The sequence below is a fragment of the Phycisphaeraceae bacterium genome (assembly GCA_019636795.1).
Classification (GTDB): Bacteria; Planctomycetota; Phycisphaerae; order Phycisphaerales; family UBA1924; genus JAHBWW01.
In genome coordinates this window covers 228961-336403 of sequence record JAHBWW010000006.1, presented here as the reverse complement: position 1 = coordinate 336403, position 107443 = coordinate 228961, and the positions used below count along the sequence as shown (strand labels likewise).

Sequence of the window (107443 nt, the reverse complement as noted above, 5' to 3'; positions counted from 1 at the left end):
GCATAAGCCGGCACTTCTCCAGGGCCTCACGGAAGTACGGCTCCGCTTCGGCGAGCCTGCCCTGATCCCGGAGCAGGAAGCCCATGTTGTTGATGGCGGTCAGCGTGCTCGGATGCTCCTCACCCAGCACTCGGCGGCGCTTCTCCAGGGCCTCGCGGTAGTACGGCTCGGCCTGATCGAGCTTGCCTTGGGCCTGCAGTTCGAAGCCCATGTTGCTGATCGAGGTGAGCGTGTCTGGGTGCTCCTCTCCCAGCACGCGGCGGCGCTTCTCCATGGCCTCGCGAAGGTACGGCTCGGCCTGATCGAGCTTGCCTTGATCTTGGAGCAGGACGCCCATGAGGTTGATGGAGGTGAGTGTGCTCGGATGCTCCTCCCCCAGTACGCGGCGGCGGGTGGCGAGGGCGTACTCCTGCAGCGGGAACGCCGCGTCGTACAGGCCGATCGTGCGGTAGAGGTCGGCCAACGCCTGGCGCAGGCTCGCGTCCGTCGCGGGGTCGTCCGTGAACTGCTCGTCGATCGCCTTGATTGCGGGCTTCAGGATCGTGCGGTCGATCATCGCCGCCGCGGCATCTGTGGCATTCACGCGGACGAGTTCCTGCCGCAGCGCATCCACACGCGCTGTCCGCTCCTCCTCATCCACGCCCGCCTTCTCCAGCGCGGCAACGAACCGCTCGCGTACATCGGCCATCAGGTCTACGCCCGCCTTCGTCGTGTCGATCTGCGCCAGCATCTGCGACTGGAAGTCCGACACCTTCTTGAGCTGATCAGCGCGTTCCTTCTCCGCGTCGCGTGCGGCCTCCGCCGCCTGCTCCGCCCTTTCCGCCGCGTCCGCCCGCTCGTCGGCACGGGCCCGCTGCTGCTCCGCCTCGGCCCGCTGCTGGGCTTCCTGCTGCCCGGCCAGCACCGCCGCGTCGCGCTGCGCCGCCGCTTCACGGGCCTGCCACGCCGTGCCTGCCAAGCCCGCGACGAGCGCAAGGGCGACCAGTGCCGCCGCGATCACCTGCGGGCGGTAGCGACGGATGAACTTCCTGAAGCGGTACGCCGTGCTCGGCGGCGCCGCCAGCACCGCCTCGCCGCTCAGGTACCGCCGGACATCCATCCCCAATCCATTGGCCGTCTCGTAGCGGCGCTGGCGGTCCTTCTCGAGCGCCTTCATCACGATCCAGTCCAGTTCGCCGCGCACGATCGTGCCGAGCTTCTTCGGCTCAACGTGCCGCTTCGCCGCCACGTTCGCGATCGTGTCAGAGTTCGCGCTCAGACGCGTGCTCGGCTTGGGCGGCTCCACCTCGCGAATGATCCGCTGGATCTCGCCGTAAGCCGCGGAGCGGAGTTCCTTGCTGCTGAACGGTGTCGTGCCCGTCAAAAGCTCATACAGCAGCACCCCGAGGCTGTACACGTCCGTGCGTGTGTCGATGTCGAGGCTGCCTTCGGCCTGCTCGGGGCTCATGTACTCGGGCGTGCCGATCAGCGCCTTGTGCTCGGTGAAGAGCGTCTTCTCCGTCAGTTTGCTCGCCGTCGCCTTGGCGATGCCGAAGTCGATCACCTTCGTGTGCGGCCTGCCATCCTGCGTGCTCACCAGAAAGTTGCTGGGCTTGATGTCCCTGTGGATGATCCCCTTGGTGTGCGCGTGCTGCACCGCGTTGCACACCTGCGCGAACAACTCCAGCCGGTCCTCGATGGAGAGGTTGTTCTTGTCGGCGTACTCCACGATCGGGTCGCCCTTGACCAGTTCCATCACGAAGAACGGCCGCCCAGTCTCCGTCGCACCCGCATCGAGCACCTTGGCAATGTTGGGGTGGTCCATCATCGCCAACGCCTGCCGTTCCTGCTCGAAGCGGGCCACCACCTGCCGCGTGTCCATTCCCAGTTTGATGATCTTCAGCGCGACACGCCGATTCACCGGCTCGCGCTGCTCGGCGGCCCAGACCGAGCCGAATCCGCCCTCGCCGATCTTCTCGAGCAGCTTGTAATGCCCGATCTGCTGGCCGACGGATTCATGGGGCGACGAGCTTGGAGCACGCTCGGGCTGCGCGTCCATCGTCGCATCGTCCAGCCCGCCCCCGGTCGCGTTGCCGAGAAACCGATCGTCCTGGGCCGCCGCGATCATCGCGCGGATGCGTTGTTTGAGCCTCTCGTCGCCGGCGCACTCTCGGTCGAGTACCGACTCACGCTCAGCCGCCGGAGCATCCAGCACCATGTCGAACAGGCGGCGGATGTCTTCATGCGGGTGTTCGGTCATGTCGTCCTCCGTCAGACTCGCTCTGACTCGATCGCTTCCTTCAGCCAGCCCCGCGCGAACGCCCAGGTTCGCTTCACCGTCGGGGTCGAGACGCCCAGGGCCGAAGCGGTCTGCTCGATGCTCAGCCCCGCGAAGTAGCGGAGCCGTACGACGGCCGCAGCCTTGGGGTCCACCCCCTCCAAGCGGACGATCGCGTCATTGAGGATCAGGAATCCGCAAGATTCTGTCTCGGAACTCGGATCGGGCAGCGCCGCGAGGCTGACCGCCGCCCGGCGGGCCTCCGGACCCCCGCGGATCCCCGCTGCCTTGGCACGGGCATGGTCGATCAGAATCCGCCGCATGGCCTCTGCCGCAGCGGCGTAGTAGTGGGCCCGCCCCGCCCACGCGACCTGACGCGGCCCGGCAAGATTCAAATAGGCTTCGTGCACGAGGGCGGTCGCCGAGAGCGTGTGCCTGCCGCCTTCGCCAGCCATGCGTTGCTGGGCCGCACGCCGAAGCTGGTCATACACCAACGGGAGCAACCGATCCGCAGCGCAGTGGTCGCCCTGGGCAGCGGCATTCATCAGGATCGTGGCGTCTTCGGCCTCCATCGGGGTCAGGATACCAAGTTGCAGGGCTGGCGGCACCAGCTGGTGGCACCCATCGCGTGCACCCGTTGCTCGCCGTGCCACCGTTCGCCGGTTCCTCCGGCGAGCGGTTCCAGTTTTCTTTCCATTGGTAGAGCATGCTCTATGCCAGAGGGGGTCAGAAACATTTCTGGTTGTTTGGATACCAACGCGTGGTGCCACGCATTTTTCGTTCAGGGTTTTGTATACGCCCCCCCGGGGGGGGGTTGGTTCGTGTGGATGGATTCGCACAAGGAGACGTTCAATGACGACGATTCGTGATCGGGTTCGGGAGCTGCGGCGGGTGCGGGCCAGCGATCTGCGGCCCAGCCCGCGCAACTGGCGCACGCATCCCAAGGCGCAGCAGGATGTGCTGCGTGGCGTGCTGGATGTCGACGAGATGGGCGTGCTTACTGCGATCGACGGCATGGCGCTGGCGCGTTACTGCACGCTGTGGGTGCAGTGGGTGCGTGCTGCGATGTTTGTCAATCGGCACGGCACGACGTACCCGCTCAAGGACGGCAACGGCAACATCAAGTGCTTTGCGCAGTTTCCGGAGGTGGCCATCGTCAACAAGCTGTCGCTGGCGCTGTCAAGGCTCGAAGCGGAGTTTGGCTTGACGCCCAGTGCCCGCACGCGCATCAACGTGCCGATCAGACCGCTGCCGATCGACGCGGCGATGGATGCGTTCTTCAACGGCTCGAATGACTGGATTGAGACGAAGAGAAGGCTGGAGGATCAGGCGGGCGAGACCGACGCGACGTGAAAAAAAGTGAGATGAAGTGACGTGAAGAAAAGTGAAGTGAAGAGCGTTGAACAGCACACCACGGCGCGGTGCCGGGGTGTGCCTGGGTGTGCTGGGGTCGGCGTGGTCAGCGCTGCTTCAGGTGCGTGCGATAAACAGCCCGCGACTGGCTTCATCAAGGCGCAGCGTTCGTGCCCGGGTCCGTTTCGGGGCGTGGCTTGATGCACAGTTCGTCGTCGTGTTTGGGGCTGTTGACTCGTGTCGATACTTCGCGCGCCATGATCGCTGCTGGCGAGGCCGGGCGCAGCATGGTTGCTACCTCAGACACATCATCAATCGCCGGGTCGAGCCATGCATCGATCAACTCCACGGGCAGAATCACCGGCATCCGGTCGTGGATCGGCTTCATGACTTCATTGGGCGCACACGTCAGGATCGTGAACGTCTCAACAGCATCGGCATCATGCGGCTGCCACCGCGACCACAGTCCGGCGAGTGCAAACACGTCTGATCCCACGGGCTCGATGTGAAATGGTCGCTTGGCGCGCTGGCCTTCTATGGCCTGCCACTCGTAGAAGCCGCTGGCGGGGATGATGCACCGGCGTCGCCGCAGCGGCTCGCCAAAGAGGCGGCTGGTGCCTGCGGTCTCGCTCCGCGCGTTGATGGGCTCGGGACCTTTCTGGCCACTCTTTCTCCAAGCCGGGATGTAGCCCCATCGGCCCATCATCGCTTCACGGACACTGTTCAGGTTTCGGATCACCAGCGTCCGCTGGGTGGGCGCGATGTTGTAGCGCGGCTTGAGCGTCAAAGGGATGTCCACGCCGAAGAGTTCGGCCAGGACGCGTGGATGGGTCTTGAGCGAGATTCGGCCGCACATGGTTCAAGCGTAGTGTCATGCGTGCAGGTCGGGCATGTCGAGGTCGGGGATACTGGAAAAAGCAATCCGCATCGGTGCGGAGACCACATCAGCCGAAGCAGGTCGAACCGCTCCGTAGCCGTAGCGGGTGTTGATGCGATCAATCGCGCGATCGAGGCGTACATCGGCCTGCTCTGCGGGGAAGAGCGGCGCGGTTGATTCGTTGATGGGGATCAGCCTCTGGAGCGTCGTCGCGATGACCAGATATCGTGCATCAGGAGCGCGGGCCCACTGCTCAATCATCGCAGCCATGAGCACGCGCGTCGATGTGGTCGGGGGCAGGCTCGACCGGCGCGACCATTGCCCATGAGGCAGAAGCCGCGCAGCGCAGACCAGTTCACAGGTGCAGTACCCTTCACGCCGCAGACGCTGCGCTGCCTTGGTCAGGAGTCGCACGAGGACCTTGTAGGCCGCGTCGCGGTGCCGCTTTTCGGGCGGTAGAACATGCTGGTGGCCGAGTGTGCGGCGAGTGGTCGCCTTGTCGGGGAGGTCAAGCCCGCGAATCAGCATCCACCACCGTTTGCCGTCAATCGAACCAAAGACGCTGGTCATCTCCGCTTCGCTCAGCGCATACATCTGCTCGGTCGTCGTGACGCCGTGAGATTCGAAGCGAGCGCGCATCCCACGGCTGATCCCCGGCCAATCTTCGAGATCGAGGCTGTAGAGGCACTGCGGGAGCATCGAGGGCTCGATGATGTTGAGCCCATCGGGCTTGCGCTGGTCACCAGCAACCTTCGAGAGCAGCCGGTTGGGCGCAACGCCGATCGAACAACTCAGCGCCGCACTGAACCGCTCGCGCAAGGCGCGCTTCATGGCCAGGCCAAGGTCGGCAGCGCAAACGGGATCGCGCTCGCGGCCAAGCAATCGGCAGGCAAACTCATCGATGGAATAGACCTTGTCAACCGGCAGAACCGTTTCGACCGCAGCGATGATCGCATGGTGCAGGCGCACGTACTCGGCGGGACGGGCGTGGACGAATCGGATGTCGGGACACAGGCGGCGTGCTTCATGGACCAGCGTGCCCGTCCGGACGCCACTGGGTCGGGCGGCATAGGACACAGCGATGCAGCAGGACGTTTCGGCAGGCCGCCCCGCTGGCGTGAAGACGGGAACAACCCCGATCGGCCGCCCCCGCAGTCGAGGCTGCAGATGCTGTTCGGCCGACGCGAAGTAGGCGTCCATGTCAACCCAGAGCGTGGTCAGGGGCATTGCTTTTCGTCCTCCAGCAAGCCCAATCATATACCTAACACTTGAACGCTGCCTTGGTCGGTCGTGACGGTGCCACAGCGTTCATTCCCCGCCGGTTTGCGCAACGATCGCTGTCCTCGCTCACACCTGACCACCTTGCCCGGCTGCTCACAAAAGCGGGCGGAGAGACAATCACCAAGGCCAGCCCATGGGCTTTGACGGTCGCTTGGGAGCAGAGCGTTGCACCGCACCAGGTTGTGTGAAGGGCGAAGATTGATCCGCGCGCAATCTGGTATGCTTGTCGGCCATGGGAACAGGAAAACAGATGAGCGATGCGGCGAGGATTGGCGTTTTCGGCGTGATTGGTCTGGCCGGGTTCGCCGCGATTGGCGGCGTGTACGGCTTTGCGGCCGCGTGGGTGCCGTGGGGCATCATCAATCCGATCACGACGATCGTCCTGTGCTTTGCTCTTGGCTTTGTCGCCGTGCAGACGATCAGGCTCAGCCGGTTTCGCAGCGGCGGGGGCGCGTTTGTGTTCGCGGTGATCGGGACGGCGGCGTTCATGCTTGCTTCGGCCCTCGTGCTGCGCGGGGTGTTGTCGCCGGGCAGCGGGCTGGGCGGCTTTCTGGCCGATCGACGTCAGCAGGGGGTGGTGCTGTTTGGCTCCTTTGCCGTCTCGGGTGTGTGGCTGGTGCTGTCGTGGATCGCGCAGGCTCTGCTGGTGCTGGCGGTGTTGAGCATGACGCTGGTCGGCGAAAGTGTGCGTCCGTATTGCGCCGCGTGCGGTGCGTGGGCGTGGAAGCCGTGCTGGACCTTCCGCCTCAGGGGGCCGAGCGAGGGAGCGGTAGCGAACGTCAAGGCGCACAAAACCCTCGAATCTCTGACGATGGTGTCGCGCGGCGGCAGCGCGGATCGCATGCTGGTCTGCTCGCTCGGCGTGTGCGACTGCGGCAGTCAGGCTGTGCTCAACGCGTCACTCAAAAAGATGGTCGACGGCAGCGAACAGAACCCCGGCGACACGCTCCTGCACGACTCCCCGGTCAACTCGGCGACGGTTCCGACGCTCTATGCCTGGGCGGAGCGGCTCGATCCGGACATGCGCGGCAAGCGTCCGAGCATCCGGGCCATCGCGTCGGTCCTGCTCGACGATGCCGACGTGTCGATGCTCGACTATCCGCAGGGTGAGCCCGCCACGCGCATGCGGTGGTCGGGTCTGGTCTATGCGGCGGACGGTCGAGCGGACAATATCCTGACGCGCGGGCTGCGCGACGAGATTGTCAAGCGCGGACCGGGCATCATCGCGCCCGCGATCGCCCTTGCCCGCACCGATGGCGACCGCGCGTTCATCGCGGAAGCCTGTGCTGACTGGCAACGCCCCCCCGTCTGGCTCGAAGCGTGGCTTCAGGCCGCGCCGGATGCTTTTGAGGTTCACCTGGTCAGCGGCATTCACAGCGTCAAGCGGGCCTGGGACGCGCGGGGCGGAGGCTGGCAGCCGAAGAACTTCGGCTTGTTCGAGTCGCGCCTCATCGAGGCCGAGCAGTCCCTGCATCGCGCGACCGAACTGAGGCCCGATGATCCGACGGCGTGGGCCTGGCTGATCTATGCGGGCAAGGGCCGGGGGCATGAACTCGAAGCCTTGTACGAAATATTCAAGCAGGCCATCCGGCGCTCGCCCTTCTTCCGCCCGGCCCACACCTTCTTCCTCGACACGCTCGCGCCCAAGTGGGGCGGTTCGCGTGCCAAGATGCTCGAGTTTGCCCGCAAGGCCTCGGCCAGAGCGCCCGCCGGGGCATCGGTCCACTCGATCGTCGCCGAGGCCCACGTCGAGATGGGCTGCGACCTCGAACGCAGCAAAGAGTCCACACTGGCGGAGTATCTGCAGCAGGTGGGCGTGCAGCAGGAACTCCGCGAAGCCAACAACAAGGCTTTTCGGTCAGGGGGCATCGCGCCGGACATGGAAACGCCGCGCACCCGCGCGTGGTTCGCCTACGCCCTCTGGCAGGCGAACCTCACGGACGAGGCAGCCGAACACCTGCGCATCATCGGCACCACTTCGGCGTGGGGCATCTTCGGCCCGAACCTGCCATTCTCGAAGTCCAGCGTCAAACGAGCCAGAAAAGAGTGCGGCGTGCGCTGAGACAGCAGACGCAAGGCCCGCACGCACAAGCACCACGCCCGCCCGGACGCGGCGACGGCGAAACATGCTTCCGCGGCGTGCGTTTGTCACCGGATTCGGTCGCGCCCCACAGACTCAATCTGGCTCAGGATCGTCGGGTCGGTGATCCGTTCGTCGGCTGCGAGCAGGAAAGCCTTGCTCAGAATCACTGACAGCGTGCGGTCGCCTTCGAAGGGGAGGAAGACATTGGCTGTCGACTTCGAATCGGTCTGGTTCGGCACGATGCACAGGTACTGATCGTTGGGCTCCATAAGGATGTTGCCGCTGCCGAGGTGAATCTTATAGGTGCGCTTCTTGCCAAGGACGACGAGGAAGCGGTCGGTGAGCGTGCAGGCGGCGGCGATCCGGAGTTTGGGCACGAGGCGTTCGAGCAGATCGCGGCGCGAGGCGGCCGTGCCAGAGAGTTCGCCGAAGGAATAGGAGTGCCAGTAGTCGTGGTGGTGGCCCTCAATGCCACCGTCCTGCCAGACCGGGTTGTTGCCGATGCTGGCGACGCCGACGAAGAGGTCGACATCGCGCATGATCTCGCTGAGGACGAGAGGGGGAATCCGGTCGAGGGGCAGCGGCTCGCCCGGAGTGGCGCCGTCCCATCGGCGCTCGGTGTAGCCGCCGCCGCCGGCGTGGGCACGCACCTGCACCGACTCGGCGGCGTAGAAGCGGACCTGATCGGTGGCCAGATGATGGAACACTCCCGCGTCGTTGGTGTGCTCGCCGTACTCCTCGCCGACGCCCTCGATCCAGAACTCGGCGCGAATGCCGTAGTGCGCGAGCACGCGGTGCGCGGGCGGGTACTCGGCGTCGACCATGAGCCGAAGCTGGTTCTTCCAGCCGCGGGCCAGGCATAGCGCGTTGAACTGGTGCTGACGGACGATGTGAGCGGCGAAGCGGTTCGAGTAAGTGCCAGTCGCCCGCTCGGCATCGGTCAGCAGATACACCTCGCGGTGGGCCTGCTTGAAGGGTTGGCGGATGCAGCGTTCTTCGAAGAAGCGACGCCAGGCCTGCACCTCGACCAGCGGCACGTCGATCGGGTGCCAGAGTGAAACAGTCGCATCATCGGCGATCGCGCATGGCGAGCCGTCGGAAGTAGCGAAGCCGCCCGCCTCGTCGAGCCAGCAGACGGCTTGCTTCGCGTCGCCCTCGGCGATCGACCAGATGATGCGGCGAGCGATGGTGCCGACGAGCGGGTGGTCGGCGTAGCGCTCGCGCCACACGCCGACCGGCCACGAACGGCCGGCGCAGAACAGGCTGTCGATGCGGTCGCGCTGCGCAGGGAGCATTTTCTGAATGTCCGTGGCCACGGCCTTGAGTTCCTTGAGATCGGTCGCGTATTCCTCCTTGATCGCGGCGGGGACGGACTTCTGCTCCTTGCCGCCCTCCTTGATGAAGACGAGTTGGGTCGAGACGCCGTCGACGATGCGCAGTTCGGCGGTGCAGTCGCCCATCACCTCCCGCCGCACGCCGACTTCGGTGAGCCCGTAGCCAGGGACGGCCATTTCCTCGATGTCGTCGCGCGAGACACCAGCACGCCGGGCAGCGGTGTCGAGAGCCTTGCCGATGATCTTCTGGGCCGAGCCGAACTTGACCTTGACGCGCAGCATCGCGATCTGCCCGAGCGGAGCCTCGCCGGGCATGGCGCTCAGAGCGTTGATCGCCGCGTTGCCGACCTTGGTGGCGCGGGGGCCGATGCCGGGGACCTTCTTGTAGCACGAGAGCGCAAGAGCGCCCAGCGCGCGGGCGAGGTCGGGGCTATCGAACGTGCCAGCGATCCAGCAGAGCCCCTTGAGGATGACGGCGTGCGTGTCGGGGATAAGGCGGTCGGAGCCGGGTTGTTGGGCCGTGTGCCGATTGGGATGCGGCCGGGTGCGAGGCAGGTCGACGAGGGGGAACCACGCCAGAACTGCCCGCTGAAATGTGTGGCTTCCGACATGGTCGAGCAACTCCGCACCGCGTTTGAGCCACTTGCTCGACGGGCTCGCCGCTTCCGCCCGGACGCAGTGATAAATGAGGTCACGCCAAGCCTCGCTCGATGCACTGTGTTCGATCTCCGCAAGGGCGGCATCGGACCAAGCGTCGCCAGGTTCAAGCAGGAGCGGGACTTGAACGCCCAACAGTTCACGCGCGCGGATCGTCCACCGGCGATGGTCGGGATATTCGCCGTCCCATGACGCCATCATATTCTTGAGTATCTGGGCCATCGGCTGCGAGAGACCGTGGTCTTTGGCGTGACGCTCGATCATCGCAAGTGCCCCGCCTTCGTTCAGGCTGTGCCAATGAACACCCTGGAACATGCGATTGCGGATATCAAGAAAGCGGAGCAGTTGGGGCTCGGTGAGCGAGAGTTTCCGGCTGAACAGGTCTGCGAGCAGCCTCTGGTAGATCAAGAACAACCGGTGCGCGGTCGCGGGCGGATCCTTTGGACACCACTCCCACTCTTCTTGCGGACGGTCCTCGAGTCTCTCAAGTCGAGCAAGAATGCAACCGAGTGCTCGGGTCCTGGTCTCGTCATCGGCTTCTCGGAGCTTAATGGTTTGAGGAAGCCCGTCAAACTTCCCCCAAAATGCGTAGCCGCCTGGGTCGCGCTCGATGATCTGATCAATGAGTGCGTCGAGTTCAGGCGCGGCCGCAAAAGCGTCCTCATGCCGCGATGACGTCGACTCTTCGCCGCGCTTCTTTCGCCCGAACACCGCTTACCCACCCACCAGCATCACCAGCCGCAGGAAGGTCACCTCGGTCCCGTGGCCGATCTCCACGGTCTCGTCGAGCGACTCGGTCTGGCGGTCGTTGACGAGTACGAGGATCCGGTTGCGCTCGTAGGCGTCGATCGCGTGCTCGTACTGCGGCTTCCACTGAATCTCGCGGCCGCGCTTGATGCGAAAGCCGTTGCGCTCGGTCTCGGCCTCAGACGGCTGGACCAGTCCCTCGAAGAACCCGTCGCGTTGTGAACGGTTGTAGTCATCGACCTCCTGATACACACGCTCGCGGATGAGTTCCCGCACCGTGATGCTTTCGGTGGGGAACGTAAGTTCGAACCGCCTGTCCACGGTCCCCGTCAGGTCCTGATCGATGATGGTCAGTGTTGCAGACATCTCGTCCTCCACGGCTAGGAGCAATGGTAGCTGGTTCTCACGATGCTCGGCGCCCTGCTCAGAGCGGTGTGCTTCGCCGGGAACCGTGATGCCCGGGGTACCTTGCATTGTTCGATTTCCTTCGAATTCGCGAGCGCACGAAACGAACCACGCACGTTCTCACGCATGAGCAGAAGCGAACAAAGGAGCGCTACCACTCCAGCTACACTCCTAGGTACAATCACTTGCACGCCGGAGTGTTGTTCGTCGAGCTCCTCCGTGGAGAGTGGTCGCACGAGTTGCTCAAGATCAAAGATGGCAAGGCAATCATCAGAAACGCAGCGACCCACAAATGGAGCGTAATCTGTTCACCAAGCGTGCAGAGCCAACATTCCATCAATACTCATGAGCCATTGTCACCCATCCACCGATCGTGCAGCGAACCCATTTCGTCCAGTTCACCCGCAGTCTTGAACTGGACGTTCCTCGTGTTTGCCTGTGCTTCAAAAATTATCTCAGATCTTCAAAGAGACCGCAGAAACCCTCGTGTTTCGTCAGTTGGGCGTGACGAGCGGGCGATCGGACTCGTTCAAAAAATGCTTAAGCGGTCTGAACCCCGACCAAAGTACGTCCAGCTCTATTCCCAAGCCGGTTGCGAAAGCAGCCGGCTTTGTGGTTTTTGGACCAGGCCGATGAGAGACACCCGCGTGTGTCGGCCACAATTCGGCCCGTTCCCGCATCACTGGGGCCGGTGAGCTAACGCTCCCAAACCGTGACGAAGACTCTGGTCTTGTCGCGGGGATTGCTGGCTCTCCCGGTATGAAGGGTCGTTTGGTAGATCTCCAACGCTCCGCACGCGAGCACTTCGGCCTCGATGAGGCGAGTTGCCTCCTTGCGAATTCCCAATCGATGACGTGACACCGGAACTACCTGCTCACTGTGCTTTCCTCCAGACATTGAACTGTTGTACATGTTGGCAGATTCCGTGAGATTCGTCAACTACGGCGTGTGTACGTTTGCTACAAGTACATGGCACCAAAGTTACTCTCGCCTCACCCGTATCGACAGATACGGCAAGAGTTCTCTCTGCATCTGACTTTTCTCAGCGTGCCGCCCCTCTGGTAGGGCATGATACACGAAACAGGTCAGAAGTCATCGCAAGCTCGGTACGCGTCGATGACCGCCTGATCGCCTTCGGACCCGCCGCGGCTGTTGCCGTGCTCCATGCCGAGGATGCCCGTGAACTTGCGATTGGCCAGATGCTTGAAGATGTTGCGATAGTTGATCTCGCCGGTGGTGGGTTCGCGGCGTCCCGGGTTGTCGCCGATCTGGAAGTATGCGATTTCATCCCAGCAGGTGTCGATGTTCGGAATGAGGTTCCCTTCGGTGATCTGCTGGTGGTAGATGTCGAAGAGGATCTTGCATGATGGACTGTTGACGCCCTTGCAGATGGCATAGGCGTGCGTGCTGCGGGCCAGCAGCATGCCGGGGTGGTCGCGGAACGGGTTGAGCGGCTCAAGGACCATCACCAGGTTGTGCGGCTCGAAGATGTCGGCCGCCATGCGCAGCTGCTCGATGGCGTACGCGGTCTGCACGTCTTCATGAAGGCGATCGTGCAGACGCCCCGGGACAACCGTCATCCATGTCGCGTTGACGCGCTTGGCGCATTCGACAGCCTGGCGACATTCACTCAGGAACTGCTCGCGGTCGTCCTTGTTGCGCGCGCAGAACGAATGCTTCCATGCGGTGCCGGGGTTGCAGACGAACACGCCCATGCGGATGCCCAGTCGTTCCATCGCGGCTGCGATGCGTTTCTGCTCGTCTTCGCTGCGGCCCATCATGCCGTTGTCTTCCCACGCGGTGAAGCCCTGCTCGCGGGCGAACTCGAGCTGCGCAACAGCGTCGCCGCCCGCAAGGTTGCCAAACATGCCAAAGTGCGGGGCGTAGGCCATCTTGAAGTCACCCGCGCGGCGGGCGATGCTCGCGGTGCGCGAGGCCGACGCATGACCAGAGGCAGAAGGGGCCAGAGAAAAGGCACTGGCAGCAGCAGCGGTGGCGAGGAAAGTGCGGCGTTCCATGGGGGCTCCGTGTATTGGTTGGTCCGTTTGCCGTAGGTCTAGGTGACATTTCTATTTCAGTTACACGCAGAAGAAAAGGCGTTCAAAAATGCTGCGACATCGAAAAAGTCAAGTACCCCATCTCCATTGAAGTCAGCCCGGCATGGCGTACAAAAATCAAGACTCCAACGGAACGGCAGATACAACGAAGAGAACTGTTGCACATGTGTGTTGCCCACAATGACGGCGCCTTCTGAGGAAACGCCGGATGCCTCCGACGAATCGACGCCAGCAAGACCCAAATCCTCCATCCCGCCCAGACTCGTCCAGCGAAACGCTCTATAGTAACCATTTGGGTTCTTCGAACGTCCGACGACGACTGCGCCTGTGCGCGAAAGGTCGCGTACTTCCGTTTCAAGCCCCCCAAGCGTACCCAAGTCGACCGAACCTCCGGTCGCAGTCCAGCGGAACGCCCTAAGCTGTCCCCCATTTGACGCCGTATAGATGACCACATTGCCGTCCTTTGACAGGCGGGGGGACCTCCAGCCATCACTAACGAGAGCCCATTCCGGAGGTGGTCCGACATCCACCATTCCGTCTGATTGGGTCCATCGATAGGCCCGAAGCTGGTTGGTTGCCGAAGTAGAATAGCCAGTGATGGCTAGTCCATCGTGCGAAATATCGGTTGGCGAAGACTCTGATCCGCCCAGAGTTCCGAGATCTTCCATTCCGCCTTCAGACGTCCAGCGGAAAGTCCGACCCTGGGATGGCAGGTTGCGAGCTTGTCCAACGACCACCTCTCCCGTCGCTGATGTGGCCCTTGCGTAGGCTGATGTATACCCAGGAAGCAGCCCCATGTCCTGCATTCCATGGGCTTGAGTCCAGCGAAATGCTCGAGAACTATTCGATACAGTGCAGTATCCAACGATGACAGATCCATCATACGATACATCACTAGCCACAGCATTCGGAAAGTCCGGCAGTGACCCGAGATCTTGTGTGCCGCCAGATGGCGTCCAACGGAATGCTCGCTGGTGCGAGGGCGAGTTGGACCACCCGACGACAACATCACCGAGATGCGAGATTCCTGTGATTGCAGAGTCTCCGCCGAACGTGAAATGAATTGTTCCGTCCTGCTCAGACCAACGGAATGCAACAGTCCTGCCAGACTGGCTTCCCCGCCCAACGACTACGTCTCCGTTCCCGGATACGCCAGCAGCAAGTGGTGCAAAGGAGAAACCTGTGGGGTTAAATGTTTGCAGGCACGACTGTGCGACAGAGAACTGACAGGAAATCATAGTAAAGGAAATGGCGGCGGTCGCGAGAAGGCTGTGGTACTTCATAACTGTCCTCCAGATTGGTGCTTAAATGGCCTGATTTATGGCACCGCAGGCTAGCACTTCCGGTTTGTGACGGATTGAGGGATCAAACATACCGGGTCTTGCCCGGCACCGCGACAGCCTCGACCGGCAACTGGCCGAAGTCGAGGGCCAGAGGCGTGAGATCGAGCGGGGACTTGAGCGCGGCTTCCCACGTAATGGCCTGACCCGAGTACGCGCTCATGCGGCCCATGATGGCGGTGAGGGTCGATTCGGCGACGGTGCGAGCTTCGTTGACGCGAGTGCTGCTGGTGATGGCGTCGATGAGGTCGCGGTGTTCGACGACGTACGGATTTTCAGCCTTCCCGGAGTAGCGCCACGCCAGGCCCGGGCCTTCGAGCCGCGCCGAGCCGTGGTTGGTGTGGGCGCTGCCCTTGGTCCCACGGAGAAACTCTTCGACGCGGTTGTCGCAGCCGTCGATCTGCCGCGACATGCTGACCATCCTGACGCCGTTGGCATACTCATATTCGACCGCGAAGTGATCGAAGATGTTGCCGTATTCAGGCCCCGTGCGCACCTGGCGGCCTCCCATGCCGATGCACTTGACGGGCGTTGCCTGCATGGCCCAGTTGATGACATCGAGATTGTGGACGTGCTGTTCGCAGATGTGGTCGCCGCTGAGCCACGTGAAGTAGAGCCAGTTGCGTGTCTGCCATTCCATGTCGGTGTATTCCGGGCGGCGGTTGTGGACCCACAGCCCGCCCTGATTCCAGTAACAATTGGCGCTGAGCACCTCGCCGATCTGTCCGTCGTGCACGCGCTGAATGATGTCCTGATACAGCGCGTGATGCCGTCGCTGCGTGCCCGCGACGACACACAGGCCCTTGCGATCGGCCTCGTCGCTCGCAGCCAGCACGCGGCGAACGCCCGCGGGATCGACCGCAACGGGCTTCTCCATGAAGACATGCTTGCCGGCGTTGATCGCGGCTTCAAAGTGCGACGGACGAAAGCCCGGCGGCGTGGCGAGGATCACATAATCGACATCCTTGAGCGCCAGAAGCCTGCGGCAGGCATCAAAGCCATGAAAGCGGTGCGCTTCGGGCACATCGATGCGGGCTTTGGCGCGTTCCACGCCGAGCAGGTTTTCGAGGCTCGAGTTGACGCGGTCAAGATAGAGATCGGCCAGCGCGACGATGCGTGTGGCGGGGTGCGCATCAAGCGCATCAACCGCAGCGCCGGTGCCGCGTCCGCCGCAGCCGATGACGCCGATGCGAAGAACCTCGCTCGCGTTGCGCCGGGTGGCGAAGGCGAGGGCTCCGGGTGCCAGCGCCGCAGCGGCCGAAAGGGCGGCCGAGGTCTTGACGAAATCGCGACGCGAGCAGGCGGCATCGCGAGCAGACTGGGCTTGATTGGAGGCTTGATCGGGGGCGTGATGGGTGGCGTGGTGGGTGGCGTGGTGGGTGGCGTGGTGGGTGGCAGTGTGCTCGATCATGACGCAGAATCCTCTCGGGCCCGGCATGGGCCTGAGTGCAGGATAGCAGAACGAGCCGAGCATGGCACGCCGTTTTCATCAAGCCGAGGACCGGTTGCGGCCAGGCGAGCCGCAGTCTCGGCCGCCCGGGCTGCCGCGACCTGCCCGGGACGCAGCCCCTCGTGGCCGGTTGGGGCCGTGCCATCCCGGCCCGGGCGCGCCGCGCGACCATGAGCCGAGGGCACGCCGCCGTGTACCGAGCGGGTTCAGCCGCGTACTAAGCGGGTTCAGCCGCGCATTAAGCGGGTTCAGCCGGGTGCCGAGTGCGGACCGCCGCGTGCGACCCCAAGCCCGCCGGCCGCTGACGCTCCTCCAGCCCGGGCTAGTGCTCCATCAACCCGAGCTTTTGCTCTTGCAGCCCGGGCTTTTGCTCTTGCAGCTCGAGCTGGCGCTCCTGCAGCTCGAGGAATTATAGTTTCAGCTCGAGGAATTATTGTTTCATCTCGAACTGGCGCTCCTGCAGCCCGAGGAATTATTGTCTCAGCTCGAGTAATTCTTCCTGCAGCAGCCCTTATCAGGACCTCGGCCCAAGCCCAAACCCCGCCGCGTCTGGATAAAAACGCCCCCACCACCGCGCCAGCACGCCCAGCCCCCTGAAATCAGGCAGAAATTCCCCAAAAAACCACCACGTCCCCCACCGCCCGCGACACCGCACCACCCCGCGCCGCCCAAGCCCGCCCTCAGGCCTCAGCGGGGGGTGCCGGGGGGCAGCAGCCCCCGGCATCAGCGATTCATGCGGTTAGGGATGGCACATCAAACTTTGTATGCAACTGCTGATTCCAATCTACTCCATACAACATGCCCTTTAGTTTCTCCCCGGCTTCTCTGTCCGCGCTTCGGATGTGCGAGACTTTGCCGGTTAAGCTACTCTTCAGCCTGTGCAACTGCACGCCGCGCTCGATGGCAACCACAGCCGCGCCCACGTTCAAGCATTCCCAAATGTCGGCCTTAACCTCTGCTATGAACTCTCGCGTTGGGCGTATCTTGTCGTTCACTCGCAGTTTGGTGATCAACTGGGTTTTGCTTCGGTCCATGTAGTGAATTTTCTCCGGCGCGACTTCATAGCCGCTCTCTTTCACCGCTTCAACAATCGCGCCTTGAAACTTCGTCAAATCCGTGTTGCCTGAAATTGCCATGTCATCAACGTAACGTGTAAAGTTCAATCCGTGCCTGCGGCAGAGCGCGTCTATGCGCCGGTCAGCTGGTTCGAGCGTGAGATTGGCCAAGAAGCCACTGGTAGGGCTACCTTGGGGCAGCTCATCATCTTTGATGACGAGGCGTAGAACCGCGTCCGCAGCCGCATCGCTAATGCCGATCCGTTCGAGAACAGGCCGAATCATCGCAGACCTGGTGCTGGGAAAGAACGCTTTGACATCGAACGTCGCCACCATCTTCCAACCGACGTGGGGCTTGGCATGATCAAAGATTGAACGCTTGGGAACGCCGCCCATCAACCAACGCGGATAACGGACGCACTCTTGGAGGACTTCCAGAAGCATTCGTTGCAAGTCGCGCAGTGGTCGTGCGGGTGGTCGGATGGTACGGGTCTTGCCGTTAGGCTTAGGCACCTCAAAACTTGAATAGAGCTTGGGCGCTTCTAGTACAAAGCGGTCCAGTTGGTTTACAGGGAGATTGACTAAGGCCGCGAGTTGCTGAATGGTGACGACGCGCGGCTCAAGCGGGCGTCGGATCGTCGGCGGCTCTTGTCGCATTCTCGTACACCCCACGAACGATGATCTTTGCAAGCTCACACATGCGCCGGTCTTTTTCGCTCAAGTCTGCGGGGAGTTCGACGGCCTCCCAAATGAGGACTTCGGAGGAAACATCAAGCGCGGAGGCAATGCGTTCGATGACCTTGATACTGGCGTCGCGACGGTCGCCCTCGACGAGGCTCAGAAACGAAGGAGTAATTTCCGCCCGCTCGGCCAGTTCCTTCTGGCTCACACCCTTGCGGGCTCTCAACGTTCGAATGGCTTTTCCTACGGCAAGCATTCGTGAATCTCGTGAAAAGGGGGTTTAGTTCTGTTCGTCGTCGAAGAAGTGGAAGAGCAAGTCGCGCATCCAGGGAACGAGCTCGATGAGCACTCTCAGGATGCCGCCGACATGCCGTTCGTCTACCTCCACCATACCGTCGATCTGATTGCTCCTTGCTCTTTCGAGCAATCGGACAACCTCGTCGATCGCCTGACGCCGATCACCAACCAGGGTTGCCCGCATCTTGGGGTCGTTCAAGACCTCAATCGCGGACACTACCTGAACAATCGGGAGTCGAATGACTCCACGCCGCAGTCGTAAAGGCTTGTTCATTGCTGAACTCCTTATATTAGTACCACCATGCTTTTGCACGGTGACAGGGAACGGAATGTCGCGCCTACCAAAACCATTTTGGCGAGAACCGCGACAAACCCCCGTTCTTTGACTGCTGCTCTCTATACGATTGAACAAACAAGTCTCTTTACGACGACGCACATACTCCGTGCTCGGTGCTGCTCATGCCGGTCCTCGTTGCCGATTCCCTTGCACTAGTAGCCCACGACACGCTCACTGTGGGTCGCGCGACGGAGTGCCCTTGGCGAACCTTGGGCACTTGGTGGTGGTACCATCACTCAACTGCGGTTTGCGATTGCCAAAGAGCACGCCCCGCCATTGGGGCTGGACATACAGTAGGAGGTCTTTGCTGTATTGTCAAGTCTCCACCCCCACCCACCACCCTCCTCCTCACACGTTGAGCACATCATCCATTCTGCGGGAAATATCCGCCAGGCGTTCGCGGTCGCCGCCGCGCACTTCAGCCGTGGCCCAGCCCGTGAAGCGGATGTCATCGAGCGCGCCGCGCACCTCCGGCCAGTCGCAGTCGCCCTCGCCGATCTCGACGTTGAAGCCTTTCCACAGGCCTTCCTCATCGCGCTTCTTGCGGCTGAACTCCTTGACATCAATCTTCAGAATGCGATGCCCCAGCGTCTGAATCCAGTGCGCGGGCCAGCCATAGTTGACAATGTTGCCCACGTCAAAGTACCACCCCACGCGGTCCGACTCGAACTCATCGACATAGCGGGCCGCCTCCAGCGGGCTGAGCAGGAAATGGTTCCACACGTTCTCGATCGCAATCTTCACATTGAGTTCGCGGCAGAGCGGCAGCACCTTGCGAATCTCATCCTGCGAACGCTTGTACGCATCGGCGTACGGCACCACCTTGTTGACCACCGCCGGCACGAGCAGCACCGTCGAGCCGCCAAAGTCGTGACACTCGCGGATGCAGGCTTCGAGCGCCCGCAGGCCCTCGGCGCGGGTCGTGTCGTTGGGTTCGCTCAGCGGGCGCGACCAGTGCGCCGCGTTGACCACGCCGGGCACCTCGATGCCCGTTTCCTCCCTGGCACGCAGTACATCAACCAGTTCGACGCGCCCCGGCGAGTCAAGCTCCACGCCCTCAAACCCGCACTCGGCCGCGATCTGAAACTTCTCGACCGCGGTCGAGCCTTCGGCAATCATCCCGAGCTTGAGCGCCTTGCGCACCCGGCGCGGGCGCGGCGCCGGATCGACCTCCTGCACGCGGGCGCGAGGAACTGATCCGAGCGCTGTCGCAGCCCCGACCGCGGCAACTCCGACCGCAACACCAGCGACAAAGTCGCGACGACTCAGAGGCTCACTCATGGTTCATGTCCTTGCGCAGGGTTGTGTGTGGCAGCAGGAGGTTGCGATGTTTCGCCGACGGTTTCATCGTCGCAGATGATCCGCATCCCCACCCAGCTGGCGTCCGAAAGCCACCACGTGCTCTTGGGGATCTGCGGGTCGGTCATGTTCCATTCCCAGTCCTGCTCGGCAAACGAATCGGCGGTGGACTCTGCAGGCTCGTCGCGATACGACCCCCCCGCCGCCCGAAAGCCCTTGCCATCGAGCGTGCGGACCCATTCCATGACGTTCCCGTGCATGTCATACAGGCCAAACGCATTGGGAAGTTTCTGTCCGACAGGGCGCGTGGCTTCGTCGGTGTTGCGCGCGGTCCAGGCGTGGTCGTCGATCGTCGCCGCATCGGCAAATGAGTACGGCCCCGCCGCCCCCGCCAGCGCCATGTGCTTCCACTCGGCCATCGTCGGCAGGCGATACGTCCGCCCCGTCTTGGCGCTGAGCCATTGGCAGAACCCCTCAGCCCCGCGCGTCGTCATGCTGATCGCCGGGTACCCCGCGTGCCCGAAACCACGATCGGGCGGAATGTATGGGCGGCTGGGCCTGCTGACCGCGTCGGCCTGCGTGCCCTGCTCGTCAAGATTGAACACGAACACGTCATACAGATCCCATGTCAGTTCGGTCGTCATCGCCCAGAAAGGCCCGACCTTCACATCGATCGCCGCGCCATCAGGCCCAGGCAGCGACACCACGCCCGCCGGAATCTTCACCATCGTGAACTCAAGCGCCGTGCCCGGAACCGTGCGCAAGCGGCGCGACTGAGCATGCGCATCATCAGGCGAAGGCATGATCGAAGGCTGATCGATCACGGGGCGATCGATCGGCGGCGGCTGGTGGCCCGGCGGCGTTTCGTCGGGCGGGGGGCTGGGCGATGAAATCGACTCAGCGCGATGCTGCGCATGAGCAGCGTTCGAGGTCGGTGACTCCGAACAGCCTGATACACTCAGTGCAATGGGCACAAGTGTCATGCACAGGCCATGGATGAACGTGCTGACGAGCGGCATGGTGCTCCTTGCGTGGGTCGCGTCGGCAAGCGGTCAAACCCCCCTTGCCCGCTACGAGTGTACACGAATCGTCATGGGCGTTGCAGCACGGGTCGTGTTTTTTGCTCAGGACGAAGCCGCCGCCCGCCAGGCCGAGCGTGCGGTGTATGCCCGACTCAACCACCTCGACGCCGTCATGAGCGACTACCGCAAAGACAGCGAACTCATGCTCCTGTGCTCACGCGAGGCTGGCGTCTGGCACGAAGTCAGCGACGACCTGTGCACCGTGCTGTGGTGGGCCAAAGACCTGGCGGATCTGAGCAGCGGCGCGTTCGATCCCACCGTCGGGCCGACCGTGCGCCTGTGGCGAGCTGCCAGACAAAGCGGGGAAATACCCGACGCCAACGAACTCGAAGCCGCCCGGCAGGTCACCGGCCACGAACTCATGGAAGTGGACGTTGCCACGCGCCGCGTACGGCTGGCCGCCGCCGGAATGTCGCTCGATCTGGGCGGCATCGGCAAGGGCTTCGCCGCCGACGAAGCCCTCCGCACGCTGGCAGAACTCGGCATCGCTTCGGCACTGATCGACCTGGGGGGCGATATCACGGTCAGCCATCCGCCGCCGGGCGAAGCGGGCTGGCGGGTGCGAGTCGAAGCCGGGTCCACAGACGCGATTGAGTTGATAGTGGCCCATGCAGCGGTTGCAACCTCGGGCGATCGCGAGCAGTTCGTCATCATCGCCGGCGAGCGCTTCTCACACATCATCGACCCGCGCGACGGCCACGCACTGACGCACAATGCAGCCACGACCGTCATCGCCCGCAGCGGCACCCTGGCCGACGCACTGGCAAGCGCAGCCTGCGTGCTGGCAGCCAGTGGCGACGAACAGACGCTCGCCAGTCTCTCCGCCCGCTTTGACGAAGCCTGGATGCGCGTGACAGCACACGGGCGGAGTGCCGAGTTCGGAACGTTGTATGAACGCTGAGCCGCGCTCCGTGCGGCTCTCAACCGGGCTCCCACAAGATTGTGGGCATGCGACTACGGTTCTCTGCTTGATGATTCGGGGAGGCGATTCACCGCCTGCGGCGCGTAAGGGCGGAGCCGAAGGCGAGCATGATTACGGAGGCTGGCGCGGGGATGATGCGGATGGTGGCAGAAGAAGTCGAGAGCGAGATGCCTGGATCCAACGTGTTCGGCCAATTCTCAGAGCTAAGATCTGGATCCCGCCAATACAAGATAGCAGTGAGATATTCAGCATAAGGTCGCAAGTTCACATGCAGCAGGCCGGTTGTGTCGGGCGTTGTCTCAATCTCGAACATCAGAATCGGGAGTGGATTGCGCTCGTCGATGATGGCACCTGGGACCTGCGGCTGTCCTATCGCAAAGTCGCGCAGCCACGGTCCGTCCGGTGTACCCCGCTCGAAAAAATAAAACAAGCCCTGGAGAAGTTGCGAGACGTTGGCAAAGGCGACAAGATCACCGGATACCTCGATGCTACCCAATGCGGAATCCATGTTTCCAACAGTCTCAGGTATACCGTTCACTTCATAGGTCGCCCACATCCAGACTTGGAATGTATCTCCAGCCAAAACAGTTTCGGGGGCTTCGAACCACGCGCGGAACTGGCGATCCTGAGCGAAAGCAAGCGACGGGAGCATGGTGATGAGAAATGCTGCGAGGATGATGACGGGTCTCACCATGGCTGAAATCTCCGAAACGTGAGAATTCTTGTACGGTTGGTCCGAATTCCAATTGCGTGTTCCGTATCTATTCAGTATGATGCGTCCGCCCTGTGTCGTCAACCTGAATTGGAGGATTTTATGGCACGTTTTCATCGGTTGATCGGTGTGGCTGCGATCTTGTTCGGCTGGATTTTGCTGCCTGTGGGGGGGGGCGTTCGGTCAGTTGGGTGGCGGGTTCGGAAACATCGAGCCGACATTGCTGGTCAATGACCCACTGTTCCAATCGTCAACGCTTGCCCCGCATGGACAGCACTCTGGCTGCACTCGACCAAGGTGACGTATGCGTGGACGCTGGTCGGGTATAACACGCTCGATTATCCATACGCGATCGATCACAACGATCCGAACACGACGATTGCAATCATCGATTCCGGGATCGACATGAACCACCCGGAGTTTGAGGGCAAGATTCATCCGGCAAGCGCGACGATCGTGTATGGCAGTTCCGATTTGCATCCAATAGCATGTCCTTGCGACCCAAGTGTCTTTGATCCTCCTGATCCAGAAGGTGGCCCGACAGATGTCGAAGATCTACTTTGGGTTGGAGGTGGAACACCACACGGCACAATTTTGGCAGGCCTTATTGGTGCGTTAACCCACAATGAGACCGGTATTGCTGGCGTGTGCTGGGATTGCAGCTTGCTGATAATCAGGGTGACTCCGCGGTTGCTTGATCCCTGTCGAGGCTGCATGCACACGGCAGCGTCTCTCGCCACTGCCATTCGTTACGCTGCGGGCTGGAGTCCCGGAGACCTGGAATGCACTCCAGCCACATGGGGCCCGGTTCGTGCGCGGGTCATCTGCACGGCTCTTGAAAGTATCGATGGGTATGGCTCATCCGAGTTCTGCATTCAAACAAACCCACTCAACATCGCCATCGACCAAGCCTACGAACGCGGCTGTATTATCATTGCCATCACCGGCAACAGTGCGTCGACGCCGCAAGATCCCTGCTGGACTGATGACTACCCCGACGAACCGGCATGCACAGCCGGGACTGGCGGCACGACTACGAATCACCCGCTCGGGTGGCATCCTAAAACGATCACTGTCGGCGGTGCGTGCCGGACTGGGCAGGGATGGCATTGTCATTCGCGCATTAATCCGCTGCGGTCGGCGCTGGGTTCGTGCAGAGCAAGTATCTTTCCTGATTATGACGACACAGATCATGTTCCTGTCCTGAGCGTTGTCGCGCCGATTGAGGATATTGTGACGACGTTTGCATATGACGAAGTGACGGAGCAGGGTGCTGAGTATGGGTTTCTGAACTCATTTTCCGCTGGCACGTCGTGGGCTTCGCCGCAGGTTGCGGGTATTGTGGCGTTGATGCTGAAGGTGAATCCGGGCCTTTCTTTTGAAGATGTGAAGTGCATTCTGGAAGCAACTGCGACTGACATCGGGCCGACGGGATATGACAAGTGGACAGGTTATGGCCTGGTCAATGCGCGCGAGGCGGTGAAATATGCGATGATCCTCTGCATGCCCGCAAACTTCAACGGCGATGAGAACATCGACACGCTCGACCCCATCGACTTTCTCATCGCCTACGGCCAGGGGGACGTGACGGCTGACCTTGATCTCGACGGCCAGCACACCGAAGCGGATCTGGCGATCTTTCTGAGCAGTTACCTTGCGGAGTGAGAAGCAACGCGAGCACAAAATCTCACCCCCGCCATGGTGGAAAGCAAGCCCACGCCTCTCTGGCTCACGATTTGCCTCCCTGCGCATTCTGCTACCATGTCATGCTACTCGAAGTGAAAGGAATTCCGATGCGGTATGTGGCGTGTGTGGCAGTTCTGGCGGTGTGGTCAGCGGGGTCGGCAGGGTCGTTCGCTCATCCCCCCGAGGCCAGCGGCGAATCCGGGCACTTCCTTCATGCCGAGCACTGGTCGCATGCAGCCCCCGCTCCGATCGATGGGCTTGCGCTGACGCATGCGGTCACGCTCGGCCACGGTGACCATCGCTACGAATCTGTCCCCGATTGGTGCAAATTGCCATTTGAAGGCCCGATGGGCAACACGCATGGCGGGCTGGTCGTCGACAAGTCGGGGTTTGTCTACACGAACACCGATACCGCACGCAGCATCATGGTCTTCGCGCCCGACGGCACACTCGTGCGCACCTTCGGCCACGAGTTCGTCGGCATTCACCACATGGTGATCGTGCTCGAAGGCAGCGGCGAAGAAGCGGTCGAGTTTCTCTACGCGGTGCATCTGGCGGGTGATGCCGTCGTCAAGTTCACGCTCGCCGGCGAGGTCGTCTGGCGGCTGGGCGTGCCGGCCGAGTCGGGCAAGTACGACGACAACCCCGGAGCCTACAACCCGACCTCAGTCGCAGTCGCCCCTGGCGGCGATATCTACGTCGCCGACGGCTATGGCCGAAACTGGATCCATCAGTTCGACAAGGATCGAAACTACCTTCGTAGTTTCGGCGGCCCCGGCAAGGAACCCGGGCAGTTTCAGACCTGTCACGGACTGGGCATCGACACGCGCAGCGACACACCCATGCTCATCGTCTGCGACCGCGAAGGACGCAGGCTCCAGCGTTTCACTCTCGACGGCGCGTTTGTCGATGTCGTGGCGACCGACCTGCGTCGTCCGTGCGCCATCGCATTCTGGGGCGGGCTGATGGGCGTGGCCGAACTCGAAGGCCGCGTCGTGCTCATGGACAAGGACTTCAAGATCGTCAGCACTCTGGGCGACAACCCCGACCGCGGGCAATGGGCCAACCACGGCGTGCCGCCCGAGGCATGGCAACCCGGTGTGTTCACCGCCCCGCACAGCATGAACTTCGACTCCGCAGGCAATGTGTATGTTCAGGACTGGAACGCCTCGGGGCGAATCAGCAAGCTGCAGCGCCTCCCGCCCGATCGCGATCAGTAAAAGCACCAGAAGTCGACCGAGTTGTCGCCGGGGCCAGCCAGGCGTATTGTTCGGCCCGCGCGCCGACGCGCGGGAAACGGGCGTGTACCCAAGTGGCCAAAGGGGGCAGACTGTAAATCTGCTGGCAATGCCTTCGCTGGTTCGAATCCAGCCGCGCCCATTCGAGAACTGTTCGAGCCGCTCATCACACCGGCAACCCACCGGCTACGGGCACCCCGCACTGAACGCCTGCAGGAACATCTGCACGTCAAAGAAATTGAACAACCCATCGTTGTTCAGATCGGCACGCGGATCACGGCTCGAAAAAGCCCCGAGAAATCCCTGCACATCGAAAAAGTCGAGCACACCGTCCCCGTTCCAGTCCCCCGGACACGCTACAGGCTGGTGTTCAAACGCCCCGATGTCAACAATCGGCCCAGGCCCGACCCCCGTATTCGCAACGCTCGCAACATCAACCTTCCTCGGCTGGCCCGCAAGATCGAGCACCGCAAACAGTGCCGGCAGATCCGGGTTCGATCCCGCATCGATGGCTGGCGAACTGAGCAACAGGGAAAAATCTCCGCCGTTCGCGTCCACGAACTGCGGATTGGCAGACAAATTTCCCATCCCACCACCACTCCAGCCCTCGATAATCGAATAACGCACCGAGGGCGGAGAGGTGAAGACAAAGATCTGCTGCTCCTGCGTCGTACCCCACCCAGCCGTGTTCTCCCACGCAACGGTATTGGCGATGATGACATTTGAATCGTGCGTCGAAATGCCGCCGCCGAGGTTGCCCGCTGTGTTGCGCGCGATCGTGCAATTGATGATCGCGGGCGCAGCCCCCTCGCTGATCACAATGCCTCCGCCGATGTTCTTGGCGTGGTTGCCCGCCAGCAGCGTATTGGTCGCATCGAGCGAACCCCCGAAAATGTCGATGCCCCCGCCCGATTCCCGCGCCAGATTGCCCTCGATGCGCACGCGATCAAGCGTCGCCTCCGCAAAAGAGAGGGCGAGCGCGCCGCCATACTCGGCCTCGTTGGCTTCGAGCGCCGAATCCTCAAGTTCAAGGGTCGCTTCGTACAATGCGATCGCCCCTCCGACCCATGATGCTTCATTGCCGCTCAGCACGCTCCCGACGATTGACACGCTCGCGCTGTCACCGATCTGCAACGCGCCGCCCGCGCCGTTGATTGTCCGGTTGATCATCAGCTCGCAGTCGACGATCTGTACGATGCTGGCGTCGAAGATTTCCAAGCCCCCGCCCCCGAACTCCGCCTGGTTGGCCTGAATCAGACACGACACGAGCGTGGCCTCCGATGCGGTATGGACACCGATGGCTCCGCCGTAATCGGCGATGTTATCGATGATGGTGCAATTGATGATCTCGGCGTGTGCTCCGTACCACAGCACAATCGCGCCGCCGACGAACTGGGCGCTATTGAGATCGAATAGACAATCTTCGATCCTCACGCTCCCCGGGCCGGACGCCGCGAGCCCGGCTCCCGAACTCTGGGCCGCATTCCATGTGATGTGGCAGTTGCGGATAGTGCAGCCCGACTCGAAGACGTAGATCCCGGCCCCGTCGCCAAAGGCAGCACCATCGCGCACCGTGAACCCGTCGAGCACCGCTGTCTGGTCGGCATCAAATGCGTCCACGACCGCGTACGAGTTGTCGCCTGCGTCGATGGGCACACCGATATCGCCCGACAGAATGGTCTCGTAGGCAGCCGGATCGCGCTGGCTGGCTTCGGTTTCGCCGCCTGTCGGATGTGATTGTCCCTGGAAGCCGCCGAGCAGGCTCAGGCCTCGGCGAAGACTGAAACGCAACCATCGGTCGTTGCTCTCGGCTCCTGGCAGATAGGTACCGTCGGCCACCCAGATCTCGAAGACCGGATTGCACCGCAGCGACGCCAGCGCGAGAACTTCGTGCAGGTCGCGGCGTGCGTCGGCCCATGATGTGCCGGCTCCCTCGATCGCAGCCTCCCCGTCCACCATCACGCGCTCTTCGCACTCATCAAGAATCCCGTTCCCGTTCTCGTCGGCCGCGCCGCCCGCAATCTCAATGGAATCCGCAATTCCGTTGTTGTTGCAGTCGAGGTCGCGCAGGCTCTGGCGATAGTTGGCCAGTGTCCACTTCGAGGCTCGGATCGTCAGTGCGGTATAAGAGGGCAGTGGGTGATTGAGCCCGCGCCCGGTTGGCTCGCCGCCGGGTCCAAGAACATTCGGGTTGGCGTAATTCGGAATATAAACATCGGGCCCGACCGACATGATGGTCCCATACAACGTGCCGCCCGACTCGTAGCGGTAGCCCCACGAGAAGTCGAAGGGTGCCGATTCGTCGTGCTGCCGATCGTGCGCGCACCCAAGATTGTGCCCCAGTTCGTGCGACGCCGTCAGGTGTCCGCCGCCCAGTTCTCGCCAGTTCATCACGCTGAAGGCCTGCGCCTCCGACCAGATCGCCCACCACGCCGCGCCGCCGCTGAAGCGCGGATCATCCACCACCAGCATGACCGTATCCGCTCGATACTGATCGCGCAGCGCATGAACCTCGTCAAGAAAGCCGTCGGTCGGATTGGTCACGCGAAAAAGATGGTCAAGCCAGTCAGGCGCCACTTCGTCATACGCGACCATCTCGAAGCCCGCGATACTGACCGCCAAGTCCTCGATCTGACTGTTGGCAGCAGCCGTCCCGGTCGCAGCAGCAAAGTCGAGCGCCCGAGCCTGAATCGCCCCGAACCCTCCGGCGGCCGCGAGCGCAAGCGGGGTGTACACGATCAGCACATCGATCGTGCCTGGGTCATCGGCGCACAGCGTTCCGCGCTGGGTCTTGAACGCAGCCCCTTCTTGGCGGGCCCCGAGCACGGCCTGGCCCATACTGACCCGATCATCGCCAAGCGCGGGCAGCCCGAGCGCGTGCGCATGACAGTTCACCAGCCGCGCCGCATCAAGCACACGAGGCTGCACCATGCCTGGCAGCGATCCCGGTTCAAGACCGATCACGTCACGCCCCATCCACACACCGCCGCACAACGTCCCGTCGGGCGCTTGCGCCAGCGAGAACGTACCTCCCCCGACCACCGACCCGCCGAGCATGAGCCCGGCATCCACATGCAGCACGCGCTCGATAACAAGACTGAGGCCCGATTGCGCGCGCTGACCCATAGCGAAACCGGACTGGCCCACAGACACATGCGACTCGCCACCCGACACGTTCCAACACTCTGGCGGCAAAGTCAGTTCAATCTGCACACCGGGCCGAGGTTCGCCGGGCACGACAAGGCGCACAGCCTCGGCCACATGCGAATTGCCTGCGGGCTGCACCTTCACATCTTCTCGCCCGCCCGATGCCGACCCCACAGCACACACCAGCGCAACCGCCACACCAAGCGCCCATCCCAGCCTGCCGTCAAGATGTCTCATGCCAACGCTCCTGGCCCGCCCCCAAGTGAACCGCGCACGCATCCGCCCGTCCTGTGCCCACCCCAGCATACTAACTCCGACCCATCGCCCACAACCTAATTTCAGCTACCCCGCCCCTCCCTTCCGCTCATGATTCTGATAACCAGAACAAATTGAAACGAGCCAGGAGCCCAGGTCGCCTGCGGACCGGTGAAATTTTACCACCCATTTTTCTCCTTTCATAAGCAAATGACGCTGTTTTCGGTATACTCAGGTGCTCATTACGATCGCTGGGTCCACTTGGAGTTGAACATGAGTCTGACATGTCGCGTGCTGCGAAGTCTCCGCCGCATAGTGCCCTTCTGGATCGGCATCGGTGCCTTCCAAATAGGCCTCGCGACGTTGATAAGCCCATGCGCATGGGCCGAGGACTCTGAGCCTCCGCACTGGGCTCAAGGCGTTTTCTGTCTGCCGGGGACCGTCGGCAGCGTCACAGCCGCCATCACATGGGACGACGGGACCGGGCCGGCACTGTACATCGCTGGGAATATCTCCGAGGTCGCCTGCCTCGCTCAGGTCAATCGAATCGTCCGTTGGGACGGCCAAACCTGGTCAAAACTCTCGGGCCCGAACGGCGTCGGCGTCAGCGACAGTGTTGAGGTCATGGCAATCTTCGATGACGGTTCCGGTCCCGCCCTCTATGTTGGGGGCAAATTCCTCACCGCTGGAGGGGTGCCCGCAAACCGCATCGCTCGCTGGGACGGACACGAGTGGACGCCGCTCATCGGGTCGAGCGGCGACGGCAGCAACGGCGTCGATGGGGAGGTCCGCGCCTTGGCAGTGTACGACGATGGCTCGGGCCCAGCCCTCTATGTCGGCGGCGAATTTGCCAATGCCGATGGAATCTCTGCAAACAACATCGCACGCTGGGATGGGAGCGATTGGACCCCGATCATCGTTCCCGGGGGCAACGGCGTCAATCAGCGCGTCACCGCTATGGTCGTCCACGACGATGGCTCGGGTACCGCGCTCTATGTCGGAGGGTACTTCTCCAATGCGGGGGGATCTGCGATCAACCGCATCGCCCGCTGGAACGGCAGCGTGTGGTCGCGCGTCGCGCAGAACCTCATCGCCGGTATGTCCGATGCTGTTCTGACATTGGTGGTCCACGATGACGGCACCGGCCCCGCGCTCTACGCTGGCGGAGCATTCCTCTCAGCTGGGCTAACGCTCGCCAATCATGTCGCGCGATGGAACGGATCATTCTGGACTCCATTGTCCGGCCCCTCGGGTACAGGCGTCAACAACATCGTCTGGTCGCTGACCTCGTTTGACGACGGCTCAGGACCAGCCCTCTACGCCGCAGGCGGCTTCTACTTTGCCGGCGGGGTACGGGCCAACCGAATTGCAAAATGGAACGCATCGGGCTGGTCGCCTGTCAATGGAGCCACCCTTGGGATCGGACCGAACAATCAATCGGACACGTCTCACGCCAGAGTTGTAATCGTATCTGATATTGGTCCAGATCCTGCCCTTGTCGTAGGCGGCACCTTCTCAACATCGGGCGGATTGGAAGTGTCCAATCTCGCTCTTTGGAACGCTCAAGGCTGGCTACCGATCCCGACGGACGGAGGTGCCGCGCTCATTGGCGTCGTCAACACGTTTTCGGTCTTCGACGATGGATCCGGACCTGCTCTCTATGCTGCCGGAGATTTCCGCAGCAGCGTTTCCCAACCACTCGATCGCGTTGCTCGATGGAACGGTTCGGCATGGACCCCACTTGCCGGGCCAGGCGACACGGGACTGAACGGCCCTGCACATGCATCAATCGTCTTCGATGACGGCTCGGGTTCGGCCCTCTACGTCGGAGGCAGTTTCTCCCAGGCAGCAGGAGTGACCGTCAACGGCATCGCCCGATGGAACGGCGCCGCATGGTCGCCTCTCTTCGGACCTGGCGCGCCAGGAGTCGGCGGAACCACAGGAGTCAAAGCCATGGCCGAGTACAACGACGGCACCGGTGCTGCACTCTATGTCGGCGGCTCGTTCAACACCGCAGGCGGAGAGTTGGTCAACAGTATCGCACGCTGGGACGGTTTCGAATGGTCACCCCTGAATGGAACAAGCGCCGTCGGTACAAGCGGCTCCGTTGCAGCCATAACAGTCTTTGACGATGGAAACGGACCCGCTCTCTACGTTGCCGGCAACTTCGGAAGCGCTGGAGGCATCAGCGCCAACAAAATCGCACGATGGAATGGCGTGACATGGACCGCGCTCCACAATACCGGCTTCAATAATTCCTTGTTCGCCGTTACGGTGTTCGACGACGGCACCGGCCCGAACCTGTATGTTGGGGGAGACTTCACTTCTTTATTGGGCCTCAATGCCTCTCGCGTCGCGCGATGGGATGGCACGACGTGGTCGCGGGTTGGTGGCGGGTTGAATGGTGTAGTCAACGCTCTCACAGTCTTCGACGACGGCTCTGGATCCGCGCTGTATGCCGGCGGTGAGTTCTTGACCACAATCAACGTTCGGGTCAATAACATCGCCCGCTGGAATGGTACGAACTGGGACCCGCTGAGCAACGTTGAAGCTCCCGACGATCCGGGTGTGTACAGCACTGAGGGCCAGAAACGCGTACAAGCCATGACCGTCTTCGACGACGGTACACACCATTCGCTCTACGTCGGAGGCCTGTTCATGGTCGCTTCAGGCGTGACCTCTCCCAACACCGCCGTGTGGCGAGCGTTCCAGGACGTCAAGACATGCCTTGCCGACCTCAACAACGACGGAATTCTGGACTTCTTCGATGTTCAGATGTTCCTCAACCTCTATGCTGGCCACGAACTAGCCGCCGACCTCAACAACGACGGTACCCTCGATTTCTTCGACGTTCAGTTGTTCCTCAACGCATACGCAGGCGGTTGCCCATGATCCGGCACCACAGTCGCCCAGCAACATCCGCACCCCACGCTGTCTGACCAATCAGTCGCCACCAGAGCCCGGAGCACACTATGTACGCACGTTTCCTCCTCGTCGCCATCCTCGCAATCGCCATCCGGCCTGCCTTCGCCGATTGCCCCGAGCCTTGCCAGCCCGCGTGGATGTCGCACACGTTTTGCCCGCGCACTTCAAATGGCCCTGCTACCGCCATGCTTCAATGGGATGATGGTTCCGGTGAGGCCGTCTACGTCGCTTGGGCATTTACCAGTTTCGGATGCGGCGAAACCAACATCGCGCACATCGCACGCTGGAACGGTTCAGCCTGGTACTTCCTGACGCAGGGAGGGAGCCCGATGCGGAACAACCTGGGTGCCGCAACAATCCGCTCCCTTGTCGTCCATGACGACGGTACTGGACCCGCTCTCTACGCCGGAGGCGACTTTACCCATATCGGAGAACTCGAAGTCAATGGCATCGCCCGATGGGACGGAGTGCAGTGGTCCGCAGTAGGCGGAGCGCCGAGTCTCGGCGGAGATTCCGTCTACGCGATCGCTTCCTACGACGACGGCTCCGGACCCGCACTTTACATCGCAGGCGATTTCACACATATAGGCGAAATTGAAGTCAATGGCGTCGCACGCTGGGACGGGGCGCAGTGGTCCGCTCTAGCCGGGCCCGGCGGTATCGGCGTCGACGGAAGAGCACTTGCACTGGCCGTCTATGACGAAGGCGACGGACCAGCACTCTTCGTCGGCGGATCCTTCCCGACCGCAGGCGGCGTCGCCGTAGGACATATCGCACGCTGGGACGGAAACCAATGGTCCGCACTCGAAGGCTCAGGCGGCACCGGACTCAGTGGCGTCGTCGCCCCCGTCGTCAATGCCCTTATTGTCTTCAACGATGGATCAGGGCCATCGCTGTTCATTGGAGGAAACTTCATCTTCGCTGGAGATCTTCGCGTCAACCGAGTCGCAAAGTGGAATGGCCAGAACTGGCTTGCCATGTCAAACTCGCTCGCCACCGGAGTGGGCAACATCGTTCTGACCTTCGCTGTTTTCAACGACGCCTCCGGACCAGCCCTCGCCGTAGGAGGCTGGTTCACGACCGCAGGAGGAGTGACCGTCAATCGCGTTGCAAAATGGAACGGCACCTTCTGGTCCGCGCTCACCGGAACCGGAGGCACCGGCACCACCACCACGGTTCGCGCGCTCGCATCATTCAACTCTCCTCAAGGCTCTCAACTCATCGTCGGAGGCGACCTCACCGCTACTCAAAACAACTACGTCATCACGCAAATCCGCATGTGGAGTGGTACCGCATGGACAACCCTCCCCGACCCCACGGGGACCGGGATGAACAACACCGTCTTCGCTTTCGCATACTTTGACGACGGCACCGGGCCCGCTCTCTACGCCGGCGGGGGCTTTACCATTATCGGAGGCACCACCGTCAATCGCATCGCCAAATGGAACGGCTCGCAGTGGTTGCCACTCGTCGGTCCTGGTGGAACAGGCACCAACGGATCCGTGCGTGCTATGACTGTCTTTGATGATGGCAACGGCCCCGCTCTTTACGTCGCAGGCGATTTTTCCACCGCCGGCGGAATCACCGTCAACCGAGTCGCACGTTGGAATGGATCCCAATGGTCCTCTCTCACCGGTCCCGCCGCCGTCGGTCTTGCCGGCTCCGGGTCACAGGCCATCGCACTTGCTGTCTTCGATGACGGCACCGGGCCCGCGCTCTACGCTGGTGGCGTATTCACCACCGCAGGAGGTGAAACCGCAAACAACATTGCACGATGGGACGGAAAACAGTGGTCCACACTCACCGGCACCGGTGGAATTGGCGTCAACAGCGCAGTCAATACGCTGCTCGCATTCGATGACGGCTCCGGGCCAATCCTGTATGCTGGCGGTGCATTCACCACCGCCGCAGGAGTGACCGTCAACCGCATTGCAGGCTGGGACGGCAAGCGCTGGTACGCATTAACCGATGGCGGAGGCACCGGCGTCTCAAGCACTGTCACCGCTCTGGCGGCCTTTGACGACGGCTTGGGAATCGCATTGTATGTCGGAGGCTCATTCGCTTCTGCAGGTGGTATCACCGCAAACCGGATCGCAAAGTGGGATGAAGCCGGTTGGTCCCCGCTCTACGGACCCGGTGCCAACGGCGTCACCAGTTCCTCGGTTCTCGCGCTTTCAACCTTTGACGACGGCACTGGAACCGCTCTCTATGCAGCCGGAAATTTTGTCGCTGCTGGAGGCATCACTTCGAACTACATCGCCCGCTGGAACCGTAACGCATGGTCACCTCTGCAAGGGCTAACGACCGTCGGCACATCCGCTGCTGTTCACGCCCTCATCACCATCCCCGATCCCAACACCGGACTCTCAAATCTCTATCTCGGAGGCGAGTTTCTCAGCGTCGGTGGCTACATCTCCGAACGCGTCGCACAATGGAATGCATGCCCGCCCGATCCTTCCTGCGGCCCTGCCGACCTCAACTGCGATACATTGCTCGACTTCTTCGACGTTCAGGCATTCCTCAACGCATACGCCTCAGGCAGCCTTGCCGCCGACTTCAATGACGATGGCATCCTCAACTTCTTTGATGTGCAGGCATTCCTGTCTGCGTTCGCGGCCGGATGCCCATGATTCTGCTCATTCTCCAGCATAGACCCATCTTCTCAAGACCTTCACCCTAAGCCCCCGTGTAGGCTTCGAAGAATCAAGCAGCGCCGGCGGGAAGACCGGCAACCGGCCTGCGAACGTAGGGAGGCCTGCTCACAATCTGGTGTGATAGCCCCCATGATCACGCCTCATTTTGGCGCGATTGTGCGCTTTCTCGCCCGACTTGTGCATACGACGCACGCACGCGGGCGAAACCGCTACTAATGAACCGCGATCGGGCGCTGCCTCTGTGCGCAATGCCTGCAAGGACGGCAGGATGTGGCGTTCACCAAACTGGAGCGAGAGAAAGGGAAAGACATGTGCAAGATTTCAATACTGACTTTGACAGCCGTTGCTTCCGCTGCCGCCAGCACCGCAGTCAGCAACGTCGTGTGGGATGAATCCATCAAAGGCTCATTCTCATCCGACGGCTTCGCACCCACGCAACTCGGTGTGTTCTCGCTCGGTGCAAACCGAGTCCTCGGCACGCTTGATGTCATGCCCGACATCACTCCCGACTACTTCTCGTTCGAAATCGCGGCTGGTCAGCAACTGGCAGCGATTATTCTCGAACGCTACGCCCCCGCGTCCGGCGAGCAGCAGCAATCCTTCATCGCGCTCCAGGCCGGGCCTCAAGTCACCAGCGAGTTCGATACCAGCGTGTTCCTCGGTGCCACACTCGTGGGAGGCCTGCCCGAATCGCTCGAGGGCGAGGACATCCTCGATGATCTCGCCACTCCGCTGTTCGGCGGACAAGGCTTCCTCCCGCCTCTCGGCCCCGGCATATACAGCATCTGGTTCCAGGAAACAGCCGAAGCAGTGGGCTACACCCTCGCATTTGTAGTGGTTCCTGCACCCACATCGGCGCTGGCGCTTGTGAGTCTTGGACTGTGGCGTCGCCGGCGTTAAGCACAAAACGACAGCACGCGGGGGTCAGGCCGCGTGAGGTCGGAGAAGAGAGAGAGAGGGACATGAAACGACCCGCGGACGGTTGGGCCCGCGCGGCCGATGTGCGTTCAGGCACGGCGACGGCGGACCAGCAATCCGCCCGCAGCCAGAAAGGCCAGTGAGCCCGGTGCAGGCACCATCGTCGCAACAATGCTGCCCGACGACATAAACGAGAAGCCCGCGAAATCCAGCGAGTCGAGCATGTCCGGCGCGAACCCCACGCCATTCGTCCAGTCCTGCAGCACAAAGACCCACGACTCGCCCACCGAGAAGATGCCATCCGCAGCACCGCTCTCAAAGATCAGTGGCGTGTTGCCGCCCACGCTGTCAATCTTGACCGCAAGCCCGTGCGCCCCGGCCGGGCTCGTCACCGACACGCCATAGCCGTCGTAGTTCGAGAAGAAAGTCTCAACGTTTCCAACATAGAACAGATCCGTCCAGGCACGCCCCGAGATGTTCGTAATGCGAATCTCAACATTCGGAATGTTCGGGCTGTCAGTCATCGGGCAGGCCGTCACAGACGAGAAAGCCCACGAAGCCGTAATGCGGCACGTCGTCGGAAACATCGGAGCCCGTCCGATTTCTTCGACAATCATCAGCGTGCCATGATTGTCGCAATTGTTCGGATCGTCAAAATACGTTCCATTGACAGGGAAGGCCAGGGCCGGAGCAGCCAGAAATGCTGTGGCGGACATGATCGAGGCAAGTTTCACAATCTTCATGATGCGGTTCTCCAGTTGCAAAGGGTGTGTTGATGCGGACACCATCCCTCTGCAGCCGCAGTACCGTTTCTCTCAGATGTCGCACAAGTTTTTTTCTCGCCCGCGCCGCGCTCCCACCACGCCCGCGCACTCATGCAAAAGAAGCCACGCGCACTTTCGCACGCGTGGCTCTGAGAGTTGAGAGGAGAGAGAGTCAGAAACGAGAAAGACATGAATCAGAAACTTGAGAGAGGAGAGACTTGAGAGAGGAAAAGTCGGGTCAGTGATTGGTATGGGTCAGTGGTCGGCCCTCCTGCGGCGGCTGGCCGCGTAACCCCCGAGCCCAAGCATGTCAAAGCGGGCTGACGTGGGGCAAAGCATGAACGAAACTCCCTGCTGAAGCATGGTGCCCAGCCGCGTCACACAACACATGCGACGCTGGCGGTTGTTGTCACCAGACCTCTGCTGCACGCCGCAGAATCTCTCAGCTGCATCGCACAATTTTTTTCAGGATTTTCGACTTTGCACGAATTCCGCCAGCCTCACGCCGCCTCGCGCCCAACCTTCGCCCGCCTCGGCCTCAAAACGAGTGCCGTCAGATCATCCGTCTGATGCAGCGACCCCAACTGCGCATCAAGCGTCTCCCCAAACCGCATCGCCGACGCCTCGAAACTCGACCCGCAGCAGTCCCTCGCAAAATCCATCAGCCTCTCCAGATAGTCCTCGTTCGTCAGCCGAAGCGAATACGCATCCTCCGCCGTTCGCGGAAACGCCGACTCAAACCCATCGCTGAACACCACCAACGCATCCCCAGCCCCAAGCCTCACCGCCTGCTGCGTGAACACCGCATCATCAAAAATCCCCAGCAGAGGCCCTTCCGTCGTCACTCGCTCAACACCCCGGCTCCCCACCACCATCGGCGCCGGATGCCCCGCACCCGCAATCACCGCCTCGCCCGACCGAAGATTCAAAACCCCATACACCCCCGTCGCAAACCGCGACCCCGTCACGTTCCGCTCCACCATCTCCCGGTTCAGCGCATCAAGCACCACGCAAGGCTCCAGCACCGCGCCCGCCTCATCCTTCATCTTGATCGATCTCGCTATGAGCAGCGTCAGCAGCGCCGCAGGCACTCCATGCCCCACCGCGTCCGCCAGAAAGAACCCCACACGCTCTTCATCCAGCCTCGTCACCTCAAACAGATCACCGCTCACATACCCCGCCGGACGACAGATCACCGCAAGATCCAGCCCCTCAATCGTCGGCCCACGTCGCGGGATCAACTCGCTCTGGATCTGCGCCGCAAGCGTCAACTCCTCCTGCATCTGTTCCATCTGATGTGCAAGCCCCGCCTGCGAATGCAGCACCGCGTTCTTGTCCCCCTTGAGCGACTCCACCGCAGCCTGCCGCTCAAACAACGTCCGCAGCATCACACTCACCAGCGCAGGGTCCGCACGCCGCGAACGCACCAACACCCCCGCAGGAGCGTGCCGCGCCATCACTTCCGGCTCGCCCGCCAGCACCACCATCGGCAACTGCTCACCCGCCACGCGATCAAACGCCTGACACAGCAGCGCACTCCGGTCCCCCAACTCGTGCCACAAAACCAGCACCGCGCCTGCCGGAATCTGATACCCACGATCCACCACCGTCTCCAGCGTCGCACGCCGGATCGTCGGCCTCGGGTCCGGCCACGCACACACCACCTGCTCAACCCACCCCGGACAAGGCCCAGGATGCGCACTCGAACAAATCACCAGCACTATCGGACGTCTTGCTCCACTCACGCGCACATCCTCCACCCACATGCACGCGCTATCGGCTCAACGGGCAAGCTTCTTCAGCCTCGCCACGTCCAGCGGTATCCGATCCCCCACATTCACCTTCAACTCGTCTTTCAAACCCCCACGAATCTCAATCACAAACTGCGCCGCAAGCCGGCTCGAATACCGCGTCAACCGATCCTCATACTCAAAATCCGACTCATCCTCCCCCTGCGGCTCCTCCACCGGCATCGTGTGCATCGCCGTGATATACCCATCCTTGTCCAGAAAAAGTATGTCAATCGGAACCAGGCAATCTCGCATCACAAACGCACGCCCACGCGAATCCGGAAACACAAACAGCATCCCCCCATCACGCGCAATCTCCGTCACGCCCCCCAGCCCACGCAACCGCGTCGGATGATCCGCCGCCAGTTCCAACCAGAACTCACGCCCCGCAATCTTCACCTGCTCAAAAACCTTCCCATTCGTCGCACGTTGTGTCAGCGCACGCTGCACCTCCGCATCACTCGTCGTCGCAATCGACGAATCATGGTTCGCCTGACACCCGCTCGGACCTGTCGAAAGCACCACCACCCCCACAATCACCAGCAGCAGCATCAGCGTCGCCGCCGCTCGCGCCACGCCATTCACCTTCTTCCCGCTTACACGCCGGATGTGTTGTCCATCAACCATGCTTCATCCTCCTTCCCGAACACCACGTCTTCCCGCGGCATCCGTTCCAGCACAAACTTCGCCGCAAACTCCGCAGCCGACATCGCCGCCCCGCCTTCAACCCCGCTCCATCGCGCTATCAACCCCACAATCGCAGCCGCACTCACCCCCATCTGACGATAGGTCGAAAGTCGCGTGTCGCCATGCCGCTTCGCAAGCCGCCGCCCATCCGCCCCACGCACCAGCGGCAGATGCGTATATCTCGGCCTCCGTCCAAACCCCAGCGCCTCCTGCACCAGCACCTGACGCCCCGCCGATCCCAGCAGATCATCACCACGCACCACTTCCGTCACGCCCTGCCTCGCATCATCCACCACCACCGCCAACTGATACGCCGGCTGCCCACGGCGCGTCCACACCACAAAGTCCCCCACCTCGCCCGCAACATCCACCCGCGTCGCGCCGCAAAACCCATCAACAAACTCCACCACCCCCTCATCCACCACCAGCCGCCAGTTCGTCGCCTCATCATCAAACCGTGCGTTCATCGCCTCAGGCCTCAACTCCCGCCCAAACCGCACCTCATGCACACCCTCCTGCGGTGCCGACGCCGCCGCCTCAACTTCCCCTCGACTCAGCCCGCACGCATACACCCGCCCGCGCGAAACCAACCTGCGCATCGCCTCCCGATACACCTCCACATCATCGCTCTGCACAAAAGGCCCTTCATCCCAATCCAGCCCCAGCCACGCCAAAGTCTCGATCGTCTCCTCGATCGCCCCCGCCTTCACCCGAGGCGTGTCAAGATCCTCAATCCGCAGCACCACCCGCCACCCACGCTGCCGCGCAAGTGCCCAGTTCACCACAAACGTCCGCGCATTCCCCAGATGCAACGCCCCCGTAGGCGACGGGGCAAGCCGCGTCACTCCGCACGCACACTCGGCCGATGTTCGCATTTGCCCGTTCATTTCAGCGCTCACAGGCTACACTCTTCCTGCATCGGCCGCGTGCTCAGCACCGCCGAACGCACGGAGGGACTTCATGACCAGACTCACCGACGCCGAACTCCACGAAGCACTCGCACAACTCCCCGAGTGGTCCGAGTTCGATGGCCAGATTCAACGCACCTTCGGATTCCCCGACTTTGTCGAATCAATCAAGTTCGTCAACGCCGTCGCCGACTACGCCCAGCGCGCCCAGCACCACCCCGACATCCTCATCCGATACAACAAGGTCACCCTCACCGTCTCAACTCACGATGCCGATGGCGTCACCGAAAAAGACTTCGCACTCGCCCGCCACGCCGACGCGCTCATCTGAACCTCATCACCACGATCGTCTCGTCGTCATTCTGCTCCGCAAGCCCCGCGAAACGACGCATGTCCCACACCAGGTGGTCCATGATCCGCTCCGCGCTTGCCTCGCTCTCTTTCCCCAGAATCTGCGCCAGCGATTCCTTCAGCCTCGCACGCCCATACCGCTTGCCCTCAAAGTTCATCCGGTCCAAAACCCCGTCCGTATACGCAACGATCGTGTCCCCAGCCTTCAACTCGATCGTTCGGCTCTCATACGTCTGCTGCGCCAATACCCCCACCACCAGCCCCGTCGCATGCAACTCCACGATCTCCGCGCTCGACCGACCACCCGCAGGCATCAGCAGCGACGGATCATGCCCCGCAGACCCATACGTCAGCGTCCGCGCTTCCGGATCAATCACCCCGTACCAGATCGTCGCAAACTCGTGCGTCATCGTGTCCCGACACATCGCACGATTCACACGCCCCAGCAGCGACCCCAGATCCTCCTCATCATCCGCATACGCCCGCAGCGAACTCCGCACCGCGCTCATCAGCAGCGCCGCACCGATCCCCTTCCCCACCACATCGCCGATCACAACACCAAGCTTCCCGCTCAGTTCGATCAGATCATAAAAATCCCCACCCAGCTCAAAACAAGGCTCACACCGCGCAGCAATCTCGAACCCACGCAACACCGGCATCGCCTGCGGCAGCATCCGCATCTGTATATCCGTCGCCAGCGACAACTGCCTCTGAATCCGCTTCTCTTCCTGCTCAATCTCCACCATGCGCGCCTGGTGCACCGCCGCCCCCGCCTGCTCGCCCAGCGCACGAATCAGACCCCGATCCAGCTCGCTGAACACACGCACCTCACGCCCATACAGCCGAATCAACCCGATCAGCCGCCCCCCGAACACCAGCCCCGCACTCAAAAAACTCGCCAACCCCTCCTCGCGACATCGCTCCGGGTTGAGCACATGCTCATCACTCAACAGATCCGACACCGCCACCACCTCGCCACCAAGCACGCGCCGATCAAAAACCCGACGACGACTCAGCGGCAGCGGACTCGTCAGCCACGCCTTCGACAAATTCCGGCTCACCGCCAACCTCAACTCCGCCTCATCATCTCGCGCCGTAAACCCATCCGCATCACTCGGAAACAAAACCAGCGAACCCGCATCCAGCCCCAGCGCCGACAACGCCGAATCCAGCGTCGCTTCCAGCACACTCGTCAAATTCGCACTCGACACCAGCAGCGAACTCAACCTCTGCAGCGCCTCAAGCGCCACCACCCGCTGCCGCAACTCCAGCACATCGCTGCACAACTCCGACGCCGTCGACGCCACCAGCCTCATCACACTCGCCAGCCGCTCATCCCCATCTCCCGCCAACGGCGCATCAATCCGCCCGATCACTTCGCCCGCAACCACCAGCGGCGCCGACAACTCCCCCGCCTCCATCGAAACATCCGTTTCATCAATCCGCCACCCCGCAGCCCCATCGCTCGCCACAATCCGCCGCCCACGCTCATCGCGCAGCACCACCGCACGCTTCGACAACGCCCCAATCTCGTCGCACAACCGCGCGAGATTGCCGTCCGTCAGAAACTCCGAAAGTGAAATGCCTTCAGTCTGTGCGCCGACTTCGTTCATCCGCCCGGGCTCTCGCTCCACACCTGCTCCAGAAAGTCCAGCAGACGCTGATCCTGCCCGTCCTCAACCGTCGGAGAATCATCCAGCGAGTACTTCAGCGCACGTCGGCTCGCCGCAAGACCATCCTCCAACAAACCGCGATCCCGCGTCTGATACCCGATATACGCCAGCAACGCCCCCGCCGCACGCCCAAGCCTCAACTCCCTGAGCCGAGGCTGCTCGCCCTCACGCACCTTCCCCGCATGGTCCATCAACTGCTCACGCACCTCCGCCAATCGCTCTCCCGAAGGCATCAGTCGCCCCTCGTACCGCGTCGTCGCAACCTCCGGGTTCGACAGCAGCACCGTCCGCAGGTTCACCGCCGCAGACAAGAACATCCCCGCTCCGATCTGTGCATTGATCCGCCCGAACTGTGCCGAAACATCTCCAGGCCTGATCGTGAGCGCATGCGCAAAACGCTCCTCCGCATCAAAGTATCGCCCGCTCGCCAGCAGCGTCTGCCCAACACGCATGTGCTCCGCATACACCCCCAAAGCATCCGGTGGCACAAACCCCTGCACCGGCGCCGTCGCACGCAGCAACCGCTCCACCGTCTCAGCATCCGCACGGAACGGCCCTTCAAACCCAGGACGCACCGCACCGCTCGTTTCCCCTTCTACCGGCGCCGCAGGCACCGCAGGCTGCATCAACTGCTCACGCAACTCGATCAAGCGACGTTGCCAATCAGGAATCGTTTCTTCCCCCGGTGCAGCCGCTGCAGCCGCCGCAGCCTCTTCATTCTGCACCCGCAGCCGCTCCAGCAACGCCGCATAACTCGTCTCAATTCGATGTGCCGGCATCGCGCCCGCAGTCGTCTGCACCAACTCATCCGAGCCCGTAGGCCCCGACGACATCTCCACCCGTCGCACACCACGCAAACTCGAAGCCGTCACCCCAACCACCTCGCCACTCTCAACCTGTTCCCCACCCAGCAGCACCGGCTGATACCCACGGTTCACTTCATACGCCGACGGCGCACGCAGCGCCCACATCATCGTCCCCTGCTCCTCAAAGTCCGCAACCGGATTGCGCGCCAGTGTCGCCGCATCCCCAACCCCGCTCGGCACACCCTGCGGGTTCATGTACTGCCCTTCCCCACGCCCATACGTCAGCGATCCAACCAACCCCTGAGGCGGCCTCTGCCCGGTCGATAACGCAAACTGAAACTGCAACGCCTCCGTACCACGAATACCCATCCCCGCAAGTCCCGAGTACATCGAATCACGTCGGAACGCAAACAGGTCATCCGACCCCAACTGCCCGCTGAACTCCCCAGGAGCCCGATACCCCACATCCCCGCGAAAACTCATCCCACCCGGAGCATTGCCCGTCGCAATCGCATTGCGAAACCGAATCTCATCCGCAAGGTTCGGACGCTCATAGTTGAACCGCGAATGCGTCGACAAATTCGAATCCAACGCACGCCCATCGCCCAGCGCATCCTGCCCGACAGCAAGACCAGCACAAGTCACCAGAACAAAACCCAAAATCATTTCTTGCGCACGCATGGCAGAACCTCCATATCAAATTCTACTCGGCTGCTCTAGCACAAGATCGGTCCGCCCCCCGAGTATCCGTTGATTCTGCACCCCGCACGCAACCCCATAACTGGGAATAAGCCGGGAATAAACACCGACAACCGTCCTCCACTCCCCCACCAATCACAAAACAAAAGAAACTGCATCCCGGGGGAAACAGTTGCACCAAGTCGCCCGCCACCAGATTCCGCCTTCACAAACCTCGCGTCGGCATCGCAAGCCCCAACAAACTCAGCATCCGCTCGCACCCTTTCACTTCATCAAGCACCAGCACATACACCAGCCCTCCCTCGACCCACGAAAAAATCCGCGTCCCAGGCTGCCCGCAAGCCTTCGTATTCACCACGTACGTCTTGCCTTCCACCATCGGCAACTGCCCCGTGAACGACGTCACAAACAAACTCAGCGTCGGACCCACATCCGGCTGAAGCATCACATGCGCCGAAGGCCCACCACCCGGTATCTGACAAGACCCCGCTCCCATAAACTGCACCGCTCGCTTCTGACAATCCGGTATCACGACTCGCCGCGCAAACTTCTCCGCAAGCACGCCCTCAGCCTCTAAAGCCTCATGCAACACCAACTTCTCAGCACGCAAAGACTGATCCTGCGCTGTCCGCGCGTGCTCCGCAGACACAAACGACACCAGTTCCTGCCTGAAGGCCTGCTGCGAAGCGTCCAGCGGCACATTCACAATCGAGAATGCCTGCCACAAAATCCCCGCCATCAAACTCAGCACCACCGCCGCCGCCATCGCACCAACCACCTGACGCCGTTGCCAGAACCCTCTCTTCCGCGTTTCCTCTGCCAGCGCATCAACCCGCTCACTCGTCATGGCCTCTGCCTGAATGGCTGCACGAACACGCCCCGCAAGCCCCGCAGGCGTCACAACCGCGCCCATCACACGCCCAATCGACTCGTGCATCCGCCGCTCGAACGCGATCGACTCAACCAACTCAGGCTTCTGCGCCACCAACGCTTCAAGCGCCTCCGCCTGCGCAGGAGTCAGCTCGCCGTCCGACGCCAGACGCACCAACGCGCCCTCGCTCAAAATCTCGTCAGGATTGTCACGCAAGTCACTCATGAAACATCACCGCCGTCTTCCTGCTTCCGCACGCCAACCCCAAGATCTCGCGCCAAGTCTCCGTTTGCGTTCAGCGCATCCGCAACCAACTTCCGCGCACGATGCAACCGACTCATCACCGTCCCGATCGGCACATCCAGAATCATCGCAATCTCGCGGTACTTGAGCCCATCCACGCCCCACAACATCAGCACTTCCCGATACTCGTCTTTCAGACCGTCGATCACCCCGCGAAGTCGACCGTCCACATGTTCCCAGTCCAGACTCCCCTGATCCCACGCCGGAGGCGCATCGTCCGGTGCCCGTTCCGTGCTCGACGCCGTATAAAACTCTTCCACAGCCTTCGGCTGCTTCGCCGCACGCTTCACCTTCGTATAAAAAACGTTGTGGCAGATCGCAAACAACCACGCACGCATCCCCCCACTGCCCACCGACTCCTCGAAACGCTCCACCACCGCCGGACGCATCGCACGCACATACACATCCTGCACCAGATCCTCGGCGTCCTCGGCCCGGCGCGTCAGGTGAAACGCCATCCGATACACCGCGTCCAGATGCTCCAGCGCGAGCTTCTCGAACTCGACACGCTCCAAAGAGACGTCCCTTCATAAACGATCAGAACAACCCTAATCGCCAGACTCTTCCCGCCAAATCCGATCGCCGCCACCAAAATCTCTAATTCCACCTCCGATTATTGCCCCCTTGGAGCCTCACCAACCCGTCAGCGACCAAACGGCCACCATCTGCGAAGGTCGTGTTTCGTATAAAACTCCACACACTGCTTGGGGCCATCATAAAAAAACGCACACTCTGACAGAACATCCCGACCCACGATCGGCATCGGATGCTGTCGAGTCGCACCCTCGTGATTCGCAGGCAGAACGCCCACCTCGAGCGTCGGAACCAGCACAAACTCCTCCCAAGGCCTGTTCCTCGCCATTTTCCGCATCACATTGACAGAAACAACAAACAGTTCCACCGTTGTCGACCCAGTCATCGGTTGCCACACCCGCGTCACTCCGACAGAGGACAGTCCCAGTCGCTTGACATATTCCTTCGGAACATACGTCCTGTCTGAACCCGTATCAATCAGTGCGCTGACTGGGCTTAACACTGTTTTTTCGCCTTGATGCGGCCGGCCAATCTCGCGATGCGCTTTCGCGACAGCGGAACTCAGGCCCACCACAATCTCGATAAGCGGGCGCCCATCAGGTTTCAAAAAGGGGATCGGATCAGGCCTCATCCCGCACAGCATACAAAGACTTGGCGAACAGAACGAGAATCAACGCACGCGAATCACAGATTCTGACGAACTCACGCTCTCGCTCTCGCTGTCAACATAAGCCAGATGCGAAAGCACTTCGATTACTTCTTCCGCAGCGATCTGCTGCATGAAATACTGTTCCCCAAGCGCGCCCTTGACCCCAATCTCAACGGCATCTTCCAGAGTCTTGCCGACTCCGAGTTCTTCGTTGCCCCTGAACACCGCATACTGCCCTTTGAGCCCAGCCTTCAGGTAGCCCTCGCGGCGCCTCAGATACGCCAAAAACTCTTGCCTGAAATGCTCCGGAAAATCCGGAAACTGCTCAATGTCGCAACTCATACGCTTACCTCTTGCTCGCGGCTCATTGTGCGCATGAGGCCGCCCTATACACAACTCGAAGCCATAAGAGTTTTCTCAATCTCTCGTACCGCCAGCGCCCTCCCGAGCACTATACCTTCATTTTACCACAAAAACCGTGCTATTCAAGGGTTTTCCCTGATGAAACCCAAATGAATCCGCCAAACGAGCTCGCGAACTTATCCACACCTCATCACACGCTGTTTATCGAACCGACTATCACACGAACGTCGATTTCCCCCCGCCTAAACTCCCTCCCATGACCCCCTTCTACGTCACAACACCCATCTACTACGTCAACGACCGCCCACATATCGGCCACTGCTACACCACCCTCATCGCCGACGTCACCGCACGCCTGGCCCGCCTCCAAGGCCGCGATGTCTTCTTCCTCACAGGCACCGACGAACACGCCGAAAAGGTCGTCACCTCAGCCGCCGCACACTCCATGACCCCCCTCCAATGGGCCGACCTCAACGCCGATCGCTTCCGCGACGCCTTCGCCTTCATGAACTTCTCCAACGACGACTTCGTCCGCACCACCGAAGACCGCCACAAAACCCGCGCCAGCTCCTACATCCAGCGCCTCGTCGACTCCGGCGACATCGAACTCGGCGACTACGAAGGCTGGTGGGACGCCTCCCAGGAAGAGTACCTCACCGAAACCACCGCCAAGGAACACGACTACAAAAGCCCTGTCACCGGCCGCCCACTCGAAAAGCGAACCGAGCAAAACTACTTCTTCCGCCTCGATCGCTACGAAGCATGGCTCCGCGCCGAGATCGAGTCCGACCGCATCCGCGTCCTCCCCGAAGCACGCAAAAACGAAACCCTCAGCCGAATCCGTCAAGGCCTCCAGCGCATCCCCGTCTCACGCCGCATCAAGCCCGGCGACCCCGACTGGGGCGTCGTCATGCCCAACGACCCCGAGCACCGCGTCTACGTCTGGATCGAAGCCCTCTGCAACTACCTCTCCACCGTCGACACCCCCACCCGCCGCAAATACTGGCCCAAAGACGCCCAAGCGCAAGCGCGGGCGCAAACTCCCCTCCCCATCACCCACCTCATGGCCAAGGACATCCTCTGGTTCCACGCCGTCATCTGGCCCGCCATGCTCCGCGCCCTCGGCGAGCAACCTCCCGCCACCATCTACGCACACGCCTACTTCATCGCCGAAGGCAAGAAAATGTCCAAAAGCCTCGGCAACTTCATCGAGATCGACCAGCTCCGCGCCTACGCCGAACGCTATCACCTCGACGCACTCCGCTGGTTCCTCGCCACCCAGGGCCCCATCGGCGCCACCGACGCCGACTTCGCCTACTCACGCTTCATCGACGTCTTCAACGCCGACCTCGCCAACGGCATCGGCAACGCCACCAGCCGCGTCTCAAACATGATCGAAAAATACTTCGAGAGCACCATCACCCGCGACTGCGACGGGCGCTTCGGCTTCGAAGGCGGCAAAGCCCTCCAACTCGCTCTCCAGGCTCGCGCCAACACCGGCAAACCCGCCCAAGGCCCCATCCGCACCTTCGACTTCCCCGCCCTCACCACCGCCGCCGTCACCGCCGCTGCCAACGCCCTCGACACCATCGACCTCCAGACCGCGCTCGCACAAGGCACCGCCCTCGTGCGCGCCGTCGATGACTTCATCTCCTACAGCACACCCTTCACCCTCGCCAAGCAACTCGACACCATCGAACACGCCGACAAAGCCCTGGCCACCATCCTCTACTCTTGCGGCGAAGCACTCCGCATCGCCTCCCTCCTCCTCTATCCCGCCATGCCCGAAAAAATGGCCGACCTCTGGCGACGCTGGAACTGCAACCACCTCACCAGCCCCGAAGACTGCAACTCCCCCTTCGTCGCCCCGCTCGACCAACTCGCCCAATGGAACGGCCCCCACAGCCTCAAAATCGGCCAAACCATCACCAAAGGCGAAGCACTCTTCATGCGCGCCGACCCCGCAGAACCAGCGCCCGCCTGAGTCATCCCGTCAAAAACCATTGGCCTCAAGCCCACTGCATTGCATCCGTTCGCGCTTTGTAGACCTCGGCGTATTTGTCGCTCACTCCTCGAGATAGCTATTCATGAAGATCCCAAGATCAGCCTCAGTATGCTCTCCATCGAGATCAAGGTCAGCCGTCACATCGCCCTGGCCGTAGGCGATGAGAAAGTCGATGGCGTCGAGCGTGTCGATGTTCTCGTCGCCGTTGAAGTTTGCAGGAAGCGCCATCTTGATAACATATTCGACCGCCGCTCGCGCATTGACCAGGCCGTGGCCGGTTTTGGCGTCGTAGCCGGGATCTTCGATGTCGGTCGCGGTAACTTCGAGAATGTGCTTGACCTGCTCGAAAGTAAGTTCTGGGTTCACGCGCAGCATCAATGCAATAATTCCCGCGACCTGCGGAGCAGCAAATGATGTGCCATCGGGGCTACCACAGACAGGATCGGGAGGCGATATGTCAACGGGTCTGCACCATCTGGCAAAGGATATGTGCAGTTGATGTCACCCGGAACTTGAGGGCAACAGGCAACATCATACAAGGGATTGATTCGCGAGCAGCAATGCCAGTACTCGCCACTCAGGCACGCGCCGCCGACCGCCATCGTCTTCGGATGCATGGCGATACCTGACTCTATAGCATGTCCGGAAAACGACGACATCGGTTCGCAGCGTTCCTCGTCGTCAGAAGCCTCCCAGCACGTTCCGTTATAGTTTCCAGCGATGGCGACGATGATGCAGCCTCGGTCATAGGCATCCATAATGGCCGCAGCGATTGGATTCCCAGTACACGACAGGCCGCTGAACACGGAAGCGGGCACCTCGTTGGACATGGAGATGATGCGAGCCCGAGGTTCAGGCAGCCAGGCCTGCGTGACAAAGTCCCAGCCCGCGGCATACTTGATAGCGTCGGCAATAGTATCTGGAGTTTGAGAACATAGATATCTATGCGATGTTAATTGACAACTTTCATCGTAGATGCCTGCGAAAACGCAAATGACAAGTACGCTGCAATCCCAACATGAGCCAGCCATCCCCGTTTGATTGACATATGCCGCTCCAATTCCAGCTACCAACGAGCCGTGCGGTGCCAGAAGTAGGTTTGGGCCTGTGTCCTCTGGTACACTTACGTCAAATAATGAGGTGTCGCAATCACATGTGATGGGACTTCCTGACGATCCATCTTCAAAAAATGAGGTACTTTCGTCGTGAATCTTTGATACACTCGATCCCGGAGGCCCTCCGAATTCAACATGGTGCAGGTCAATGCCGGTGTCGATGAACGCAATCACGCGACTTGGATCAGTAAGATCCACCGTCGGCGGGTTCAGCGGGTTGTAGCCCACCAGAGCCCAGGCGTAATGCGTCTTGGTTGTCACGATCCAGTGCTGCCCGTGCGGAAACTGCTGCGAAGGCGCGAACAGAGGCTCAGAGACCAGCACCGGTTGAATCTGCTGGAACCCACCTCCCTGACCGAACGCCCCCCCCACGAGCACCGATATGGACCCAAACACAAGCAACATGACTGCGAGAATTTTGCGGCGCATCACAGTTTGATCCTCCAACTTGCTTGACAGATCCGCGAGTTGAATGCACCATAACGAAGAGTCTGGCGGTGTGCAAGCAGAAATCTGATACTTTCGTGAAATTGGAAAAACATCCATGCATCGAATCCGAACCACCGTCATCGTTGCTGCCCTGACGATACCTTTTGTAGCCTCGACTGCCACAGCAGATACTGTGTTCCACACATGGATCGAGGCTCCGGCCGAAGTCATGGTCGGCGACACCTTCACGATCTCGGTCTGGACATCGCTCCATGGATCGGTTCTCCATCAAGGTAATGTTGCGTTTGCTGGGTTCCAGCTGCACCTTACTTCATCTGGAATACAGGTCGAGTTTTCGGAGCCGTTCGACTTTGGAGTTCCGGAGTACGATGTTGGCACACCAGCAGATGGAAGCGTGTTTAACATCGGCGGATATCAATGGTGGCATACGCCATGGAACGAACTCAATTGGGAGAATCCGATCCGTCTCTTTTCCGCAAATGTCCTTGTGGGTGCAGCCCAATCTGGCACTTTGTCGATTGAGCCGACCTTATGGGCTAGCCTGCCGTGGATGACCGGCTGGTACCTGGATGTTCCGAACTCTCAAGGTATTCGCGACGACGACCCCGGCTCCACCCGCATCATCACCCCCGCCACCATCCGCGTCATCCCCACCCCAGCCTCCGCGATGGTGCTGGCTTTCGGCTCGTTTGCCTTTGCATGCTGCAGGCGGTGAAATCCGAGGCATGTGATATCCGGCCAATCCGACTGACCACTCTGATGTAAACTTTGCACCATCGCGCCCCCGCTTCGCTGCTCAATATTGTTTCACCGATGCCCGGTACGAATGATCGAGATTCTGGATCATGTACCGCAGCGCATCGACTGCGTGGTCCGATCCATCCTTGACCGGCTGCTTGCTTTCAAGATTCTCAGCCGGATATCGATACTTCTCCATCGACTCGATGAGCACCTTGCACCGCTCATGCACAAACAGCCGCGGCTCGCCCAGCGCGGGCTTGAGCCTGGCGCGCAGCAACTCGAGCCCGCGCTGCTGATCGAGTTTGGTGGCCTTGACCACAAGCCCGGCGCTGCGCAGCACCGCAATATCCGTGCTCCCCGTCTGTCCCGACCGATTGCGCCCCGCCGGATCGACCCCGATCCATGCCATCGCAGGCCACTGGCTCGCCTTGATCGCCTCAGCGTGCTGCGACACCGTCTGCTCCACTTCGCTGCGCTCATCGACGACATACACCACACCCTCCGCATCGACAAACGCCCACAGCACCACCGTCGGCGCACGAAAGCCGAAGTCCATACCGCCGATCCACACCGCGCCCTGACCCACCTGCGGCACCTCTTGCACCACATGCACCAGAGGCTGAAACTCAGGAAGCACACAATCGCTCCGCCTGGGCCTCAGGCACAGCATCTCGCTCGACCAGGTCGCCTCGCTGACGCGCGCGCGCTGGCGCACCGCGTCATGCACACTGATATGCCCCGGCGGACTGCCGCGCGCGTCACGCTCCTTGGCCCGCCCCCGGCACGCATCGAACAGCGGGCACACCTGCCCATCTTCGCTCTGGCACACATGCTGATCGTCGCACACGCCGAGCACATCCACCACCCCCCACTTGAAGAGTTTGCGCTGCCCCTCGCGCGCTTCGGCTACAAGTCGGTACATCAACCCGTACGGCACATGCAGCGTCGAAAGACATTCGATGCTGCCACTGACCAGCACCCCGCCACAGTCCTTACTGCGAGTGGTCAGTTGGGCGGCTTCCCACACTTCGGGGTCGAACAGTTCGACCTCGTCGCATCGCAATTTCTGAACGCGCGTCCCGCGGACGGATGTCTGCGACTGGGCGAGCAGTTCGACGACCGAGCCATTGCGAAGCCTGATGCGCCGTTCGGTGATGCGCCCATCGAGCATGGTTGCAAACTCAGGGCGTGCGAAGATCGCGCGCAAATGCGCGTGCATGCGTTTGGACTGCTCGAGCGAGCCGCCCAGAATCCGGATCTCGATTCCGGGTTTGTAGATGAGATCGAGCGTCGTGGCGACAGCAGCCAGAAACGTCTTGCCCCCACCACGATTGGCCCAGACCACACAATCGCGCGCACGCGTCGGGTCGCTTTCAAAGAACGTGTGAATGAGATAGTCAAACGGAGCAGCGTGCCCGGTGAGCAGGGGCTCGCGGGAAATACTCACGTCAAGATGCCTCACAACCCAGGCGTGCAGTTCATCCGGGGTCTTGGGTGCACCGGGCAGGTCACAGTCGAAATCGTCCATGATGTTGTTCTCTTTCCTCGAATACTGAGAGGGGAAGTCGGTGAAAATGTGAGAATTGGGCGGGGTTGACCCGGACCTTCGGGCGTTGACGCACATGGAAGTTTGGAAGCACGGGTGCGCCCGAAGATCCGGCGTCCAGGATGCAGTGTCCGGAATGAGGTGTCCGAGATGCAGCGTCACTTTTCCACGCGCAGCGCGCGCAGGAGTGCTTGTGCCCGTTTGCGTCCAAAGCGGCGCAGGGTGCGCAGAACCTGCTGCCGCTCTCGCGCGGTCAGGTAGAACGTCAGTGCGTGCGGAAGATCATCGGGAGCGGGTTGCGGCGGCGGAACACTTGTTTTGTGTGTCATTTTTCCCCCTTGGAGCCTCGAGTTGTGAGGCAAAAATCGGGGGGAATACATGGGCATAAGCGACCGACCGGGCGCACAAGCGCGACGCTGCGAGTGAAGCCCGATTGAGTGGACAGTCGTCAACAATCTTGCGTGCTGTGGCCCATCGCGCGAGTTCGCGGGCGATGAGTTGGTCCTGTGTGATGCGGGCGACGCGGTGCTCATCGGCGAGCATCCAAGGCTCGAAGCCTCGGTGTTCGAGTGCGTCGGCCAGTCGGGAGTCGGCGGTGGACAACGCGAGGCGATACGCGACCATTCCTGCCCGCTCAAAGAACGGACAGATTTCGCCCATTGCGGTGATGGCTTCGGTCGCGGGCGAGCGGGGGCTGGCGAGATAGTGCTCGACCAGCGTGCGGGCCAGACCCAGGCCTCGAAAACGAGGCTCGATGATGACGCGCGAAATGCAGCGCAGCTCTTCGTTGATGCGTTGGGTGATTGCCCGACGGTCAGGACCGGCGTATCGACCAGGCCAGGCGAGGTTGCGCCAGCCGCCATTGAGCGTGGGCATCGACACAGCCAGAACACCAGCGAGCACGCCACTGGTCTGATCTACAGCACGCAGCACACCCACGCAGGTCGCGGGCCTGCCTGCGCGGTAGTGGAACTTGAGGAGCTGATCCAGATCTCCCAGAGTGCCGGGCTCGATGAGAAGGCGAGGCGACCGGGGCATTTTGAGTCGCGGGGGAGCGATGGACATGGAGCCATCAAGGTCGAAGCGGATGACAGGATTGGCGTCGAGGGCGGCTGCGACGTCGTCATGGGCGGTAGCGCAAACGACATGCATGGCGGTCTTGCGAACGGCCCGGGCGAGTGTAATTGCCAGGCCTCGGGCGGTAAGGCGGTCGAGGACTGAGGCAAACTCGTCGATGAGAAGCCAGCCTGCGCCGCAGGTCAGTGCGCGATGAAAGGCAAAGGCGAGTTCGGCGCGGTGACGCTGCCCTTGCGAGAGTTCGCTGATGGTGCGTGCGACGAGTGCCGGCTCGCCGAGGCCGAAGTGAGTCAGGAGGCGCAGGGCGTCGGCGACGGGCATGCGAGGCGAGAAGATGTCGATGAGTCGGGTTGACGTGTTTTTGGAAAAGTGAGCGATTTCGACGCGGTGGCCGGTCGTGCGCAGGTGTTGCTCGAGGTTGCGCAGAGCGGTGGACTTGCCTGACCCACTGGGCCCGGTGAGGAGTGTGATGCGCCCAGGTTGAACGGATTGCTCGATGGCGCGTGCGCTGCATGGCACATCGGGCGTGGCGGCGGTGTGGAGCCTGAGATCGAAGGGGAGGCAGGCGCGAATCTGCCGCTCGGTGGGCGGACTGGTGGTGTTGATTCGGTGTGGCATCAGTGTGCTCCCTGGAGCGTGCGTGACTGGCGGGACCGCTGCTCGGTGTCGAAGAGGGCGCAGACGGCTTCGTGGTGTCGTCGGACGGTGTAGAGGCTCACGGCGAGGGTTTGGGCGGCATCGCGGATTGACAGGCCGTGGAGAACCATGGCGATGGCGACTTTGCGTCGGCCTGTGGGCCAGGATTCCATGTGTCGGAGGACGAAGTCGAAGCGTTCGGAGGCCACGCGGGTGATGAGTTTTCGCATTCTGCGACTCATGACGCGCGGGGGCTGGCCTGAGGCTTCGGCTAGGTCTTTGAGGGTTCGGCCATGTTCGAGGTAGAGTTGGACGAGGAGGCGATCGGGTGGGGGGAGAAAGGCGGCGCGTGCGACGATGTGCTCGGCTGCCTGCCTGCGCATGCGTTTACGGAGGTCGCAGGCCTGGGCGTCCTGGGTGTGTCTCCAGTCGCCCGTGGATGTTCGGTATGCTCGTGAGGTGATACGACCCATTGCTTGACCTCCTGCGGGGGGAAACTCAACTTTGTTGGAATGTTGGCAAGTCTCACTCATTTCTGTTTCTACGCTGTTTTGCGAACACTCCCAAGAGGTTTTACCATTCGGCGAACGCCGTTCAAGGACTTTCACAAATGGGGTCGCGAATCTGCGCACAAGCGTGTACGCTAGTATACTGTATGGTATCTGATCGGACCGCCCGAGGTGACGAAAAGGCGAGAATGGGGACAACTCATGAGCCGCGAACCACAGCCAATGCACGACAGGACCCCCCCACAACTTGGGAAGCGACTTCGGGAGGTGCGACTTGACCGAGGAATGACCCTGAGCGCGCTGGCGGAGCGGGTTGGCATTGCCAAGTCGTATTTGTCGGAGATTGAGACGGGGCACAAGGGGCCCCCTTCGGAGGCGACGCTGCTGAGTCTGGAGCGTGCGCTAGGTCTGCACGAGGGCGAACTGGCGAATGTGGCGAGATGGCACCAGACGCCGGAGGCGGTGCGGCGTGAGTTGATTGATCTTGCGAACCAGGGACGTGCGGGGAGGCATCTGGCCGATCTGATTGCGTCGGACGGGATTGACGACACTGGACGGTTGCGTGGATCGCTTGATGCGGCGTATCGCACGGGCAAGTTGGCTCGCCTGGTTGAGAAGCTGACTGGTGAGCAGGCGTCATCGGTGGTGCAGAGTTCGCTGCCGATGGAGGTGCCGCTGATCAATCGTGTGGCTGCGGGTTATCCGGCGGACTTTACGGATCTGGGGTATCCGGCGCGCGTGGCGGATGAATATGTGCGATGCCCGGGGCTGACAGACCCGGATGCGTTTGCTGCGCGTGTGGTGGGCGATTCGATGGAGCCTGAGTATCGGGAGGGCGACATTGTGGTGTTCAGCCCTGCGCGCGACATCAAGGACGGGTGCGACTGTTTTGCGCGTGTTGCGCCGGACCACGAATCGACATTCAAGCGGGTGTATTTTGAGCGGGATGATGCTGGGGCTGAGGTGATTCGACTTCAGCCGATCAACAACCGGTATTCGCCGAAGGTGTATGGACGTGAGGATGTGCTGGGGCTGTACCGGGCGGTGAGTGTGACGAGGCCTCTGGTTTGAGGGGTTGGCGGCGCGGCTGTGCGAGGGGGGTTGTCAGCGATCGAGCGGGGCGATGATGGGGAGAAGGACGCGAATAGCGAGGTAGAAGCCGGTGCCGAGGAGAACGAGACCGACGATGAGTTGTGTGGAGAACATGAAAACCTGCCGCCAGTAGAGTTTCATATCGACGGTGCGGACGGATTTGTATCCGACGGCGAGGAAGAAGACCATAGGGAAAAGGAGGAGGTACCAGTAACGATCGAAATTGATCGGGTCGATGAAGGGGCGGTATGCGAGGATGAGGGAGGTCATTGTTTTGCGCCCTCCGGCTTGAGGCGTCCTGGGAAGAGCGCGTCGAGGATGATGATGAAGTTGAGCATGCCGGCGATGGTGGCCGAGAGCATTCCGAGTTCGTTTAAGGTGCCGAGGGATTTGATGTTGGGTCTTTCGTCACCGTCTTCGGCGGGGACGATGACGGGGATTTCGCGTGGGAGGTTCTGGCCTGTGGACGACCGGATGGTGATGGAAGTCACGCGGCGTGCCTCGCCGGGGTTGAGGGAGCGGTGTGGAAACTGGACGAAGCGGTGTTCCTCGATGGCGCTGCCCGGGAGGAGGAGGTATTCAGGGACTTCGTAGGCCTTGAATGCGGACTGGTGGAGGGCGTTGGTGCCGAAGGCGATCGGGCCGACGACTGCCTGGCCATAGAACCACCATTTGTCTTCTTTGCGGTCGATGACGTCGATCCCCCCCATAAACAGGCCATAGAAGAAGAGTCCGAGGACACCGACTGATGCGAGTACCCCGCGGCGGAATTCTCGTCGCAGGATGTGGCCTGCTCCGGGGAAGATGAACGCAAGAATTCCTGCGGGAATGTCGATTTTTTGCGTTGGTCCGGGAGTCATGCTGGTCTTCTCTGGGAGGGATGATGGAGGGGCAGTCTACGCCTTGGCGATGCAGAAAGTGGACAGATCTGGGCAAAGTGGATTTGACAGCGGGGCGGACGCGGGTAGTCTACGGACCTGACGGGGTTGATTGGACTACACTGGTCCCCGTTCACGAAGAGAAATCCGGCAGCGAGCCGGGGATTATTGGCAACAGGAGGCGCTGATCATGGCGAACCCACTCTTGATGGATGCAAGCAAAACGATGGACATGTCTTCGAAATGGTGGGAGATGGAGTCTGGGGCATCTTCGCTCACGGTCGTGATGGGTCGAGAGGACGAAGACGACCCGTTCGACGATGACGAAGATGACTTCTATGACGATGACGAGGAAGATGACGAAATTGAGGGTGACGAGTTCGAGGATGACTTCGAGGAAGAAGAACTCGACGAGGAACTGGACGGCGGGTCGGATGACGACGATGACCTTTGAGCGTGGGTGAATGTTCCGGCCTTGGGGCGGATAACCACCCACCTCAAGCGGAGTGTGCGCTCATGTCCGATTCGAAGTCTGGTTCGCCGCAGGTTCCTCAGTCGCCCGACGAAACCCCGATGCCGGGTGGCGGCGTCGTGGACAGACGGTTGGGGCTAGATCGCCGTCGGATGCCGGGGGGTGGTGCGTCGAGCGGGCTTGAGCGGCGGCGTGGTCCTGGGCGGCGGCGGAGCGATTTCACGCGAGCGGCTGAAGAGGGCGAGATGACGCCCGAGCAGTTTTTGTTTTTGATGGCCATTGATGAGTTCAAGAGGGCCAATGGCAAGCCGTTCCCGGCGTGGACGGACGTGCTGGAGGTGATCCGTCTGTTGGGGTATCGCAAGACGATGGCGAGCGAGTTGAACCTGACGCGGGCTGAGGATTGGCGCGAGGCGGCGAATTCGCCTTCGAACGTGCGACCGGACCGGTGGGCAGAGCGGGCCAAGCGAGCCGAGCAGATGGACGCGATCGATGCTCTGGAGGCGGAGTTCGGTGACGCGGCGTGAGGGAACCCGGATCTTCGGGCTTGGACGTTTGCTGAAGGTCTGAGGTTTTTGTGCGCCCGAAGATCCGGCGTCATAAAACCAGGTGCTCGAAGGTTTGGCGTGCGCAGTGATGGAACCCGGATCTTCGGGCATGGATGTTTGCTGAAGGCCTGAGGTTTTTGTGCGCCCGAAGATCCGGCGTCATAAAACCAGGTGCTCGAAGGTTTGGCGTGCGCAGTGAGGGGAACCCGGATCTTCGGGCATGGACGTTTGCTGAAGGTCTAAGGTTTTTGTGCGCCCGAAGATCCGGCGTCATAAAACCAGGTGCTCGAAGGTCCGGCGTCCTATGACCAGGTACTCGAAGGTATTGCGTCCGCAGAGTGTGTTGTGTTATTTTTTGTAGTAGTCGAGATTGATCTGGACGTACTTTGCGTATTCGTCGGGGAGGTCTTCGTCCTGATAGATCGCCTGCACGGGGCATTCGTCGACGCAGAGGCCACAGTCGATGCAGGTGTCTGGATCGATGAACAACTGGTCTGCGGTTTCGAAGTCGGGCTCGTCTTTGGTCGGATGAATGCAATCGACCGGGCAGACGTCTACGCAACTGGTGTCCTTGGTTCCGAGGCATGGTTCGGTGATGATGTGAGGCAAGGAAAAGTCTCCGTCGTGGGGCTCCCGGTCCGTGAGAGCCGCGTCAAAGCATACCGTAGGTTGGCCGGGCGGCGGTTTCCGGATGGTGAGACTGCAACCGTGTGCTACTTGAGCTCGACGGACCAGTATGCCTCATCGAGGAAGGCTTTCCATGAGGCGTATTTGTCGGCACCGAGGCGCAGGGAGATCATGGGGTTGCGTCGGGGGCGTACGGGTTTGCGGACGAGTTTCATGTTGGCCTGCTCGGGGGTGCGGCCGCCTTTGCGTGAGTTGCAGCGGAGGCATGCGCAGACGAGATTGTCCCATGTGTCGGGCCCGCCTTGGGCGCGAGGTGTGACGTGGTCGATCGAGAGTTCGTTGGTCGGGAAGAAGTGGCCACAGTATTGGCAGTGGTTGCGGTCGCGTGCGAAGAGGTTTCGGCGGTTGAGTTTTACGGCTTCGGCGGGGACGCGGTCGTAGCCGAAGAGCCGAATGACTCGAGGGACGGCGATGTGCATGCGAACAGTGCGGACCCAGTCGTGGGCGTCGGGTTCGAACTGTCGCTGCAATTCGGAGATTTCGATCCACGAGGAGAAGTCGTAGTTGACGTAGTGGCCTTGTTCGATGTGGATGATTTCGGCTGCGTCGCGGGAGAGGAGAGCGAAGGCTCGGCGTGCGGAAATGACGCGGAGAGCGACGTAGACCTTGTTGAGAACGAGGACTTTGGCGTCGAGGCCATGATCGCCGAGGGAATCGAGGGCGACGACCTCGGCGTCGAACGGGGGGGCATCCTTGCCCGAGTTCTGGATCCTGCGCGTCTTTGGCACTGGACACTCCAAACGGATGACATGTTGTACGGAGTTTTCCCGAACTTTTCAACAGTTTGCGCCAAGATCTCAAAGAATCCACACTATTAGCCCAAGAAAGGGGCTTTGGAGGGGGGTTAGGGGGCTTGCGCGGGCGGGGGTCAGTGGCGGAAGTGCCGCTGGCCGGTGGTGATGCAGGTGACGCCCTTGGCCTGGCAGAGGGCGAAGGTTTCTTCGTCGCGTTTTGACCCGCCGGGGTGGATGATGGTCCGAATACCGGCCTCGATGAGGAGGGCTGGGCCGTCGGGGAAGGGGAAGAAGGCTTCGCTGACGGCGATTGATCCGGAGGCGAGCATGTCGGCCTTGGCAATGGCGATGCGGCATGCGTTGACGCGGTCCATTTGACCGGACCCGGACCCGAAGATGCGGACGCCTTGGGCGTCGTAGCCGCCGAGGACGACAGCGTTGCTGGAAAGAGCCCGCACGCAGGAGACGAGAAAGGCACCGAGCTGGAGATCGGCATCGCCTGGTGGAGGGCCGGCGCGGTGAACCCAGGCGCCGGTGGAGATGGGGAGGATGTCGCGATCCTGCACGAGCAGGCCGCCGGGGATGGAGCGGTATTCGAGTTTGCGATGCTGCGATGGCGCGGTTTGTCCTACGGCGAGAACGCGGACGTTGGCCCAGCGATTGAGGAGGATGGATGCGGCGTCTGGAGAGCACTCGGGGGCAACGACAACTTCGAAGAATGCGCCGCCGGTGGTGATTGCGTGGGCGTCGTCGGCGAGGAGGGGGCGGTTGATCGCGAGGATTCCGCCATAGGCGGCGATGGGGTCGCCCTTGATGGCCTGTTCGATTGCGGCGACGTTGGAATCGGCGATCGACGCTCCGCAGGGGTTGGTGTGCTTGACGACGCATGCGCCCGGGCGAGCGGGATCGAGACGAGCGAAGTCTTTGACCAGTTCGAGCGCGGCGGCGGCGTCGAGCATGTTGTTGTACGAGAGTTGCTTGCCGCCGAGTTGGCGAGCGTTGACGATGGTGGGTCCGGTGGAGGTTGAATCGCGGTAGAGGGCGGCGGACTGGTGCGGGTTTTCGCCGTAGCGCAGGTCATCGACCTTGGAGCAGGTGAGGCGAAGGGTTGCGGGGAATGGTGCGGGGGCGGCGCGGCTGAGGTAGGCGCTGATGGCGGCGTCGTAGGCGCTGGTGCGGGCGAAGGCGGCGGCTGCGAGTTCGGCGCGCATTCGATGTGTGATGCACCCATCGTTTGCTCGCAACTCGGAGATGACGCGGTCGTACTGGGGAGGTGCCGTGACGACGGCGACGGAGGAGGAGTTCTTGGCGGCACTGCGGATCATGCTGGGGCCACCGATGTCGATGTTTTCGATCGCTTCGTCGAAGGTGGTGTCTGCGTGGCTGGTGGTTTGTTCGAAGGGGTAGAGGTTGACGCAGACGAGGTCGATTGGTTTGAAGCCATGGGACTCGAGTGCGTGCATGTGCGCGGGGAGGTCGCGGCGTGCGAGGAGTGCGCCGTGGACGGCCGGGTGGAGGGTTTTGACGCGGCCGTCGAGCATTTCGGGCAGGCCGGTGACGGCTTCGATGGGTGTGACAGTGAGCCCGGCGTCGGCCAGCGTGCGGGCGGTGCCGCCGGTGGAGATGAGTTCGACGCCCATCGATGCGAGTGCGGAGGCGAAGGGGACAAGATCCGTCTTGTCGCTGACAGAGAGGAGGGCGCGGCAGATCCGGACGCGATCAGGCATGATTCAGACCGGGATCAGCGAGGGGAAAAGCGGATGATGGCGTTGTTTCGGGTGAGTGCGAAGAGGCTGCCTTCGTCGAATCGATTGGCCTTGACGAGTGAAATACCGGGGGCGGGGCAGGTTGATATGACGTCGCCGTTGGTTGGATCGACGGACTTGACGGATCTGCCATCCCAGACGATGAGCGAGCCTGCGCGCATGGCGATGACTTCGCCTCCGGCGTCGGAGCCGATCCAGCGTTCGCTGCCGGTTGCTGCGTCGAGCGCGACAAGGCCGGTGCCGGGCACGGTGAGATAGACGACGCCGTTGTGGTAGGTGGGCTGAATCATGAGGGCTTCATTGGTGCGATAGCGCCAAGCGTGTTTGTCGAATCCTGGAGTGAAGGCGTAGAGGGACTGATCGGTGCAGGCGGCGAAGAGCAGAGAGCCGTCGGTGATGGGGTTGGTCGCCATGCGTCCGCCGGTGCCGGGCCGACCGAATCCGCCTGCGGTGTGTGGATCGACGAAGAGGACCTGACCGTTTTGTCCGATCGCGGCGATGAATCCCTGAACCATTGCGAGATCTGCTTCGATGGGAGCGCCGACGCTGTACTTCCATGAGCGGACGCCGAAATCGGTGCGATGTGCGAAGATGTTGCCTTTGGAGGTTCCGAAGATGAGCGTGCCGCGATCGAAGAGCGGCCTGGTGTTGACGACTTCTTCGAAGGATTGGCGTCCGAGCCAGTTGCCGTTGGAGAGGTCGATGATGTAGACCTCGGCGTCTGCGCAGTTGTAGAGGATGTTGCCATCGCGGACGCTGCCGACGAAGCGAGTGAGGGCGGTTGCGGGCCGATCGACCCAGCGATTGCGTCCGGTGACTGACTCCATGATGGTCATGGCGCTGGAGGAGCCTTGAACAATGAGAATGTCGTCATAGACATCGACGAAGCGCACGGCTTCGCGTTGCTGGACAGCGGGGAAGCCGGTCCAGTCCCAGCGGTAGCCGAGTTCGGTCCATTCGGCGTGTCGGATGGTGAAGCCGCCGGTCTGAGTTTCGGTGCGAATCTCGTACCCGGTCTGCGCGGGCGTGGTCGAGGTATTTGTTTGTGGTTCGCGGCGGTCCTGAGCGGTGGAGCATGCTGCGAGGCCTAGCAATGCGATGCTTGCAAGGAGGCAACCGCTCGCGGAACGGTGAACAAGTCGTGTGCGGAGCGGAAGATTGTGAATCATGTTCAGGGCTTCTCCGAAGGGGTTCGTGGTCCTGCGTGCGGGTTCTGGCGGGGCGTTGCGCCGCGCCGAGAGAGTGGAGTATCCGGGCGAGCGGGCATCAGGTCAAGCCGAGGGACCCGCTTCCTACAGTTCGTGCATGTTCACAGGGCTGATCCAGCATAAAGGGCGCATTCGTGAGGCGCGTCCGGGGCGTTCATCCACACGGCTGGTGGTGGATGGTGACGGGTGGAGCATTGTCCCCGCTGCGGGCGATTCGATCGCGGTGAACGGGGTATGCCTGACATTGGCAGAACTTGGCCCGGGCCATGTGTTTCATTTTGATGTGGTGCCTGAGACACTCCGCGTGACGACGCTTGGGTTGCTGGGACCTGGGGCTGAGGTGAACCTTGAGAGTTCAGTGACGGCGAGCTCGCTGATGGGCGGGCACATCGTGCAAGGGCATGTGGATGGGGTGGCGTCGGTGATCGGGGTTGTGGACAGCGGGGAGTATCGGGTGCGGCTGGAGGTGCCGGGGGATTTGATGCCGTTCATGGTGCCGAAGGGTTCGGTGACGGTGGAAGGGGTGAGCCTGACGCTGGCGGGGGTGGACCCGGAGGCTGAGGCGATTGAAGTTGCGTTGATCCCGGTGACGCTGCGTGCGACGACACTGGGGTTGCTGAAGGAAGGGGATCGGGTGAATCTCGAATGCGATGTGATCGCGCGGACGGTAGTGCACTATTTGAGGCACTATGGTCGGGGCGATGGGAATATTCGATTCTGAGACGAACGCCAACGAGTCAAGCGGAGAGGGGGGGATTCGAACCCCCGATACGGTTACCCGTATACAGCATTTCCAGTGCTGCTCCTTCAGCCACTCGGACACCTCTCCGGGCACTGGGCACGAGTTTAGGCGTGCCAGAGGGTGCAGGGCGCAGTTTGCGATTGGTTGGGCGTGGTGGAGCAACCCCTCTCTGGCGGTCAGGGCTCTTTCATGGTGAGGCGACGTTGTGGGCGCGTTCGGCTGCGAGGAGGCGAGGGAGAGCAGGGGTTGCGTTGCGGTTGACGCAGCGTTTCCAGATCCAGTCGATAGCGCGAACTCCGCCATCGACGTGGAGGATTGAGCCTGCGACCATCCAGCCGACTGATGCTCCGAACAGGACATCAGACAGGTAGTGTGCCCCGAGGATGACCCGGGCGATGGCGACAATGGCTGCGAGTCCGATCATGAGGCCGGTGAGTCTTGGGCACATGCGTATGACGAATGCGGCAACTGCAACGACCGACGAAGTGTGGCTCGACGGCATCGACCAGAGATCGCTGGAGATTGGTGCCCAGAGTTCCCATGCGTGTCGAAGTCCTGCGACGTCGGAAACGTGGTATCGCCTGAAGGGGCCGAGGATGACGAGCGGGTCGTCGAATGTCGGACGTGGGCGACCGATGAGCATTTTGAGCATGAGTGAGATCAGGCTGGTCATTCCAACGGCGGCTGCGAAGTCGAGCAGGCGGCGTGCGCGCCAGGGCTGGAGCGAGACGAATGCGATGGCGATGATGAGGATCCATGCGCCTTGGCCGAATTGCTGGAGTGCTTTGAGTTCGCGGAGGAGGTCGCCCCCGAGTTGGCTTTCGAGAGTTCCTGCCCAACGAGCGACCGTAGCGTCGAATGGAAATGCGATGGCGGCGGCGACAAGGAGAATAACACTCCACTGCCATGCGAACCGACTATCGTTGGCGTCCGTTTCGTGCATGTTCGTGATTGCTCCTCGTGGATCGTGACGCTTCCAACCCGCTGGTTGAACTGTTTCGCCGCTCATCAGGCGGGTGGCGAGGCTGTGTGATTCTTGTTGTGCTTTGTGTGATAGCGTACGCGCCTGGGCTGGCGTCCATTGCGGTGGTTGACCGCGATGAGGCTCGATTTGCACAGGCGAGTCGGCAGATGTTCGAGGCGATTGCGCTGCATCCGGATGAACTCGACCCGGAGTTGCATGATGGGGGGTTGGTCGTGCCCAAGGTGCAGGGGTCGCTTCGCCTGAGCAAGCCCCCGCTGGTGTACTGGGTGCAGAGTGCGTCGGCAGCGTTGTGGACAGGGGGGCGCCCGGAGGCGGACGCGCTGTGGATGTATCGCCTTCCTTCGACGATTGCAGCGGTGCTGGCGGTGCTGATGACGTGGCGTTTGGGGGCACGGACGTTTGACGAGACGGTGGGTTTTGTGGCTGCGGGTGTGCTGGCGGTGAGCCCGTTGATGATCTGGGAAGCAAAGCAGGCGCGTGCGGATCACTTGTTGCTGCTGGCGACGACGAGTGCGCTCTGGGCGCTGTGGGAGATTCGCGCCAGGCCAGTGGGCAGTCTCTGGCGTTGCGTGTGGTTGTTCGGGTCGATTGCATTGGGAGTGCTGAGCAAGGGCCCGGTGACACCGATGATCGTGGGACTGACTGCGATTGCGATGTCTGTCGTTGGACGTGACTGGCGGTGGTTGTTGCGTGCGAGGCCGTTGCTTGGGATGGGGATAGTCGGGTTGGTGCTTCTGCTATGGGTTGTGCCGCTGGCGATGCGTGTGGGGCTGAGGCAGGTGGTGGACATTGCACTGTTCGAGACTGTGGGTCGAAGTACCGCGTCGCGCGAGGGACATTGGGGGCCGCCGGGGTATCACCTCTTTGTTTTGATGTTTCTGCTTTGGCCGGGGTGTTTGTTGACACTGCTTGCGTTGGGGCGCACGTGGAGGCTGGCGGTGAGGTTGCCGCCGAGCGAGGACGTTGGGCTGAAAGGGCGGTTGCGGCATCTGCCATCGCGGTGGCGTGAGCGTGTGCTTGGTCGTGATGCGGAGTTGTTTTTTATCGCGTGGATTGTGCCATCGTGGTTGGTGTTCGAGTGCGTGGCGACGAAGTTGCCGCACTACACGCTGCCGCTGTATCCAGCGATTGCGATCATCAGCGTGCGTGCGGTGGTGGATGCTGCGCGTGGGGCGATCGATCAGTTCACTGCAGAAAAGGCGACGGTTGGGCTGAATGTGTGGTTCGGATTGGGTGTGATTGTGTGTGTGGTCTTCCCGATTGGCGCGTCGCTGATGGGAAGTGGTTGGGTTGGTGTTCTGACCGGGGCGGTTGCGGGGGGCGGGGCGGGTGTGTTGCTGTGGCGTGCTCGGTCGCTGGCGTTTGATGGGTTGCTGCTCAAGGCACAGGTGCTTGGGGTGGCGGCGATGCTTCTTGCATTCGGGTTGTCGATGGGTGTGATTCTGCCGCGTGCCCGGGTGTTGTGGGTGAATGAGCAGCTTGCGGCGCTGCTGCCGGCGGATCGTCCGATTGGGTGTTATGAGTATTTCGAGGACAGTCTTGCGTATCTGACGCGAGGACGCATTGAGCGGACGATCGACGCGAAGGCGTGGCTGCGGGACAACCCGAGCGGGGTGCTCATCATGCCGCGTGAACACAGCACCGCAGAGCTCGAACTGAATCGCCTGGGCACAGTCGGGGGCTTGAACTACGCGCGTGGGAGGTTCGTGCTGCTTGATGTGGTGGAGCGCCGGCGATGAACGAAGACCCGATCGCCGGTGTGCTGCTGATCGACAAGCCGCTGTACCACACTTCGATGAGTGTGTGCGCGAAGGTGCGCGGCAAACTGCGGGCTGGTGGGGCGCCCAAACGCATCAAGGTCGGGCATGGGGGAACGCTCGATCCTCTGGCGACGGGGCTTCTGGTCGTGATGGTCGGGCGTGCGACGCGTTTGTGTCAGAGTGTGATGGACGGCACGAAGGTCTATCACACGAGCATTGATCTCTCGGTCTCGAGCCCGACGCAGGATCTGGAGTCGGAACCTGTGGCTGTTGTGATCGAGGAGGCACCGACGATAGAGCGCGTGCGCAATGCTCTGTCCGAGTGGGTTGGGACAGTCGCACAGTTGCCGCCGGCGCACTCTGCCATGCGTGTCGGAGGACGCCGGGCGTATGAACTGGCGCGCGAGGGCAAGCCTGTGCCGGTCGAGGCACGCCCGGTACGAATCGATGCGATCGACATTCTTGGCTATGAGTGGCCGATGCTTGACCTGTCGATCACATGTGGCAAGGGGACGTACATTCGCAGTCTGGCGCGCGATATCGGCGTGTCCCTCCAAACCGGGGGGATGCTCCGCGCGTTGCGGCGTGTGCGATCGGGTTCTTATGACGTAGCACAGGCAATTGCCCTTGGCGAACTTCCCGATCCACTCGAACGTGAGACTTTTGAAGCGTTATCGATTGCGATTTGATGATGCGGAGCAGAACCGCAAGCCGCGTAGCTGTCGTATGAATACCCTTGCAGTCGGGTTAGAACTCGGAAAGGAAAGACGATGAGCAAGAAATTCGTAAGCGCACTGATTGCAACGGCCATCGGCGCTCTGGCAACATCGGCGCATGCCCAGTGGACGGTCGCAGGAACGCGTATTTACTACAACGCTGGTAACGTCGGCATCGGAACAACCAATCCTGCGTATCCTCTGGATGTGCGCACGACTGCGCTGCGAGCGATCTTTGCCAATAACACGGCTGCGACCGGCACGACGTACGCCGTCTTCGGTCAGAGCAGCAGCACGGCTGGTCGCGCGCTTTTCGGGTTTGCCAATGCGGGAAACGGCACAACGTATGGCATGTTCGGGCAAGCCAACAGCACAGCGGGGCGCGGCGTGTATGGTTTTGCTCAAGCAACAACCGGCACGAACTACGGCGTTTTCGGGCGTTCAAACAGTCGCAACGGTTACGGCGTTCATGGCTGGAACGCGGCCACTGCTGGTAATGCGGTAGGTGTATTCGGCAAGACGAGCAGCGCGGCGGGGACGGGCGTCTATGGTGAAGCGGCGGGTGGAACGGGAATCCATGGCGTGGCCACATCGGGCATTGCCGTGTCGGGGCACGTCAGCAGCGCGACGGCGCACTCGGCGTATTTCACCGGTGGGCGCAACTACTTTGAGGGTCGAGTCGGGATCGGGACTGATGCGCCGCTGGAGGCGCTGGATGTGCGCGGGAACCTGATGATTCGCAGCAACGACCGGCTGTACTTCGGGGAGCCGAATGAATCAACGGACCCGATCTTCTTCATTCGCGAGCCGAACGGCACGAATTCCACGCTTTTCACACTCGTTCTGGGCAATGACCCTGCGGATAACAACTTCGCCGATTGGTTTGTCATCTCGACGCGCAATTCGAACGGCACGGCGAACAACGATCGGTTCTACTTCTCGAGCTTTGGTGCGGCTTACAAGCCGGGCGGTGGTGCGTGGACGACGCTTTCGGACGCGCGCGCCAAGCGCGATATCACGCCTCTGGACAACTCGCTGGACACGCTGCTCAAGCTGCGGGGGGTAACGTTCTATTACAACGATCCGAGCGAAATGGGCGCGATTGCGGGAAAGCGCACCGGATTTATCGCGCAGGAAGTTGAGCAGGTGATTCCTGAGTGGGTCGGCGAAGCGCGCGGGAGAAAATCGCTTGATATCTCGGGGTTTGAAGCCCTTGCGGTCGAAGCGTTGCGCGAACTGCGCACGGAGAAAGACGCGCAGATTGCTGCCCTACGGGCTGAGAAGGACGCGGAGATCGAGGGCTTGCGTCATCGCCTCGAACGGCTCGAAGCGCTGCTCGGCAGCGGGAGCGAGCAGGCGTCAGGTCGATAGGTGCTCAGTTGAGCCGCGGCTGATGCGAGCGTTGATGTCAGCGGCTCTTTTTCTTTCTTTGCTTGACCTTGGCTGGCTCGGCGCGTGTCGAGCCTTTCATATTCATGCCTGCGAGGCCTGGCATGAGTCCGTCCATGCTGCCTGAACGCTTTAGTTCCTTGACAGCGTCGACGCGCGATCTAGCCGTCATGCCCGCCATTTGCTTGGTGAGTTTGGAGATCGCGTCGAACTGCTTGACGAGTTGCGAGACGTCATTGATATCGGTGCCACTGCCTTTGGCGACGCGGCGACGATGCGAAGGCTTCATGACGCGAGGGGTCTTGCGTTCCTCGGGGGTCATCGATTGAATCATGGCTTCGGTGCGATCGAGGATGCCCTCGTCTAGGTTTGCATCCTTGAGCATCGAACCGACGCCCGGGAGCATGCCGAGCAACTGCTTCATCGGCCCCATGCGGCGGAGGGTCTTGAGCTGCTTGAGAAAGTCATCCATCGTCATTTCGCCCTTGGCCATCTTGGCCTGAAGGGCTTCGGCTTCTTCTTCGGAGACTTCCTGCTGAGCCTTTTCGACGAGGCTGACGACGTCGCCCATGCCGAGGATGCGTCCAGCCATGCGCTGCGGATGAAACTCTTCGAGAGCGTCGAGTTTTTCGCCAATTCCGACGAAGCGGACTGGCGCTCCGGTGACTTCACGTACTGACAAGGCGGCTCCGCCGCGTGTGTCGGAATCGAACTTGGTGAGGATGATGCCATCGACTTCGAGTTTCTGGTGGAAGGTGCGGGCGCTGTTGACAGCGTCCTGTCCGGTCATGGCGTCGACGACGAGAAAGATGTGATGGGGATTGAGCGCGCGCTGCACCGCGTGCAGTTCGCCCATGAGTTCCTCGTTGATGTGCAATCGGCCGGCGGTGTCGAGGATGAGCACATCCACGCCCTTTGCCCGTGCTGCTTTGAGCGCGTTCTGGCAGACGCCGACGGCGACACCGACCGCTTTGCCATATTCGGAGCACTTTTCTGGTTCGCCATAGAAGTGCACCTGTGCGCCGCCCGCCATTTCGCCGGCCTGCGCGGCGACGGTTGCGAGCTGCTCGACAGCTGCGGGCCTCTGAAGATCGGCAGCGGCGAGCATGACGCTGCGCCCTCGCTTTTTGAGATATGCTGCCAGTTTACCGCAGGTTGTGGTTTTTCCGGAGCCTTGAAGGCCGCACATCATGATGACTGTGGGGCCTGGGCTGACACTCATGATGCCGCCGCCCGGAGTTGCGGCGAGGGGGCCTTCGTCGCCCGGTTCTCCGCCGAGGAGTTCGACGAGGCGTTCGTGGACGATGCCGATCATTTCCTGACCGGGCTTGAGGCTTTTGGTGACCTCGCGACCCGCGGCGTCCTCGACAACACGCTCGCAGAAGCGGTCGACGATCTCGTGGTGTACGTCGGCTTCGAGCAGGGCGGTGCGTACGTCGCCCATAGCTTCACGGACGTTGGCTTCCGTGATTGTGCCCTGCCCGGAGAGTTTGCGAAAGACTTTTCCGAACCCGTCGCTCAATCGTTCAAACATGTGTTCCCTCGCCAGCACGTTGGTGCGGCCAGAGCTTGACCGGCTCAAGTGTAGCGCGACGGCGGCGACGGTTGATGAGTGTTGGAGTGGTTGGCACTTTGAGCCATAAACCGCGCCAACAATGCGACAACCCCTGGGATCAATTCATGCCCGCTGCATCACATCTTCACGCCGGACATTCAGTGACAGAACGCATTCCCGTCACGGTTCACGCCTCGAGCATGCAGGCCAGCGTGGCGGTTGCTCGAGAAATCGCGGACCTCATCACTGCCCGCGCCGCTGCAAACCGACGTGCTGTGCTAGGTCTGGCGACCGGGTCAACGCCACAGGCGGTGTATAACGAACTGGTTCGGTTGCACAAGGACGAGGGACTTTCGTTTCGCAACGTCGTGACCTTCAATCTTGACGAATATTGGCCGATGCACCCGAGCGAACTTCAGAGTTATCGCCGATTCATGCATGAATATCTGTTCGACCATGTTGACATTGATCGAGGCAACATTCACATTCCGGATGGTTCGCTCGATCGGGCGGCGATTGGTGATTTCTGCCGCGAGTATGAGCGTGCGATCGAAGCAGCCGGGGGAATCGACCTTCAGTTGCTCGGCATCGGGCGCACGGGGCATGTGGGGTTCAATGAGCCGGGTTCTTCGCGTGAGAGCCGCACACGCCTGATTACGCTTGATCGAATCACGCGAGGCGACGCGGCGAGCGATTTTTTCGGCGAGCGCAACGTGCCGACCAAGGCCATAACCATGGGTATCGGCACGATTCTCGGCGCTCGTCGGTTGCTTTTGATGGCATTCGGTGAACACAAGGCCCCGGTAGTTCGCAGCGCCGTCGAAGGGCCGATCACGCACACGATTCCTGCCACGTATCTTCAGGAACACCCTGACGCGCGCTTCATGCTCGACCCGGCAGCAGCTGCGGAACTCACTCGTTTCAAGTCGCCTTGGCTGCTCGGACCGATCGCTGATGTGGGCCTGACGTGGGACGCGCCGACCACGAAGCGGGCGGTCATATGGCTCGCGCTTGAGTTGGGCAAGCCCATCACCAAACTCACCGAGCAGGACTACAACGAGCATGGGCTTGCGGAACTTCTGAGTGAGCGAGGCTCGGCGTATGACATCAACATCCAAGTCTTCAAGACGATACAGCGCACGATCACAGGCTGGCCAGGCGGCAAGCCCGGCCGCCCGCGCTTCATCGCAGGCAAGGGTGTGGACGATGCCAACGGGCCTGATATTCATCCGAAGCGCGCGCTGATTTTCAGCCCGCACCCCGATGACGATGTGATCTCGATGGGTGGCACGTTTATCCGTCTGTGCGACCAGGGCCACGAGGTTCACGTGGCGTACCAGACTTCGGGCAATATCGCGGTGTTTGATGAAGAAGCCGAGAAGCACATCGACTTCGTGAGCGAACTGTGCGATCAACTCAACTTCGGAGAGGACAAGGCGCGCAATCTTGCCAGCGATATCAAGCGTTTCATTCGCGACAAGAAGCCGGGTGACATTGACAGCCCGCAGCTGCAGACTGTCAAGGGGCTGATTCGGCGTGCCGAGGCGCGGGCCGGAGCACGTTTCAGCGGTGTGCCAGAGGCCAATATCCACTTTCTCGATCTGCCGTTTTACGAAACCGGTCGCGTGCGCAAGAACCCTATCTCGTCGCGCGATGTGGATATCACCATCGAGATTCTGCAGCGCATCAAGCCGCATCTGGTGTATGTTGCCGGTGATCTCTCTGACCCGCATGGCACACATCGGGTTTGTCTGGCCGCGGTGACGTCGGCGCTGCATCAGCTCGCACGTGAGTCTTGGATGAAGGGCTGCGAAGTCTGGCTGTATCGCGGCGCGTGGCAGGAATGGGAGCCTCACGAGATCGACATGGCGGTGCCCTTGAGCCCGAGCGAAGTCGAACGCAAGCGACTGGCGATTTTCAAGCATCAGTCGCAGAAGGATCGTGCGCCATTCCCGGGTGGATCGGATGCTCGCGAGTTCTGGAAGCGTGCTGAGGATCGCAATCGGAATACGGCCATGCTCTACGACAAACTCGGGCTGCCTGAGTATCAGGCCATCGAGGGTTTTGTACAGTGGCAACCCAGCGAGGCCGATGGCTCGCTCAGACAGGAGGCTCGCTCATGATCGGTCGTATCGGCGTGTGCTCGTGGTCGCTTCAGCCTGCGTCGCCTGCTGAACTTGCCAGCGGGCTTCGTGACCTTGGCGCGACGGGTGTGCAGCTCGCGCTCGATCCGATTCGTACTGGAGAGTGGACTCTTGAAGCAACACGCGAGGCGCTCAGCCGCGCGGGAGTGCGCATTCTCTCGGGCATGTGGGCTCCGATCGGTGAGGACTACACCAGTCTCGAATCCATCCGTGAGTCGGGAGGAGTCCGCCCGGACCGTCATTGGCACGCGAACCTTGCCAATGCTGCTGCGCTTGCTGACATTGCTGCCACACTTGAAATCAATCTTGTCACGCTTCACGCCGGATTTCTGCCGGAAGGGGATGGCCCGGAACGCCGCACACTCGTCGATCGGCTCCAGAAAGTCACCGACACCTTTGCTGGTCGCAACATTCGCATTGCCTTTGAAACCGGGCAGGAAACTGCTCTGACGCAGGAAGGTGTGCTTCGCGATCTGAATCGCCCGGGAGTTGGGATCAACTTCGACCCGGCGAACATGATTCTCTATGGCACGGGCGAGCCGCTTGCTGCGTTGCGCTCTCTTGCGCCGCATGTCGTGCAAGCCCACATCAAGGACGCATTGCCGACCCAAACGCCCGGAACGTGGGGCACGGAAATGCGGGCCGGAGATGGCGCGGTCGATTGGCCGACATTCCTTGCGGTGATCGAGTCATGTCCGCAAACAATCAACCTGATCGTCGAACGTGAGGGCGGGACAACGCGCGCTGCCGATATCAGGCACGCCCTCGCACTCATCGCACAACACATGCCTTCATCACGCCAATAGTTATCCATGCACGAAACAGACTCCATTCCGCTCGGCGTCGCCGTCATCGGCCTTGGATTCATGGGCCAGACCCATGTTGCTGCCTATCACCGTGCTGCACGCGACGGATTGCCCGTTGCGCTGGTTGCTGTGAGCGACCAGAACCCGGAGCGGCTCACCGGCCTCTCCACCACGGCCGGCAACATCAACACGACAGATTCAGTACTGCTTTTCGACCCGAGCAGCGTCGCGACGTATACAAATCCGCGCGATCTGCTTGCTGATGAGCGTGTCGGCCTTGTCAGCATCGCGACGCACACGGACACACACGTCGATCTGGCGATTGCAGCCCTGCGAGCGGGCAAGCATGTCATCGTTGAAAAGCCCGTCGCCATTTCGGTCGAAGCGATTGAACGGCTGATCGGTGTCGCGCGCGAATCGAAGACGCTGTGCCTCCCGGCGATGTGCAAACGTTTCTGGCCTGGATGGACTCTCATGCTTGATGCTGTTCGCGACGGTCGTTATGGAAGCGTCATCAGCGCTCGTTTCGAGCGTCTCGGCTCTCCGCCGTCGTGGGCACACGATTTCTATCTAGACCCATCGCGCAGTGGCGGCGTGCTCTTCGATCTTCATGTCCACGACGCCGACTTCATCCTCGGGCTGCTTGGCCCGCCAGAGTCCCTCAGATCATTCGGCACGCCTTCTCACATCACCACCGCGTATCACTACCCCGGAATCCCGGGCCACATCATTGCGGAAGGTGGCTGGGTCAATGCGCCGAGTTTCCCGTTTCGGATTCGTTTCATGATCGAGTTTGAGCGGGCGGTTGCGGACTTTGACTTTGCCCGCGAGCCGACGCTGCTGATGCACTCGGCCGACGGCTCGCATGCCCCCCCGCTCCCGAGACTGACGGCGTACGAGGCCGAAGTGCAGCATGCGATCGAACTCGCCCTCGGGCGTGCCACGACTCCGCGGGTCTCGCTCGATGATGCGCTGCTCGTGACGCGCCTGCTTCATGCCGAACTGACTAGCCTGACCACAGGCAAAGTGGCGGAGTTTTAACGCACAGTGCCCGAACGCGTTAGTCGTCCGGCGCAACCACAGTCCCGCACTTGCCCAAGTTTCCTTGGCTTTGTTCCTAGAACTGTGTCCGAACACCTAAAATCAAGATTGACCTTGGAGTTTCCCAACCTTTTTGCTACCCTATGTACAGACCAAAGCGTCTGTCGCACTGGACGGAGAGAGAGACGATCCATGTTCCACCGAGTTACTGCTGTCGTTGCAATTGCTTCGTGTTCACACATCGCCTGTTCTGGGCCAGAATGGCCCGAAGTTGGCGATGCGGGCTCACTCCCCGGAACGGCTCAATCCGTGATCGGCGTCGGGCCGCTCTCCAAGATCAGTGGCCAGCTTGAGGGTGTGCCCCCGCTCCCCGATCGCGGGCTGATGGGTGACTTTCAGGACATGTACCGCATCCGCATCAACAACCCTGCAGCCTTTTTCGCGTCAACCGATCTCTTCCTGGGTGGATCGAGCACGTTTGATTCCAACCTCTTTCTCTTCACGCTCGACGGGCGAGGGTTGCTTGCCAACCTCGGTATCGGACTCTCGGCCACGATCACATCACTCTCCAACGACGGCTCGAATGCCGAGCTCGTCGCGCCGGGCGAGTATTACCTTGCCATTACTGGTGGGCTGAATGTCCCGGTCGCGGGTCCGGAGCAGATCTTTTCGTTTCTGATTCCAAACGAGATCTCGGGCCCGGATGGCCCTGGCGGCGCGTTCCCGATTACCGACTGGGCCGGTCCCGGGCAAATTGGCTTTTATCAAATCGCGTTGCAAGGGGCGGTGTTCATTCCTGCTCCGGCGTCACTTGCGCTGCTTCTACTTGGAGCATGCACCTGCAAACGCCGCAGATATTGACCGAACCCACACTCTACGATGTGCATCATGCCCATCAACCTGCGTCATCCTGCTTGTGTACGAATGTTCTTGCTCGCGATTATGTTGTGTGCGAATGCCGCTCAAGCAGGACCGGAATGGCCGGAGATCAATGACGCCGGCAACCTGCCCGGCACCGCGCAGCCCGTCACCGGCAATGGCGTCGTCACCAAGATCAATGGTGAACTTCAGGGTCTGCCGCCGCTGCCCGATCGCGGACTCGGGGGCGACTTTCAGGACATGTACCTGATCAACATCGTCGACCCCAACGCATTCCTTGCTTCGACCGATGTGCTGCTCGGCGGCTTTTGCGAATTCCCGTCCGCACTTTACTTATTCAACATCGATGGCTTTGGCATTGTTGCGAGTCAGGGACCAAATCCCGCTGACCCGGCTGCCACCATCACCGGACAATCGACCGATGGCTCGGGGTCGATGCTTGTCGCGCCGGGGCTGTACTTGCTCGCGATTTCCGGGCGATCATCATTCCCGCTTGCTGGGCCCGACCTCGATCCAATCTTCGAGTTCACGATGAGCGGTGAAGTCTCAGGCCCCGACGGCCCAGGTGGAAACGACTTCATTGAAGACTGGTCTGGACCTGGCGAGATCGGGCCTTACTCGATCGTGCTGCATGGCGTCGAGTTCCTGCCGATCCCGTGTCCAGCCGATTTCAACAACGACGGGAAACTCGATTTTTTCGATGTGCAACTCTTTCTTCAGGCTTTCAGCAACAACGATCCGCGTGCTGACCTTGTCCCTGATGGCCTCTTTGACTTCTTCGACGTGCTGGCATTCCTTCAGTCGTTCAGCGATGGTTGTTCGTGAGCGTATTGCTCGGACGATCATCTAGCGACCGTTCGCCCGCCGCATCGCCAAAGCTTTTGCCAGGATTTGCTCGTTGCTCACAAACTGCTCGTCGTTTGCATCACGAAATTCGGCGAGGATGGCATTGGCGTTTCTTGCGCAGTCTTCGGCATCGGCGTACTTCTCACGCCGCCACAGAACCTCGGCCAGCCACGTCAGGGCGAACCCGCGCTCGCAGTGAACTTCGGCAACGCTGGCCTGATCGAGCAGTGCAATACCGCTTCGAATCTTTCTCTCAGCGGCTTCAAGATCGCCTTGCGCGGCCGCGATTCGACCCAGCTGAAGATCCGACTCTGCCAGAGACCTCCGCGGATTTCCCCATCGTTCGCGCATCGACCGCGCATCGCGCGTGTATGTCTCAGCCAATGTCAGATTTGTGCCTCGCATCAGTTCGAGACGCCCGAGTTCGTGGAGCGTTCGCGCCATGTCGAGCGTGCCGGAGTTCTTGAGTGCGTTGATGCGTCTGGTGTCATTGAGCATCGTTTCAGCCTCTGAGAGACGGTCGAGATCGATCAGCACCGACCCAAGTCGAAACTTCACGCGACCCACCGGCAGGCTGTCGGCACCGTACGACGTTTCGACAATTCTCAGGGCTGCCTCCAGTTTCCCCTGTGCCTCGTGCAGCCTGCCCATCAACTGAAGACACGTTGCCAATCCCAACATCGAGTTTGCCACATCCGGGCTTTGCGGCCCGAGCAACTTTCGACGAGCCTCGACCGTTCGCTCCCACATTTCGACCGCTTGCTGAGGCCTCCCGAGGTCCTGCAACACTTGCGCCAGGTGATGTGTGGTGCGCACAACGTCTTCGTTTTCTGGCCCATACAGTTCCATGCGGAGTTTCAGTGCGCTCTTGTATACCTCAGCCGCCTCATCGAACCGTTCCATCCGCCACAACACGCGCCCGAGGTTGTGCTCGGACTCGGCGATGGCCGCTTCGGCTGGCGGGCGCAGCGACTTGCGCAACTCCACCGCTTGACGCAACTGTGTTTCAGCATCGGCGAATTTCTCCATGTCCAGGTACGCCAGACCCAGGCTGTTGCGCAGTGAGGCCGCGATGTCGGGCCGGTCCTTGAGCCAGCGACCGAGCGCTTCGTTGGTGCCCGCAAGAAACTCTTCGAGGTCGGACACCTGCACGTTGGAGGTTTCCTGATCGACGCGTGCCAGGGCTTGACCGATCGCCGAGACGGTCTGCTCGAGGCCGCGATTTTCGCGTTCGAGCCGAAACGCCAGCACGCTCGTCACCGCGAGAAATCCCACGATCATAAACAGAAACACGCCTGCAATAGTGGCCGGGACGCGATGCCTCCAGAGGCCCTTTCGTGCCACATACCAGAAGTCATGGCTTCGCGCCGCGATGGCTCTATGCCCAAGCCATCGCACAAGATCATCACGAAGATCGTCGGCCGACTGATATCGTTCGCGCGGCAACTTGGCCAGTGCGGTCATCACGATCGTGTTCAAGTCGGCGTCAATCTCATCCGAGACCTTCGACGCCGCAAGCGGCAACTCTGTCGAGATCCTCGCCACAATCGACGACAATGACCCAACGGTCTTGATCGGCCTCTCACCTGTCAGGGCCTCATAGAGCATTACGCCGATCGCATACACGTCAATGCGAATATCGACAAGATCCGGGTCGCCCGAGACCTGCTCCGGAGCCGCGTACGCAAGAGTTCCGACGAACTCGCCGGTGCGGGTCATGCCGACCAGTTCGTCGTCGTCATCGTTGAGTGCCTTGGCGATTCCAAAGTCCAATACGTGCGGTTGGCCTTTGGCGTCAACAAGCACATTTCCGGGCTTGAGATCTCGATGGATGACACCACGCTGGTGCGCATAACGTATCGCGTCGCACATGGTTGCAAACAGCGTCACAATGTCACGCGTTCGTCCTGCTTCGCGCATGCGCTTTGACCATCGATCGACGGTTTCGCCTTCGACAAACTCCATGACGATGAAGTTGAGCCCTGTAGCGGTGCGCCCGCTTTCATGAAGCGTCACGATCCCCGGGTGCTGAAGCCGGGCTGCAAGTTTCACCTCGCGCTCAAAGCGATGTCGCTGCCCTTCGGTCGCAAACGAGCCTTGAAGCAGCGTCTTGACCGCCACGACGCGATCGGCCGAACGCTGCCTGGCGCGATAGACCACGCCTTGCCCACCACGATGAATCTCGCCGAGCAGTTCATATCCGGGAATCTCGTCAAACTCGCGCACTGCCTGTCCGCCCTGGGTCATTGCCAGTTCGGAGAGCAGCGCGTTGTCATCTCTGATCTGTGCAAGTCTGGCCTTGAGATCGGGCGATGACTCCACGCGAGCCAGGAGCGCGGGATCATCCGACAGACCCATTGCCAGTTGCTCAAGGTCGTGCTGCGAAACCGATTGAGGCTCAGCGCCACCCATCACTCTTCACCGTCATACTCGGCTTCGAGCCGCGACACGATCTCGCGCAGACTTTGCGCGACCCGGCTCTTGGCGCGATACACGTCCTCGATGCTCATCCCCAGATCCTCAGCCACGACCTGCGGCGGACAGCCGCCCTGCACCAGCAACTCGAACGCGCGAATCGTCTTTTCGTTCGTTTTCGTTGTTGTACGCAACTGTTCGAACGCGGTTCGCAGGATCACCTGCCGCCTTTCGTCCGACCAGATTTGCGTGAGTGTGTGTTCATCGCTCAGATCGACCGCTGCTGTGACACCTTGATGCTCATGGCGCGCCGCCCGCGCGCGATAGACTGCCGCGACGCGCGTTCGCGCGATCGAAAGCAGCCACGATCGAAGCCTCCCGCGCGTTCGGTCGTACTTGCCCGCTCGATACTCCTGCACGAATCGGATCAGTGTCTCCTGCGACACATCCGCGGCGTCGCTCTCTTCGAGACCGAGTCGCCTCGCGAAGCCCACAAGTATCGGACCATACCGTCGCGCAAACTCCGACCAGACCCGATCGTTCCCCGAGTCGCACAACCCCGCAAGCATGGCAGTCGATGTCCGCGTGTAATCCATGGCAAGAGTCCGAAAACAAGTCAAAGGGAGTCTCTCGACAACGAGTGTATCGAAGATCGGTGACCTCCGGTGCGCCGTTTTGTTCAAAACGGCCCCCTGTTCTCCAAAAACATCCCTCGTTCAGACGATATCTCACCGGGCGCTTTCCGACCCGAGGGGTACACCATGTCTGCACATCTGATCCTGCTTGTCGACGACGAACCCTTCATCACCAGCATCATGAAGCGAAAACTCGTCGATCGGGGGCACGATGTCATTGTCGCCTCCGATGGCGAGGAGGCCCTTCAGCTCGCTCGAACCGAACAGCCACACGCCATCGTGACCGACCTCCAGATGCCGCACATCAGTGGCCTGGAACTCGCAGTCGCCCTTCGGCGCCTGCCCGAAACCGCGTCAACACCCATTATCCTGCTCACGGGGCGTGGGCATTACGTCAATGCGGAAATCATCCCGCGTACGAACATTTGCCAAATCATCAGCAAGCCCTTCAGCGCCCGCGAGATCGTTCGCGCTGTCGAGACACTGCTCGAAGTCAACAAGGAGGCCGCGTAATGGAAGCTCGGCTCAACCAGGCCTTCGAGACCATATGCGAGTGGTCCAATGTTTACCGCATCCCATGCTGGCGCATCGACCATGTCCACCGCATCGCCTGGGCACCCGACGACCCGACGCTTGCTGCATTTGCAACCGATCCCGTATTGCTCGATGCTTTGGCCGCTGCGGCCGCGACTTTCGAAGCGGACTTCAGTCCATATGTCCTGCGTGAGCTCGCGCCTGGAGCAACGTTTATCTTCTTCCGCGAGCGCGACCGGCGCCACTCCTTTGGCTGGGTTGTCTCGATGGCTCCAACACGCGAGGCGATTCCTGCCCTCGCCGCGTTGTGCTCGCCGAACGCGATCGATAGCGAAGCGCTTCGGGCCTCGCTGCACAAGGGCATCGTGATTGACCGCGCACACGCCGAGGCTCGCGCCGACGCGCTCACCCGCGCCCACGCCTCGGCCATGGCAGCCATCGAGTACACCAAGACCATCGACCAGTTCACCGTTCAACTCACGCAGGCCTACGAGACCTCGTGCATGAGTTTGCGCATCAGTCGCATGATGACCCGCATCAACGAGCCAGAGGACTTCATTCGCGATCTCGTCACGGAACTGCACGAAACGTCAGAGTTTGGATGGGTCGCATTTGTCCGCCACGCCGACCAGCATTTCGACGACGCCAACGTTCCTCACTTCTGTACCGCTTTCGATACCGCACGCTTTGATAACGCCCAGATTCGCTCGGCCGGCGGCACCATACTTGCCGCGAAGGGCAGCGATACGAAGACAACCATCGTCGAGGCATCAACGATCGCGTCCGAGGCTCTAGGCCCCGAACTCATCATTCAGCCACTTCGCATCGAGCCTCGCACGATTGGGCTGCTGATCCTCGGTGCCCGCAACGGCAAGGATTGGGCGGTCAATTCGTACGACACGCTTCTGGTCGAAACGACAGCAGCCTCTCTCACCGCATATCTCGAAACCGTCCGCCTGCACATGCATCAGCAGAAGAGCTTCCTTGGCACACTGCGCGCGCTGACCGCTGCCCTCGATGCCAAGGACCACTACACCCGTGGCCACTCCGAGCGTGTTGCCTTCATCGCTCGCCAACTCGCAGCCGCCGTCAATCTCTTGCCGGATCATTGCCGAACGATCCACATCGCGGGGCTTGTACACGACATCGGCAAGATCGGTGTCCCAGAGTCCGTGCTTACCGCGGCAGGAAAGCCAACGACAGAAGAGTTCGCCCGCATCCGTCAGCATCCGGTCCTCGGGCACGACATGCTGCGCGAGATTCCGATGCTTCGCGACACACTTCCGGGCATTCTTCACCACCACGAACGCTGGGATGGTAAGGGCTATCCATCGGGCCTCAAGGGGAATGCAATCCCGCGCATGGCTCGCATCCTGGCACTTGCTGACGCATTCGATGCCATGAGTTCTAACCGCACCTACGACGCGGCGCGAGGCCGTGAAGAAGTCCTCGCCGAGATCCGCAATTGTCGCGGAACACACTTCGACCCCGAACTCACCGATGCATTCCTGACTCTCGATTTCTCGGCCTACGACGCCATGCTCGCACGCGACCAGGCCGACACCCAGACTCAACCCACCAGCGAGCCTCGCACACGCGATCGTGCCGCCTGAACAGCCTCCATCAACCCATCACGGGGCCGCTTCCACACGGTATGAACCGGGAATGCGTTTCCACCCGCGCACGCCACCGCTGGCGTTGGGCAAAGGCTCGATCATGATCGACCGATACTGCGTCACGCTATTGAGTCTGGCTCGACTCGTGATCTTGACCCGATCCCACGCATCATCGGTCAGGTTTCCATCATCCGGATCGCGATACGACACCGAGATCATGACTCCACGCAGATTCGTCTCGGGCACCCACACGCCCGCACCCATCGAGCGCGGATCTACCTTCCCCTCCACGATGAGCCCGATGACGCGTTCGAGAGCGCTGACAGCGCCAGTGTCAGCCCGCGCCACGTCCGCCGCGATGCTCTGACGCTCCAGTTGCGCACGGGCCGCAAGCGCCGACCCGACCCCAATCGTCACGACCATCATCGACACGCCCAGCACGAGCAGGTACACACTCCCGCGCCGTGATCGCACTCGACAGGCTTCTTTTGGGCAAGCACGCATCGTCACGGCATGCTCCTTGTCGAAGCCTCGGCCTCCACCCGAATCGCATCGAGCGCGAACACCAGTTTCTTCCCGCGCATCACCTCGACACGAATCACCTTGGACGAAGGCACCAGGCCCGAGAGCACGCTCGACCCTCTGGCCACGCTCACGCGTCGTGTCAGCCCCCACCCCCACTCGATTGTCTTGCCATCACGCGTGATCGGAGGCGTGCTTGTCCAGCCGTGGTAATGGTCGATCGTGGTGTACGCAGCACGGCTCGTGCTGCCGTTGGGTGAAAAGGGGCTAAAATTCGTCCCGGAATTGCCATACTCCACCTGCATGATCTCCGCCATCAGATCCTGCGCCAGCAGCACAGCACGCTCCTGATCCTCAGCCATCTGCCGCACCGTCACCGTCGCGCCCACTGTGTTGAGCGACGCGCCCAGCAGCACCGACACCACCGCCAGGGCAATAGTCGTCTCGGCCAGCGACATGGCACGTGCCCAGAGCTTCACTCCACACCTCCAACCCGAACCTCGACCCAGTCGTATTCCACGCGAAAATCCGTCCCGCTCACAGCGAGCGACCCATTCGCCAGAAGCCCAAGCTTTGTCGAATAACTCGGCTGCCCCACCAGCACGCCATCGATGATGAGCCTCACACGTTTTGCACCTGGCAACAGCACCATACTGACTTCATGCACGCCCCCGCCAACCGTCTGCGAAATCAGTGTCGATGTGGAAAGCAACCCGATCTGGTTGATTTGCACTCGGGTCTGGCTCGAACTCATACGCCGAACGATCAGTTCCAACTCAACATGACCCAGAGCCGAGCAGTCCCCCACCAGTTTCAAACTCGCGCTTCTGTCGTCTCGCGTAATCAGCACGCGTGTCGAGACGATCGTCGGCTCAGTAAACTTCCAGCGGCTCCGCAGGCTCAGCGTACCCGAGCACGCCCACACCCCGCCACTGATATTGCCGTTCCCAATACTCCCGCTTGTCACTTGCCAGTCGGTCCCACTTTCGCGGTCCCAGTCAACGTTCTGAGGTAGGGAGTCAAAATCCGCCCGCACCCATCCACTCAGCACCGGAGGCTCGGCATGAATCGGCACTTCCCGCGACACCGGCTCGTGCCCGTTCAACTTCACCTCGACCCGCGCCCCCTTGACCACCGGATGAGTCGTCCCCGTCAGGGCTACATGCCCAGATTGTCCTGTCGTCAATTCCACCGCGAGCGAATCGACTCCACCGAGAAATTCGCTCACTGTTCCGTTCTGCGAGCGAATGATCTGCCCGCCCGAGAGTCCGACCCAGCCATACACAATCTCCTCAGGCTGTCCGTTCCCGGTTCGATCTGGCACGAGCAGACGAATCGCTGTCGTACCCGAGACACTCACACGCATTGCCTCAGTGATATCCAGCAGCATTCGATCCATCTGCTGCGTCGCTCGCGATGCACGTTCAGATGATTCCTTCGGCAGCGCCCCGGCCGCAACCATCACCGCCGACGAAAGCGCAGACAGAATAATTGCCGTAATTGCCAGCGAAGCGACCATTTCGATCAGCGTCATGCCTCGCCAACTCTTCATCACACGTCTTCCTCATCAGGCACACGCTCCACGTGCCCGCTAGTTCACCACAATGCCATTCGATGTATTGATATTGATGGTCCTCTTGGCGGTCCCTGATTGCAAAACAATCGTTCCTGCAGTCTGCACCACTCCGTAGTGATCGATCACGACCTGTGACGAGCCACCAAAGTTCGCACTGACGACCTTCACACGATAAGGCTTGGCTGACAGTGTGACCGCTTCAACCGTAATTCCATTGAGCACCAGTTGCACTCGATTGTTCTGGGCATCGGTCTGGAACAAGACCTGCTTGGACGACCCGCGTGACAGTGTCCGGCCGTGATCGATCATCCGCGCAACACGCTTGGCCGCTTGATCGGCGGCGCTGTTCTCGTGCGCCGAACTGAACCGCGGCAAGGCAATCGCACCCAGCACGGCCACAATCGCAAGCACCACAACAAGTTCGAGAAGTGAAAAACCACGACCCGAATGTCTCCGGATCGCAGTCAGAAAGGATGTCATACCTTGTGATTCAATAATCCGCATACGGAGTGCCCGCAGCGTCCTTCTCACTACTGGCCAGGTTCGCCGAGATCTCGCCGGTCGTCTGGTTGTACAGCCATGCCGCTGTACCGCCCGCCGTGCCGACCACCGCGTTCGAACCCTTGTTCGACCCGACCTTGATCTTCGGAATCCCGCGCAGGTAAGGCCCATACAGGAACTCTTCGGTCTTGGTCGCGTTGGCAGTTCCCGCAAGATTCGTGAAGGTCGTCAACTGATTCTCGAAGGCCGCAACCGTCGGAAACACGCCCTGGTGCTCCGTTTCGTACAGTGCGATCGCATTGCGAAGCACTGCAAGATCGGCCACAAGAGCAGAGTCGGCCGCGCCCGACGCGCCACGACTCATGCGCGGAATCGCAATCGCGCCGATAATGCCCAGAATCACCACCACCACCACCAGTTCGATCAGACTGAATCCACGTACCGTTCTCTTCATCGCAGTCTCCATCGCATTCCTCCCTGGAATCGAATCCCCTTAGATCACAGACCATTCAAATGGCCCGCCACTCAATCCATCGTCGACTCACCTCTCCAACTTCACTCTGTCTCGCTCGACTTTTTCAAATTTCCTGCTACAGGGAGCGATAACGTGTACTCACGTCCCCCGATGCGCACCGTCGCCGACCGCGCAGTCACCCCCACAAGCGTCATGCCATCACGCGTTTCGCCGACCGACAGCGTCTTGCCATCGAGCACCGCTATGCCCCCACTGCCGCGAGTCACCACCGCTGTCAAGGCCGGCACACGCTGCGTGCGCGGTTCGTCGCGCGGCCCCCCCGCCTTGGCCTCCACCGCCACCGGGGCCGCCACTCGCTCTCCCGCCAGTGCCGCCTGAAGTTGCTTCATCGCCTCAGGGTTAAACGCATCAAACGACGGATCGCCCTGTTTCATCGCATCAAGCACTTCCGCCTCGATTGTCGCCTTGACCAGTTGTGTCGCTCTTGCCTCGAGCTTCGACAGATCGAGATGCTCGCGTACCGTCTCCATAACCGAGGCGGCCGACGCACTCGCAGGACCAGGCAGCAGCACCAGGCGATCAACACCCACCGCTGCCACGCCGAGCACCGCAACACCAACAAAACCCTTTTGTCGTCTCGTCATCCCCATGCGTTTCACCGGTCAATTCTTCGACCGCACACGCAACCCACTTCTGGGGATTGACCGTTACCAACCGCTATCGGCCCGACACAAACCACACAAGCTCCAGCTCGAACCGACCCGCCCCATCTTCTCCCCCTCGGCTCAACTGCATCGCACGCACCGCAACCGCACGATCCGCATCCCTTGCCTCATTGAGAAAACGCGCAACGTCCAGATATCTTCCGACTCCGCGCAGGCTGATCGACACTCGCGCCGGCGAACCACCTTCCTCAGCCTTTCCCGGATTCATGGAGTCGATCACCAACCCGTGGTCCTCGGCGAGCAGCCCCAGCTCCGTCAACTTATCAGTCAACTGCGAGGCACTTCGCAACGTCACCGTCTCGGCCTCGATGTGCCTGTCAACCGTCGCCAGTGCCAGCGCAAGCTGCATCGTCACACGCTCGTATTCCTCAACTTCGCTTGAGAGCGACGCCACCTGATCCTGATACATCGCGTGCTCGGCCCGCGCGCTCAACCAAGGCCGAACCCCAAGCCCATACACTGCCGCCACCAGCACTGCACACGCCACCACTCCCCCGACATCGGTCATCCACCGCGATTCACGCCCCATCATCGCAGCGCCTCCGATTGTGCTCGATGTCCCGCAAGTTCAAACGTTAACTCGAATCGCGTGCCGAGCATCCCAATCCCTTCCACACGCCGCGTCCCGCCGAGCACAATCGACTCGAACAGCCCGCTCCGTGCGGTCTCATCGACAAACGCCGAAACTTTCTCCTGACTCTCACTCACACCGACGACCACGATCACGAACCGCGACCGACCCGACTCCATGCGCATCGTCACGGTTTCAAGCCGCGTCGCGGTACCGCACCAACTCCCGAGCAGATCGAGCACTCCCGACCAGTCCGGCTGCCTCGCCACGCGCCGCAGCACCTGCACTTGCACCTCACGCTCCGAGAGCGACATCTCCTGTGCTTCGGCCACGACCGCAAGCCTCCCGATCTCTTCTTCCAACCGCGACGCCTCAACGCGCAGTTCATGCGATTGCACCCGTGTTCCCTGCGCCCATGCAATTGCTCCGCCAGCCACTGCGACCGCCGCGCTCATGGCCATGGTCCATCGGTTCCGTCGCAGTCGCGTTTCTCGCTCCATCACACGCCGCGGCGCAAGCAGATTGATCGCCGTCATGTGTTCCCCCCACCCCACTGCGCAAGCCCGCACGCCGTCACGAACATCGGGTCCGCGCCGTGTGTCGCCGCTTGACCAACGACTTCCATCAACTCCAAAGGCTTGCAGATCCCGATCGCGCCGAGCCGATCCTCAATCACCCTCATCATCCGCCCAACACCAGCACCACCGCCCGCAACCCAGGTCCGCGCCACATCCGACCCGCCAAACCGGCGCGTCAGGTACACCAGCGTCTTTTCGATCTCGCGTGAGATTTCCAGCCCGAGATTCCCTACTGATCCCTCGACACGCCTCACCCATCGCGCAGTACACGCGTTGACCGGCTTCTCACTCTCAAGCACCAACCGTTCAAATGCCATCACTCGATCACACTCGACGTTGGCCAGCAACGCCGACGCAGATTCAAGCCCGCGTCCTTCGAGCGATCGCACAAACACCAATTCGCCACACATCCAGGCTGAGAGTTCGGTCGAACCCCACCCGATATCCGCAACCAGCATCAACCCCGCAGCCTGGGCCTTCATGCTGCACGCACGCACGATCGCCCCCTGACGAACGTCCACCGCCACAACATCCAGACCCGCGCGCGCCAGAGGCTCGGCCCACGCTTCGCTCACACTGTTCGGACACGACACAACCAGCATCGCGCTCGTCGGTGGCGTCCGCATCGCAGGCGGTATCGCCCACCACGACGCAACATACTCATCATTCTTCCAGCGCGCAAGCCTCGCCACTTCGCCACGCACAAGCCTTTCAACCGGAGCACTCGACGCCAGCACGGGCAACTCAATCTCGTCGATCCGTGCTTCGGTCATGCACGCTCCAACGACCACCGGATGCCGGTCGAAACCCTTGCGTTCGAGCGCATCGGCAATCAACTCAGCGTCATCCCCGATCACGCCCTGCCCATCGCGACGACGCATCGATGCAAGGCGAACGATCCGCCCCTGCCCATCACGCTGGGCAACCTTCACGCGCCCGCGACCAATGTCCAGCCCGATCTGATGCCCACGCGACATTATTTCCCACCGCCCTGCTGTGTCATCGACGTCAGATCAAACAATGGCAGGAACATGCTGATCGCCACAAATCCCACCACCACGCCCAGCACCACCAGAATCACCGGCTCGACAATGCTCGACAACGAACGCACCACCACCTCGTTGTCCTCATCCATGAACTCGGCAAGACTCGTCATCACGCTCGCAAGCCGACCAGATTTCTCACCATTCCCGATCGATTCCGACACCGACACCGGTACCAGCGCATCACCTTCGAACGCACTGCTCAGCGTTTCACCCTGCGACACCTTCTCAGCTGCACCCTCGAGCAGCGCGCAAAAATGCCGGCTCTGCACCGACGCCCGCGTCAACTCCAGTGCCTCGAGCAACGGCACCCGCGCCTCAATAAGCACCCCAAGCAACCTGACCATCCGTGCCACCACCAGACTGATCGCAATCTTTCCGATTCCCGGCGTGCGCAGCAGCACCTTCTCGGCTCGCTCACGACCCTTATCCGTGCCAATCGCTCGCCACGCCACAAAACCCCCGATTCCAATTGCCGGAATAATTCCCATCCAATATGTTCGCATGAAATCGCTGACCGTCATCAGCAGCTGCGTCGTCGCGGGCAGCGGCGCATCGAGCGCCTCAAACATCTCGGTAAATCGTGGCAGCACAAACGTCATCATCAAGACAATCACCGATACCGACACCACAATCAGCAGCAGCGGATACACCATCGACCCGATCACCGACGACACCAGTTTCTCCTGCTGTCGCGCCAGCCCCGCGAGACGCTCAAGCATCCCCTCCATCCCGCCGCCCGTCTCGCCAGCGTGTACCAGGCTGCACGACACCGTGTCGAACAATTCTGGATGCGCGCCCATTGCCTCAGATAAACTCGCGCCCTCTTCCACCCTCGAACGCACCGCGCCGATTGTCTGCCGTACCTTCTGGTCCTTGACCTGCCGCTCAACCGCAGCAAGCGCGTCCACAACCGTCGTACCCGTCGCGATCAGAAGCGACATCTGCCTCGTCACCATCGCCAGAGCGCGCAGCCTCTTGACCGATGGCAGCCGCATCTTCCCACGCGCACGCCCTGCCGAAAACTCCTGCACCGACGACACAAACATTCCCTGTGAGCGAAGTTTCTCCGTGGCCTCCGTTTCGCTGCCGGCCTCAACTGACCCACGCACAACCTTTCCCGCTCGATCAAACGCCTCGAACACAAACTTCATGCCGCACCTCGCTTCTGAGGCACTGGTCCGGTTTCAACCTCCTCATCCGAGTGCGTCACGCGCACAATTTCTTCGAGGCTCGTCTTGCCCTCCACCGCAGCCGCGATTCCCTCATCACGCAACGACAGCGCGCCAAACTCTCGCAACTTCTCTCGTATCTCGTGCGTCGGCGCGGCCCGATAGATCATCCGCCGAATCGCCGGCGTCACTTCCATCACCTCATACACCCCGAAGCGCCCCTTGAACCCCGTGTCATGGCACTGCGTACACCCGCTCCCCTTCTTGAACGCACGCCCCTCCAGTTCCGGCCTCCCGAGATCCTCAATCAGCAGCGGCGGCGGATAGTACTTCGTCACGCACGACCCACAGATCGAACGCGCAAGACGCTGTGCCACCGCACCCAGCAACGCCGCCGAGAGCAGATACGGCTCAACACCCATATCTACCAGCCTCGCCACCGCACCCGGCGCATCATTCGTGTGCAGCGTCGCCAGCACCAGGTGCCCCGTCAACGCCGCCTGCACCGCAACACGCGCCGTCTCTTCGTCTCGAATTTCTCCGACCATGATGACATCCGGGTCCTGCCGCAGAATGCTCCGCAGCGCGCGCGCAAACGTCATCCCAATCGCATCCTGCACCTGAATCTGGTTCACCAGATCAAGCTGATACTCCACAGGATCTTCGACCGTCACGATGTTGCGCTCCGGGCTGCGCAGCAGATCCAGCGCCGAATACAGCGTCGTCGTCTTGCCGCTACCCGTCGGGCCTGTCACCAGAATCAACCCGTGAGGCTGCCGAAGCACACGCCTGAACGCATCCAGCGCATCAATCCGAAACCCCAGATCTTCCAGCCGAACGTGTAAATTCTCCTTGTCCAGAATGCGAATCACCAACTTCTCGCCCAGCAGCGTCGGCATGCTCGACACACGCAGATCGATCTCGCGCGCTTCAGCGACAATCCGCACGCGCCCTTCCTGCGGCAGCCTCTTCTCCGCAATGTCCATTTTCCCGATCACCTTCACACGCGACACAATCGCCTGATGCATTCCGATCGGAGGTTTCATCAGATCGCGCAGCAACCCATCCACTCGATACCGAACCAGCGTTCCGCGCTTGTTCGGCTCAATGTGAATGTCACTCGCCTTGTCACGCACCGCTGTCAGGAGCGCAATGTTCACAAGATTGACAATCGGGCTGCCCTCGACCAGTCGATCGAGGTCCGTCGCCGAGTGCTCATCAACCCGCTCACGCTCGACAACCTCAACATCTGTCTCCGAGAGTGACGTCAGAAACTCGTCAACGTCGATGTCCCCGTGCGCATACTTGCGTATGTAATCCAGCACATCCTGTTCGAGTGCCAGTACCGGCCTGATCGTGAGTCCCGTCAACTTCCGCAGGCGATCAATCGCGGGCAGACTCTGCGGATCGACCATCGCAACCGTCAGCACATCCCGCAGCCGAAACATCGGGATGCACCGCAGCCGCTCTGCTTCCTCTGCTCCGATCAGTTCAAGCAATCCCGGGTCAAGCAAACCGTGCCGCAGCCGGCACCCGCGCACCCCATGGCTCTGCGCCAGCGCATTGAGCAATACCGTCGGCGAAACCAACCCCTGCTCAACCAGCAACTCCCCGACACGCCGCCCGGTTGAACGCTGCTCGGCCAGCGCCCGGTCAAGCTGCTCCTCAGTGACCGCGCCCTCGCTGATCAGAATCTCGCCAATGCGCTTCGGCCGACCACTCACACTCAAACCCTCACTTCATCACGTCACACAAGCCTCCCGCACTGGCGAGATCGGCTTACACACGTCCAAATCAGCATCAGAGAAAACTCCGCACCGCCATCGACGCGTCGTCATAGAACTCGAAGAGATCCGAAACTTCCGTCAACTCGAAGGTCTCTCGCATTGTGTCGCAGGCTCCGCACAACTTCAGGCTCCGCCCGCCACTGCCGACTTCCTCACCAGCCTCGACAAGCGCCAACAACCCCGCGCTATCCACATACGGAATCGCCGAGGCATCGATCACAAGTCTCCCAAGGCTTGCCTCCATCCCGGCGCGCAGACTCGACGTGAACGCGAGCACATCTTCCCCCGCCAATGGTCCCTCAGGTCTCAGCACCAGCACCGCTCCATGTCGCCTTTGTTCGATCTTCATCGCAAAGCCCTCGCTATGCCGCTGCCGCGGTACGCTGTCCCACTGGCAGTCTCACCGTGAAGGTGCTCCCCTTTTCGAGTTCGGACTCCACCGTAATATCTCCACCGTGCAGCCTCGCCACTTCGCGTGCCAGCGTCAGACCAAGACCCGTTCCCTCGATCTCCCCAAGCCGCACGTCTGTCGACCGATAGAAACGCTCGAAGATCCGCTCGATCTCCGACGGGTCAATCCCGATCCCCGTATCCGCAACCTTCACGATCAACCAACCAGCCTCCTCCACTACCTCCAACATCACAACGCCACCACGCGGCGTGTACTTCGTCGCATTCCCCAACAAATTGTGCAGCAGCACCGACAACTTCTCCCGATCGCCGAACATCACCGGCAACTTCGGTGGCAGCACGAAGCTCAAGCTGATCCCCTTTTCCGTCGCCGCTGCCTCGTAATCCGCACGCAGATCCTCGAAGATCGCATCGAGCCTCACATCTCCAGGCCTCAACTGCAATGACCCCGACTCGATCTCGGTCATCGACAGCATGTCTGCCACCACACGCTCCAGCCGCCGCGACTCCTGATTAATGACATTCAGACATTGTTCACGCCGCTTCGCATCGTCTTCTCCTGCTTCGACCGCTTCCTCCACATACAACCTGATATTCGTCAGAGGCGTTCTCAGCTCATGCACCGTGTGCGCCACCAGATTCTTTCTCGCTTCTTCCGCTGCGCGCTGCTGAGTCACATCCTCCACGATCACCACCGCGCCACCATCAGATGCCTGGCTCCCTTTTACACTCACACGCAGCCACGTTCCCGACTCTTCGCTCCCTCGACGCAATTCAAAGACTTCTTTGCGCCTGCTCCCGCCCGAGCAAACACGCTCAGTCGCCGAAGCCATGCTCTCATCGCGCATCACCACGCGCACGCCCTGCCCAACACTTTCGCTCCGATTGATCCCAAGCAACACCCCCGCCGCGCCGTTCATCATCTCCAGCAAGCCATCGCGCCCGAACACCATCACCCCGCTCCACATCGCATCAAGCGCGCCTTGCAGCCCTTCAGCCGAACTCCTCTCTTCGCCCTCGACCCGCGCGAGTGCCTCTGCCGCTTCGATTGCCTCTATGCGATCGCGCTCGGCAAGCAATGCGTTGTACGCCGCACCGATCGGCCCCAGCGAATCTGCCACTGACAAGCATGCAACTTCACGAACCCCGCCCGCATACGCCCGCAGCGACGAACTCACCGCATCAGTCGCACGTCCACGCTGCATGACCCGCGCGCCACACACGCCGACCGCAATCGCCCCGCCCACGCACACGCCGATCAACTCGATCGCAATCTCGCCGCTCTCACGCCAGACCCACAGCACACCCGCCGCACCCGCTGCAATCACCGACAAAACGCCGATAACCGTCAGCAGCCTGGCCGCCGACACCGACTCCCGCCGCGATCCCCGGCTTGTACTCATCTCTGCCGGTTCCCCTGCCATTCCGTCCTCCGATAGACCGACTCACATCCCTCATCGGACTATCCCCGTCCCGACTGTGGCAGCATCCACCCGCATGGCACACCATTCGCGTTTCCCCCTACCAGACCAACCCGGAGCACCACCAATGCGCAACAACCGCGCTCTCTTCGCCATTCTCTTCCTCTTTGTATGCACAGCATGCGCTCACCCCGCAACCGTCCGAGAAATCGCACGCATCAAAGGTCAAGGCGAATCAATCCTCCACGGCATCGCCCTCGTCGGCGGCCTCTCCGGCACCGGTGACTCCGGCAAAGATCTCGTCCTCGCACGCCCTCTCGCCCAAACTCTCGCAAACCTCGGCAATCAGATCCCAAACTTCGAAGAACTCCGAAACTCCAAATCCATGGCCCTCGTCATGGTCACCTGCGTCATCCCCGATACCGGGGCAGAAGTCGACGACACCTTCGACATCCAACTCTCCGTCATCAACTCCGCATCCAGCCTCCGAGGCGGAGAACTCTGGGTCGCACCACTCACCGCAGCTGTCCCCGGCGGCGAGGTCTACGCCTTCGCACAAGGCACCATCATCATCGAGGACTCCGCAACCCCCACGGTCGCACGCGTCCGTGGCGGCGCACGCATCGTCCGCCCAATCCGCACCACTCCAGCCGTCACCCACGCCTTCGACCTCATCATCCACAAACACTTCTCAGGCTGGACCGCCGCTTCCCAGGTCGCGAGCCAGATCAATCAGCAATACCTCCTCACCTCCAAGAAACTCTCCGAACCCGTAGCAGTCGTGCTCAACGAACGCGCCATCCGCATCAATATCCCCGAAAACGAACGCGCAAATCCTGCCGCATTTGTCGGCGATGTCCTCAGCGCAGAAATCAACACCACAATGCTCGGGCTCCCCGCGATGGTCGTCGTCAACTCACGCTCGGGCGGCATCGTCGTCACCGGCGATGTCGAAATCAGCCCCGCCATCATCACCCATGGCGGCCTCACCATCACCACCACAACCCCGCCACCCGTCCCGACGCCCGACGCTCCTCTGATCGAGCGGCGCCAGTGGGCTCCGATAACCACCGAAACTTCGCAAACACGCCAGGCACGACTCCAGGATCTTCTCCGCGCCTTCGAACAACTCGACGTCCCATCGCGCGATCAGATCGAAATCCTCCAGATGCTCCACCGCGCCGGAAAACTCCACGCTCGCCTCGTCATCGAGTAAGTCTCTGATCCCTTGCGGGCCTTCGCCTCGATTCAATCGCCGTTCAACCTACAAGCAGGAATCCACTCGATGCTCATCTCCCCCACCAACTCTCTCCCAAACTCTCTGACTTCTTCCCATTCAGCCCCCACGCTCGACAACCAGCGCACCTTTGCCAACATTCTCAACACCGCCAACCGCAGCGCCCCTCAGTCGCAAAGCCTGACAGCACCACAACAGACGACTTTGGCAGACGCGCAAAACGCCGCAGCCCAACTGGTCTCCATCACCTTCGTCGAGCCAATCCTCAAGGAAGCGCGCGAGGCCCGTTCCACCGAGCCCCCCTTCGGCCAGACCCCCGCCGAGCGGCAATTCGGCTCCCTTCTCGACGCTCAGACCGCCCAGCGCATCGTCTCCAACTGGAATCTTCCTCTCGTCGATCGCATCGCACGCGACATCATCGCCCGCTCCGCAGCCTGATCATCGCAGCGATTCGCACGACCAATTCTCTGGCACGCCATGTGCGTCTCTGTTCGCAAACGAGAACGCACACCATGCCTGAAACTCATTCCGAAACAGCCGCAACCATCGCTCGCATCCTCGCCGATCTCATCGCCGAGCACGAGACCCTTCTCCAGGCCGCTCGCGCTCATCGCGCAGCACTCGCCCGCGCCGATCGCGCAGCAATTGCCGAGGCCATCCGCGCACAAGCCGACTCCATCGAGCGCATCCGCGATCTCGACACGCTCCGCCGCAATACCTTCGGCCAGACCATCTCCGTTCTCGATCTCGCTGCCACGCTCCCCGATGCCCCGCGCCGCCGCGTGCTCGAACTCGCCGCACGTCTACGCGAAATCATTCAGAGCGTCCGCGATGAGCAAAACATTGTGGCCATCGCAAGCCAGTCCCTCCTCGCGCACATGGAAGGCATGCTCCAGCAAGTCGCCGCACGCCTCAACCACGCCGGAACCTATGGCCGCCTCGGTCGCGTTGATGCATGCTCCACAGTTGTCTCGGGCATCGATCTCACAAGGTAACACACCATGAGCCTCACCGGCGCCATCCAGATCGCACGCTCCGCGCTGACCACCAGCCAACTCAACCTTCAGGTGGCGTCGCAGAATCTCGCGAACATCGCCAACCCTCACTACACCCGACAGACCGCACTCCTCGAAGGTGTTCGTGGCCAGGCATCCGACCGTTTCATGCCCGGGCGCGGCGTGCAGATTCGCGCCATTCAGCGACAGGTCGATAACGCCCTCCAGGCCCGCCTCCGTAACGGCATCGCCGAGGAGCAAGCCGCCGCACAACGCCTCAACGTGGCCTCGCAACTCGAATCCGTCCTCAGCGAACTCACCGGCTTCGACCTCTCGACTCAACTCAATGACTTCTTTTCCGCCTGGTCCGACGCTGCAAACCTCATCAACTCCAGCGCAGTCGTCATCGAACAAGGCGACCGCGTCGCGTCCTTCATCCGCTCGATGCGCTCCGACCTTTCTGCCCTGCGCGAGCAGATCGAATCCAACATCGACGCCAACATCGCACAAGCCGACGCCATCATTTCCGAGATCGCAAGTGTCAACGCCGCCATCGCAGCGTCTGGCCCTTCCAACGCGTCCGCAAACCCGCTCCGCGACCGCCGCGACGAACTCGTCAATCAACTCTCATCCATGATGAATGTCTCTGTCGTTGAAGACGCGCAGGGCAACTACGACGTCTTCGTCGGATCCACGCCGGTTGTCCTCGGCGGGCTCTCCAGAGGCCTCGAAATCGAACGCGTCCCCGATGGCGACCAACTCTCCGTCCGCGTTCGAGTGCGCGACGATCAATCACCCATCGCCATCACCTCCGGCTCCATCGGCGGCCTCCTCGAAACACGAAACTCCGTCATCGATACCACCATTGCTCGACTCGACACCCTCTCCTCGCAGCTCATTTTCGAAGTCAACAAACTCCACAGCACAGGCGCCTCCGACCCCGGCCTTCGTTCAATCACCGCCGCGTTCCAGGTCCTGCCTTCCGACCTCGCAACACCATTCAACAGCCCAAGCAACACCACCTTCGCCGGCAACCCCTTCGCACCCAAGAACGGCGGTTTCTTCGTCGAAGTCAAAAACTCCACCACCGGCGCAACCCAACGCGTCCGCATCAATGTCGATCTCGACGGCCTCAATGCCTCGGGAATGCCCGGCACCGAAGATGACGCAACCCCCGCGAGCATCGCAACATCGCTCAACAACATCAACGGCCTCTCCGCCTCCTTCGGGCCTGACGGCAAACTCAGGATCGCCGCCGCACCAGGTCTCGAATTCCGCTTCGCTGACGATTCTTCAGGCGTTCTTGCCTCCCTCGGCGTCAACGCTTACTTCACCGGTTCCGATGCACGCTCCATCTCCGTCAATCCCGATCTCGTTGCCAACCCATCTCGCCTCACTCTCGGCAGCATCGAGAACAACGTCTTCGTTCAGAACGGCACCGCCCTCGCCATCGTCGATCTCCAGAACACCAAACTCGGCGCTCTCAACGGCTTCTCACTCCAGGGGCATTGGGCACAGTCCGTCCAGAACGTCGCTGTCGAGTCCTCGTCCACCGAAACCCTCGCCTACGCAAAATCCGTCGTCCGCCAGAGCCTCGAGGCTCAACGCGCCAGCGTCTCGGGCGTCAGCGCCGACGAAGAGTCCATCAATCTCATCAACTCACAGCAGCAGTACGAAGCCGCCGCGCGAGTCATCTCGCTCGCCGATGAAATGCTCCGCACACTCATGTCACTCGTCTGATCGAGGCACACCATGACCAGTTTTCCCGTTGGATTCAACCGCGCACCGACTCTCATGACCTCCCAGTCATCCCTCGCGCGCCTCAACTCGACCAACCTCGCACTCTATCGCCTGAGCGACCAACTCTCCTCAGGCCTGGCAATCTCACGCCCCGGCGACGACCCCGTCAAGGCAACCTCCATCGCCCTCCTCGACTCGCGTATCGAACTTTCCACACGCCGCATCTCCAACCTCTCCTACGCCACCGACTCCCTCGACACGCTCGACCTCGCGCTCGGTGAAGCCACAGACCTTCTCAACGAAGCCAAGTCCCTCGGCCTCGAACAGATCAACACCGGTTCCTCACCAACCGAACGCGCCAATCAGGCAATCGTCATTCAATCACTCATCGACTCTCTCCACCGCGTCTCCAACCGCCAATCTATCGTCGGGCATGTCTTCGGAGGCTCGCGCCCCGGCAATGCACCAGTCGAAGCCTTCGGTGCCGCATTTCGATTCACCGGCCAACGCGGCGGACTCCACACCGACCTCGGCCCGCTCCGCTCAATCCCCATCACCCTCGGCGCCAACAACATCATCGGCTCAACCTCCGCACGCGTCGCGGGCGATGTCGAACTCGACCCTGCGCTCGACCGCGACACGCGCATCGTCGATCTTCGCGGCGCACGAGGCCTCGGCGTCCAACTCGGCACCTTCCTCGCAACCTTCGAAAACCTCGAACCAATCCAGATCGATATCGCCGACGCAGACACCGTCGGAAACGTCATCGACCGCATCACCGCATCCATTCGCCAGTACGAATCGGCAAACAACATCACCATCCTCGGGCCCGACGGCATCTACCTCGACGGCACCAGCATCGCCATCGACATCCAGGCAGGCGAACTCACATTCTCCGACCCCCTCGGCGGCGTCACCGGGCAAGACCTTGGCCTCGCCACCGCACCAAACACGCCATTCGAACCCGGTCGATCACACTCCACAAGCCTCAGCCCTCGTCTCGCATGGAACACCCCCGTCAGCGCACTTCAGGCACTCGCAACCCCGCTCGGTTCCATCCGCATCAACAATAACGCAGGCACCGCCATCGTCGACCTTTCCAACGCAAACACACTCGAAGACATCCGAACCCTCATCGAAGGCACAAACCTCGGCGTTCGTGTCGAAATCAACGACGATGGCACCGCCATCAACGTCGTCTCCGAAATCTCCGGAGGACGCGCTCACGCTCTGTCCATCGCCGAAGTTAGCGGCAACACCGCACAAGCACTCGGCATCCGCTCACTCCTTCCATCAACCCAACTCTCACACTTCAACGACGGGCGCGGCGTTCAAATCGTCCACGGGCAGATCGACCCAATCTCAGGCCTCTACGACCAGGCACGCAACGTCGACTTCACCATCACTCTCGGCGACGGTTTCGAAATCCCCATCGACCTCCGACCCGACGACATCCTCACCGTCGAGTCATTCCTCAACGCTGTCAACACGCAGGCCGACGCTGCCCTCACTCTCGCCGGACGCCCGACGACTCAGTTCCAGGCCTCACTCAACCCCACCACCAACGGCATCCTCTTCACGCAAGCCCCCGGCCTCGCGGGTAGCGCTATCACCGTCACCGCACGCAACAACTCAACCGCCGCAGACCAACTCGGCCTCCTCAACTCAAACTACGACCCCACCACCGGCTCTCTCCTCAGTCAGGACCGCGCCACCGTACGCCCAGACAACGTCTTCACACATCTCATCGATCTGCGCCATGCCCTCGAAACCAACGACCTGTCTGGCATCCAGATTGCGACAGACAAACTCGACGAATCGCTCGGCAGACTTGTAGAAACCCGTGCCTTCGTCGCCGGATACGCACGCAGAGTCTCAGACGAAACCGCGCGTGAGGAGGACCGTCAAGTGCTCGATCAGCAGATGCGAAGCCAACTCCGCGACCTCGACTTCGCACAGGCCGCAACACGCTACTCACAGCTTCAGACTCAACTTCAGGCCGGCCTCCAGGTCACCGCTCAACTCTCTCGCCTCTCGCTTCTCGATTTCCTCGGTTAACCACACTTCGGACTTCCTTGGCCAACCGCCAGGCAAGCCCATTCAAGTCAGCCGTCCGCGCACATCAAGGCCCGTGCGCGGTGACAGGAGGTCATCCGACGTGGAGCGTCGGGGCCGAAAGGCAAGCAGGGGCCGCAGAATTGGAGAGCACAATGGAAGTGCCGACCACACGGTTTGGGGTGATTGAAGTCGCGGAGGACCGCATCATCACCTTCGCAAAAGGTCTCCTCGGGTTCTCGGAACACGCACGATACTGCCTCCTCGAACCCGGAGATGACGCCTGTTTCTTCTGGCTCCAGTCAATCGACCAGCCAGACCTCGCGTTCGTCGTCACAGATCCTTCCTTCTTTATCCGTGACTACGCCGTCCCCATCCGCGAGGATCAGGCCCAGGCCATCGGGATCAAAAACCTCGAAGAGGCTCAGGTCTTCGTCATCGTCAACAAAGTCGGTGACCAACTCACCGGCAACCTCCAGGGGCCTCTCATCATCGACACCGTCTCTCGCAGCGGGCAGCAGATCGTCCTCGCCGACAAGCGATGGACCACCCGCGAGCCGCTCATCCGCGTCAACACTGGCGCAAGACTCGCCTCCGCGTCGTGATTTCTCCGTTCGTCCGTTTTACCTTTCCGCTCGGGCATGCGCAAAAAACGCGCTTCGTTCCGCCCGCGCACACGGCAATCCCGTGAGACCATTCACCCACTCAAATCCCGCGATCGCTCACAGCGCAGAAAATGCGCCGCGATCCCGCGACCAAGGAGCCGAGAAATGCTGGTCCTTTCAAGACAGCGCGACGAGGCGATCATCATCGGAGACGAGGTCGAAATCACCATCGTCGACATCCGGGGCGACAAAGTTCGCCTCGGGATCTCCGCACCCGCCAGAATCGCCGTACACCGCAAAGAGGTGTACGACGCAATCACCAGGGAAAACGCTCAGGCCGCTTCCATTCGCACTGACGAACTCTCTCAGATCGCAAACCTCATCGGCCCAGGGCCAACCCGAAAGGGAATCCCCGCCGACGGCATCACAGCACCGAATCAAGTCAAAAACACCGCGTGACCATTCATGCACCTCACTCTGGCACGCAACTTGCGTAATCGTTCACTGCTCGACACCATCGGGGTCATCGGGCAACGTTTCCAAGACGCACGTCTTCTCAGTGAAGGCACATTCGTTCGCGTCATTCGCAACTTAGCCTCAATCATGGAGGATTGTCATGGCTAGGATCAACACTAACGTATCAAGCATCATCGCACAAAACAACCTCCGCAGAAGCGGCGTCGAACTTGATCTCAGACTCCAACGCCTCTCAACAGGCATTCGAGTCAACCGCGGCAAGGATGATCCCGCCGGAATGATCATCTCCGAGCGAATCAAGACCGATCTCTCCGGCATCGAGCAGGGGATCCGCAACGGCGAACGCGCATCTTCTGTCATCGCGACCACCGAATCTGCCCTCACCGAGGTCTCCGATCTCCTCAACACCATCAAAGCGCTCATCGTCGAGTCCGCCAACACAGGCGCAAACTCCGCCGAAGAACGCGCAGCAAACCAACTTCAGATCGACTCCGCGATCCAGTCCATCACGCGGATCTCCAACACCGCCAGTTTCGGCGGCCTCAAACTCCTCAACGGATCCCTCGACTACGTCACCAGCGGCGTCTCATCCAGCGCCATCAGCAAGGCTCAGATCTACAGCGCTTCCTTCATCAACAACCAGGCGATCGAAGTCGAAGTCGATGTCGTCGCCTCTGCACAGACCGGCGGACTCTTCCTCAACGGACTCATGGGCGTCGGCTCTCAATACGGCGATGGACACGTCCAGTCCACGACCACCATCCGCATCGAAGGATCGCGCGGCGTACAGGAACTCACATTCTCCAGCGGAACATCCTTCGCTTCCATCGTCACCGCTATCAACGCACGCAAGGAACTCACCGGCGTCTCGGCAGAACTCCTCCCCGGCGGCATCGGATCGGGTATGGTCTTCCGCTCCGCAGAATTCGGTTCCAACGAGTTCGTCTCCGTCACGCGCGTCGGCGGGCCTCCCGCAGCCGAAGATCCCTTCGTCCTCTATAAGATCGCAAACAACAACCCATGGCCCGATATCTCAACCGATATGGACTGGGCAGCACGCATCGCCTCCGGAGACCTTGTCGTCGCAACTCGAGACACCGGACGTGACGTCCAGGCACTCATCAACGGCACCCTCGCAACCGGTCGCGGACTCAATGTCTCTATCAACAGCTCCTCCCTCGGGCTCGAGCTCCTCCTCCACGCCGATCTCGCAATCGACCCCACCGCTGCCCCATCAATCTTCAACATCACCGGCGGCGGATCCCTCTACCAACTTGGGCCCGATATCAACGCCCTTCAGCAGGTCAACGTCGGTGTCCAGTCCGTCGCTGCAGAAAAACTCGGCGGAACACTCTCCAACGGTGCCATGTTCTTCCTCTCGAGTCTCATGAAGGGTCAGTCAAACAGTATCGAGGAATCCATCCGCCGAGGTGACTTCACCACCGCAAGCGACATCCTCGATAACTCCATCGATGAAGTCTCAACCCTCCGAGGTCGCCTCGGTGCATTCGAGCGAAACGTCCTCGAAACCAACGGCCGCTCACTCCAGGCCGCATTCGAGAATCTCACCGCCTCCAACTCTCGCATCAAGGACGCAGACTTCGCATTCGAAACCAGTCAGCTCACCCGTGCACAGATCCTCCAGGCATCTGGCACCACCGTCCTCGGCCTCGCAAATCAGCAGGCACAGCAGGTGCTCCAGCTCCTCGGATGATCCGATAATTCAACAGTGATCCCATTCATTTACGCGGATCACCCTCAACTTCACTGATAACCCCCTGATCGGACCTCCAGCGACCCCGGAAATTCTCTTCCGGGGTCGCTTGTCTACTCAACCCGCCTCTTCTGTTCGCCGATGTCAACTTCGACCCTGAGGTAGGGTCAGCCTTGCGAGTCTGAACCGAACGGATTCGGTTCAGCCAGACAGGGAATGGGCGTTCGGAGGTCTCACGGAAAAAACCGCCAGAGACCAGGCATAGGACCGTGGCTCAGCAAAATCCACGAGTCCGGGGAGTGTTCACGGAGGAAGTCTTGTCATGAGTCGAATCAACACAAATATTCAGTCCATGGTCGCACAGCGCGTTCTCGGCCAAAACAACAACGGCCTCAGCACCGCGCTCCAACGTCTCTCAACCGGTCTTCGCATCAATCGTGGCAAGGACGACCCCGCAGGTCTGATCGCATCCGAAACGCTGCGATCACAAACCCGCGCCATCGGCGCCGCAATCGGCAACGCCGAACGCGCTGATACCGTCGTCAACATCGCTGAAGGCGGCCTTCAGGAAGTCTCATCGCTCCTGACCGAACTTCAGGGCCTCCTCACCGCTTCGGCAAACAAGGCCGGCGTCTCATCCGAGGAACTCGCCGCCAATCAGCTTCAGATCGACTCCATTCTTCAGACCATCGACCGCGTCGCAGGCGCAACCAGCTTCCAGGGGACCAAACTCCTCAACGGGTCCTTCGACTACGACACCACCTCCGTTTCCAGCAACGTCTCCGACTACCGCGTCAACGGCGCAAAGTTCGAGAGCGGCTCGCTCGATGTCTCCGTCATCGTCACCCAGTCCGCTCAGCAGGGCTCACTCTACCTGTCACTCGGCGGCGGAACCCTCGACCTCGGAGGCACCGCAAACGTCACCAGCTCCTTCACCATCGAAATCGCTGGCGCGCTCGGTTCACGCGAACTCACCTTCTCGTCCGGACAGACTCTCGCTCAGATGGTCGCTGCTATCAATACCTTCTCCGACGTCACGGGTGTCGTTGCTGACACATCCACCGTTACCGGGTCTGCCGCAACCGGTATTACCCTCCGCTCTCGTAACTACGGCTCCGATCAGTTCGTCTCACTCCGTGTGACCGACAACGGCTCCATCGGCACCGACGACAGCATCGGCATCTACACCTTTGAAGCAAACGACACCAACACCGTCGACACCAACACCTTGGTCACCTTCGAGTCAACCTCGGCAGCAAACGGGTTCAAGGACGCCGGGCTCGACATCAACGGAACCATCAACGGCGTCGCCGCGACCGGCAAGGGACGCTCCATCAGCATCAACACTGACTACCTCGACATCGAAATGACTCTCGATGCCAGCGGCAGCCAGACTCTGGGCGCAATCTCCGCACTCACCATTCAGGGGGGCGGTGCAGACTTCATGCTCGCCCCGGATGTCGATATCTCCGGAAAGGTCTCTCTCGGCGTCGCCAATATCGCGTCCCGCAAGCTCGGCGACTCCTCCAGCGGCTTCCTCAACGAACTTGGCAGCGGCAAGACATTCGACGTCACCCGCACCGCCAGCCTCTCCACCGCTCAGGAGATCGTCGACAAGTCCATCAAGCAGGTCTCGTCGCTCCGGGGACGCCTCGGTGCATTCCAGACCAACGTTGTCGGTGCAACGATCCGAAGCCTCGGCGTCGCACTCGAGAACACCGCCGCCGCAGAGTCCGTCATCCGTGACACCGACTTTGCCAAGGAAACTGCGTCCTTGACCAGGAACCAGATCCTCGTCCAGGCCGCAACCAACACCCTCTCGCTGGCAAACAGCCAGCCGCAGTCGGTGCTCCAGTTGCTCGGCTAACCCGAACAACTCGTCCGAACCCCAAAGCCCAGGGACTCCCCTCCCTGGGCTTTTTTCTTGCGCCTGTTCCATTACTCAGGCATTTACCTCTATCATTGCTCGCCTTTGACAGATTCACCACGATCTGCCATGATGTTGTGGCAATGTCTGCACTACCCCACTATCCCAAGCGTGCTCCCTCACGAAAGCAAACCCAATGATCTGCCCCTACTGCAACAGCCACGAGGACAAGGTCATCGACTCCCGCGCTACCGAAGCAGGCCAGACCATCCGCAGACGCAGGCAGTGCCTCAAGTGTGACCGACGCTACACCACCTACGAGCGCGTCGAGGCCGCCAGTCGCCTCACCGTCATCAAAAAGGACGGCAGCCGCGTCGCCTTCAGCCTCGAAAACGTCCTCTCAGGAATCAAAGCCGCCTGTGGCAAGCGCCCAGTCCCCGAAGACATCAAGCAGCGCATCGCCGAAGAGACCGAAGAGGAACTTCACGCAGAGTTCGATCGCGAAGTCTCCAGCACCATCATCGGCGAACGCGTCATGGCAAAACTCCGCGCCATCGATGTCGTCAGCTACATCCGCTTCGCCACCGAACACCTCCAACTCAGCACCCTCGACGAAATCCGACGCGAACTCGAAACCCTCCACGCTCGCCCGCCAGATCTCCCAAATCAGGAAGACCTCTTCCCACGACGCTCACGCGCCGAAGAACCTGCCGCAGAACGCTGACCCCACTCTACAATCGTCGGCACACCGATCAGGACCACCTCATGCACACCAAGCACTACGAATCAGCACTCGCAGCATTTGCCGGCCTCCGCGAACAAGGCATTCTCCGCGATGGCATCAGTGTCATGGTCGGTGGCTTCGGACTCTGCGGCATCCCCGAGCACCTCATCCTCGCTTTGCGAGACTCAGGGCTCACCGGCCTCACCTGCATCAGCAACAATGCAGGCGTCGATGACTGGGGACTCGGTCTCCTCCTTCAGACTCAGCAGATCCGCAAGATGATCTCCAGCTACGTCGGCGAAAACGACACCTTCGAAGCACAGTACCTCTCCGGACAACTCGAAGTCGAGTTCAACCCCCAGGGAACCCTCGCCGAACGCATCCGCGCAGGCGGCGCAGGCATTCCCGCCTTCTTCACTGCTACAGGCGTCGGAACCCTCGTCGCCGAAGGAAAAGAAACTCGTCACTTCCTCCGCCCCAGCGACGACACCGCAACATTCAACCGCAGCAAATCCCCCGAAACCACAGGCCAGGCTCGCCAATACGTCATGGAAACCGGCCTCTACGCCGACCTCGCACTCGTCAAGGCATGGAAAGCCGACTCCTTCGGCAACCTCGTCTACCGCAAGACCGCACGCAACTTCAACCCAATGATGGCAACCGCAGCCGCATTCGTCATCGCCGAAGTCGATGAACTCGTCCCGCTCGGCTCGCTCGACCCCGACTCAATCCACACCCCAGGAAACTACGTCGATCGCTTCGTCGTCACACAAAGCGTCAAACGCATCGAACAACGCACCGTTCGCCCCAACTGAATCATGAAACGAAGGCTCTACCGGCGCCGACGTCAACGCTCCAGCCGCGACAACATCCGCCGCGCAGCCATCACCATCGGACTCATCCTCCTCCTTGCCGCAATCGCCCTCCCGCTTATCGACTCATTCAACCGGGCAGGACTCATCGAGCGCGCCTTCGGCTGGCGAGCGATCCGCGACTTCTCCTCACGCGCAGCAACCAGCATCATGAACGATCGCCGCCTGTTGTTCGCAGCCATCGCCGGAATCGTCCTCATCATCATCGGACTACGCGTCCGACGCTAACCTCGCAGCAAATACGGAACTCTCATCCACAGGAACCACCCATGCGACTCATCGCCTACTGCCTCCTGCTCGTCGGCGTCGCCATCATGGGTTGGGGACTACAAACCGCATTCGGCGAACTCATCACCCTCTACAACGACCTCACCAACGACGTCATGAACGCAACCTCCCTCGACGACGAATCCGCAGTACCTGACCGAATGCTCCGCGCAGCACTCTTCGGAGCCGTCGGCTTCGTCCCATTCGTCGTCGGTCTCATCCTGCTTCTCAAGGCCAAACTCGCCCGCCGACGCACGCCCTGAACCATTGACCCCCTGCAACAATCCTCGCCTATCCTGTCACATGCCACTCACACGCGAACAGATCGCTGCACGCGCCGCTGCCGAACTCCGCAATGGTTACATCGTCAACCTCGGCATCGGCATGCCAACCCTCGTCGCCAACTACATCCCCGATGGCATCGACGTCTGGCTTCAATCCGAGAACGGCCTGCTCGGCATCGGGCCATTCCCCACCGAAGCCGAGGTCGACCCCGATCTCATCAACGCCGGCAAGCAAACCGTCACCGCACGCCGCGGCGCATCATACTTCTCCAGCGCCGATTCCTTCGCCATGATCCGAGGCGGGCACATCGACATGTGCATTCTCGGCGCCATGCAGGTCAGCCAGGAAGGCGACATCGCAAACTGGATGATCCCCGGAAAGATGGTCAAAGGCATGGGCGGCGCAATGGATCTCGTCGCAGGCGTCCGCAAAGTCATCGTCACTATGGAGCACAACTCCAAAAAGGGCGAACCAAAAATCGTCCGCGAGTGCTCCCTCCCCCTCACCGGCCGCCGCTGCATCGACATGATCATCACCGAACTCTGCGTTCTCGTTATGGACCCCAGTCAACGCCGATTCCGCCTCACCGAACTCGCCCCAGGCGTCACCACCGCCCAAGTCGTCGAGAAAACCGAAGCGGAACTTCTCACCGACATCAAGCCCCTCATCATCGACCGCTAATTGAGGATCACTCATGCCATGGCGAGTTCAAGGTGAAGTGCAACATGGCGACAACATCGGATCAGAACGCGATCTCTACGTCATCGGCGTCAACAGCTCCGCACAGGCCATGAACATCGCCGCAAAACACGGCCTCAACTGCCGAAAAATCGACCCTGTTCACAATGACGAAATCCCCGAAGACGCCTGGGTCATCACAATCCCCGACGCACCAACACCGACATCCAATCCTCTCGCTATCCTGGCCGCATCATCGCTCATACGCCAACCTGTGCGCACAATCGCCTTGGGCGTGCTTCTCGGATGGCTCATGATTGCTGCCATTTACATCTTCTTGCTCCTGCTCTGGTGGGCCTTGCCTTTCGACTCGTTTCTCTTCTGAGTCCGTCCGCATCCTCCGACAAAAAGAGACCACGCCCAGCGCGCACTGTCTCCGACAGCCGCCAACTGAACGTGATCAGGGAGGAAGTGCAAACGTCATCGACACCATATGTCGAGTATGCCAAGCCCGCGCCTTACCCGGCTGCACGCCAAGGCAAGCGCACCGACCTGTTCGGTATCGCTTCAGGCCTCCCGATCAGGAAGCCCTGAAGATAATCCACATCCAGCAGCCGCACCAGCTGATACTCCATCTCCGTCTCCAGCCGTTCCGCAATCACCTTGATCCCACGCTCCTGCGCCAGCCTGAAGATCCCGTGAATGATCGCAAACTTTCTGCTCGTTGCAGCCTTCTTCACCAGACGCTGGTCCACCTTGATGAAGTCCGGCTCGATTCGATCGATCAGTCCAAGCGGTGCATTCGCCGTCGAAACATCACTCATCCCGATCTTCACCCCCAGCCTCCGATACGTCTGAATCATGGTCCGTAAAAAATCAAGATCCGGCAACTCGTGCGCCACCGACATCTCAAAGATCAATCGCGAAGGATCAAACCCAATTGATTCCGCAACCTTTACTGTGCCCTTGACACAGAACGCCGAGTCGCACACCGCCATCGGAAGGAAGTTCAACACAAAGTGCTCGTGAGGCTCAAGGTGATGCAAACCCTGAATCACCGCCTGCCGACGACACATCGCATCAAGATCAAGCGTGCGCCCATGCGCCTTCGCCGCCGCAATGATCTCCAGCGGGCCCACTTGACGCGCCGACTCATGCGACGATCGCATCAACGCCTTGAACGCAAACACCAACCCCGTTCGCGCATTCACAATCGGCTGATACTCAAACCGCACACTTTCCTTCGCCAGCATCTCCGTCAGCCACGGCGTCTCGAGCCTCAGAAGCAACGTTTCTACCGGCACCGCGCTCCAAGGCTCAAAACGCCCGTCCTCGCCCACCAACACCCCACGCACCGCCTGTCGCCCCTCAGGGCTCAGCGGCTCAAGCACGTCTCGCACAAGATGCAGACAATCCGGACCATCAACGATATACGCCCCCGGAGGCTTCTTCGAAGGACGAAAATGCTCCTCGAAGCGACGCATCAGGTCCGGTATCTGCGTGAACAACGCAATACTCAGACCTTCATGCTTCTCCGCACCCCGCGGCTGTACCTCTCGACGCGATGAGTTTTGTGAACTTCCCATTGCCATGCGATCCTCCGAGGCACGCTGTTCACATGCTCGAAAGTTCTATCGGCGGCAGAAGTTTCACGATGGAGCGACTGCCAACAGAAGAATGAAAACGCCCGGAACATCCGGCTCAAGTTGTCGCTGCTCCTCGTTCGATACAGCTCCAAGGATTTTTCGTCGGGGTAAGTCTCTATCCCACACTAGATGGTTTCATCTACCGCTCGCGCACGCAAACTCCGAACCCAAGCGCATCCCCTCATCCGCCAATCGTTCGCCCCAGAGTCTTCTCGATCGATCGCTTGAACTCATCCGAAATGTCGTACTCCACGAAACCCGACCCGATCCCCGCGTCATCCGCAACCTTCCGGGCACTTTCGATCGCCCCCAGCACCTCCGACTCCCGCACCGACGACGCCTGCCGAAACGTCCGATTTCCCGAGGAATTGACATCCGACACCGAATCAACGATCGGCTCAACATCCCGCCACGTCAGCACACCCGTCACCAACCCCTGCGATATCCGGTTGAGTGTGACCCGAGCATCCTCCTTCTGCTCATCCGTCAGGCTCGAACCCTTCACATACACAGCCTCGAACTGCATCACCATTCCCATCGCAATCGCCGGGTTGGTCTCAAAATCGCTCAACAACTGCCCGACCTCGTCCATCGTGACATTGCCCGCAAGATACTCGGTCCGCACTTGCGCGATGATCTCCTTGATCTCGACCTTCTCGTTCGCAGGGATCTCCGAGACATCAACAACCGTATTGAACGCCGCTACCACCAGGCTCGAAGACCACTTCTTGAAATTGATCGCAACCAGCACCCCCCCCACGATCATCAGCAACACCACAATGATCACCGCAACCAGGCATCCCTGCAGCAAGCCCCCACGACGGTGAGGCGTCATCCACTTCGATCTCGATACTGCCAGCATCGCAACACTCCTTCACGCACAGCAATCAACTGCACAACACAAGGTCGATCCACTCGGCGCCCTCAGTGTACTCTATAGGAACTCTCGCTGCAAATTTGCACTAGATCGGCACCCATACTGGCCTCGCCTACCATCGCTCGATGCTCTCATGGTTCGATGCTCACCTCGATCTGGCGTACCTCGCCGAACTCGGCCGCGACATGCACGCGCCCCTGCACGACTGCCGCGGCCCTCTCCAGCCCGCCGCTGTCACTCTCCCCGCTCTCCGCCAGGGTCGCATCCACGCATGCCTCGGCACCGTCTTCACCGAAGCTGTCGACTCCGCCACCACCGACGCCGCCCCCTACACATATCCCCACGACAACACCAACGCAGCAAGCATCGCAGGCCTCCGACAGATCAAACTCTACCACGCATGGCGCGACGCCGGGCTTATCAACATCATGCCCCCACGCGGTCACACCCAATGGGCATCCACATCCCCCACCCTCCAACTCGGCATCCTCATGGAATGCGCCGACCCAATCGAATCTCCCGAAACCCTCGTCAACTGGTACGAACACGGCGTCATCGCAATCGGACTCGCATGGTGGCGCGGCTCACGCTACGCAGGTGGCAACGGCACCCCAGGACGCGGGCTCACCCCACAAGGCCGCGAACTCGTCGCTCGCATCGACCAGCTCGGCATCGTCCACGACCTCACCCACCTCTCCCAGCACGCAACCGACGACCTCCTCGAACTCTCGCCCGCAACTCCAATCGCCTCACACTCCAACTGCCGCGCACTCCTCGAACCCGACAACGAACGACACCTCGCCGATTCCACAATTCGCGAAGTCGGCAACCGCAACGGCATGATCGGCATCAACCTCGTCCGCAACTTCATCCGCACCGGCATCGACCGCAACAACCCCAACGACCGCCCCACCATCGCCGACACCATCGCACATGTCGAACGCATCTGCGAAATCATGGGCCACCGCCGCGGCGTCGGTCTCGGCTCCGACATGGATGGCGGCATCACCGCCCACGATCTCCCCGCAGGTATCAACCGCCCCGCAGACCTCACACTTCTCGCCGAAGAACTCCACCGCCGAAACTGGTCCGACGCCGACATCGAAGGCTTCGCCTTCAGCAACTGGGCCCGCTTCTGGAGTGCCTCGTGAGCGACCGCCACATCGCCATGTGGTCCGGGCCTCGCAACATCTCCACAGCCCTCATGCGCTCCTTCGAATCCCGCCCCGACACCTTCGTCTCCGATGAGCCTCTCTACGCACACTATCTCAAATCAACCAATCTCGATCATCCCGCACGCGACCAGATCATCCGCGAACACGAATCCGACTGGCAGATCGTCACTCGCGCCCTCGTCGGCCCAATCCCACGCAACAAAACAATCTGGTACCAGAAACACATGGCCCATCACCTCACCCCCGAGGTCGGGCGCAAATGGATCCACTCACTCCACAACGTCTTCCTCATCCGCCAGCCCGAGGACATGATCACCAGTTTCATCAAAGTCATCCCCGACCCACGCCCCACCGACCTAGGCCTCCCGCAACAACTCGAACTCTTCGCCTCGCTCTACCGGCGCACCGGAAAAATGCCCATCGTCATCGACTCACGCGACATCCTGCTCGATCCTCACTCAATGCTCTCTCGC

Annotated in this window: 99 protein-coding genes and 2 tRNA genes (1 of these 101 cut by a window edge); 43 read left to right on the top strand and 58 right to left on the bottom strand. The window is 61.0% G+C overall.

Features of this window, described 5'->3' with window-relative positions; translation table 11 throughout:
• Window positions 1-2239, bottom strand: a 2239-nt coding sequence (locus KF757_14020; protein ID MBX3324093.1) for a serine/threonine protein kinase, incomplete at its 3' end; no start/stop codon positions are given.
• A gap of 11 nt (window positions 2240-2250) precedes the next feature.
• Window positions 2251-2910: a sigma-70 family RNA polymerase sigma factor gene (locus tag KF757_14015; protein MBX3324092.1), complete on the bottom strand. Its 660-nt coding sequence runs from the start codon at window positions 2908-2910 to the stop codon at window positions 2251-2253.
• A gap of 199 nt (window positions 2911-3109) precedes the next feature.
• Here KF757_14015 and KF757_14010 point away from each other — a divergent pair, with 199 nt between their 5' ends.
• On the top strand, window positions 3110-3610 hold the full coding sequence (locus KF757_14010) for a P27 family phage terminase small subunit (GenBank protein ID MBX3324091.1): 501 nt from the start codon (window positions 3110-3112) through the stop codon (window positions 3608-3610).
• Between the two features lie 154 nt (window positions 3611-3764).
• Here the strand turns inward: KF757_14010 and KF757_14005 are convergent, their stop codons facing one another.
• Window positions 3765-4466 carry an SOS response-associated peptidase gene (locus KF757_14005; protein ID MBX3324090.1) on the bottom strand — a complete coding sequence of 234 codons (702 nt, stop codon included), beginning with the start codon at window positions 4464-4466 and terminating at the stop codon, window positions 3765-3767.
• A gap of 15 nt (window positions 4467-4481) precedes the next feature.
• Window positions 4482-5714 carry a hypothetical protein gene (locus tag KF757_14000; protein ID MBX3324089.1) on the bottom strand — a complete coding sequence of 411 codons (1233 nt, stop codon included), beginning with the start codon at window positions 5712-5714 and terminating at the stop codon, window positions 4482-4484.
• A gap of 286 nt (window positions 5715-6000) precedes the next feature.
• Between KF757_14000 and KF757_13995 the strand changes: the two genes are divergently transcribed.
• A complete protein-coding gene (locus KF757_13995) occupies window positions 6001-7830 on the top strand; it encodes a hypothetical protein (GenBank protein MBX3324088.1) in 1830 nt (609 codons plus the stop codon).
• Between the two features lie 86 nt (window positions 7831-7916).
• Here KF757_13995 and KF757_13990 read toward each other — a convergent pair whose 3' ends face one another.
• The 11 genes from KF757_13990 to KF757_13940 all read right to left on the bottom strand — a co-directional run bounded on the left by KF757_13990 (window position 7917) and on the right by KF757_13940 (window position 20334).
• A complete protein-coding gene (locus KF757_13990) occupies window positions 7917-10553 on the bottom strand; it encodes a DUF4132 domain-containing protein (protein ID MBX3324087.1) in 2637 nt (878 codons plus the stop codon).
• 3 nt (window positions 10554-10556) lie between these two features.
• The gene (locus KF757_13985) at window positions 10557-10955 is read right to left on the bottom strand and encodes a hypothetical protein (GenBank protein MBX3324086.1); all 399 of its coding nucleotides are present in this window, start codon (window positions 10953-10955) and stop codon (window positions 10557-10559) included.
• A 1124-nt stretch (window positions 10956-12079) separates the two neighbouring features.
• The gene (locus KF757_13980; GenBank protein MBX3324085.1) at window positions 12080-13012 is read right to left on the bottom strand and encodes a TIM barrel protein; all 933 of its coding nucleotides are present in this window, start codon (window positions 13010-13012) and stop codon (window positions 12080-12082) included.
• 56 nt (window positions 13013-13068) lie between these two features.
• Window positions 13069-14334 (bottom strand): hypothetical protein, encoded by a 1266-nt coding sequence (locus tag KF757_13975; GenBank protein ID MBX3324084.1) that lies wholly within the window; start codon window positions 14332-14334, stop codon window positions 13069-13071.
• 82 nt (window positions 14335-14416) lie between these two features.
• Complete coding sequence (locus KF757_13970) at window positions 14417-15802, bottom strand: Gfo/Idh/MocA family oxidoreductase (GenBank protein ID MBX3324083.1); 1386 nt, start codon at window positions 15800-15802, stop codon at window positions 14417-14419.
• 553 nt (window positions 15803-16355) lie between these two features.
• Entirely contained in the window at window positions 16356-16565 is a 210-nt protein-coding gene (locus KF757_13965) for a hypothetical protein (protein MBX3324082.1), read from the bottom strand.
• A 7-nt stretch (window positions 16566-16572) separates the two neighbouring features.
• A complete protein-coding gene (locus KF757_13960) occupies window positions 16573-17553 on the bottom strand; it encodes an RNA-directed DNA polymerase (protein ID MBX3324081.1) in 981 nt (326 codons plus the stop codon).
• Window positions 17516-17833, bottom strand: a complete 318-nt coding sequence (locus KF757_13955) for a helix-turn-helix transcriptional regulator (GenBank protein ID MBX3324080.1) — start codon at window positions 17831-17833, stop codon at window positions 17516-17518. The genes KF757_13960 and KF757_13955 overlap by 38 nt, the downstream gene beginning before the upstream one ends.
• Before the next feature lie 24 nt (window positions 17834-17857).
• Window positions 17858-18148, bottom strand: a complete 291-nt coding sequence (locus KF757_13950) for a hypothetical protein (GenBank protein ID MBX3324079.1) — start codon at window positions 18146-18148, stop codon at window positions 17858-17860.
• Between the two features lie 411 nt (window positions 18149-18559).
• A complete protein-coding gene (locus KF757_13945) occupies window positions 18560-19492 on the bottom strand; it encodes a sugar phosphate isomerase/epimerase (GenBank protein MBX3324078.1) in 933 nt (310 codons plus the stop codon).
• The gene (locus tag KF757_13940; GenBank protein MBX3324077.1) at window positions 19489-20334 is read right to left on the bottom strand and encodes an SUMF1/EgtB/PvdO family nonheme iron enzyme; all 846 of its coding nucleotides are present in this window, start codon (window positions 20332-20334) and stop codon (window positions 19489-19491) included. Before KF757_13940 ends, KF757_13945 begins: the two co-directional genes overlap by 4 nt.
• A gap of 157 nt (window positions 20335-20491) precedes the next feature.
• Between KF757_13940 and KF757_13935 the strand changes: the two genes are divergently transcribed.
• Window positions 20492-21493, top strand: a complete 1002-nt coding sequence (locus KF757_13935; protein MBX3324076.1) for an FAD:protein FMN transferase — start codon at window positions 20492-20494, stop codon at window positions 21491-21493.
• Between the two features lie 88 nt (window positions 21494-21581).
• On the opposite strand, the gene KF757_13930 is transcribed toward KF757_13935, so the two are convergent.
• On the bottom strand, window positions 21582-22208 hold the full coding sequence (locus tag KF757_13930; GenBank protein ID MBX3324075.1) for a hypothetical protein: 627 nt from the start codon (window positions 22206-22208) through the stop codon (window positions 21582-21584).
• A 315-nt stretch (window positions 22209-22523) separates the two neighbouring features.
• On the opposite strand from KF757_13930, the gene KF757_13925 reads away from it, so the two are divergent.
• The 3 genes from KF757_13925 (at window position 22524) to KF757_13915 (ending at window position 25292) form a co-directional block, all read left to right on the top strand.
• Window positions 22524-23891, top strand: coding sequence for a S8 family serine peptidase (locus KF757_13925; GenBank protein MBX3324074.1), 1368 nt, complete (start codon window positions 22524-22526; stop codon window positions 23889-23891).
• Window positions 23892-23992: 101 nt separating this feature from the next.
• A complete protein-coding gene (locus KF757_13920; protein MBX3324073.1) occupies window positions 23993-25132 on the top strand; it encodes a hypothetical protein in 1140 nt (379 codons plus the stop codon).
• Window positions 25133-25210: 78 nt separating this feature from the next.
• Window positions 25211-25292, top strand: a tRNA-Tyr gene (locus tag KF757_13915).
• A 44-nt stretch (window positions 25293-25336) separates the two neighbouring features.
• On the opposite strand, the gene KF757_13910 is transcribed toward KF757_13915, so the two are convergent.
• Window positions 25337-28534, bottom strand: a complete 3198-nt coding sequence (locus KF757_13910) for a hypothetical protein (protein MBX3324072.1) — start codon at window positions 28532-28534, stop codon at window positions 25337-25339.
• A 291-nt stretch (window positions 28535-28825) separates the two neighbouring features.
• On the opposite strand from KF757_13910, the gene KF757_13905 reads away from it, so the two are divergent.
• The 3 genes from KF757_13905 to KF757_13895 all read left to right on the top strand — a co-directional run bounded on the left by KF757_13905 (window position 28826) and on the right by KF757_13895 (window position 35031).
• Complete coding sequence (locus KF757_13905) at window positions 28826-31444, top strand: hypothetical protein (protein MBX3324071.1); 2619 nt, start codon at window positions 28826-28828, stop codon at window positions 31442-31444.
• 80 nt (window positions 31445-31524) lie between these two features.
• Window positions 31525-34107: a hypothetical protein gene (locus KF757_13900; GenBank protein ID MBX3324070.1), complete on the top strand. Its 2583-nt coding sequence runs from the start codon at window positions 31525-31527 to the stop codon at window positions 34105-34107.
• A 333-nt stretch (window positions 34108-34440) separates the two neighbouring features.
• Complete coding sequence (locus KF757_13895) at window positions 34441-35031, top strand: hypothetical protein (protein MBX3324069.1); 591 nt, start codon at window positions 34441-34443, stop codon at window positions 35029-35031.
• A gap of 107 nt (window positions 35032-35138) precedes the next feature.
• Here KF757_13895 and KF757_13890 read toward each other — a convergent pair whose 3' ends face one another.
• The 4 genes from KF757_13890 to gluQRS form a co-directional block, all read right to left on the bottom strand.
• Window positions 35139-35792, bottom strand: a complete 654-nt coding sequence (locus tag KF757_13890) for a hypothetical protein (protein ID MBX3324068.1) — start codon at window positions 35790-35792, stop codon at window positions 35139-35141.
• A gap of 521 nt (window positions 35793-36313) precedes the next feature.
• Window positions 36314-37558: a SpoIIE family protein phosphatase gene (locus KF757_13885; GenBank protein ID MBX3324067.1), complete on the bottom strand. Its 1245-nt coding sequence runs from the start codon at window positions 37556-37558 to the stop codon at window positions 36314-36316.
• Between the two features lie 36 nt (window positions 37559-37594).
• The gene (locus KF757_13880) at window positions 37595-38230 is read right to left on the bottom strand and encodes a DUF192 domain-containing protein (protein ID MBX3324066.1); all 636 of its coding nucleotides are present in this window, start codon (window positions 38228-38230) and stop codon (window positions 37595-37597) included.
• Window positions 38200-39177: a tRNA glutamyl-Q(34) synthetase GluQRS gene (gene gluQRS / locus KF757_13875; GenBank protein ID MBX3324065.1), complete on the bottom strand. Its 978-nt coding sequence runs from the start codon at window positions 39175-39177 to the stop codon at window positions 38200-38202. Before gluQRS ends, KF757_13880 begins: the two co-directional genes overlap by 31 nt.
• Window positions 39178-39250: 73 nt before the next feature.
• Here gluQRS and KF757_13870 point away from each other — a divergent pair, with 73 nt between their 5' ends.
• A complete protein-coding gene (locus KF757_13870) occupies window positions 39251-39529 on the top strand; it encodes a 4a-hydroxytetrahydrobiopterin dehydratase (protein ID MBX3324064.1) in 279 nt (92 codons plus the stop codon).
• On the opposite strand, the gene KF757_13865 is transcribed toward KF757_13870, so the two are convergent.
• The 6 genes from KF757_13865 to KF757_13840 form a co-directional block, all read right to left on the bottom strand.
• A complete protein-coding gene (locus KF757_13865; GenBank protein ID MBX3324063.1) occupies window positions 39522-41162 on the bottom strand; it encodes a SpoIIE family protein phosphatase in 1641 nt (546 codons plus the stop codon). The genes KF757_13870 and KF757_13865 overlap by 8 nt on opposite strands.
• Complete coding sequence (locus KF757_13860; protein MBX3324062.1) at window positions 41159-42709, bottom strand: hypothetical protein; 1551 nt, start codon at window positions 42707-42709, stop codon at window positions 41159-41161. Before KF757_13860 ends, KF757_13865 begins: the two co-directional genes overlap by 4 nt.
• Window positions 42710-42932: 223 nt before the next feature.
• Window positions 42933-43823 carry a hypothetical protein gene (locus KF757_13855; protein ID MBX3324061.1) on the bottom strand — a complete coding sequence of 297 codons (891 nt, stop codon included), beginning with the start codon at window positions 43821-43823 and terminating at the stop codon, window positions 42933-42935.
• Entirely contained in the window at window positions 43820-44416 is a 597-nt protein-coding gene (locus KF757_13850) for a sigma-70 family RNA polymerase sigma factor (GenBank protein ID MBX3324060.1), read from the bottom strand. Before KF757_13850 ends, KF757_13855 begins: the two co-directional genes overlap by 4 nt.
• Before the next feature lie 128 nt (window positions 44417-44544).
• The gene (locus tag KF757_13845; GenBank protein ID MBX3324059.1) at window positions 44545-44937 is read right to left on the bottom strand and encodes a hypothetical protein; all 393 of its coding nucleotides are present in this window, start codon (window positions 44935-44937) and stop codon (window positions 44545-44547) included.
• Window positions 44938-45105: 168 nt separating this feature from the next.
• Entirely contained in the window at window positions 45106-45426 is a 321-nt protein-coding gene (locus KF757_13840; protein ID MBX3324058.1) for a hypothetical protein, read from the bottom strand.
• A gap of 277 nt (window positions 45427-45703) precedes the next feature.
• On the opposite strand from KF757_13840, the gene metG reads away from it, so the two are divergent.
• Complete coding sequence (gene metG, locus KF757_13835) at window positions 45704-47431, top strand: methionine--tRNA ligase (GenBank protein ID MBX3324057.1); 1728 nt, start codon at window positions 45704-45706, stop codon at window positions 47429-47431.
• Between the two features lie 81 nt (window positions 47432-47512).
• Here the strand turns inward: metG and KF757_13830 are convergent, their stop codons facing one another.
• Together KF757_13830 and KF757_13825 are read right to left on the bottom strand one after the other, a co-directional pair.
• Window positions 47513-47818 carry a hypothetical protein gene (locus KF757_13830; GenBank protein MBX3324056.1) on the bottom strand — a complete coding sequence of 102 codons (306 nt, stop codon included), beginning with the start codon at window positions 47816-47818 and terminating at the stop codon, window positions 47513-47515.
• A gap of 8 nt (window positions 47819-47826) precedes the next feature.
• Window positions 47827-49113 (bottom strand): S8 family serine peptidase, encoded by a 1287-nt coding sequence (locus tag KF757_13825; GenBank protein MBX3324055.1) that lies wholly within the window; start codon window positions 49111-49113, stop codon window positions 47827-47829.
• Between KF757_13825 and KF757_13820 the strand changes: the two genes are divergently transcribed.
• Window positions 49112-49732 carry a hypothetical protein gene (locus tag KF757_13820; GenBank protein MBX3324054.1) on the top strand — a complete coding sequence of 207 codons (621 nt, stop codon included), beginning with the start codon at window positions 49112-49114 and terminating at the stop codon, window positions 49730-49732. The genes KF757_13825 and KF757_13820 overlap by 2 nt on opposite strands.
• Window positions 49733-49813: 81 nt before the next feature.
• On the opposite strand, the gene KF757_13815 is transcribed toward KF757_13820, so the two are convergent.
• From KF757_13815 to KF757_13805, 3 genes are all read right to left on the bottom strand, one after another.
• Entirely contained in the window at window positions 49814-51286 is a 1473-nt protein-coding gene (locus KF757_13815) for a hypothetical protein (protein MBX3324053.1), read from the bottom strand.
• 300 nt (window positions 51287-51586) lie between these two features.
• On the bottom strand, window positions 51587-52999 hold the full coding sequence (locus KF757_13810; protein MBX3324052.1) for an ATP-binding cassette domain-containing protein: 1413 nt from the start codon (window positions 52997-52999) through the stop codon (window positions 51587-51589).
• Window positions 52999-53490, bottom strand: a complete 492-nt coding sequence (locus KF757_13805; GenBank protein ID MBX3324051.1) for a hypothetical protein — start codon at window positions 53488-53490, stop codon at window positions 52999-53001. Before KF757_13805 ends, KF757_13810 begins: the two co-directional genes overlap by 1 nt.
• 237 nt (window positions 53491-53727) lie before the next feature.
• Here KF757_13805 and KF757_13800 point away from each other — a divergent pair, with 237 nt between their 5' ends.
• Entirely contained in the window at window positions 53728-54597 is an 870-nt protein-coding gene (locus tag KF757_13800) for a helix-turn-helix domain-containing protein (protein MBX3324050.1), read from the top strand.
• Window positions 54598-54630: 33 nt separating this feature from the next.
• Here KF757_13800 and KF757_13795 read toward each other — a convergent pair whose 3' ends face one another.
• Window positions 54631-54888, bottom strand: coding sequence for a hypothetical protein (locus tag KF757_13795; GenBank protein MBX3324049.1), 258 nt, complete (start codon window positions 54886-54888; stop codon window positions 54631-54633).
• Entirely contained in the window at window positions 54885-55478 is a 594-nt protein-coding gene (locus KF757_13790; GenBank protein MBX3324048.1) for a hypothetical protein, read from the bottom strand. Before KF757_13790 ends, KF757_13795 begins: the two co-directional genes overlap by 4 nt.
• Window positions 55479-55686: 208 nt before the next feature.
• On the opposite strand from KF757_13790, the gene KF757_13785 reads away from it, so the two are divergent.
• Together KF757_13785 and KF757_13780 are read left to right on the top strand one after the other, a co-directional pair.
• Window positions 55687-55950, top strand: a complete 264-nt coding sequence (locus KF757_13785; protein MBX3324047.1) for a hypothetical protein — start codon at window positions 55687-55689, stop codon at window positions 55948-55950.
• Window positions 55951-56012: 62 nt separating this feature from the next.
• Window positions 56013-56495: a hypothetical protein gene (locus KF757_13780; protein MBX3324046.1), complete on the top strand. Its 483-nt coding sequence runs from the start codon at window positions 56013-56015 to the stop codon at window positions 56493-56495.
• 369 nt (window positions 56496-56864) lie between these two features.
• Here KF757_13780 and KF757_13775 read toward each other — a convergent pair whose 3' ends face one another.
• From KF757_13775 to KF757_13760, 4 genes are all read right to left on the bottom strand, one after another.
• The gene (locus KF757_13775; protein MBX3324045.1) at window positions 56865-57125 is read right to left on the bottom strand and encodes a ferredoxin family protein; all 261 of its coding nucleotides are present in this window, start codon (window positions 57123-57125) and stop codon (window positions 56865-56867) included.
• Window positions 57126-57229: 104 nt separating this feature from the next.
• Entirely contained in the window at window positions 57230-57913 is a 684-nt protein-coding gene (locus tag KF757_13770; GenBank protein ID MBX3324044.1) for an HNH endonuclease, read from the bottom strand.
• A gap of 158 nt (window positions 57914-58071) precedes the next feature.
• Window positions 58072-59664: a bifunctional phosphoribosylaminoimidazolecarboxamide formyltransferase/IMP cyclohydrolase gene (gene purH, locus KF757_13765; protein ID MBX3324043.1), complete on the bottom strand. Its 1593-nt coding sequence runs from the start codon at window positions 59662-59664 to the stop codon at window positions 58072-58074.
• Between the two features lie 14 nt (window positions 59665-59678).
• Complete coding sequence (locus tag KF757_13760) at window positions 59679-60872, bottom strand: PQQ-binding-like beta-propeller repeat protein (protein ID MBX3324042.1); 1194 nt, start codon at window positions 60870-60872, stop codon at window positions 59679-59681.
• Between KF757_13760 and KF757_13755 the strand changes: the two genes are divergently transcribed.
• Window positions 60871-61632 (top strand): riboflavin synthase, encoded by a 762-nt coding sequence (locus tag KF757_13755; protein ID MBX3324041.1) that lies wholly within the window; start codon window positions 60871-60873, stop codon window positions 61630-61632. The genes KF757_13760 and KF757_13755 overlap by 2 nt on opposite strands.
• A 21-nt stretch (window positions 61633-61653) precedes the next feature.
• Here the strand turns inward: KF757_13755 and KF757_13750 are convergent.
• Both KF757_13750 and KF757_13745 read right to left on the bottom strand, forming a co-directional pair.
• Window positions 61654-61740, bottom strand: a tRNA-Ser gene (locus KF757_13750).
• Between the two features lie 100 nt (window positions 61741-61840).
• A complete protein-coding gene (locus KF757_13745) occupies window positions 61841-62596 on the bottom strand; it encodes a phosphatase PAP2 family protein (protein ID MBX3324040.1) in 756 nt (251 codons plus the stop codon).
• Between the two features lie 17 nt (window positions 62597-62613).
• On the opposite strand from KF757_13745, the gene KF757_13740 reads away from it, so the two are divergent.
• The 3 genes from KF757_13740 to KF757_13730 all read left to right on the top strand — a co-directional run bounded on the left by KF757_13740 (window position 62614) and on the right by KF757_13730 (window position 66485).
• Window positions 62614-64377, top strand: coding sequence for a glycosyltransferase family 39 protein (locus tag KF757_13740; GenBank protein MBX3324039.1), 1764 nt, complete (start codon window positions 62614-62616; stop codon window positions 64375-64377).
• Window positions 64374-65087 (top strand): tRNA pseudouridine(55) synthase TruB, encoded by a 714-nt coding sequence (truB, locus tag KF757_13735; protein MBX3324038.1) that lies wholly within the window; start codon window positions 64374-64376, stop codon window positions 65085-65087. The genes KF757_13740 and truB overlap by 4 nt, the downstream gene beginning before the upstream one ends.
• 81 nt (window positions 65088-65168) lie before the next feature.
• Window positions 65169-66485, top strand: a complete 1317-nt coding sequence (locus KF757_13730) for a tail fiber domain-containing protein (GenBank protein ID MBX3324037.1) — start codon at window positions 65169-65171, stop codon at window positions 66483-66485.
• 37 nt (window positions 66486-66522) lie between these two features.
• Here the strand turns inward: KF757_13730 and ffh are convergent, their stop codons facing one another.
• The gene (gene ffh, locus KF757_13725; protein MBX3324036.1) at window positions 66523-68037 is read right to left on the bottom strand and encodes a signal recognition particle protein; all 1515 of its coding nucleotides are present in this window, start codon (window positions 68035-68037) and stop codon (window positions 66523-66525) included.
• Window positions 68038-68183: 146 nt separating this feature from the next.
• Between ffh and nagB the strand changes: the two genes are divergently transcribed.
• The 5 genes from nagB (at window position 68184) to KF757_13700 (ending at window position 73753) form a co-directional block, all read left to right on the top strand.
• Window positions 68184-70181: a glucosamine-6-phosphate deaminase gene (nagB, locus tag KF757_13720; protein MBX3324035.1), complete on the top strand. Its 1998-nt coding sequence runs from the start codon at window positions 68184-68186 to the stop codon at window positions 70179-70181.
• On the top strand, window positions 70178-71008 hold the full coding sequence (locus KF757_13715) for a sugar phosphate isomerase/epimerase (GenBank protein ID MBX3324034.1): 831 nt from the start codon (window positions 70178-70180) through the stop codon (window positions 71006-71008). Before nagB ends, KF757_13715 begins: the two co-directional genes overlap by 4 nt.
• Window positions 71009-71014: 6 nt before the next feature.
• Window positions 71015-72049, top strand: coding sequence for a Gfo/Idh/MocA family oxidoreductase (locus KF757_13710; GenBank protein MBX3324033.1), 1035 nt, complete (start codon window positions 71015-71017; stop codon window positions 72047-72049).
• Between the two features lie 192 nt (window positions 72050-72241).
• A complete protein-coding gene (locus KF757_13705; GenBank protein MBX3324032.1) occupies window positions 72242-72910 on the top strand; it encodes a hypothetical protein in 669 nt (222 codons plus the stop codon).
• A 27-nt stretch (window positions 72911-72937) separates the two neighbouring features.
• The gene (locus KF757_13700) at window positions 72938-73753 is read left to right on the top strand and encodes a hypothetical protein (protein ID MBX3324031.1); all 816 of its coding nucleotides are present in this window, start codon (window positions 72938-72940) and stop codon (window positions 73751-73753) included.
• Between the two features lie 21 nt (window positions 73754-73774).
• On the opposite strand, the gene KF757_13695 is transcribed toward KF757_13700, so the two are convergent.
• Both KF757_13695 and KF757_13690 read right to left on the bottom strand, forming a co-directional pair.
• The gene (locus tag KF757_13695) at window positions 73775-76189 is read right to left on the bottom strand and encodes a serine/threonine protein kinase (protein ID MBX3324030.1); all 2415 of its coding nucleotides are present in this window, start codon (window positions 76187-76189) and stop codon (window positions 73775-73777) included.
• Window positions 76186-76785, bottom strand: coding sequence for a sigma-70 family RNA polymerase sigma factor (locus KF757_13690; protein MBX3324029.1), 600 nt, complete (start codon window positions 76783-76785; stop codon window positions 76186-76188). Before KF757_13690 ends, KF757_13695 begins: the two co-directional genes overlap by 4 nt.
• Before the next feature lie 165 nt (window positions 76786-76950).
• Here KF757_13690 and KF757_13685 point away from each other — a divergent pair, with 165 nt between their 5' ends.
• A complete protein-coding gene (locus tag KF757_13685; GenBank protein ID MBX3324028.1) occupies window positions 76951-77337 on the top strand; it encodes a response regulator in 387 nt (128 codons plus the stop codon).
• Window positions 77337-78971 (top strand): HD-GYP domain-containing protein, encoded by a 1635-nt coding sequence (locus KF757_13680; protein ID MBX3324027.1) that lies wholly within the window; start codon window positions 77337-77339, stop codon window positions 78969-78971. The genes KF757_13685 and KF757_13680 overlap by 1 nt, the downstream gene beginning before the upstream one ends.
• Before the next feature lie 18 nt (window positions 78972-78989).
• Here the strand turns inward: KF757_13680 and KF757_13675 are convergent, their stop codons facing one another.
• The 13 genes from KF757_13675 to KF757_13615 form a co-directional block, all read right to left on the bottom strand.
• Window positions 78990-79484: a hypothetical protein gene (locus KF757_13675; protein ID MBX3324026.1), complete on the bottom strand. Its 495-nt coding sequence runs from the start codon at window positions 79482-79484 to the stop codon at window positions 78990-78992.
• Complete coding sequence (locus KF757_13670; protein ID MBX3324025.1) at window positions 79481-79975, bottom strand: hypothetical protein; 495 nt, start codon at window positions 79973-79975, stop codon at window positions 79481-79483. The genes KF757_13675 and KF757_13670 overlap by 4 nt, the downstream gene beginning before the upstream one ends.
• Window positions 79972-81048 (bottom strand): prepilin-type N-terminal cleavage/methylation domain-containing protein, encoded by a 1077-nt coding sequence (locus KF757_13665; protein ID MBX3324024.1) that lies wholly within the window; start codon window positions 81046-81048, stop codon window positions 79972-79974. The genes KF757_13670 and KF757_13665 overlap by 4 nt, the downstream gene beginning before the upstream one ends.
• A gap of 39 nt (window positions 81049-81087) precedes the next feature.
• Window positions 81088-81552 (bottom strand): prepilin-type N-terminal cleavage/methylation domain-containing protein, encoded by a 465-nt coding sequence (locus KF757_13660; GenBank protein MBX3324023.1) that lies wholly within the window; start codon window positions 81550-81552, stop codon window positions 81088-81090.
• A 10-nt stretch (window positions 81553-81562) separates the two neighbouring features.
• On the bottom strand, window positions 81563-82027 hold the full coding sequence (locus tag KF757_13655; GenBank protein ID MBX3324022.1) for a prepilin-type N-terminal cleavage/methylation domain-containing protein: 465 nt from the start codon (window positions 82025-82027) through the stop codon (window positions 81563-81565).
• Window positions 82028-82128: 101 nt separating this feature from the next.
• Window positions 82129-82692: a hypothetical protein gene (locus KF757_13650; GenBank protein MBX3324021.1), complete on the bottom strand. Its 564-nt coding sequence runs from the start codon at window positions 82690-82692 to the stop codon at window positions 82129-82131.
• A gap of 73 nt (window positions 82693-82765) precedes the next feature.
• Complete coding sequence (pilO, locus tag KF757_13645; protein MBX3324020.1) at window positions 82766-83305, bottom strand: type 4a pilus biogenesis protein PilO; 540 nt, start codon at window positions 83303-83305, stop codon at window positions 82766-82768.
• A complete protein-coding gene (locus KF757_13640) occupies window positions 83302-83880 on the bottom strand; it encodes a hypothetical protein (protein MBX3324019.1) in 579 nt (192 codons plus the stop codon). Before KF757_13640 ends, pilO begins: the two co-directional genes overlap by 4 nt.
• Window positions 83877-84899, bottom strand: a complete 1023-nt coding sequence (locus KF757_13635; protein ID MBX3324018.1) for a hypothetical protein — start codon at window positions 84897-84899, stop codon at window positions 83877-83879. Before KF757_13635 ends, KF757_13640 begins: the two co-directional genes overlap by 4 nt.
• Complete coding sequence (locus KF757_13630) at window positions 84899-86119, bottom strand: type II secretion system F family protein (GenBank protein MBX3324017.1); 1221 nt, start codon at window positions 86117-86119, stop codon at window positions 84899-84901. The genes KF757_13635 and KF757_13630 overlap by 1 nt, the downstream gene beginning before the upstream one ends.
• On the bottom strand, window positions 86116-87861 hold the full coding sequence (gene tadA / locus KF757_13625; protein MBX3324016.1) for a Flp pilus assembly complex ATPase component TadA: 1746 nt from the start codon (window positions 87859-87861) through the stop codon (window positions 86116-86118). The genes KF757_13630 and tadA overlap by 4 nt, the downstream gene beginning before the upstream one ends.
• A 76-nt stretch (window positions 87862-87937) precedes the next feature.
• Window positions 87938-88273 (bottom strand): STAS domain-containing protein, encoded by a 336-nt coding sequence (locus tag KF757_13620; GenBank protein MBX3324015.1) that lies wholly within the window; start codon window positions 88271-88273, stop codon window positions 87938-87940.
• Between the two features lie 13 nt (window positions 88274-88286).
• A complete protein-coding gene (locus tag KF757_13615; GenBank protein MBX3324014.1) occupies window positions 88287-89759 on the bottom strand; it encodes a PAS domain S-box protein in 1473 nt (490 codons plus the stop codon).
• A 124-nt stretch (window positions 89760-89883) separates the two neighbouring features.
• On the opposite strand from KF757_13615, the gene KF757_13610 reads away from it, so the two are divergent.
• From KF757_13610 to KF757_13540, 15 genes are all read left to right on the top strand, one after another.
• Window positions 89884-90972: a flagellar basal body P-ring protein FlgI gene (locus tag KF757_13610; GenBank protein MBX3324013.1), complete on the top strand. Its 1089-nt coding sequence runs from the start codon at window positions 89884-89886 to the stop codon at window positions 90970-90972.
• 69 nt (window positions 90973-91041) lie between these two features.
• Window positions 91042-91431, top strand: coding sequence for a hypothetical protein (locus tag KF757_13605; GenBank protein MBX3324012.1), 390 nt, complete (start codon window positions 91042-91044; stop codon window positions 91429-91431).
• Between the two features lie 74 nt (window positions 91432-91505).
• Window positions 91506-91988, top strand: coding sequence for a flagellar export chaperone FlgN (gene flgN / locus KF757_13600; protein ID MBX3324011.1), 483 nt, complete (start codon window positions 91506-91508; stop codon window positions 91986-91988).
• 6 nt (window positions 91989-91994) lie between these two features.
• Window positions 91995-93728: a flagellar hook-associated protein FlgK gene (gene flgK / locus KF757_13595; GenBank protein ID MBX3324010.1), complete on the top strand. Its 1734-nt coding sequence runs from the start codon at window positions 91995-91997 to the stop codon at window positions 93726-93728.
• Between the two features lie 12 nt (window positions 93729-93740).
• On the top strand, window positions 93741-95786 hold the full coding sequence (locus KF757_13590) for a hypothetical protein (GenBank protein MBX3324009.1): 2046 nt from the start codon (window positions 93741-93743) through the stop codon (window positions 95784-95786).
• Between the two features lie 152 nt (window positions 95787-95938).
• Window positions 95939-96388 carry a flagellar assembly protein FliW gene (locus KF757_13585; GenBank protein MBX3324008.1) on the top strand — a complete coding sequence of 150 codons (450 nt, stop codon included), beginning with the start codon at window positions 95939-95941 and terminating at the stop codon, window positions 96386-96388.
• A gap of 165 nt (window positions 96389-96553) precedes the next feature.
• A complete protein-coding gene (gene csrA, locus KF757_13580) occupies window positions 96554-96847 on the top strand; it encodes a carbon storage regulator CsrA (GenBank protein ID MBX3324007.1) in 294 nt (97 codons plus the stop codon).
• A 157-nt stretch (window positions 96848-97004) separates the two neighbouring features.
• Entirely contained in the window at window positions 97005-98579 is a 1575-nt protein-coding gene (locus KF757_13575; protein MBX3324006.1) for a hypothetical protein, read from the top strand.
• A 322-nt stretch (window positions 98580-98901) separates the two neighbouring features.
• Complete coding sequence (locus tag KF757_13570; GenBank protein MBX3324005.1) at window positions 98902-100446, top strand: flagellin; 1545 nt, start codon at window positions 98902-98904, stop codon at window positions 100444-100446.
• Window positions 100447-100642: 196 nt separating this feature from the next.
• Window positions 100643-101170 carry a transcriptional regulator NrdR gene (gene nrdR / locus KF757_13565; GenBank protein MBX3324004.1) on the top strand — a complete coding sequence of 176 codons (528 nt, stop codon included), beginning with the start codon at window positions 100643-100645 and terminating at the stop codon, window positions 101168-101170.
• Window positions 101171-101211: 41 nt separating this feature from the next.
• Window positions 101212-101985: a CoA transferase subunit A gene (locus tag KF757_13560; protein MBX3324003.1), complete on the top strand. Its 774-nt coding sequence runs from the start codon at window positions 101212-101214 to the stop codon at window positions 101983-101985.
• A 3-nt stretch (window positions 101986-101988) separates the two neighbouring features.
• Window positions 101989-102270: a hypothetical protein gene (locus KF757_13555; protein MBX3324002.1), complete on the top strand. Its 282-nt coding sequence runs from the start codon at window positions 101989-101991 to the stop codon at window positions 102268-102270.
• A gap of 41 nt (window positions 102271-102311) precedes the next feature.
• Window positions 102312-102572 carry a hypothetical protein gene (locus tag KF757_13550; GenBank protein MBX3324001.1) on the top strand — a complete coding sequence of 87 codons (261 nt, stop codon included), beginning with the start codon at window positions 102312-102314 and terminating at the stop codon, window positions 102570-102572.
• 40 nt (window positions 102573-102612) lie between these two features.
• Complete coding sequence (locus KF757_13545) at window positions 102613-103275, top strand: CoA transferase subunit B (protein MBX3324000.1); 663 nt, start codon at window positions 102613-102615, stop codon at window positions 103273-103275.
• Window positions 103276-103288: 13 nt separating this feature from the next.
• Window positions 103289-103657 carry a hypothetical protein gene (locus KF757_13540; protein ID MBX3323999.1) on the top strand — a complete coding sequence of 123 codons (369 nt, stop codon included), beginning with the start codon at window positions 103289-103291 and terminating at the stop codon, window positions 103655-103657.
• Window positions 103658-103790: 133 nt separating this feature from the next.
• Here the strand turns inward: KF757_13540 and KF757_13535 are convergent, their stop codons facing one another.
• A complete protein-coding gene (locus KF757_13535; GenBank protein MBX3323998.1) occupies window positions 103791-104858 on the bottom strand; it encodes an EAL domain-containing protein in 1068 nt (355 codons plus the stop codon).
• Between the two features lie 241 nt (window positions 104859-105099).
• The gene (locus KF757_13530; GenBank protein MBX3323997.1) at window positions 105100-105780 is read right to left on the bottom strand and encodes a hypothetical protein; all 681 of its coding nucleotides are present in this window, start codon (window positions 105778-105780) and stop codon (window positions 105100-105102) included.
• 140 nt (window positions 105781-105920) lie between these two features.
• On the opposite strand from KF757_13530, the gene KF757_13525 reads away from it, so the two are divergent.
• Entirely contained in the window at window positions 105921-106946 is a 1026-nt protein-coding gene (locus tag KF757_13525) for a membrane dipeptidase (GenBank protein MBX3323996.1), read from the top strand.
• Window positions 106943-107443 carry the 5' portion of a hypothetical protein gene (locus KF757_13520; GenBank protein ID MBX3323995.1) on the top strand. The gene runs 264 nt beyond the window's last position, so 501 of the gene's 765 nt are visible here — the first part of the coding sequence; it begins with the start codon at window positions 106943-106945; its stop codon lies beyond the right edge, outside the window. The genes KF757_13525 and KF757_13520 overlap by 4 nt, the downstream gene beginning before the upstream one ends.

What these genes read in the sequence shown, in the direction of transcription:
- KF757_13690 (MBX3324029.1), bottom strand. Translation starts at nt 76,785, where the DNA reads ATGGATTACACGCGGACATCGACTGCCATGCTTGCGGGGTTGTGCGAC.
- KF757_13550 (MBX3324001.1), top strand. Translation starts at nt 102,312, where the DNA reads ATGCGACTCATCGCCTACTGCCTCCTGCTCGTCGGCGTCGCCATCATG.
- ffh (MBX3324036.1), bottom strand. Translation starts at nt 68,037, where the DNA reads ATGTTTGAACGATTGAGCGACGGGTTCGGAAAAGTCTTTCGCAAACTC.
- KF757_13900 (MBX3324070.1), top strand. Translation starts at nt 31,525, where the DNA reads ATGTACGCACGTTTCCTCCTCGTCGCCATCCTCGCAATCGCCATCCGG.
- flgK (MBX3324010.1), top strand. Translation starts at nt 91,995, where the DNA reads ATGAGCCTCACCGGCGCCATCCAGATCGCACGCTCCGCGCTGACCACC.
- pilO (MBX3324020.1), bottom strand. Translation starts at nt 83,305, where the DNA reads ATGATGGGGCGTGAATCGCGGTGGATGACCGATGTCGGGGGAGTGGTG.
- KF757_13545 (MBX3324000.1), top strand. Translation starts at nt 102,613, where the DNA reads ATGCCACTCACACGCGAACAGATCGCTGCACGCGCCGCTGCCGAACTC.
- KF757_13620 (MBX3324015.1), bottom strand. Translation starts at nt 88,273, where the DNA reads ATGAAGATCGAACAAAGGCGACATGGAGCGGTGCTGGTGCTGAGACCT.
- KF757_13790 (MBX3324048.1), bottom strand. Translation starts at nt 55,478, where the DNA reads ATGACTCCCGGACCAACGCAAAAAATCGACATTCCCGCAGGAATTCTT.
- KF757_13865 (MBX3324063.1), bottom strand. Translation starts at nt 41,162, where the DNA reads ATGAACGAAGTCGGCGCACAGACTGAAGGCATTTCACTTTCGGAGTTT.
- KF757_13970 (MBX3324083.1), bottom strand. Translation starts at nt 15,802, where the DNA reads ATGATCGAGCACACTGCCACCCACCACGCCACCCACCACGCCACCCAC.
- csrA (MBX3324007.1), top strand. Translation starts at nt 96,554, where the DNA reads ATGCTGGTCCTTTCAAGACAGCGCGACGAGGCGATCATCATCGGAGAC.
- KF757_13895 (MBX3324069.1), top strand. Translation starts at nt 34,441, where the DNA reads ATGTGCAAGATTTCAATACTGACTTTGACAGCCGTTGCTTCCGCTGCC.
- KF757_13960 (MBX3324081.1), bottom strand. Translation starts at nt 17,553, where the DNA reads ATGCGACAAGAGCCGCCGACGATCCGACGCCCGCTTGAGCCGCGCGTC.
- KF757_13780 (MBX3324046.1), top strand. Translation starts at nt 56,013, where the DNA reads ATGTCCGATTCGAAGTCTGGTTCGCCGCAGGTTCCTCAGTCGCCCGAC.
- KF757_13950 (MBX3324079.1), bottom strand. Translation starts at nt 18,148, where the DNA reads ATGAACAAGCCTTTACGACTGCGGCGTGGAGTCATTCGACTCCCGATT.
- KF757_13815 (MBX3324053.1), bottom strand. Translation starts at nt 51,286, where the DNA reads ATGGACGATTTCGACTGTGACCTGCCCGGTGCACCCAAGACCCCGGAT.
- KF757_13665 (MBX3324024.1), bottom strand. Translation starts at nt 81,048, where the DNA reads ATGAAGAGTTGGCGAGGCATGACGCTGATCGAAATGGTCGCTTCGCTG.
- KF757_13635 (MBX3324018.1), bottom strand. Translation starts at nt 84,899, where the DNA reads ATGTCGCGTGGGCATCAGATCGGGCTGGACATTGGTCGCGGGCGCGTG.
- KF757_13630 (MBX3324017.1), bottom strand. Translation starts at nt 86,119, where the DNA reads ATGAAGTTTGTGTTCGAGGCGTTTGATCGAGCGGGAAAGGTTGTGCGT.
- KF757_13530 (MBX3323997.1), bottom strand. Translation starts at nt 105,780, where the DNA reads ATGCTGGCAGTATCGAGATCGAAGTGGATGACGCCTCACCGTCGTGGG.
- KF757_13920 (MBX3324073.1), top strand. Translation starts at nt 23,993, where the DNA reads ATGCTACTCGAAGTGAAAGGAATTCCGATGCGGTATGTGGCGTGTGTG.
- KF757_13575 (MBX3324006.1), top strand. Translation starts at nt 97,005, where the DNA reads ATGGCTAGGATCAACACTAACGTATCAAGCATCATCGCACAAAACAAC.
- KF757_13730 (MBX3324037.1), top strand. Translation starts at nt 65,169, where the DNA reads ATGAGCAAGAAATTCGTAAGCGCACTGATTGCAACGGCCATCGGCGCT.
- KF757_13755 (MBX3324041.1), top strand. Translation starts at nt 60,871, where the DNA reads ATGTTCAGGGCTTCTCCGAAGGGGTTCGTGGTCCTGCGTGCGGGTTCT.
- KF757_13795 (MBX3324049.1), bottom strand. Translation starts at nt 54,888, where the DNA reads ATGACCTCCCTCATCCTCGCATACCGCCCCTTCATCGACCCGATCAAT.
- KF757_13640 (MBX3324019.1), bottom strand. Translation starts at nt 83,880, where the DNA reads ATGACGGCGATCAATCTGCTTGCGCCGCGGCGTGTGATGGAGCGAGAA.
- KF757_13980 (MBX3324085.1), bottom strand. Translation starts at nt 13,012, where the DNA reads ATGGAACGCCGCACTTTCCTCGCCACCGCTGCTGCTGCCAGTGCCTTT.
- nagB (MBX3324035.1), top strand. Translation starts at nt 68,184, where the DNA reads ATGCCCGCTGCATCACATCTTCACGCCGGACATTCAGTGACAGAACGC.
- KF757_13810 (MBX3324052.1), bottom strand. Translation starts at nt 52,999, where the DNA reads ATGCCACACCGAATCAACACCACCAGTCCGCCCACCGAGCGGCAGATT.
- KF757_13840 (MBX3324058.1), bottom strand. Translation starts at nt 45,426, where the DNA reads ATGAGTTGCGACATTGAGCAGTTTCCGGATTTTCCGGAGCATTTCAGG.
- KF757_13615 (MBX3324014.1), bottom strand. Translation starts at nt 89,759, where the DNA reads ATGGCAGGGGAACCGGCAGAGATGAGTACAAGCCGGGGATCGCGGCGG.
- KF757_13705 (MBX3324032.1), top strand. Translation starts at nt 72,242, where the DNA reads ATGTTCCACCGAGTTACTGCTGTCGTTGCAATTGCTTCGTGTTCACAC.
- KF757_13680 (MBX3324027.1), top strand. Translation starts at nt 77,337, where the DNA reads ATGGAAGCTCGGCTCAACCAGGCCTTCGAGACCATATGCGAGTGGTCC.
- KF757_13800 (MBX3324050.1), top strand. Translation starts at nt 53,728, where the DNA reads ATGAGCCGCGAACCACAGCCAATGCACGACAGGACCCCCCCACAACTT.
- KF757_13570 (MBX3324005.1), top strand. Translation starts at nt 98,902, where the DNA reads ATGAGTCGAATCAACACAAATATTCAGTCCATGGTCGCACAGCGCGTT.
- KF757_13820 (MBX3324054.1), top strand. Translation starts at nt 49,112, where the DNA reads ATGCATCGAATCCGAACCACCGTCATCGTTGCTGCCCTGACGATACCT.
- KF757_13610 (MBX3324013.1), top strand. Translation starts at nt 89,884, where the DNA reads ATGCGCAACAACCGCGCTCTCTTCGCCATTCTCTTCCTCTTTGTATGC.
- KF757_14010 (MBX3324091.1), top strand. Translation starts at nt 3,110, where the DNA reads ATGACGACGATTCGTGATCGGGTTCGGGAGCTGCGGCGGGTGCGGGCC.
- KF757_13995 (MBX3324088.1), top strand. Translation starts at nt 6,001, where the DNA reads ATGGGAACAGGAAAACAGATGAGCGATGCGGCGAGGATTGGCGTTTTC.
- KF757_13700 (MBX3324031.1), top strand. Translation starts at nt 72,938, where the DNA reads ATGCCCATCAACCTGCGTCATCCTGCTTGTGTACGAATGTTCTTGCTC.
- KF757_13905 (MBX3324071.1), top strand. Translation starts at nt 28,826, where the DNA reads ATGAGTCTGACATGTCGCGTGCTGCGAAGTCTCCGCCGCATAGTGCCC.
- KF757_13955 (MBX3324080.1), bottom strand. Translation starts at nt 17,833, where the DNA reads ATGCTTGCCGTAGGAAAAGCCATTCGAACGTTGAGAGCCCGCAAGGGT.
- flgN (MBX3324011.1), top strand. Translation starts at nt 91,506, where the DNA reads ATGCCTGAAACTCATTCCGAAACAGCCGCAACCATCGCTCGCATCCTC.
- KF757_13805 (MBX3324051.1), bottom strand. Translation starts at nt 53,490, where the DNA reads ATGGGTCGTATCACCTCACGAGCATACCGAACATCCACGGGCGACTGG.
- KF757_13880 (MBX3324066.1), bottom strand. Translation starts at nt 38,230, where the DNA reads ATGGTTGATGGACAACACATCCGGCGTGTAAGCGGGAAGAAGGTGAAT.
- KF757_13685 (MBX3324028.1), top strand. Translation starts at nt 76,951, where the DNA reads ATGTCTGCACATCTGATCCTGCTTGTCGACGACGAACCCTTCATCACC.
- KF757_13890 (MBX3324068.1), bottom strand. Translation starts at nt 35,792, where the DNA reads ATGAAGATTGTGAAACTTGCCTCGATCATGTCCGCCACAGCATTTCTG.
- KF757_13965 (MBX3324082.1), bottom strand. Translation starts at nt 16,565, where the DNA reads ATGCCGGGGGCTGCTGCCCCCCGGCACCCCCCGCTGAGGCCTGAGGGC.
- KF757_13930 (MBX3324075.1), bottom strand. Translation starts at nt 22,208, where the DNA reads ATGGTGAGACCCGTCATCATCCTCGCAGCATTTCTCATCACCATGCTC.
- nrdR (MBX3324004.1), top strand. Translation starts at nt 100,643, where the DNA reads ATGATCTGCCCCTACTGCAACAGCCACGAGGACAAGGTCATCGACTCC.
- KF757_13860 (MBX3324062.1), bottom strand. Translation starts at nt 42,709, where the DNA reads ATGCGTGCGCAAGAAATGATTTTGGGTTTTGTTCTGGTGACTTGTGCT.
- purH (MBX3324043.1), bottom strand. Translation starts at nt 59,664, where the DNA reads ATGCCTGATCGCGTCCGGATCTGCCGCGCCCTCCTCTCTGTCAGCGAC.
- KF757_13785 (MBX3324047.1), top strand. Translation starts at nt 55,687, where the DNA reads ATGGCGAACCCACTCTTGATGGATGCAAGCAAAACGATGGACATGTCT.
- KF757_13945 (MBX3324078.1), bottom strand. Translation starts at nt 19,492, where the DNA reads ATGAGTGAGCCTCTGAGTCGTCGCGACTTTGTCGCTGGTGTTGCGGTC.
- KF757_13935 (MBX3324076.1), top strand. Translation starts at nt 20,492, where the DNA reads ATGCACAGGCCATGGATGAACGTGCTGACGAGCGGCATGGTGCTCCTT.
- KF757_14005 (MBX3324090.1), bottom strand. Translation starts at nt 4,466, where the DNA reads ATGTGCGGCCGAATCTCGCTCAAGACCCATCCACGCGTCCTGGCCGAA.
- KF757_13855 (MBX3324061.1), bottom strand. Translation starts at nt 43,823, where the DNA reads ATGAGTGACTTGCGTGACAATCCTGACGAGATTTTGAGCGAGGGCGCG.
- KF757_13910 (MBX3324072.1), bottom strand. Translation starts at nt 28,534, where the DNA reads ATGAGACATCTTGACGGCAGGCTGGGATGGGCGCTTGGTGTGGCGGTT.
- KF757_13540 (MBX3323999.1), top strand. Translation starts at nt 103,289, where the DNA reads ATGCCATGGCGAGTTCAAGGTGAAGTGCAACATGGCGACAACATCGGA.
- KF757_13745 (MBX3324040.1), bottom strand. Translation starts at nt 62,596, where the DNA reads ATGCACGAAACGGACGCCAACGATAGTCGGTTCGCATGGCAGTGGAGT.
- KF757_13525 (MBX3323996.1), top strand. Translation starts at nt 105,921, where the DNA reads ATGCTCTCATGGTTCGATGCTCACCTCGATCTGGCGTACCTCGCCGAA.
- KF757_13760 (MBX3324042.1), bottom strand. Translation starts at nt 60,872, where the DNA reads ATGATTCACAATCTTCCGCTCCGCACACGACTTGTTCACCGTTCCGCG.
- metG (MBX3324057.1), top strand. Translation starts at nt 45,704, where the DNA reads ATGACCCCCTTCTACGTCACAACACCCATCTACTACGTCAACGACCGC.
- KF757_13605 (MBX3324012.1), top strand. Translation starts at nt 91,042, where the DNA reads ATGCTCATCTCCCCCACCAACTCTCTCCCAAACTCTCTGACTTCTTCC.
- KF757_13655 (MBX3324022.1), bottom strand. Translation starts at nt 82,027, where the DNA reads ATGAAGAGAACGGTACGTGGATTCAGTCTGATCGAACTGGTGGTGGTG.
- KF757_13715 (MBX3324034.1), top strand. Translation starts at nt 70,178, where the DNA reads ATGATCGGTCGTATCGGCGTGTGCTCGTGGTCGCTTCAGCCTGCGTCG.
- KF757_13825 (MBX3324055.1), bottom strand. Translation starts at nt 49,113, where the DNA reads ATGGATGTTTTTCCAATTTCACGAAAGTATCAGATTTCTGCTTGCACA.
- KF757_13660 (MBX3324023.1), bottom strand. Translation starts at nt 81,552, where the DNA reads ATGACATCCTTTCTGACTGCGATCCGGAGACATTCGGGTCGTGGTTTT.
- KF757_13975 (MBX3324084.1), bottom strand. Translation starts at nt 14,334, where the DNA reads ATGAAGTACCACAGCCTTCTCGCGACCGCCGCCATTTCCTTTACTATG.
- KF757_13560 (MBX3324003.1), top strand. Translation starts at nt 101,212, where the DNA reads ATGCACACCAAGCACTACGAATCAGCACTCGCAGCATTTGCCGGCCTC.
- KF757_13555 (MBX3324002.1), top strand. Translation starts at nt 101,989, where the DNA reads ATGAAACGAAGGCTCTACCGGCGCCGACGTCAACGCTCCAGCCGCGAC.
- KF757_14000 (MBX3324089.1), bottom strand. Translation starts at nt 5,714, where the DNA reads ATGCCCCTGACCACGCTCTGGGTTGACATGGACGCCTACTTCGCGTCG.
- KF757_13585 (MBX3324008.1), top strand. Translation starts at nt 95,939, where the DNA reads ATGGAAGTGCCGACCACACGGTTTGGGGTGATTGAAGTCGCGGAGGAC.
- gluQRS (MBX3324065.1), bottom strand. Translation starts at nt 39,177, where the DNA reads ATGAACGGGCAAATGCGAACATCGGCCGAGTGTGCGTGCGGAGTGACG.
- KF757_13710 (MBX3324033.1), top strand. Translation starts at nt 71,015, where the DNA reads ATGCACGAAACAGACTCCATTCCGCTCGGCGTCGCCGTCATCGGCCTT.
- truB (MBX3324038.1), top strand. Translation starts at nt 64,374, where the DNA reads ATGAACGAAGACCCGATCGCCGGTGTGCTGCTGATCGACAAGCCGCTG.
- KF757_13535 (MBX3323998.1), bottom strand. Translation starts at nt 104,858, where the DNA reads ATGGGAAGTTCACAAAACTCATCGCGTCGAGAGGTACAGCCGCGGGGT.
- KF757_13985 (MBX3324086.1), bottom strand. Translation starts at nt 10,955, where the DNA reads ATGTCTGCAACACTGACCATCATCGATCAGGACCTGACGGGGACCGTG.
- KF757_13590 (MBX3324009.1), top strand. Translation starts at nt 93,741, where the DNA reads ATGACCAGTTTTCCCGTTGGATTCAACCGCGCACCGACTCTCATGACC.
- KF757_13650 (MBX3324021.1), bottom strand. Translation starts at nt 82,692, where the DNA reads ATGACGAGACGACAAAAGGGTTTTGTTGGTGTTGCGGTGCTCGGCGTG.
- KF757_13870 (MBX3324064.1), top strand. Translation starts at nt 39,251, where the DNA reads ATGACCAGACTCACCGACGCCGAACTCCACGAAGCACTCGCACAACTC.